The organism is Rhizobium sp. BK112, assembly GCF_014193215.1.
Lineage (GTDB): Bacteria > Pseudomonadota > Alphaproteobacteria > Rhizobiales > Rhizobiaceae > Rhizobium > Rhizobium anhuiense.
In genome coordinates this window covers 1-112,521 of sequence record NZ_JACHYZ010000004.1, presented here as the reverse complement: position 1 = coordinate 112,521, position 112,521 = coordinate 1, and the positions used below count along the sequence as shown (strand labels likewise).

Sequence of the window (112,521 nt, the reverse complement as noted above, 5' to 3'; positions counted from 1 at the left end):
CGAGCCGGAGTAAGGACTGCCGGGATAATAGGGCCGGTCGGGATCGAGTTCGCCGCAGAGCTTCGGCAGCAGGCCGAGATAATAGCCGAGCCCCCAGCTTTCGCCGGCCTGGATGATCGGCCGCCAGCCCCATTCGTCGAAGCCCCAGATGTTCTCGTTATTGCCGTTCCAGAGGATCAGCGAGGCATGCGGCATCAGCCGCACGACATTGTCGCGCACCTCCGCCTCGACCTCGCTTCTGAGCGGCTCCTCTTCCGGATAGGCGGCGCAGGCAAAGAGGAAATCCTGCCAGACCAGCATGCCCATGCGGTCGCAAGCCGCGTAGAATTCATCCCGCTCGAAGATGCCGCCGCCCCAGACGCGCAGCAGGTGGATGTTGGCGGCCTTTGCCTCCTCGATCCGCGCCGCATAGCGCTCGTCCGTCACCCGCGGGGGGAAACAATCGTCCGGAATCCAGTTCGCCCCGCAGATGAACAGCGGCACGTCGTTGATGACGAAGGTGAAGGCCGAGCCGTGTTCGTCGGCCGAGGTGTCGAGCCTGAGCGAGCGGAAGCCGAGTTCGCGTTCAAAGCTGTCGAGCAGATCGCCGCTGGCCTCGTCGACCAGCCTCAGCGTCATCGGATAGAGCGGTTGCGCGCCGAGATGATGCGGCCACCACAGCTGCGGCGAGGGGAGGGCAAGCTCGAAGACGATCTCGTCTTCATCAGCATCGATCGCCACCGTCTGGGTCACGTCGCCGATTGCGGCGACGAGCTGGCACGGCTCATGATCGCCATGCCGCGCCAGCTTCGCATGGACCTTCACCAACCCATCGCCGCCGGCAAGCGTTGCCGATACGCGCGTTTCGGCAAGCCGCGCCCGATCCCAGCTTTCCAGCCGGACCGGCTTCCAGAGCCCCGCCGTCACCAGCGTCGGCCCCCAGTCCCAGCCGAAATTGCAGGCCATCTTGCGCATCAGATTGCCCGGTCCCGGATAGTTGTTGGGGCGGTAGCCGTAATGCCTTTCCATCTCCGCGCCATAGGCGTAGGCCGAGCGGAAGGCGACCGTGAGTTCGTTGCTCCCGGCCTTCAGCAGCCCCGACACATCGAAGCGATAGGTGCGGTGCATGTTGAAGGTGCGGCCGATCTCTTCGTCGTTGAGGGAGAGCACCGCGACCGTATCGAGCCCGTCGAAGACGAGTTCCCATACCCTGCCATCATCAGGCATTGCCTCGAAGCTGCAGCGATAGGTCCAGTCGGTTTTGCCGATCCAGTCATTGGTGATCTCGTTGACGTCGATATAGGGATCGGGGATCAGCCGGTTGGCGAGCAGGTCGAGATGCACGCAGCCCGGCACCGTTGCGGGTATCGCGGCCGGCAGGCCGGATCTTCCTGTATCGTTACAGGTAAGCGTCCAGCCGGAATTGAGCGCGGTCTTCTCGATCATGGGCGGGCTCCTGATTCATGCCGCTCGAAGCTGTGGGATTAGGTGTGGAGTGGAACTATGTCGCCGCAAGAAGCGTCAGAGAAACCGGCCGTGGCGCTGCAGCACCTCGATCTTGTAGCCGTCGGGATCGCTGATGAAGAAGAACAGGCCGAAGAGCTTGCCGTCGCGGTTGAGCTCCACCAGTTCGCCGGGATGAAGCCCGAGCTTCGACAGCCGTTTGCGTTCGACCGCCACCTCTTCGACCGAGACGGCGAGATGACCATAGGCATTGCCGAGCTCATAGGGCGCGGTCCGGCCCTTGTTGACGGTCAGCTCCAGCTCGAAGCCGGTCTCGGCATTGCTCAGATAGATCAGCGTGAAGGTTTCGAAATCGACGCGGTCGGCGACCGAAAGGCCGAAGGCCTTGCCGTAGAAGTCGACGGAGCGCGCCTCGTCGAGAACGCGGATCATCGAGTGGATCATCTTCGCCAATTCTGCCTCCCATTCCACGACGGCGCCGCGCGTCTTTTCAGACGCGCAAAGGACGCTGTGGCACTTGGTACCCGTCCCTTTACGCCGGGCGCAAGCCGATTCTTCGGGTGATCGCCGCTTCGACGAGGCCCATGGCGTCATAGATCAGCACCGCCATCAGGCCGACGATCAGGCCGCCCTGCAGAATGAAGGCGGTATTGTCTGAAATCAGCCCGGCGATGATCACCTCGCCGAGACCCTTTGCCGCAACCGTCGAGCCGATCGTCGCCGTGCCGATATTGATGACGGTCGCAACCTTCAGCCCTTCGAGGATCAGCGGCAGGGCAAGCGGCAGCTCGACGCGAAACAGCCGCTGCATGCCGTTCATGCCCATGCCGTCGGCGGCATCGAGCACCTGCGGCGAAACCTGTTTCAAGCCGGCGACGGTGTTTTCGAAGATCGGCAGCAGGCCGTAAAGAAAGAGCGCAATCAGCGTCGGCATGGCGCCGAAGCCGGTGGCGGGAACGGCGAGCGCCAGCACCGCGACCGGCGGAAAGGTCTGCCCGGCATTGGCGATGGCGCGCGACAGCGGCAGGAAGTCAGCCCCGCTTTCCCGCGTCACGAAAATGCCGCCGACAACGGCAAGCACGGCGCTGCAGACAATCGAGCCGATCACCAGTTGCAGATGGCCGACGGCCAGCGAGGCAAGGCTGTTCTGCGTATAGACGGCGGGCGCATTGTTGTTGGTCAACGGCGTGAGCAGGAAGGAAAGCCACTCCGTCCTGAACAGCAGGATCAACAGCAGGGCGAGCGCCGCCAGGCGGAAGAGATTGGCGACGAGGAGTTTCATGCCTTGCGGCCCAGTTCGAGAAGCCGGCTCATCGAAATCGACCCGACAGGCGCCTTCTCGCCGTTCTCAACGGCCGCCTCGTCGACCCCCTGCCAGATCATTTCGGCCAGCGCATCGCGCAGGCTGAGCGACTGCGGCAGGGCATAGGCGAGACCGCTTTTCGCCGGCGCCATGCTTTCCTTGAGCGGCAGCAGCGACATCAGCTTCAGCGCCCGGTCGGAGGTGCCGGTCAATTGCTGCACGAAGGGATCGGCCGGCTCGGTGAGGATCTTTTCCGGGGTCGAGCATTGCAGCAGTCGGCCCTGGCTCATGACAGCGATCTGGTTGCCGAGATGGAAGGCCTCGTCCATGTCGTGGGTGACGAGAATGATCGTCGTGCCGAACTGCTTCTGGATCGCCAGCAGATCGTCCTGCGCCTTGCCGCGGATGACCGGGTCGAGCGCCCCGAAGGGTTCGTCCATCAACAGCAGTTCCGGCTCGGCCGCCAGCGCCCGGGCGACGCCGACACGCTGCTGCTGGCCGCCGGAAAGCTGGTGCGGGTATTTGTCGGCAAAGGTCGCCGGATCGAGGTTGAAAAGCCCGAGCAGTTCCTCGACCCGTTTGGCGATGCGGGCGGAATCCCAATCGAGAAGCTGCGGGACGGTGGCGATATTCTGCGCCACGGTGCGGTGCGGAAACAGGCCGTGGCCCTGGATGGCATAGCCGATCTTGCGGCGCAGCTCGGTCACCTCAACGTCCATGACATTCTGCCCGCCGACGAAGATCTGACCTTCGGTGATCGGCACCAACCGGTTGATCATGCGCATCAGCGTCGATTTGCCCGAGCCCGAGGTGCCGACGATGACGGTGATCTCACCCTTCTCGACGCTCATCGAGACGTCGTCGACGACGGTGGCCGTGCCGTAGCGCTTGGTGACGTTCCTGATCTCGATCATGCTCATGCGGCGGATCCCCGGATGCTGTCGATGACCGCATCGAGGATGACGGCCGATGAGAAGGCGAAGAAGACGGTCGGCACGGCGCCGAGCAGGACGAGGTCCATGGCCGTCTGGCCGAGCCCCTGGAAGATGAAGATGCCGAAGCCGCCGCCGCCGATCAGTGCGGCGATCGTCACCATGCCGATCGCCTGCACCAGCACGATGCGGATGCCGGTGAGGATGACGGGGAAGGCGAGCGGCATGTCGATGCGGGTCAGGATCTGCAAGCGCGTCAGTCCCATGCCGGCGGCCGCGTCGCGCACCGCGGGGTCGACGCCCTGTAGGCCGACGACGGTGTTGGCGACGATCGGCAGCAGCGAATAGAGTACCAGTGCGATCAATGCCGGCGCCGTGCCGATGCCGCGGATGCCGATGGCAGCGGCCAGCGGCACATGGGTGGCGAGATAGCCGAGCGGCAGCATCAGCAGGCCGAAGAGCGCCAGACTCGGGATCGTCTGGATGAGGCTCAAGCCCTGCAGCACGATGGCCCGCAGCTTCGGCACCCAGAAGCAGAGGATGCCGAGCGGCAGGCCGAGAGTGATAGCGATGGCAAGCGAGCCGAAGGCCAGCAGCAGATGCGAAATCGCCTCGGTCTCGAATTGCGCAGCCCGTGTGGAAAATTCCTTCATGATCGAAAGGCTGTCGAGCAGGCCTGACGTGAGCGAGAGGAACAGCAGCGCCGTATAGGCCGCAAGGGCTGCGACCCGCATCCACGGCGCCAGCCGGATTTTGACAAGCGCATCTGATATCACGAGCCCGATCACGGCAAACAGCACCCAGAAACCGCCGCCGGGCGTCATCCGCGCCACCGTGCTGCCGGGCGGCGTCGCTGCCGCCGAGACGAGCCCGATCGCAACGATCAGCGCCGCAAGGCAGAGCGTCGCGACCGTAAGCCGGGCAAGGGCGTTGGTGAGCAGCAGCGCGGCGAAAGCGGTGAGAAGGAGAAGCACGGTCAGGATGATGACGGAAGGCTGGGGAAGAAGCTGCGTGAGCAGCATCGGCTTGCCGGCGGCGATACGGTTGGCCTTCACATAGATGAAGGGCATCAGGGCCGTCGCCGCAATGCCGCCGGCCACCAGAACCACGCCGAGCCGGTCCAGCCTGCGGACCGCTGAGGTTTCTTCCATCAATTCAACCCTGTCTGCCAACCTGTCCGCTCAATCCTATCAGCAAAGGGAGGCTCCGCCCGAACGTCGGGCGGAGCGAGCGATGACTATTTCAGGAAGCCTTTTTCCTTGAGATAGGCTTCGGCGACGGACTTTGCCGGCTCGCCGTCGACCTGGATCTTGGCGTTGAGCTTGCGCAATTCGTCGGCGGTCAGGCTCTTGAAGATCGGCGAGAGCACTTCCTCGATCTTCGGATTGGCCTTCAGCACCTCTTCGCGGATGATCGGCGTCGGCGCATAGACCTGCTGCACGTTCTTGTCGTCTTCGAGAACGGTTAGTTCGGCCGCTTCGATCGCGCCGTCGGTGCCGTAGACCATCGCGGTATTGACGCCGTTCGTCTGGTCGGCGGCCGCCTTGATCGTCGCCGCCGTATCGCCGCCGGAGAGAACGACGGTCTGGTCGGGCTTCAGCTGGAAGCCATAGGTCGTCTGGAAGGCGGGAAGCGCACCGGCCGAATTGACGAATTCGGCGGAGGCGGCAAGTTTGGCGGCACCGCCGCCGGCAACCCATTTGCCGAAGTCCGTCAGGCTCTTCAGCTTGTTCGGTTGGGCGACATCATTGCGCACAGCGAGCGCCCAGGTGTTGTTGGCAGGAGACGGCGTCAGCCAGACGATCTTGTTGGCGTCGTAATCGAGCTTCTTCGCCAGCTCATAGCCCTGGTCGATGTTCTTCCAGGCGGCGTCATCCGCCTTGTTGAAGAAGAAGCCGGCATTGCCGGTATATTCCGGATAGATGTCGATTTCGCCGGCGGTGATCGCCTTGCGCACGACCGGTGTCGCGCCGAGCGCGATGCGGTCCTGCGTCTTGATGCCGTTGGCTTCGAGCGCGAGCGCGATGACGTTGCCGAGCAGCGTGCCTTCGGTGTCGATCTTCGACGAGACGACGACGTCGGCGGCCTGGGCCGCACCCACCGCGAAGGCGGAGAGCGAGACGGCAAGTGCGAGTTTCTTCAGCATGGAATATCCCCTGTGTTAACACCGTTGAATGAGGCTCAAGCCCTTGGCGGAAGGCTTGTGCGCAGAAAATCCGCCGGCGAGGGCGACGAGGCCGCCATCATGCCGGAATTGCGTGCGTCATGGAAATAGCGTGCCCACCCGAAAAATCGATGCAAGCCCCCTCCAGTATTTGCGGTCGCGGCACGATTATGGCGGCGAATGCACCTCCACGCGCGGAAACGCATTCCCTTTTCCAAGGCCGGCGCGATTTGTTTTTGTCCCCTTGCGTGTTTCCACGATGCTCCGGTGCTCTTTCACGGTTTCCCGGCGCCCGGATTTTTTATGACGGAAACGATAGCCCGCCTATTCTGAGGCAGGGATATCTTTTTTCATGAACACATCATATCGTCCGGTTTTTCCAGCGCTTTCCGGAGGTGGCCATTGCATCTTGGTGCCCTGTTCATTGCAAGCCATGTCCTGACATCCGGCTCGGTGCGCGAGACCGCGCGCCGCTTCCAGCTGTCACCCTCCACTGTCTCCACCGCAATCCATAATCTCGAGACCGAACTGGCGATAAAACTGACCGAGCGCGCCTCCGGCGAGCTGGTGACGCTGATTGCGAGCGGCAGGGTGCTGGACGGGCTGGAGCCGATCATGGCTGCGATTGCCGAGCTCGGCCAACTGACCGGCCATGACGGCGCCGCCGAGGCCTACGAGACCTGGGCATCCCGCATCCCCGTCAAGATCGTCACCATGGAGCGTTTTTTGGAAGTGGCCGACCAGGGCAGCATCAACCGGGCCGCCCGCCGGCTTCGCTTGGGTCAGCCACAGCTTTCACTGCAGCTTGCCAATCTTGAGAAATTTCTGGGTGCTCGGCTGTTCGAGCGGCAGGCGCAGGGCTCGGTGCTGACGGAAGAGGGCAGGCGCGCCTATCAGATTTTCATGGCGATCAGCCAGGCATGGAACGACCTGAAATCGTCCGCCGACGAGCGTTACCGACGCACCGCCCGATCGCTGCGCATCGGCTCGATCATCCCGACCGGCTCGGAAAGCTGGGTGGCGCGCTGCCTGGGCGTGCTGGTCTCCGAATGGAATGCCCGTCGCAACAACAATGCGATCTCGCTGGTGTCGATGACCGCCGACGATTTGCGCGAGGCGCTGAAGAACGGTCGCATCGACGTGGCGATCCTGGACTCGGTCTTCGGCCTCGAAAGCTTCCGGCATCGCGAATTGCTGCAGACCGACATGGTGGTGATCGCGCCACCTGACAGCACCGAGATGAGCGTCGCCGATCTCGTCGCCGGCCATGCGATCTGCATGCCGAGCCCACGCACCGGCCTCGGCCATGCGGCCATGGCCTTCAGCTACGAGCGCGCGCCCAACCGGCGCCTGCGCGGCCAGGATATCACCGCGGCGGATTCGCTGCCTGTGATCGTCGACCTCGTCGCCAATCACGGCTATGTCTCCTTCCTCGGCCGGGTCAGCGCCCTGCCGATCGCCGACAAGGTGCGCATCGTCGATCTCGACGTGCACCTGCCGATGTCCTATCACGTCGCCTTCAACCATCGCAAAGCCGCCGCCGATGCCTGCACCGTCATCATCGAGGCGGCGGCGAGAATTACGTCGGAAACCGTCGCGCAAACCAAAAGGCAGGCGGACGCCGGAGCCAGGGAGACTGCAGCGTGACCATCTTGCTCGAAGTGTGCGTCGACAGCGCCGAAGGCCTTGCCAGCGCCATCGAAGGCGGCGCCGGCCGCATCGAACTCTGCTCGGCGTTGGAACTCGGCGGGCTGACGCCGCTACCGAGCCTGATGCGGATCGCCGCCCGCGCGCCCATTCCGGTCTATGCGATGATCCGCCCGCATGCCGGTCCCTTCATCTTCGACAAGGCGGACGAAGAAGCGATGATGATCGATATCGACGCGGTGCGCACCGCAGGCCTCGCCGGCGTCGTCATCGGCGCCAACCGGCCGGACGGGACGCTCGACATGCCGCTGATCCACCGCTTGAAGGCGCATGCGGCCGGCCTCGGCTCGACGCTGCATCGCGCTTTCGATCTGGTGCCGGATGCCGATCAGGCGCTGGAGCAGGCGGTCGAGCTCGGTTGCGAGCGGATATTGACCTCCGGCTGCGCGCTGAAGGCGGCCGACGGCCTCGAGGCGCTGAAGCGCATTTCGGCCAAGGCTGCCGGCCGCATCTCGATCATGCCCGGCAGCGGCATCCGCCCGACAAATGTCGGGGAGATCCTGCAGGCGACCGGCGCTCGCGAGGTCCACGGCTCCTGCAGTTCACCGGTCGAAAGCGCCGATCCGCGCGCGGTGGCCTTCGGGTTTGAGGCGAAAAGCACGAACAAGACGGATGTCGCGGTTGTGAGGGAGATGCGCAGGGCGATCGAGGCGGTGGGTTAGAAGTTGTAGCCCGCGCCAGCATCGAGACAGCCCCTCATCCCATCGGCGTGAGGGACAGCAAAGACGGCCCATCACTCGCGATCGTGCACGACGCCCATGATATCGCCCCTGCGGGAGACGCTCACCAGGAGATCGTCCCCGTCTCGCCATGCTCGGATCAGATATCGTTCACCCACGTCCTTCACATCTCTGACGCGGTAACCACGTCTCTCAAGGAGGCGAACCGCATCGTCCGGCCCGAAATTGTCCCGACCCGAGCGCCATCCGCTTCGCTGGTCGTGGTGGCGATTCCATCGCTGCAGAAAATCCGTTTCCGTCTGGTTATCGTCGGGATCGGAATAGAACTCCGATCCCTGGCCTTCCTGGATGACCACCTGCGCGCGGGCCGGCACCGCAAGTGGCATTGTCAGCGCCGCAGCCATTGCCAAGGAAGCAATTCGCATTTTCATCGCTCGACCCTTTCCATCACTCAATCGACGAAGATCTGCCGGCTATCCGGCGGCCCCACTTATGGACACTTCCGTATTCGTCTGTGTGCTTTTTGATTGAGAAATGTTGCGCGACATCTTGCGCGCCGGTTGGAGGCGAAGAGTACCAACAAAACGGATGTCGCCGTTGTGAGGGAGATGCGCAGGGCGATCGAGGCGGCCGCGGGATAACGGAGCATGGGGACAGGGGCCCCCATTTTGTCGATTGCACCCCGTTTCGTCATCCTCCGCTCAAGGCCGAGGATGACGAGTGTGGGGGGAACCTAAGCAGCAAGGACCGCGAACATGACAAAATAAGCGCCTAACTCTGCAGGACTTTTCCGACGCTGCCTAACCCCCGATACTGATGACAGCCTTGATCAACCCATTCTTCTCATGCGCCCAGCGGGCGAGATCGCGCGGCGCGTCGGCAAGCGTCGTGCGGTGGGTGATGAGTTTCTCCACCGGCACCAGGCCTTTGGCGATCGCATCCGCGACATGCTCGAAATCGACGCGAGTGGCGTTGCGGCTGCCGATCACCATCATCTCGCGCTTGTGGAATTCGGGATCGGAGAAGCGGATATCGTCCTTGACGACGCTGACCAGCACCAGCGCGCCGCCATGAGCGACGAAGGAGAAGGCCTTTTCCATCGAAGGGCCGTAACCCGTTGCATCGAAGACCACGTCGAAACCGTCGCCGTTGGTTTTGGCGCGAACGCTCTCCGCTGTCGCCTCGTTGGCAACGATGCCGGAGGTGAAGCCGAAGCGCTCCGAGGCCATCTGCAGCCGCTCGGTGCTGGTATCGAGCAGCGTCACCTCATGGCCTGCGATGCGCGAGAAGATCGCCGCCCCGAGCCCGATCGGCCCGGCGCCGATGACGAGCGCCCGCGCACCGGGGCCGGTCATCGAACGGCGCACCGCATGGGCGCCAATCGCCAGGAACTCGGTCGTTGCCGCCGCCTCGAGGCTCAGGCCCTTGGCGGGATAGAGATTGCCCGATGGAACCGAAATCTCCTCGCAGAAGGCGCCGTCGGTATGGACGCCGAGCACCTTGATGTTGGTGCAGCAATTCGGCTTGCCCTGACGGCAGGCGACACATTGCCCGCAGGAGAGATAGGGATTGACGATGACGGGCGTGCCGACCGCGATCGCCACACCGTCGCCCGCTTCCAGCACCGTCGCCGAGATCTCATGCCCCATCACCCGGGGATATTCGAGGAAGGGATGTTTGCCCTCGAAAATATGGTAGTCGGTGCCGCAGATGCCGACATGGCTGACGGCAAGCCGCACCCAGCCGGCGGCGGGAGCCGCTGGCGAAGGACGCTCGACGATATCGAGCACGCCGGGCTCCCGGCAAAGAACTGCTTTCATGACGGGTCTCGCATTCCTTGAATGGAAGAAGCCGGCTCGTTCAAGCCGGCTGTCTCATGTCGCTCAATTGCTCCGGCGGCGGCGCAGCTGGTCGAAGAACACGATCACGATGATCAGCAGACCGGTGATGATGCGCTGCCAGAAGGAGTTGACGTTCAGAAGGTTCGCGCCGTTGTTGATGGTGGCGAGAATGAAGGCGCCGATCAGCGGGCCGTGCACCGAGCCGACCGCGCCGAACAGGCTGGTGCCGCCGATGACGGACGAGGCAATCGCCTGCAGTTCCCAGCCGTCGGCCTGCGTTGCATTGCCGATGGCGATGCGCGAGGCGAGCAGCACGCCGACGAAGGCGGCGAAGGAGGCCGAGAGGATATAGGCAAGATAGATCATGCCCTTGACGTTGACGCCGGAAAGGCGCGCCGCCTCGGCGTTCGAACCGACCGCGAAGAGATAGCGGCCCCAACGGCTCAGATGCAGGAAGATGAAGGAGGGGACCGCCACTAGGATGACCATCCAGAACAGGCTCGGAATGCTGAGCAGATCGGCGCGGGCGAAATTGCTGAAGCCCTCATTGGTGATGTTGATCGTCGAACCGTTGGTGATCAGCAGGCCGATGCCGCGCAGCGATGTCAGGGTTGCCAGCGTGATGATGAACGGCGGCAGGCCCATATGGACGATGCCGAAGCCATGGAAGGCGCCGATCGCCACGCCGATGGCGAGCGTCAGCGCGATCGCCCCCCAGAGCGGCACGCCGGCCTGCAGCAGCCAGGCGATGATGACGGTGCAAAAGCCGACGATGGCGCCGACGGAAAGATCGATGCCGGCGGTGATGATGACGAAGGTCTGTCCGAGTGCGAGGATCGCCGTCATCGCGCCCTGACGCAGCAGGTTCGAAATGTTGAGCGGCGTCCAGAAGCTCGGGGTGACGACGCCGAGCACGATCCAGAGGAAGATCAGCAGGCCGATCAGCGTCAGGCCGAACAGGATGTTCATTTTCCGGCGCGGCGGCGGTGCGACGATCTCAGTAGGGGTGGCAGTCATGAATTTTCTCCCTCTTATTCTTTTGGCTCAGACGCCGATCGCTTCGCTGAGCACTTCTTCATGCGTCGCCGCGTGGAAATCATGGCTGGCGACGATCTTGCCGGCGCGGAAGACGTGCAGCCGGTCGGCCAGTTCGTAGACTTCGGGCAGGTAGGAGGAGATCAGGATGATGCCCGCGCCGTCCTTCAGAAGCTTGGCGAAGAGCCGGTAGATTTCCGCCTTGGTGCCGACGTCGACGCCGACAGTCGGTTCGTCGAAGATGAAGAGCCGGGCGCCATGGCTCAGCCATTTGCCGATGACGATCTTCTGCTGGTTGCCGCCCGACATGCTGGAGGCCGGAACGCGCCGGCTCGGCGTCTTGATGCTGAGATCGCGAATCTGCTTGTCGGCATTGGCCGACTCGCGCGCATGGTTGATCACAGGTCCGTGGCTCAGCCGTCCGAACACCGGCAGATTGATGTTGAGGCCGATCGGCAGGTTGAGGCAAAGCCCTTGGTCGCGCCGGCTTTCCGGCGCCAGCGCAATGCCGAGCTCCATCGCGGTGCGTTCGTTCTTGATGTCGACGCGCTTGCCCATCCACTGGATATCGCCTGATGTCGTCGGCTGGCGTCCATAGAGCCCGAGCGCGAATTCGCTGCGCCCGGCGCCGATCAGGCCGTAGAGCCCGACGATCTGGCCCGCCTTGACGCTGAGCGACACATCTTCGAAGCCCGGACCGGAAAGGCCGTTGACGGCAAGGATCGTCTCGCCGATCGCAATCTCTTCCTTGTGGTAGATCTGTTCGATCGAGCGGTTGATCATCAGCGCGATCAGCTCGGCATCGTTGGTCTCGCCGATCAGGCGCGTGCCGACATGCGTGCCGTCGCGCAGCACCGAGACACGGTCGGCAAGTTCGAAGACTTCCTCCATGCGGTGGCTGATATAGACGATGGTGACGCCTTCGCCCTGCAGGCGGCGGATCAGCTTGAAGAGCTGCGCCGATTCCTGGCGGGTGAGATAGGCGGTGGGTTCGTCGAAGATCAGGAACTGCGTGCCGCGCATCGCCGCGCGCGCCGTTGCCACCAGCTGCTGCTGGCCGATCGTCAGCGAGCTCAGCAGCGCACCGGCCGGCAGGCCGAAACCGAGATCGTCGAGCACGGCCTGCGCCATCTTCTCCATCTGCTTCTTGCGCATCAGGCCGTAGCGGTTGACCTCGTCGCCGAGGAAGAGATTGGCGGCGACCGTCAGGTGCCGGCAGAGCACGACTTCCTGGTGGACGGCGTTGATGCCGCGGGCGATCGCCTCGTTCGGCGTCGAAAGCCCCACCGGCTGGCCGCACCACAGCACTTCGCCGGCCGTGCGGGTGATGACGCCGGTGAGCAATTTGATCAGGGTGGATTTGCCGGCGCCGTTTTCGCCGACGATGGCGTGGATTTCACCGGCGAGGAAGGTCAGCGTCGCTGGCTTCAGCGCCTGCACATGACCGTAATTCTTCTGCAGGCCCTTGAGTTCGAGGATAGGCGATCCGGCGGGAATTCGATTGGCTTCTTTCAGCGTCGCGCTGTCATCATGGCGATGACTGACCTCTTCCAGTCCGATCATGGACCTCTCCTCCTTGTGTCACGTCTGCTCCACCCCCGGTAAGCATACCATGGATGGAAAAGGCCGCGCCGGTTTTTGAAGCCGGCGCGGCCTGTCTGTCTTTGTTACTTGATCTTCGGGTTCAGCAGCGCGTCGATCTTCGGATCGGCCATATTCGCCTTGGTGACGAGGTTTGCGCCGGTGTCGACATTGGCTTCGACCTTCTCGCCCTTGGAGACGGCAAGAGCGGTCTTCACGCCGTCATAACCCATGCGGTAGGGGTCCTGAACGACGAGGCCGGCAATCGCACCATCCTTGAGGAAGCCGACCGTCTTGTCGTCGCTGTCGAAGCCGATGACCTTGATCTTGTCGCCGAGCTTGTTTTCAGCAATCGCCTGGCCGACGCCCTGCGCCATGATCAGGTTCGAGGCGAAGATGCCGACGAGGTTCGGGTTTGCCGTGATCAGGTCGGTCATCATGTTGAGGCCGGTCGTTGCCTGGCCGTCGCCGTACTTGTCGGCAATCACCTTCAGGCCGGGATACTTGGTCTTCACCTGATCCAGGAAGCCTTCGCGGCGCTGTTCCAGCGAGCCGACGCCCGGAAGATTGGTGAGGATGACGATTTCGCCCTCTTCCTTGCCGGTGGCGCCCTTGATGGCGGCGGCAAGACCGTCGGCGGCGATGCGGCCGCCCTGAACGTTGTCGGTCGTCAGGAACGACTTGAACGCCTTGGAGTCGGCAGCGGAGTCAATGCCGATGATCGGAACCGACTTGGCGGCTTCATCGATCGGCTTGCCGAGCGCCTTGAATTCGGTCGGCGAAATGACGACGGCGGCGGGCTTGCCGGCAACAGCATTCTCCAGAATGCTGATCTGGCCGTTGACGTCGGATTCGGCCTGTGCGCCGAGTTCCGGCACGTTGACGCCGAGATCCTTGCCAGCCTTGCGCGCGCCGGCCAGAACGATCTGCCAGTAGAAGGACGTCGTGTCCTTGACGATGATCGGGATCGTCACGTCGGCGGCAAACGACGTTGCCGGCATCGCCGTGGCGATGACCGCGGCACCCGCAAGCGCCGTAAAGGCGCGACGGGACAGAAGGGATTTCACGATACTCATAAGGGTTCTCCTCTCAGGGTGCGTTCTCCTCCGAATAAATCGGCCGCTGAACGCAGGCGGACGATTTTTATCGATAAAAAACATTTGCAGGGAGAAGCTAGCCGAGGCGCAATCAAATTGCAAGTGCGTCAATCTGGCTTTTTTGCTTTGCTAAACTCCACCCAAGCAACTGATTTTATTCCAATAGTACGATACCCTAAAATAGGGTTCAGGCCAGATCAACCTCATGCGGATGGACGACACCCTTTTTCAAAATCAGGTTACCGTACAGCCGGAATTCCGTCGTCGCGACGATATAGGTGGCCTTGCGGGCCATCGCGTAGAAGGCAAAGCGCTCCACCGGCACGATGCGGAAATCGCCGGCACGCCTGGACACGATCTGCTGGAACTCGGCGCAGACTTCGGGCATCGCATCGGGATCGCCCACCACTTCCATCCGCCACGCCGTTTCCGGCACGAAAGTATCGAGCGGCATATGGGTGAGGATCGCCTCGGCCATGTCAGTGGCGCTGACGCCGTCGGCGCGAATGACGGGCGGGCCCATCGAGCCCGAGGGAAAATTGGCGTCCGCTATGACGATGTCGTCACCATGTCCCATCGTCTTCAGCGCATGAAGCAGGTCGGGGCCGAGCAATGGATGAATACCCTTGAGCATAATGTCTCCTCAGACCCGCACCGCTTCGGCGCCGAGCGGCGGCGCGACCAGCGTATAGGGCTCGAATTCCCCGTAGATCTCGTCGGCAAGCCGCGGCTCGACGATCTCCATGTTGCGCTTCAGGCTCGAAGCCTTGGCCGTGCCGATCAGCACCGATGCGACGACCGGATCGCGTAGCGGAAACTGCAGGGCGGGAGCCGCGAGCGGCACCCCATGGCTTTTGGCGATCGCCTCCATGGCGCCGACCTTGGCAAGCACATCGTCGGTTGCCGGCATATAATCGAAATGCGAGCCCGGCACCGGGCCGGTGGCGAGAATGCCGGAATTGAAGACGCCGCCGACGACGAGCGACGTGCCCTTCTGCCGGCAGAGCGGCAGGAGTTCGGCAACGGCCGAACGGTCGAGCAGCGTATAACGGCCGGCAAGCAGGATGCAGTCGAGATCGGCATGGTGCATGACGTCGAGGCAGACGGGCACTTCGTTGACGCCGAGGCCGAAGGCGGAGATCGCGCCCGAGGATTTGAGTTCCTCCAGCGCCTTCACGCCGGAATCGAGAAACTGCTTCTGGTGGACCGCATTCTTCGCCGCGCCATGCGTGTAGACGCCGATATCGTGCACATAGAGAATGTCGATGCGGTTGAGGCCGAGGCGTGCATAGCTGAATTCGACCGAGCGCATGATGCCGTCATAGGAATAGTCGTAATCGGCGTCGAAGGAGAGCGGATCGACATAGCTGTAATCGGGCACGGTGCCGGTCGGCACCGGCCGCAGCAGCCGGCCGACCTTGGTGGAAAGCATGTAGCTGCCATCCGGCTGGTCGCGCAGGAAATCGCCGACCCGCCGTTCGGCGAGACCCAGCCCATACCAGGGCGCGACGTCGAAATAGCGGATGCCGCTATCCCAGGCCGCCTGCAGCGTGTCCATCGCCTGCTCGCGCGGGCAGGCACGGTAGAGACCGCCGAGAGCTGCCGCGCCGAAGCTGATTTCGGTCACCTCCAGCTTGGTCTTGCCGATCTTTCTCGTCTTCATCATTCCTCCTCGCGAAGAAGCTGAAACTGTCTATCCGGAGCAATCCCGGGAAAAGTGTGAAGCTGTTTTCCAAGGGCTTGCGTAAAACAAAAAGCTAGAGCGTTGCGCCCAGATGCCAGGGCACGAATTCGTTATCGCCGTAGCCGAAGAGCTCGCTCTTGGTCTTCTTGCCCGAAGCCGTATCGACGATAAGGTCGAAGATTTCGCGGCCCTTGCCGCTGATCGTCGCGTCGCCGGTGGCGATGGTGCCGCAATCGATGTCCATGTCCTCTTCCATCGACGCATAGAGCGCCGAATTGCTGGAAAGCTTCAGGGACGGTGCCGGCCGGCAGCCGAAGCAGCTGCCGCGGCCCGTGGTAAAGGCGATCATATTCGCCCCGCCGGCCACCTGGCCGGTCGCCGAGACCGGGTCGTAGCCGGGGGTGTCCATGAAGACGAGCCCGGGGGCCGTGACCCGCTCGGCATAACCATAGACCGCCGTCAGCGGCGAGCGCCCACCCTTGGCAACCGCGCCGAGTGACTTCTCCAGAATGGTGGTCAACCCGCCGCGCTTGTTGCCGGGCGACGGGTTGTTGTCGAGCGAGGCGCCGTGCAGAGCGACATAATCCTCCCACCAGGCGATTTTCTCGTCGAGCTTCTTTGCCACCTCGTCGCTGACGGCGCGGCTGCGCAAAAGGTGCTCCGCACCATAGATTTCCGAAGTCTCCGACAGGATCGCCGTGCCGCCGGCCGCCGCCAGGAGGTCGGCTGCGACACCCAGCGCCGGATTGGCGGTGATGCCGGAAAAGCCGTCCGAGCCGCCGCATTGCAGGCCGATGATGATCTCGCTCACCGACATCGGCACGCGCTTTTCCTTGCCGACATCGGCAGCGATCTCGCGCAGCATACCCATGGCCCGCTCGACCGCGCGGCGGGAACCGCCGGCATCCTGAATATTGAAATGCCGCTTCGAAGCGCCCGCACCGCTCTGGCCGTACAGCGTCAGCTGGTTGACCTCGCAGCCGAGGCCGATCATCAGCACGCCGCCGAAATTCACATGCCTGGTATAGCCGGCGAGCGTCCGGTGCAGCACGTTCATGCCGTCGCCGGTCGAACTCATGCCGCAGCCCTGGTCATGCACGATCGGCACGAAACCGTCGATGCCCTCATAATGCGGCAAGATCGTCCGGTTCGCCTCGTCGGCGATCGCCCGGCAGACCGTGGTGGAACAGTTCACGCTGGCGATGATGCCGATATAGTTGCGGGTCGCTGCCCGCCCGTCGGCGCGGCGGTAACCCATGAAGGTGCGCGCCTTGTCGTCGGCCGTCGCCGTCTCCGGCGCCGAATTGGCGGTCGCCGCCAGCCGGTCGTTTTCGAAATGCAGGTTGTGGCTGTGCACATGGTCGCCGGCCTTGACCTCTTCAGTGGTGCGGCCGATCGCCTGTCCGTATTTCACGACCGGCGACCCGAGCGGAATATCGGCAATCGCCACCTTGTGGCCGGGGTCGATCTTCTGACGGGCTTCGATGCCGGCAACCGTCGAACCCGGCGCGATTGCCGCCGTTGCGACCGCGACATTGTCTCCGGCCGAAAGGATGATCCAAGGCAGTTTGTCCAATTTATTCTCCCTGGGAAACACTCGCTGCATCGGCGAATGCGCATTGATTTTGTTTTTTATCTACAATAAACATTTTCAAGTCAACGGGAATATTGATCCTGTGGACGAGGGAGGCAATGAGCCGCAGGCGACCGGAAATAAGCTAAAGGTCGTTTGAACAAGCCCCGGTCCGCTCTGTCCTGCTGTGAAGCGGGAAGGCGCTCACGAGGGCGGAAAGCGGGGTCTGGTGGCACGGCAGAATACGGTCTTCAAGGAAGCCTACAACAGGTATGCTGCAGCCTTGCGCACGGATACCGCACTGCCCTCGGAGCCGGAGATCGCCGCCCAGCTCGGCGTCAGCCGCTCGACGGCGCGCGCCATCCTGACGCGGCTCAGCGAAGAAGGCATCATCCGCTGGAACAAGCGCCAGAAGATCGTGCTGCGCCAGCCGACGGACCGCGACCTCTTTCCCTCGGAAGAAACCGATTCCCTGCACGACATCATCGAGCGCAGCTTCATGCAGCGCATCCTTGCCGATGATGCAGCCCCCGGCATGCAGATCAACGAATTGGAGCTAGCCCGCGAGATCGGCACCGGCACAACAAGCGTGCGCGAATTCCTGATCCGCTTCTCCCGCTTCGGCCTCATCGAGAAACGGCCGAACAGCCACTGGACGCTCAAGGGCTTCACCCGTGAATTCGCCCTCGAGCTCGCCGATGTGCGCGAGATGTTCGAGCTGCACTCCGCCGCCGAATTCGGCCGGCTTCCGCGCGACCACCAGGCCTGGATCGATCTCGCCGCCATGCGCGACGAACATCACGCCATGCTTGCCGACATCAACCAGCGTTTCAAGGACTTCTCCGTCCTCGACGAGCGCTTCCACCTGTTGATCCATCGCGCCTCGAAAAACCGCTTCATCGCCGATTTCTACGACGCCATCGCCATCGTTTTCCACTATCACTACCAGTGGAACAAGACCGCCGCCCGCCAGCGCAACGAACGCGCCATCCACGAACATCTGGATTATATCGCAGCCCTGGAATCCGGCGACCAGGCGGCAATCGAAACCGCCTGCCGCGCGCATCTGCACTCCGCCCGCCAGACCCTGCTGCAATCCCTGCCGCAGATTGCCAGTGAAACTGCGTGAGGTGGGGAGAGTTATTCCGGGAAAAGTGCCGCATTGGGTGCCTGCAAAAACCGGCCGGCGTCTTCAGCTGCTCAATTCCCTTTCAAATATCTCCCGGCAATTGCGACAATATCTTCTCGCGCGCGGCGCGCGATGCGGAAAGGCGCTGCCTCGTATCTCCCAGCACTTTTGCTGAGGCTTCCTTCGGCGTGCCGGAAGAAAATGGTGGTGCGGGAGCATATTCCAGAGCGAGCTGGACCGTTTCGGCTTCTGTCTGCCCCAGAAGCTCGCCAATCACGGATAGTCCGAAATCGATGCCCGAGGTGACACCGCCTGCGGTGATCAGGTTGCCATCCTGTACGACTCGCTCCTCGACGGGCGTGGCGCCAAAGCGCGGCAGGAAATCGAGCGCATTCCAGTGGGTCGTCGCGCGTTTTCCCTTGAGCAACCCCGCCGCCCCCAGCACCAGCGCGCCCGTGCAGACAGACGTGACGTAGCGCGCCTTCGCCGCCCGCTCCCGAACAAAAGCGAGCACCATCTCGTCGAGCAACAATGCGTTGATACCGCTTCCGCCCGGAATGCAGAGAACGTCGAGTGGCGGGCATTCCGCAAAGGTCGTGGTCGGCGTCAAAGACAGCCGGGTAGAGGCCGGAACGGGCCGCAAATCCTTCCAGATCAGATGAACCTCTGTGCCTTCAGCCGAGGCGAAAACCTCGTAAGGGCCGGTGAGGTCGAGTTGCTGAACATCGGGGAAGACGAGGATTCCGAAAGAAAGAGGCATGGGGAAACTCCTGATTGACTTTCCCAATCCTAGTGGAGCAATGATTGGCGTGTTTGCCAATCATCCCTCCGTTCATGCCAAATAACCCTCGCCGTATCGAAATCCTGACCTTCCCCGACAGCCAGCTTCTTGATGTGGCAGGCCCTTTGCAGGTCTTTGCAACGGCAAACGATCTGGCTGCGCTTGCTGACAAAGCGAGGCCCTATGAGACTGTCGTGGTGGCGCAATGCGCTCAGGTGAGAACATCGTCGGGTCTCGCCTTGGCAGCCTCCCCGTTGCCGTCGCCGGATGCGCCGCTGGACACGCTCGTCGTGGCGGGAGGCTGGGGTGTCAATGCGGCTTGTGAAAACCGCGATCTGGTGGAATGGGTCAGAGGCCGCTCAAAGGCGGCGCGGCGCACCGCTTCCGTTTGCAGCGGTGCATTTTTGCTGGCGACAGCAGGATTGCTCGACGGACGGCGTGTCGTCACGCACTGGCAGCGTTGCGCTGAATTCACAAAACGCTTTCCGTTGGTGCGCCTCGATCCTGACCCCATTTTTGTTAGTGATGGCGACATGTGGACATCCGCCGGCGTGACAGCGGGCATCGACCTTGCCTTGGCGCTCATCGAGATCGACCTGGGTCGGAAGGCGGCGCTCGCTGTCGGGAGGCAGTTGGTGGTTTTTCTGAAGCGGCCGGGCGGACAGTCGCAATTCAGCACGGCCCTCTCACTGCAGGAAAATGACGGGCGTTTCGACCAACTGCACGCATGGATCATGGAAAACTTGAGCCGCCCATTGCCGCTGGCGGCTCTTGCCGCACGGGTCAACATGAGCTCGCGCAGTTTTTCGCGGCATTATCGGCAGGTAACAGGGCTGACGCCGGCCCGGGCGATCGAAGACATCAGGATCGAAACCGCCCGACGCTTGCTGGATGAAGGCCAGTCTGTTGCCCGGGTCTCCAGGCGTTGTGGCTTCGGATCGGAGGAAACCATGAGAAGGGCCTTCCTGCGCCACTTCGGTACCAGTCCGAAAGCCTACCGCGAGCGGTTTGCCGGGTAGACGCCGGATGCCATCCTCGGTACCGGCATCATGAAACCTTTTGATTTGTAAGCCGTTATCGCTGACATGACCGACGCTAAATTGAAACCGAAATCGGTCGACGGCACCGAGCCGGACGGTGCCGAGAAGTCGCGCCAGGAGAAGGCATCGACTGTCGAAGTTGCGCTGCCGCCAGATGCCATCCAACCCGATCCGGAGCTAACGCCTGAAGAGACCGAGCAGGCGCGAAAGCGCTATTTGCTGAAACGTTTCTGGATCAGCGCGCGCCGTTACTGGAGCCGCGATGGCGACAAGTTCGCTTGGCCCTTCTCGATCGGGCTATTGGCCCTGATCGGCATGAATGTCGGCTTCCAGTACGGAATCAATCTGTGGAACCGCGGGATATTCGACGCCATAGAGCGGCACGATGCGGGCACCGTCTATTTCCTGAGCGCTGTATTCGTGCCGCTCGTGCTTGGAACTGTGGCTATTGTCACTGTACAAGTCGCCGTTCGCATGATGATCCAGCGTCGGTGGCGTTCCTGGCTGACAAGCGCAGTCATCGCGCGCTGGCTCGCAAACGGCCGTTACTATCAGTTGAATCTCATCGGCGGCGACCACAAGAACCCCGAAGCGCGCATTTCCGAGGATTTGCGGATTGCCACCGAAGCACCCGTCGATTTCATCGCCGGTGTCATTTCCGCATTTCTGGCGGCCTCGACCTTCATCGTCGTGCTCTGGACGATCGGCGGGGCTCTCACTCTGCCGATCGCAGGTTGGACCGTCACCATTCCCGGCTTTCTCGTCATCACTGCGGTCCTTTACGCCGCGATCACCTCCAGCTCGATGGCGGTCATCGGCCGCTATTTCGTCCACGTCTCCGAGGCGAAAAATCAAGCAGAAGCCGAGTTTCGCTACACGCTGACGCATGTGCGGGAAAACGGCGAGAGCATCGCCTTGCTCGGCGGCGAAGAGGAGGAGCGTAATGACCTCGATAAGACCTTCGCCAATGTGCTCAGGCAATGGGCGCTCCTTGCCCGCCAGCACATGCGCACGACGCTTGTGTCGCATGGATCTATGCTGATTGCGCCAGTCGTCCCGGTCCTGCTGTGCGCGCCAAAATTTCTCGAAGGCAGCATGACGCTGGGACAGGTCATGCAGGCTGCCTCTGCCTTCGCCATCGTTCAGGGCGCGTTCGGCTGGCTTGTTGATAACTATCCGCGTCTTGCCGATTGGAACGCCTGTGCACGGCGCATCGCCTCGCTGATGATGTCGCTCGACGGGCTGGAGCGCGCCGAGCAGAGCGACTCGCTCGGGCGCATCAAGCATGGTGAAACCGAAGGCGAGGCGATGCTCAGCCTCAACGATCTCTCCGTATCGCTTGACGATGGCACCGCCGTGGTCACGGAAACGCGCGTCGAGATCGAGCCCGGCGAACGGGTGCTTGTGGCCGGCGAATCCGGGTCCGGCAAGAGCACGCTGGTGCGGGCGATCTCAGGTCTCTGGCCGTGGGGAAGCGGCAGCGTCAATTTCCACGCCGACAGACGATTGTTCATGTTGCCGCAACGACCCTATATCCCGTCCGGCACGCTTCGCCGCGCCGTCGCCTATCCCGGCGCCGCCGACAGCTGGACGCTGGATCAGGTCAAGGCTGCCCTCGACAAGGTCGGGCTCGATTATCTCAACGACAAGATCGAGGAAGAGGCGCCCTGGGACCAGACGCTGTCGGGCGGCGAAAAGCAGCGTCTCGCCTTTGCGCGCCTGCTGCTCCACCATCCCGATATCATCGTGCTGGATGAAGCAACCTCGGCACTCGATGAGAAGAGCCAGGATAAGATGATGCATATGGTGATCGATGAATTGCCCGACGTGACCATCATCAGCGTCGCGCATCGGGCTGAGCTGGAAGCCTTCCATAGCCGCAAGATCACGCTCGAGCGGCGCAAGGGCGGCGCAAAGCTTGTCAGCGATATCGATCTCATCCCGCGCAGGCGAAAACCGAATCTGCTTGTGCGGGTTTTGAAGAACCCCTCCGTGCTGAAAGACGGCACGAGTTCGAATAAGGACAGCACCGTCCCAGAATAGAAATTCTCCGCCTGGCCAAAACTCAGCAATCGCTTGACGCCGACTCCGCGTTGGCAATCTGATCCAGATTGTCGATCAGCCGCTTGAGCAGACCGACAAGTTGTGCTGCTTCCGCATCCGTGAACCCGGCCAATGCCTCTTCATTCCCCTGGAACAAGGCCGCAATCGCCTCCGGCATGCCGTCCCGGGCAGCCTTGGCCAGCACGATGCGGCTGCTGCGGCCATCAGCCGGGTCGCGTGTCCGCTCGATCAAGCCATCCCGCTCCATGCGGGCGAGCATCTGCGCCATCGGCGGTTGCTCGACCCTGGCAAAGCGCGCGAGATCGCGCTGCGTGCTTGCCTTGCCATCTTGCAGCGCCACCAGCACAGGCAATTGGCCGACACCGAAGCCGAGCGGTTTGAGGCGTGTTTCGCTCAAGCGCGCAAATCCGCGCGCCGCAAGACTGATGAGATGCCCCGGCGTCGAAAGCACGTCTTCATCCATTCCGCTTGACCTCTTGCCTGCGCTTGACCATAAGATATATATGTACGTATGTATATTGATGCGCGGCATTCGGCAATATCGTTTGATGCCGCCGAGCTGATCTTTCAATCTCCATTGAGGAAATGACATGTCCAACAATGACGTCGAAATGCTCAAGCGCGTCTATGCCGGCTTCAACGCCAGGGACATCGACGCTGTCCTCGCCGTCCTTTCCGACGATGTCGCCTGGGCCAACGGCATGGATGGCGGCCATGTTCATGGTCGTGAGGCCGTGCGCGACTATTGGACACGCCAATGGGCTGTCATCAGTCCACATGTCGAGCCGGTCGCCTTTGCGGAAACGGACGATGGCACTGTGGCTGTCGAGGTGATCCAGTCGGTCTTTGACCTCGATGGCCGGCCGCTGGAAGGGCAAAGCCATGGCCTGAAGGACAAGACCGTCACGCATATCTTCCGCATCGAAGGCGACAAGATCGTCCGCTTCGATATCCGGGATGCCCTGTAAGGAAATATGCCGGAGGTGGTGACCGCTCCGGGCGCGTTGCTGCCGACATGTCCGGAAAATCACCTCTGCATTTCGAGACAATCTCGTCGACAACGAGATTCAGGAGACGTGCGAAGCGGTTTGCCCGGAGCGCGTCCGTAAGCCGAACCGCTCAATGCGAAGCCGCCTCGCTTGCGACGGCCGCCCCCTCGCGCTTCCGGCCGGCCCCGACCGGGATCAGCCAGGTGGTGAAGAAGGTCAGTACCGCGACGACGACCACGCCCCAGAAGCTCCAGTGCAGGGCCGCATTGAAGACCGAGCGGATGGCAGGATCGGCGGCGAGCGCCGAAAGCCCGGTCGGCTGGTTCAGCGCCTCATGCAGGCCCGCCGCCGCCTCGCCGCTCGCATAGTGATTGATGCCGGCATTGAGGATGGCACCGAGCACGGTGGCGCCGAGCGTATTGCCGAGGCTGCGGGCAAAGATGATCGAGGCGGTGGCGCTGCCGCGCATCGCCCATTCGACGCTGTCCTGCACCAGCACGATGCTGGTGAGGCTGATGAGGCCCATGCCGAAGCCCATGAAGAAGGAACCGGCGCCGGCAATAACAGGCGAACTCTCCGGTGTCAGGAACAGAAGAAAACAGGCGCCGAAGGGAAACAGCAGGCTGCCGACGCGCAAGGTGCGGCGGATGCCGAAGGCCTTGTAGAAGCGGCTGGAGAGCATCACCGACAGGGGCCAGCCGACGACCAGCATGGTGAGTGTGAAGCCTGCCACGATCGGCGAGCGGCCGAGCACGCCCTGTACATAGATCGGCAGGATGGTCGAAAGCCCGATCAGCGCCATGCCGGCGAGCAGCGTCGCCGCATTGCTGGTTGCGATCAGCCTTCGGCTCCAGAGCGGGATCGAAATGATCGGCTCCGGCGCCCGCTTCTCCTGGGCGAGAAAGAGAAGGCCCGTGACCACGAAGACGGAAAAAAGCGAAATCAGAATCCAGGCGCTGGCATCGGTTTCCGTCAGCATGACGAGCAGTGCGACAATCGATATCGAAAACAGCACCGATCCGAGGTAGTCGATCTTTGCCTGCTTGTGCGCCACATCCTCCTTCAGGAAGATCATGAAGGCGATGATCGAGATGATGCCGATCGGCAGGTTGATCCAGAAGATCCAGGCCCAGGAGATGTTGTCGACGATGATGCCGCCGGCCAGCGGCCCGACGACGGCCGAGGTCGCCCAGACGGTCGCCATCGCGCCCTGCACGCGGCCGCGTTCCTCGAGCTTGAAGAGATCGCCGATGATCGTCATCGTCACCGGTTGGATGGCGCCGGCGCCGAGCCCCTGCAGCAGCCGGAACAGCACCAGCGACATCATCGACCAGGCAAACCCGCAAAGCAGCGAGCCGACGAGGAAGATCAGGATGCCGCCGATCAGCACCGGCTTGCGCCCGAAAATGTCGGAAAGCTTGCCGTAGATAACAGTGGTCGTCGACTGCGCCAGCAGGAAGGCCGAAAACACCCAGCTGTAATAGGAAAAGCCGCCGAGCTGCCCGACGATGCGCGGCATCGCCGTCGCCACAATCGTCGCCTCGATCGCCACCATGAAGGTCGCGAGCATGATGGTGGCGACGATAAGCACGCGGTTCGAGCGTTGCGCTGCATTCGACATGACGATCCTCTTCGGGTGCTCCGCATGGCCGGAAATGTCGGCGGGCTGGCTGGGTGTGGGGCGATGCGCCGCTTGCGGAGTGACGGGTAGTTTTACGTCCGCAGTCGCGAGTCGTAAAGCCGTTCCCGCGGCAGCTGTTGTTTTCGTCCGAGGTGGGAGCGGCCGAAGCGAAGGCCCCGGTGCCACTTCGATCGGAGTGCCACCTCGCCCGGAGCCCTTCATTCTATCAGGCAGTCAGGCGGCAATCGGCCCGATCTTCATTGCGGGCAGGCCTCGCCGGTCGTCCCGCTCTCCGCGGAACCGGCGGGGCAACCCGGCGTCGGCTGTCCGGATTTTGGCCCGCCCGATAGCTGACCAGTCTGTTGGCGGTTGAAACAGCCCTCCTGTCATTCGTCATCCATCAAATGAAACTCCCGCGCCGCCTGAGGGCAGAGAAGGCTGAACTGCTCGATCAGCGGCGGCATCCCCGAAGCGCACGATATGTCTGAATTCTCTGGTAGTGGGAAAGTGACACTCTGCGGTGTTCCGGCAGAAGGTTCGAAGGACAGGGTGCCTTCGCTACAATTGGCGGTGGAACGGAAAGTGTCTTTCCCATTCTCTTTTGTGTACATCGCTACGCACTGCTTGACGGTCAGTTTGCCGCCATGGGCTGTTGTCTCCCATCCTGGGTCTCGCTTGCAATATTCCTGGAAGTCGGCCCGAGTGAGCTTGCCTTCCATCACTGCTGTGCTTGAATCGATGCCGGTCTTGCTGACGAGCGTTCCGTTCCATCCAGCACATGAGGCGAGCGGGAAGTCTTTTGCTTGCGCAGCGGACAAACCAAATGTGAAAAGCGCGATGCTTAAAAGCGATGTCCTCATGGATCCTCCTAATCGCCAACCTGCTCTCGTTCGATCGATATCGGTCGCGTATAGTTAGATGAATGGCAGCACAGCCGCCATGAGTGAAGAGGCTCCAATTGCTGAAATTTTGCCTGCAGAGCGGCCAAATGCAGCTCAAGGCAAACGCAGGATTTTAAGAGAGGCTTATAAAGAAATGGTGCCGCTTGCAGGACTCGAACCTGCGACCCCATCATTACGAATGATGTGCTCTACCACCTGAGCTAAAGCGGCATTTCACGGCCGAAGCATGCGGCCCGCGATTTGCATGGCGCTGATACAGCCATTGTTGGAAGATTTCAAGCGCCCTGTCATGGCTTTGGCAAAAAAGAGGGGAGGGGCCGAGTAGGCGCGGCTCAGAGCGCCAGCCGGGCACGCGCCGCCTTGTATTCGGCCTCCAGCCGGTCGACGAGGTTCGCCACCGGCTCGACGGCCTTGATGGCGCTGATGCCCTGGCCGCTGCCCCAGATGTCCTTCCAGGCCTTGGCGCCGCCGGTCGCCTGCTCGAAATCCATCTTCGAGGGATCGGCCAGCGGCAGGTTGTCGGGGTCCATGCCGGCCGCCACGATCGAGGGCTTGAGGTAATTGCCGTGTATGCCGGTGAAATAGTTGGAATAGACGATGTCGCCAGCGGCGCCTTCGACGATCGCCTGCTTGTAGGCGTCGGCGGCGCGCGCCTCTTGCGTGGCGATGAAAGGCGAGCCGATATAGGCCATGTCGGCGCCCATCGCTTCTGCGGCAAGGATGGCGCCGCCGGTGGAAATCGCGCCGGCGAGCAGCAGCGGCCCGTCGAACCATTCGCGGATTTCCTGGATCAGCGCAAAGGGCGACAGCGTGCCGGCATGGCCGCCGGCGCCGGCCGCCACCGCAATCAGCCCGTCGGCCCCCTTGCGGATTGCCGAATGGGCGTGGCGGTTGTTGATGATGTCATGCAGCACGATGCCGCCATAGGAATGGACGGCGGCGTTGACCTCGGGCACGGCGCCGAGCGAAGAGATGACGATCGGCACCTTGTATTTGACGCAGAGCGAGAGGTCATGCTCCAGCCGCTTGTTCGACATGTGGACGATCTGGTTGACGGCAAAGGGGGCGGCCGGCCGCTCCGGATGGGCGGCGTCGTGGCGGGCAAGCTCCTCGGTGATCTCGGCCAGCCATTCGTCGAGCTGGCTTTCCGGCCGGGCGTTCAGCGCCGGAAAGGCGCCGACGACACCTGCCTTGCATTGCGCCAGCGTCAGCGCCGGATGCGAGATGATGAACAGCGGCGAGCCGATGACCGGCAGTCTCAGTTTATCCCTCAGGATCGCGGGCAGGGCCATGGTTCATCACTTCCATTGACGTTTACGAAAACGTCAATCTCATAACAGAGATGAAAAGGCGATAAAAGAGCGGCTGCCATGCCTTCGTCGATTTCACCCCGAATATATAGGTCTGAGAAGGCTGATAGAATAAGGTCCGCATGTGCTGAAAGCTGCCGATTATCCTCGCCGATCAACCGCGGCCAGGCCTGCAAGGCTTGCGGTTTGCCGCACTTGACGCTACCGAATTTTGAGAGAGAACGGCGGGGATTGCAGTCCGATGCCGAGTTCATGGTGAAGGACTGGATGTGAGCGGATTAGAAACGGCCATCAGAACAGCGCTCGAAAACTCCGATCGCGACAATCCGGAGGTTCGAGCGAGGATCTACCAGTCGGCCCGCCAGGCGCTCGAAGCCGGTCTGCGCAAGCAGGATATCACCGACACCGAGGTTGTTGCCCATCATCGCCATCGCCTGGAAAGCACCATCCACGCCATCGAAAGCGAGGAGCGTGACCGCCTTCACCCCCGCCAGAGGCCGCCTGAGGTGCCCGTGCCGCCGGTCGTGGAAATGCCGGCACCTCCAGTCCACCGCGACGAGGTGGATGATATCGACAGTCCCGCCGTGTCGGGCGAGACCCGCGCCCCCGAAGTGAGCTTCGGCCGCCGCGATGAAGCGAGCCTCGACGACGTGCATGCCGGCAGTGGCGATCATCTGGCCGCCGCGCCGGTCGGCGAGGAGCGCCTTGCCCGCGGCCAGCGCGCCACCAACATGGATTTCCGCCCGGAGCGGGCGGCCGGCCGCCGCAAGCCGCGCAAATTCTTTTCGCGGCTGCTCGTCTGGTGCGTGCTGCTGGCCTTTATCGGCATCGGCGCCTGGTGGGCGCACACGTCGGGCCTGCTGTTGACCGCAGCCGAGCGCGACACCAGCGTTGCCAATCCGCCGGCAAGCACCCAGCCCGAGGATTTCACCGGCAATGACGACAGCGCCGGCAATACGGCCTCTCCCACCGACCAGCCGGTGACCATCGATCCGCAGAACAGCTTTTCGGCCGATTGGATCCCGCTGTTCAAGCCTGAGGACGCCGACAAGATTAAGAGCGGTCCCAGGGCGCGCACCGAAAAGATCGCCGAGAATGACGGCCCCGCCATCCGCCTGATTTCCGAGAGCGGTGCAGCCGATGGCAATATCTCGATCAGCGTGCCGTCATCGGTGCTGCAGCAGCTTGCCGGCAAATCCTCGACGATCGCGCTGACGCTGCAATCGACCACCGACGAGCCGACCCAGGTCACCGTCGAATGCAATTTCCAGTCGCTCGGCAATTGCGCCCGCCATCGCTTCAACGTCACCCGGGAAAAGTCGGATGCGCTGCTGCAGGTGAAGTTCGACCGCTCGCTGGCGCCGAATGCGCCGGGCACGCTGACGATCAACAGCGATCTCGACGGCAAGGCGCGCGGCATCAACCTCTTTGCCATCCGCATCCTGCCGGGGCAGTGAACTCCTATTTCGGAAAGCCTTATTTCAGAAACCCGGACCCCGAGCCGATGATCTCTTCGTCGACCGTGCCGAGCGCCTTTTTATCCTTGCCGTCATAATCCATCGCGTTCAGCATGTGGCGGATCAGTTCGAGGCGGGCGCGCCGCTTGTCGTTGGCGCGGATCACCGTCCAGGGCGCAAAATCCGTATGGGTTTCCTTCAGCATCCGGTTGCGCTTATCGCTGTAATCGCCCCATTTGGTCAGCGCCGCGATGTCCATCGACGACAGTTTCCAGACTTTCAGCGGATCATGGCGGCGGTCGTGGAAGCGCTTGAGCTGCATCTCGCGGCCGATATCGAGATAAAATTTGAAGAAGAAGATGCCCTCATGGGCGATGATCTTTTCGAGCTGCGGCGTCTGCTTGAGAAAATCCTCATATTGCTGCGGCGTGCAGAAACCCATGACCGGCTCGACGCCGGCCCGGTTGTACCAGGAGCGGTCGAACAGCACGAATTCGCCAGCCGTCGGAAACTGTGCGACATAACGCTGGAAATACCATTGCCCCTGCTCGCGCTCGGTGGGCTTGGTCAGCGCCACGACGCGCGCAAGGCGCGGATTCATATGCGCCGAAGAGGCCGAGATCGCACCGCCCTTGCCGGCAGCATCGCGTCCCTCGAACAGCGCCATCACCCGCTTGCCGGTCGCCTGCAGCCAGAACTGCACCTTGACGAGTTCAATCTGCAGCTTTTCCAGCTGCTCCAGATAGTCCTCTTCCTTGAGCTTCTTCTTGTAGGGAAAATCGCCGGATTCCAGTGCGTTTTCCTCCACCCAGTCCGGCAGGACGGGATCGTCGACATCGAAGATGCGTTTCTTTCCGCGGATCTCCAGCTCGACGGCCCTGTTTTCGACGTCCTCGTCCATATGTTCCTCCTCAGCCTGATTGTTCTCTTCCCGCAGGCGAACATAGTTGCCGTTGAAAATCAAATCTTTCGCGGATGGCCGGCACTTTTTCGTCGGTTTCGGTGGCGGCCTTTCGCTTCGGGGCGGCAGCCCGAAAACTTCTGTCATGAATTGCCGCTATCAGGCAGAGTTCCAATATAAAGAAAAACGAATCGACGCCGCGAGGGCACTTGCCAGACGAAACTCCATGGAGAAAAAGCCTGTTGGCGCGCATAAGGCGCGAACGGCCGGTGCTGCTTGCGGCGATCCTCAGCGCGCTGATCGCGCTTGCCGCCGGCATGAACAAGTGGGTTGTGCTTGTCCTTCTGCTGGTGATGATCCTCACCGCGCTTTTCAACGAGGCGCCCATCATCGAGGCCGAACCCGCCCCGCCGGTGGAGATGAAGCCGGAGCTGCCGCCAAGCCGCCTGCCGGAGGTTTCCGCCACGCTCTCCGGCCTCGATTTCCCCGTCATGCTGCTGTCGGACGATGCCTCGGTGCTCTTCCAGAACCGCGCCGCCGAAAAGGCCTTCGGCGAGGTGGCGCTCGGAGCCCATATATCGGCCCGCCTGCGCTCGCCCGGCGTGCTCGACATGGTGCGTGAGACGATCGCCACCAACGCGCCGAACCAGATCGAGCATTCCGAGCGGCTGCCCTCCGAGCGCGTCTATATCGTCCGCAGCGCGCCCATTGAATTCGCGGCCGGGGACGGGCCGCATGAGCGCTATTTCATCCTCTCCTTCCGCGATATTTCCGAGGTCCGCCGCATCGACCGCATGCGCTCGGATTTCGTCGCCAATGCCAGCCATGAGCTGCGCACGCCGCTTGCCTCGCTGCGCGGCTTCATCGAGACCATCCAGGGGCCGGCGAAGAACGATCTGAAGGCGCAGGCGCGCTTCCTCAACATCATGCTCGACCAGGCGACGCGGATGAGCAGGCTGGTCGACGACCTGCTGTCGCTCTCCCGCCTGGAGCTGAAATCGCACATCGCGCCGGACGAGAAGATCGACCTGGTGCCGCTGCTCGGCCATGTCAGGGATTCCCTGGCGCCACTGGCAAGGGATGTCGGCGTCGACATCAACCTGCATCTGCCCGAGGGCAAGGTCGAGGTGCTGGGAGACCGCGACGAGCTTGTCCAAGTCTTCGAGAACCTGATGGAAAACGCCTGCAAATACGGCCAGGAGGGCGAGATCGTCGACGTCTGGTTGAAGAATGGCACCGGCCAGCCGGTCGAGGTCAGTATCGTCGACAAGGGTCCGGGCATTCCGGCCGAGCATGTGCCGCGCCTGACCGAGCGCTTCTATCGCGTCAGCATCGAGGATAGCCGCTCGAAGAAGGGCACCGGCCTCGGCCTGGCCATCGTCAAACACATCCTCACCCGCCACCGCGCACGGCTGATCGTCAAATCCGAAGTCGGCAAGGGCACCGATTTCACCGTGCGCTTTTGACAGGGCATGTCCCCTCGCCACGTTTACGGGGAGAGGGTTAGGGTGAGGGGCAAATCACACGGAACAACCTTGGTGAAAGGATGTAGTGCGGAAAGCCGCCGTCTCCCCATCAGGATATGAAGCCGATTTCTACAACGTAAGGTGGATTGGTCGCCGGACTTTGCCGTTCGCCGACACGATGGATCGGCGTCTTCAAAATTTTCCATTATAAATCAGCATCTTAAGCTGTCACAAATGTTTCATCGCTTTGACATAAAAGGACGGTGCTTAAACCGCTAAGAGAGTCTCGCCGATGAAAAAAGGCACTGCGAGGGCCTCTCTACAGGCCGCACTCACACAAGCCCAATGCCGGGAGATTTACATGAACACCTTCAAGCTCACCGTTGCCGCGCTCGCTGCAACTGCTGCTTTCGCTGGCGCTGCCGTCGCCCGCGACCAGATTCAGGTTGCTGGTTCGTCCACCGTCCTGCCTTACGCAAAGATCGTTGCCGAGTCCTTCGGCGAAACCTTCACCAACTTCAAGACGCCGGTCGTTGAATCCGGCGGCACGGGCGCTGGCCTGAAGGAGTTCTGCAAGGGCGTTGGCGAAGACACCATCGACATTGCAAACGCCTCGCGTCCGATCAACAAGAACGAAGCCGAAGCCTGCAAGGCTGCCGGCGTGACGGATATCCAGGAAGTCAGGATCGGCTACGACGGCATCGTCTTCGCAACCGACGCTTCCAACCCTGACGTTGCCTACGTTCCTGCCGACATCTACAAGGCCCTCGCAGCCCAGGTCGTCGTCGACGGCAAGCTCGTCGCCAACCCCTATAAGAAGTGGTCGGAAGTCAACCCGAAGCTTCCCGCTGTTGATATCGCTGCCTATATCCCGGGCGAAAAGCACGGCACGCGCGAAGTCTTCGAACAGAACGTTCTCGCCGCCGGCTGCAAGGCTTCTGGCGCAACCGACGTCATCGCCAAGGAAATCTCCGACAAGGCGGCCCAGGGCAAGGCCTGCGTCGCAGTCCGCAAGGACGGCGTTGCTGTCGACATCGACGGCGACTATCCGGAAACCCTGGCACGCATCGCCGCCAACAAGACCGGCGTCGGCGTATTCGGCCTTTCCTTCTATGAAAACAACGCCGACAAGCTCAAGGTTGCCAGCGTAAACGGCATCGTTCCCTCGACGGAAACGATCGCGAACGGCACCTACCCGGTTTCCCGCCCGCTGTTCTTCTACGTCAAGAAGGCACATCTCGGCGCCGTTCCGGGCCTGAAGGAATACGTCAACTTCTTCGTATCCGACCAGATGATCGGCCCTGACGGCCCGCTCGTCGAATACGGCCTGGTTGCCGCTCCGGATGCCGAGCGCGAAGCGATCCGCAAGGACGTCGAAGCCGGCAAGTCCATGTAATCACTTTGCCGGCGCGGTGCCTTCAGGCCCGCGCCGGCATTGCCTTATCCCTCGCGCCGGCGTTTTCGGTGCTGCGGGTTAAATTCATTCCGCATGATTGGAAGCTGAAGGCAGGCTGTGAAGCTGCCGGGCTTTGGGGCCACGGGCTTGGGGACGTAACGAATGAGCACATCCATCATACTTTTGTGCCTTGTGGTGATCGGTGCCGCCGCCTATCTGGTCGCGCGAAGCCGGGCCACGGCGCTTGCCGGAGGCAGATCCTCCGCATTGCATTCACGGCCGGCCTATTACGGCGCCTATGCCGCGATCTGGGCTGTTCTTCCCGCCCTCATCGTCCTCTGCGTCTGGCTCTCCGTCAGCCCCGGCATCATCCAGTCCTCGGTTCGCAGCGCCTTCCCTGCCGACGTCAAGGCTCAGGCCTCGGTCGAGCAGGATCTTGGTTATTCGATGGTGGCGACGGTCGCCCGCGGCCTGACGATGCTGACTTCGGATGAAGCCGCGGCAGTCGCCAACGATCCGGCCGCCCTGCAGGCCAAGCTCCTCGAAAAGGGCGTGCCGCTCGCCGGCCAGCCGCAGCCCTACATGGTCGATGCCGCCAAGACGCTGAACGCCAAGAGCATGACGAGCCGCCTCGCCATGACCGCGATCGTCTTCATTCTGGCTGTATCAGGCGCCTTCTATGCGCTGCGTTCCATCGCCCCGCGCTTCCGCGCCCGCAACCGGGTCGAGCGCGTCATGCTCTGGGGCCTGCTGCTCGCCTCCTCGATCGCCATCCTGACGACGATTGGCATCGTGCTTTCGATGCTGTCGGAAGCCGCCCGCTTCTTTGCCGTGGTTCCCGCCGCCGACTTTTTCTTCGGCACCGTCTGGGATCCGCGCTTTGCCGGCGCCGGCAGCTCCTCCTTCGGTCAGTTCGGCCTGATCCCGCTGCTGCTCGGCACGGTTTACATCGGCCTGGTCGCCATGCTGGTCGCCGTGCCGGTCGGCCTCTTTGCCGCCATCTACATGGCCGAATACGCCTCGCCGAAGGTGCGCGGGGTCGCCAAGCCGCTTCTCGAAGTGCTCGCCGGCATTCCGACGATCGTCTACGGCTTCTTCGCGCTCGTCACCGTCGGCCCGTTCCTGCGCGATTTCTCCGCCCAGATCAGCGGTCTTTTGTCCGGCAGCTATTCGAATTTCATCCAGGCGCAGAGCGTTCTGACGGCCGGCATCGTCATGGGCATCATGCTGATCCCCTACGTCTCCTCGCTGTCAGACGACATCATCACCGCCGTGCCGCGGGCCCTGCGTGACGGTTCGCTCGGTCTTGGCGCCACCCGCTCCGAAACCATCAAGAAAGTCGTCTTGCCGGCAGCCCTTCCCGGCATCGTCGGCGCATTGCTGATGACCGCCTCGCGCGCCATCGGCGAAACCATGATCGTCGTGCTGGCCGCCGGTGTTGCCGCCCGCATCCAGATCAACCCCTTCGAGCCGATGACGACGGTGACCGTCAAGATCGTCAACCAGCTGACCGGCGACCTCGAGTTCACTTCGCCGCAGACCCTGGTTGCCTTTGCCCTTGGCATCACGCTGTTCTGCATCACGCTTTGCCTCAACATCTATGCGCTCTACATCGTGCGCAAATACCGGGAGCAGTACGAATGACGGATATTGTTTCTCCCGCCGGCGTCACCGTTTCCAAGGCGCCACCGCGCCGCGATATCGGCATCAAGCGCCGCTATGCCGCCGAGCGCCGGTTCCAGGCCTATGGCATTGCCGCCATCACCTTCGGTCTCGTCTTCCTCTTCATCCTGCTGTGGACGGTGATCGGCAAGGGCTACACCGCCTTCCAGCAGACGGCGATCACCTTGCCGATCGAATTCGCCGAGAAGACGATCGACCCGAACAACAAGCGTGCGACCGACCCTTCGGTGCTGATCGCCGCCAACTATCCGGTTCTCCTGCGCGACGCGATCGTCAAGCAGTTGAACATCAATGCCGCAAGTCGCCCTGATGTGCGCGATGCCTCGGCCATGCTGTCGAAGAGCGCCCCGATCCAGCTGCGCGACATGGTCATGTCAGACCCGTCGATCATCGGCAAGACGGTCAATGTCACGGTGCTTGCCGACGCCAATGTCGACAGCGCCAACAAGGGCCAGATCGATCTTTCGGTCGATGAGAAGAACCGCAAGGTCAACGACAAGCAGGTTGGCTGGATGAACGAGCTGAAGGCGAGCGGCGCTCTTCACAAGCAGTTCAACACCGGCCTCTTCGTCAACGGCAACTCCAGCCGTCCGGAGGCCGCAGGCCTTGGCGTCGCCCTCATCGGCTCGCTCTACCTGATGCTGATCGTGCTGGTGCTGTCGCTGCCGATCGGCGTCGCCGCCTCGATCTATCTCGAGGAGTTTGCGCCGAAGAACAAGCTGACGGACCTGATCGAGGTCAACATCAACAACCTCGCCGCGGTTCCCTCGATCGTCTACGGTCTGCTCGGTCTGTCCGTCTTCATCAACTTCATCGGCCTGCCGCGCTCGGCGTCGCTGGTCGGCGGCCTGGTGCTGACGCTGATGACCCTGCCGACGATCATCATCGCCACGCGTGCCGCTCTTCGCGCCGTGCCGCCGTCGATCCGCGCCGCAGCCCTCGGCCTCGGCGCTTCCAAGATGCAGATGGTGTTCCACCACGTTCTGCCGCTCGCCATGCCCGGCATCCTCACCGGCACGATCATCGGCCTGGCGCATGCGCTCGGCGAAACCGCGCCGCTGCTCCTGATCGGCATGGTCGCCTTCGTCGCCAACGCGCCAACGACGCCGCTCGATCCCTCGACGGCTCTGCCCGTACAGGTCTATATGTGGGCCAACGAGGCCGAACGTGCCTTCGTCGAGCGTACTTCGGGTGCCATCATCGTTCTGCTCCTGTTCCTGATCGTCATGAACATGGGCGCCATCCTCTTGCGTCGTCGCTTCGAGCGCCGCTGGTAAACGGAGTTAAACATCATGAACATGTTGACGGAAGCTGCAGTTGAAAAGGCGCTGGATCACAAGATGAGCAACGTCCCGTATAAGATGATCGGAAAGGATGTCTCGGTTTACTACGGCGAAAAGCGCGCGCTTTTCGATGTGAACCTGAACATCCGCGAAAACACCGTAACCGCCCTGATCGGCCCGTCCGGCTGCGGCAAGTCGACCTTCCTGCGGAGCCTCAACCGCATGAACGACACGATCGACGGATGCCGCGTCACCGGCAAGATCACGCTCGATACCGACGATATCTATGATCCGGATATCGACGTCGTCGAACTTCGCGCCCGCGTCGGCATGGTCTTCCAGAAGCCGAACCCGTTTCCGAAGACGATCTACGAAAACGTCTCCTACGGCCCGCGCATCCATGGCCTGGCCAAGTCGAAGGCCGATCTCGACCAGATCGTCGAGACCAGCCTGCAGCGCGCCGGCCTCTGGAACGAGGTCAAGGACCGCGTGCATGAATCCGGCACCGGCCTGTCCGGCGGTCAGCAGCAGCGCCTCTGCATTGCCCGTGCCGTCGCCGTCAGCCCTGAGGTCATCCTGATGGACGAGCCCTGCTCGGCGCTCGATCCGATCGCCACAGCCAAGGTCGAGGAACTGATCCACGAGCTGCGCGAGAACTACACAATCGTCATCGTTACCCACTCCATGCAGCAGGCCGCGCGCGTCTCGCAGCGCACCGCCATGTTCCACCTCGGCAATCTCGTCGAGGAGAACGACACCGACAAGATGTTCACCAATCCGGACGATCCGCGCACCCAGGATTACATCATGGGTCGCTTCGGCTGATCCTGGCGTCACCAAGCCTTTCCGTTATTCGAGGATAAAGCCCCATGGCATCGACACATATTTATTCTGCCTATGATGATGATCTGAAGTTCCTGTCCAGGCGGATTTCCGAAATGGGCGGCCTGGCCGAGCAGATGGTCGCCGAAGCCGTGCGGGCGCTGGTCAACGGCGATACCGCGCTGGCGCAGAAGGTCATCTCCGACGATGTGATCCTCGATCACGCCGAACGCGAAATCGGCGACAAGGCGATCGTCACCATCGCCCGCCGTCAGCCGATGGCCGCGGACCTGCGCGAAATCATGGGCTCGATCCGCATCGCCGCCGATCTCGAACGCGTCGGCGACCTCGGCAAGAACACCGCCAAACGCGTCATCGCCGTCCAAAGCACCGGCGTTCCCCGCAAGCTCGCCCGCGGCCTCGAGCATCTCTCCGAACTGGCGCTCGTCCAGCTCAAGGAAGTGCTCGATGTCTACACCAATCGCTCCGCCGACAAGGCGAACGCGATCCGCGAACGCGACAACGAGATCGACGCGATGTACACCTCGCTGTTTCGCGAGCTCCTGACCTACATGATGGAAGATCCGCGCAACATCACCAGCTGCACGCATCTTCTCTTCTGCGCCAAGAACATCGAGCGCATCGGCGACCACGCCACCAACATCGCCGAGACGATCTTTTACATGGCGACAGGTGCGCAGCCGGAAGGCGATCGTCCGAAAGACGACAGCGCCAACACCGTCGGCGCGGTAACCGAATAACCGCCCGGGCCGGACGGCCGGGCTAGAAGCTTGCGTGCGCGCCCATCCGGGGCGCGCAAAGAGGTCGCAGCCAATTCTGAATTTGCGCAGGATGCATTGCTTGAACCATCCCCGGTTCAAGGATCATGCGCGAGGAGACCGACACGCATGATCCCGAGAGTTGCAGTTGTTGAAGACGAGGAAGCCCTGAGCGTGCTTCTTCGCTACAATCTCGAAGCGGAAGGCTTCGAGGTCGATACCATCCTTCGTGGCGACGAAGCCGAAATGCGGCTTCAGGAGCGCACGCCCGATCTGCTCATCCTCGATTGGATGCTGCCTGGCGTCTCCGGCATCGAACTCTGCCGGCGCCTGCGCATGCGGCCGGAAACCGAGCGCCTGCCGATCATCATGCTGACGGCGCGCGGCGAAGAGAGCGAACGCGTCCGCGGGCTTTCGACGGGTGCCGACGATTATGTCGTCAAGCCCTTCTCGACCCCCGAGCTCGTCGCCCGCGTCAAGGCGATGCTGCGCCGCGCCCGTCCCGAGGTGCTGTCGACGGTGCTGAAATGCGGCGATATCGAGCTCGACCGTGAAACCCACCGGGTCCATCGCAAGACCCGCGAAGTCCGCCTCGGCCCCACCGAATTCCGCCTGCTGGAATTCCTGATGTCGTCGCCGGGCCGGGTCTTCTCCCGCTCGCAGCTTCTCGACGGCGTCTGGGGCCACGATATCTATGTCGACGAACGCACCGTCGACGTCCATGTCGGCCGCCTGCGCAAGGCGCTGAATTTCTCCAACATGCAGGACGTCATCCGCACCGTCCGCGGTGCCGGTTATTCGATGGAAGCCTGAGGGCCTCCATTCTGATTGCTGACAACGTCGCTCGAGCTAGCGTCTGCCCCTCACCCTAACCCTCTCCCCGTAAAACGGGGCGAGGGCACGTGCCCTGCGAGAGGTCAGCGGGGAACGGAGAGGTCGGGCATATCCCCTTCGCCCCGCAAGCGGAGAGAAGGTGCCGGCAGGCGGATGAGGGGCAGCCATCCGCGCGAACCAATAACTACAAAAAAACGGGCCAGTCGGCCCGTTTCTCATGTGCGGCGATGTTACCCGCTCAGCTGGCCCGCGCTGCTGCCCGGCGGCGTTCGTTGACCGGCTGGTAGGCAAGCTTCTGGTGATAGCTGCAATAGGGCGAATTGTCGGGGGATTCGCAGCCGCAGAAGTGGAAGTCATCCTTCAGCGGATCGCCGACCGGCCACTTGCAGGTGCGTTCGGTCAGTTCCGTCAGGCCGAGGCGTCGGGAAATCGGAACGACCACGTTGCCTCTCGGCACGTATTCCATTTCCTCGATCGTTTCGATCTCGATCTCTTCCTTCAGCATCGTCGCGCCCTGCTGGCGGGTAACGGTGCGAGTGGCGACCCGTGAGGCGTAGTTCGGCGCGCGCGGCGCAGAAGTATTGCGTTTCGGCGTTCGGGCGGCATTGGCGGTACCGCCGGCCTTGGCACGGCCGGGGAGGCTCAGCCGATGCACCTTGCCGATGACCGCGTTTCTGCTGACGCCACCAAGTTGTGCCGCGATCTGGCTGGCGCTCAGTCCTTCGGCCCAGAGCTTCTTGAGTTTCTCGACCCGCTCGTCTGTCCAGTTCATGCCCTGTCTCCACCTTTTGCGTTGGTGATGGCAGAATCCCTCACCGTTGTCCCGGAAGGCTCCGAAACAAGAAACGCTTGATCAATTTTGGTGACTAGTTCCGCCGCATGCAGTCTAGTAATTGAACTTTAACCTAGTGTGAGGCTGACTCCGTGACAAGAGTCGCATGAATCCGGATGAATCGAATTTCAAGTTTTCCCCAACTTGCTGCCCCGGCGTGGCATTTCTGCAATAATGCCTGTTGAGGACGGATAATGCTGCTGTACAAGCTTGCTGCATGCGCTAAGGGCGCAGTTTTGTTGACATTGCAGCGCGAAAAGGAAATAGTGCCAGTCGCCGCCGCAAGGCGGCATTTTTGATTTTTCGGGCCTGGTTTTCTTAGCCGGAGTCCGGAGCTTGATAACATCGATGGGAGATCGCGCTATGGCTGAAGCCGCGCCGCTTTATGACACCTATTCTCGTGCCCCGTTGCGGTTCGAGCGAGGCGAGGGCGTGTGGCTGATCACCGAAAGCGGCGAGCGATATCTCGATTTCGGCGCCGGCGTCGCCGTCACTTCGGTCGGCCACAGCAATCCGCATGTGGTCGGCGCGCTGAAGGAGCAGGCCGACAAGGTCTGGCATCTCTCCAACATCTATGAGATCCCCGGCCAGGAGCGTCTGGCCAAACGGCTGACCGACGCCACCTTTGCCGACAAGGTGTTCTTCACCAATTCGGGCGCCGAGGCGCTCGAATGCGCGATCAAGACGGCGCGCCGTTATCAGTATTCCAAGGGTCATCCCGAGCGCTTCCATATCATCACCTTCGAGGGCGCCTTTCACGGCCGGACGCTGGCGACGATCGCCGCCGGCGGCCAGGAGAAATATCTTGAGGGCTTCGGCCCCAAGGCGCCCGGTTTCGATCAGGTGGCTTTCGGCGACATCGAAGCGGTGCGCGCCGCGATCACCGATGCCACCGCCGGAATTCTCATCGAGCCGGTGCAGGGCGAGGGCGGCGTGCGTCCGGCCACCCCCGAATTCATGAAGGCGCTTCGCCAGATCTGCGACGAAAATGGCCTGCTGCTGATCCTCGACGAGGTCCAGACCGGCGTCGGGCGCACCGGCAGGCTCTTCGCCCATGAATGGTCGGGCGTCACCCCCGACATCATGGCGGTCGCCAAGGGCATCGGCGGCGGTTTCCCGCTCGGCGCCTGCCTTGCCACTGCAGAGGCTGCCTCCGGCATGAAGGCCGGCACGCACGGCTCGACCTATGGCGGCAATCCGCTCGCCATGGCCGTCGGCAGCGCCGTGCTCGACATCATTCTCGCCGATGGCTTCCTCCAGCAGGTGCGCGACGTCGCACTTGTCTTCCGCCAGGGCCTGGCTTCGCTGAAGGACCGTTATCCCGATGTGATCGAGGATATCAGAGGCGAGGGGCTGTTGCTCGGCGTCAAGGCGGCCATTCCCTCGGCCGAACTGCTGCAGGCGATCCGCGCCGCCCATCTGCTCGGCGTGCCCGCCGGCGACAATGTCATCCGCCTTCTTCCGCCCCTCGTGGTCACCGCCGAGGAAGCCCGCGAGGGCCTTGCCCGCATCGAGCGCGCTGCCGAGAGCATTCGCGCCTCCAAGGTCAAGAAGACGGCTTGAAGGGATTGCCGCCTGCGGGCGCAGCACAGGTAAGAAGACTATGGCTCCTAAACATTTCCTCGATCTTTCGGCGGTCACGTCAGCCGATCTCAGAACCATCATGAACGATGCGCTCGCCCGCAAGCAGGCCTTCAAGGCCGGCACGGGCGACAAGCCGCTCGCCGGCAAGATGCTGGCGATGATCTTCGAGAAGCCGTCGACGCGCACCCGCGTCTCCTTCGATGTCGGCATGCGCCAGCTCGGCGGCGAAACGCTGTTCCTGTCAGGCACCGAGATGCAGCTCGGCCGCGCCGAGACGATCGGCGACACCGCCAAGGTGCTATCGCGTTATGTCGATGCGATCATGATCCGCACCACCGAGCATTCCAGGCTGCTGGAGCTTGCCGAGCACGCGACTGTGCCCGTGATCAATGCGCTGACGGATGACACCCATCCCTGCCAGATCATGGCCGATATCATGACCTTCGAAGAGCATCGCGGCCCGATCAAGGGCAAGACCATCGCCTGGACCGGCGACGGCAACAATGTGCTGCATTCGCTGGTCGAAGGGGCTGCGCGCTTCGGCTATCGCATGAACATGGCCGTGCCCCTTGGCTCGGAGCCCAAGGATCACTATCTGAACTGGGCCCGCAATGAGGGCGCCGAAATCATGCTCTGCCATGATGCCGACCGTGCGGTCGCCGGCGTCGATTGCGTGGTGACCGATACCTGGGTCTCCATGAATCAGGAACATCGGGCCCGGGGTCACAATGTCTTCCAGCCTTATCAGGTCAACGCGGCTTTGATGGCGAAGGCCGGCAATGATGCATTGTTCATGCATTGCCTGCCTGCTCATCGTGGTGAGGAAGTGACGGACGAAGTGATCGACGGTCCGCAATCCGTAGTCTTCGATGAGGCGGAAAACCGCCTTCATGCGCAGAAGTCGATTCTTGCTTGGTGCCTGGGCGCGATCTGAACCATAATCTGGTGTCGCGAGTCACACACTCGCGACCGCGCGAGCGAAGGCCACGCTGGGCAGTCGCTTGAAAACTAGGAGTGAAAGCCATGGCAGAAGCTGCAGCCGCCCTCGGCCAGTTTGATTTCGCCGGCGATGACCATGTCGTCCCTTTTCAGGTGGAGGGTCTGGATGTGCGCGGCCGCGCCGTCCAGCTCGGCCCGATGCTCGATGCGATCCTCGAGCGCCATCATTACCCCGCTCCCGTCGCCCGGCTGCTTGCCGAAGTCGTCGTGCTGACGGTGCTGCTCGGAACCTCGCTGAAATTCGACGGCAAGTTCACGGTGCAGACCAAGGGCGATGGCCCGGTCGATCTTCTCGTCGCCGATTTCTCGACGCCGGAAAATGTCCGCGCCTATGCCCGTTTCGATCAGGCGCTGCTCAACAGGGCGATTGAAGCAGGCGAAACCGAGCCGGAGCAATTGCTCGGCAAGGGCGTGCTCGCCTTCACCATCGACCAGGGCAAGTTCGGCCAGCCCTATCAGGGCATCGTCGCGCTCGACGGCACCTCGCTGGAGGAGATCGCCGGCGTCTATTTCCGCCAGTCGGAACAGATCCCGACGCGCGTGCGCCTGGCCGCGGCCGAACTCTTCGATCGTGACGAGGCGGGCAAGCCGCGCCATCGCTGGCGGGCAGGCGGCCTTGTCGCCCAGTTCCTGCCGGAGGCGCCGGAGCGCATGCGCCAGCCGGATCTCCACGGCGGCGACGGCGACACCGTCAACCGCCTGCATGGCGAGGACGATGCCTGGGTCGAAGCCCGTTCGCTGGTCGAGACCATCGACGCCGACGAACTGACGGATCCGCTGGTCGGGACCGAACGGCTGCTGTTCCGCCTGTTCCATGAGCGTGGCGTGCGCGTCTACGAACCGCGCGCCGTCTTCGACCGCTGCAGCTGCTCGCGGGAGAAGATCAAGGGCGTGCTGAAGGGCTTTTCGGCCGAGGAGATCGAAGCCAGCCAGGAAAACGGCGAGATCGCCGTGACCTGCGAATTCTGCTCGACCACCTACCGCTTCGAGCCGGCCGAGCTTCAGCCAGCTGAATAGTAGAGTGTTTGCCAAGGCTGTCCCGCTTGCGCGGATAGCTGCCCCTCACCCTAACCTTACCGGGGTCGAACCACTCGTCTCGACCCCTGTTGGTGCCGGCAGGCGGATGAGGGGCAGGCCTCGGCAATCTCCCAAGGGCGGGACATCGTTACACGTCAGTTAAGCACCCGCAGCAGTCCCGGTGAATCCAGCGAGAAGGCGGGGATCTCGACATCGAACATCTCACCTTCGTCCGTTTCCATCTGGTAATGGCCGAACATCAGCCCTGAGGGGGTGTCGAGCGGGCAGCCGGAGGAATATTCGTAGGTGTCGCCGGGGCTGAGCCGTGGCTGTTCGCCGACGACGCCCGGGCCCGTCACCTCGTCCACCAGTCCGTTCTGGTCGGTGATATTCCAGTAACGGTTGACTAGGCGAACGGCTATGCCGGAATTGTTGCTGATGACAATCCGGTAACCCCAAACATAGCGGTCGTCTTCCGGATCGGATTGCTCCTCCAGATAGAATGGTTCGACCACAACTTCGATCTCTCTTGTGAGGGCGCGATACATGCCTTGCACCTTAGTCAAGATATGTTACCCGTATCTTATAAGAGGCCCTGTCCGTCAAGAAACGGAACGTTGATCGTCACTGAAACTATGATGATCGAAGGGTTTTCGATCGTTAAGCCTAATTGTCAGTGTTAATTCCAGATCGGAACGCCGGCACGACCGTAGTTGTTCCCCCGGCCGAACCGTGGTGAGGTCCGGCGAGCCGAACCCCAGTGAGATCAGGCGAGCCGAACCCCGAGTGAGGTCCGGCTCCCATTGTCGTCGATCAGGCCGAAACCTTGGCAAGCGCCCGCGCGAAATCCTCGATCAGATCGTCGGTATCCTCGATGCCGGCCGAAAGCCGCACCGTGCCCGGAGAAATGCCGAGTTCGGCGCGCGCCTCCTCCGTCAGGTTCTTGTGCGTCGTCGTTGCCGGATGGGTGATCAGGCTCTTGCTGTCGCCGAGATTGTTGGAGATCTTGACGATCTCCAACGCGTTCTGCAGGGCAAAGGCCGCTTCCTTGCCGCCCTTGAGCTCGAAGGCGACCAGCGTCGAGCCGCCGGTCATCTGCTTGGCGATGATATCGGCCTGCGGATGGTCCTTGCGGCCGGGATAGATCACCTTGGCGATCTTGCCCTGCTCGGCGAGGAAATCGGCGATCTTTGCCGCATTCTGCGTCTGCTGGCGCACGCGCAGCGGCAGCGTCTCGATGCCCTTCAGCAGCGTCCAGGCATTGAACGGCGACATGGCCGGGCCGGTATGGCGGAAATAGTCGTGCAGGTTCTCGTCGATCCATTCCTTGTCGGCAAGTACGACGCCGCCGAGGCAGCGGCCCTGGCCGTCAATATGCTTGGTGGCGGAATAGACGACGATATGGGCGCCGAGTTCCAACGGCTTCTGGAACAGCGGCGTGGCGAAGACATTGTCGACGACGACCTTGGCGCCGATCTGGTTGGCGAGCTTGGCGACGCCTGCGATATCGATCACTTCGAGCGTCGGGTTGGTCGGGCTTTCCAGGAAGAACACCTTGGTCTTCGCAGTGATCGCCTTTTCCCAGTTGGCCAGATCCCGGCCGTCGATCAGCGTGCAGTCGATGCCGTATTTCGGCGCCAGCGTCTCGACCACCCAGCGGCAGGAGCCGAACAGGGCGCGCGCGGCGACGATATGATCGCCTGATTTCAGCTGGCAGAGGATCGCCGCGGTGACGGCCGCCATGCCGGAAGCGGTGGCGCGGGCATCCTCCGCGCCTTCGAGCATGCACATGCGCTTTTCGAACATGTCGTTGGTGGGGCTGCCGTAGCGGGCGTAGATGAAGCCCTCCGTCTCGCCCTTGAAGCGGGCTTCGGCCGCTTCCGAGGTCTCATAGACGAAACCCTGCGTGAGATAGATTGCCTCGGACGTTTCGCCATATTGCGAACGCAGCGTGCCGCCGTGAACGAGTTGGGTTGCGGGGCGCCAGGACTTGCTCATGCCATCACCTTCACATAACAAAAAAACCGGTCGCAAAAGCAGACCGGTTTCAACCCGGTCTTTTTAGCCACTTGTTTAACGTGGCTGCAAGCCGACCGGCCAAATCACCACGGGATAATTCTGCAATACTGCTGTTAGCTGCTTGCGTCAATTCCCCGAGTTTGGTTTTGTCGGCGGCAAATGATGGATGAGGCATGATGGCTCGTGAAACGGGAATTCTGGCGGATCGCGCGATCTCCGCGCTGTTCGAAACGGAGCGTCTGATCTCCGAACGGGAGCTGGACCGTGACCAGATCCAGCCGGCAAGTCTCGACCTGCGCTTGGGCGCCAAGGCCTTTCGCGTGCGCGCCAGCTTCATGCCCGGCCCCTCGCATCTGGTGTCGGACAAGCTCGACCGGCTGAGCCTGCATGTGATCGACCTCTCCGAGGGCGCGGTGCTCGAGACCGGCTGCGTCTACATCGTGCCGCTGATGGAGAGCCTGGCGCTGCCGGCCGACATGTCGGCCTCGGCCAACCCGAAGAGCTCGACCGGCAGGCTCGATATCTTCACCCGCGTCATCACCGATTATGCCCAGGAGTTCGACAAGATCCCGGCCGGTTATTCCGGCCCGCTCTATCTCGAAATCAGCCCGCGCACCTTCCCGATCGTGGTGCGCCGCGGCTCGCGCCTGTCGCAGATCCGCTTCCGCGTTGGCCATTCCCTGCTCGGCGAACCGGAACTCTTGAAGCTGCATGAAAGCGAGACGCTGGTCGCCAGCAAGCAGCCGAACGTTTCGGGCGGCGGCATCGCGCTGTCGATCGATCTGGCCGGCGACAAGGACGGCCTGATCGGCTATCGCGGCAAACATCACACCGCCGTCGTCGATGTCGACAAGAAGGCCCAGCATGACATCTATGATTTCTGGGAACCGCTTTATAGCCGCGGCCGCAACGAACTGATCCTCGATCCGGACGAGTTCTATATCCTCGTCTCGCGCGAGGCCGTGCACGTGCCGCCGGATTACGCCGCCGAGATGACCCCCTTCGATCCGCTGGTCGGCGAATTCCGCGTCCATTATGCCGGCTTCTTCGATCCGGGCTTCGGCCATGCGCCGGCCGGCGGCCGCGGCAGCCGCGCCGTGCTCGAAGTGCGCAGCCACGAGGTGCCCTTCATCCTCGAAGACGGCCAGATCGTCGGCCGCCTCGTCTACGAGCACATGCAGGAAAAGCCGGCCAGCCTCTACGGCTCCGGCCTCGGCTCCAACTATCAGGCGCAGGGCCTCAAGCTCTCGAAGCACTTCCGCATCTGAGCCTTCCCGGCGGCCACGACTTGACAGCGGCCCCCATCTGTTGGAAATCTCAGCTCATCGCGGGTGTAGCTCAATGGTAGAGCAGCAGCTTCCCAAGCTGAATACGAGGGTTCGATTCCCTTCACCCGCTCCAATTGCCCCGACCGTTCGTTCGCCGCCTTTTGAAGGCGCTTCGCGATCTTTTATGAAAAAGGGTTGCGCGCAGGCACCGGCTCCTACAAGGAAACAGATGGCGCCTCGGCCGCGCGCAACCCCTAGCTTCGCCTTTATTTGGTCTTACTGACGCTCGTCTCAATTCTCCCCAATTGAGACCTCACGTAGTCGCCGTGGCGAAGCTTTGCGAATTCGTCGGTGGCTTGTGTCCGTCTGCTCTTGAACACGTACCATTGACCGTCCGGTTCGCGTTTCTGATAGATCAGGCCGCCCTTCTTGCGGTGGCTGAAGCAGGTGATTGCCGTCGCCGTTCCGGTCTTGGCGTGCCAGTCGGCGTTGAAGCAGAGTTTGCCCGACTCCGTGACGAACCAGCGGCCCATGCCGAAGGATGGCGAGCCATTTTCCCGCGACCAGGCGGTAAAGCGACGCGCCTTCGCGGAGAAGTAGCCGGCGCCGGCTTTCCACATCCAGGAATTCTGGTTGTAGAGCTGATAGATCTCCGCGCTGCTCATCGGCTTTGCCGTCTCGATCTCCGCAGGCTCATTGGTTGCGGCAGCGGACGCGGCCGTGGCGATACCGCTGGTCAGGGCGACGGCCAGGAACATTTTTTGAAGCATGGACATGTTCAGGTTCCCTCTGTTCAATTGATGCTTTCGCGGACGAGCCGCCAGTCGGGGCGGCCATAACCGTCCGGCCACGGATAGACTTCACGGTCGTTGAAGTAGATGACGGCGCTCAGGGCCGGGAACTGCGGATAGCGTTTCGTTACGCTCTCGGCCCAGTTTCGCACGAAGGAATCGTCGCCTTCGTAGCCGAGTTCGGCAACCATGATGGGCTTGCCGTAACCCGCGACACGGGCGTATCCGGGCGCAAGGTGCTCGGCAAACGTCTGGTCACGGCCAGTCTTGTCCCTGTCGTATTGCTCCAGGCCAAAGACCGAGAGGCCGATGATATCGACGACATCACTGCCGGGATAAAAGGCCTGAAGCCCCTCATTGCCCTTCGGTGACCACATGTATTTGGCCGTCTTCAGGTGGACCTTGCAGACCTCCACCATCCGGCGATAGGCCTTGGCATAATCGGCGCCCTGCCAATGCGACCAGGAGAACTGGCTGTCGGTTTCGTCCATTTCCTGTCCCCAGCGAATGATGACCGGACTTTTCAGCGTGGCAGCGGTCGAGCAGACGGCGGCCATGTTCGCATCGCGCGAACCGTCCAGGATGCTGTGCAGCAGTTCCTGCGAGGTCTGGCGCCAATCGCGTGACCAGGTCCAGGGCTCGACCGAGATCAGCAGGGTGCGGCCACGCGCTTGCGCATAATTGTCGGCGAGGACGAGCGTGCGCAGATCGACATCTTCCCAGGGCAGGAAGAGGTGTTCGATCTTCGAATCGGGCGAGGCGCCCAAATCTCCGTGCGGATCATAGGCGCCGAACGTGATCGACTCCTTCGTGACGACCGGCATTTTGGTCGGCGGCGCGATGGACGATGTCGTCATGGCAAGCGACTGCCCTTCGGCAGAACTGCCCAGAGCGGTCGGCAGCACCGCGACTCCCGATAGCAACAGGCCGGTTAACGACAACAGGGCTATTTTGGATGGGCTATGCATTGTGTAGTTCCTCCACGCTCGGCCGCACGTCCGGGTGAGCGGCATCGGTTCTCAGTTGGATCTCCTCCGGATCGGAAATCCATCGTGGTTTGAAAAAGATCGTGCGCAGCGCGGTCCCGCCCCGGCCTGCACCGGAGACGGCATAGCGCTCTTCGAACAGCTGAAGGCGGCCGCTGCCCCAGGCGAGTGCCTCGGTCGCATCCTTTCCGCGCATGATGGTGGCAGCTCCCGGCAGCGCGACGAGCGCAACAAGCGCGGTCGCCATCGCCGGACGATAGAAACGCGGGGCCGCCGCAACCGTATTTTCCTTCGAATGGCGCCCGACGATGACCAACAGCAGCGCGCAGTAGATTGCCGCGTTCAGGACGGTGAAGAAGTAACCCCCCTTGGAGGCGCCGGCATCGTCGATTGCCAGGGCGGGCAATACCGCCATGAGCGCCAGCAAAGCGTAGGGCGCCAGGACACGCACCGGCAGCAGATCGACTTCGGACCGCCCTTTCGGCGTGACGCGGAAATCGACGAAGGAGCCTGTCACAAAATCGTGCACCGCAGCCAGCGTGCCGGCGAGCGCCCAGGGCCAGCGCGCGAAGAGAAAGAGCATGCATTCCCAGCTCAGGATCTTGGCGTCGTAGGGGCGGAACGAGTTGCTGGCGCGCCAGCGATAAGCCATCACCACCAGAGCGATGGAAAGCGGTGCGAAATGCGCCAGGAAATCGGGGTAGGTCACCGTCACGAAGTTCTGGCCGCGCACGAGCGCGATGATCGGCAGCGCAAACATGAGCAACATGAAGAACGCAAAAAGCGGATACCAGAGTTGCGAAAAGAGGAACTGGAACTGGAGCCGCCGCGGCAGCCGGCCGACCAGGCTCGGCGAGTACCGCAACAGCACCATGACCAGGCTGCGCGACCACTGGAATTCCTGCGTCACGAGATCGCTGAAGGTTCTGGGGCCGTCACCATGGGCGATGGCATCCAGCGCATGCACACCCCGCCAGCCGCCGGCATTCATCATCAATGTCGTCGAATGGTCTTCAGCCAACTCCGGACCGAGGCCGCCGATCTGTTTGAGGGCGACGGTACGCACCGCGTAGTGCGAGCCTATGCACAGCGGCGCCAGGCCGCCATTGTAACCGGCTTGGAGCGAGCCATGCATGCTGGCCTCGGCATAGAGCCTTCCACGTGCCGACCAGCTTTCGGAAGCGTTCTTGTCGCAAATGCTGGGGGCCGAGACATAGCCGACTTTTGGATCGGCGAACGGACGCAGCATGTGGAAGAGATAGTCGGGCGCGGGAACATGATCCGCATCGAGTTGCGCCACGAAATCGTAGCGGCTGTAGCCGTAGTGGTCGTAGAAGAAGGCGAGGTTGCCCTCCTTGCACCGCGTGCGTCGGGGCCACGACGTCCGATGATAATCGGATCGCCCCTTGCGGGTCGAGACGAAGACCCCGTGCCTGGAGCACCAGTCGAGAGTCTCGGGGGAAGGGTCTTCGTCGGCAAGCCAGGTGTCGTGTTCCACTTCCTGGGCAAGCATTGCCAGCAGGGTTTCACTGACGACCGAGAAGGGTTCCGCCGGCGCCTTGGTCACGACCATGGCCACGCGGCTGCCCGCCGGCAGGCGCAAGGGGCCGTTCGGTCTTGCCGCCCGATAGAACACGACGATGAAATAGGCCGGCAGCGCGGTCACCCAGGCAAGAACGACGCTCACCGTAATTGTCCCGAAAGCATCGACGTGATGGCGCGGCTCCAGCCACCAGATCCAGAAATAGGCGAAGGCGCAGAGCCATACGGCCGCCGAGAACAGATATTCGGCCCGCCGATGTCCGCTCAGAACCGGGACAAGAAGCGGCTCGTGGGAGAGTTCCGGAGCATGCGTCGCTTGGGTAATCGCAAGTTCGGTCACGCGCGCGCCTCCAGTCCGAAGAACGGAGCCGCCGTCCGCACGATGGTTTGGAGGTCGGAATAACGAGGCTGGAAGCGGAGCGTCTCGCGGGCCAGGCTGGCGTCGGCGTAGAGGCTGGGTGGATCGCCCGGCCGGCGTGGATGGATGACGACCGGGACTGCGCATCCGGTCGTTTCCTGGATCACGCGCAGGACTTCCCTGATGGAAAAACCCCGCCCGGTGCCGAGGTTGACAGCGAGGTTTGCTCCGCCTTTGGCGAGATGGGTGAAGGCCTGAACATGGGCGCGCGCGAGATCTGCGACGTGAATATAGTCCCTTATGCAGGTCCCGTCGGGAGTATCGTAATCATCGCCGAATATCTCAAGATGCGGAATCCGGCCGGCCGCGGCCAGCAGCGCCCGCGGAATGAGATGAGTTTCCGGAACGTGCCATTCGCCAAGATCGCCGTCCGGATCGGCGCCACAGGCATTGAAGTAACGCAGGGCAACATACCGCAGGCCGTAGGCCGCCGCATAATCGGCGAGCATATGCTCGCCGATAAGCTTGGTCTTGCCGTAGGGATTGATCGGAGCCTTCGGCAACGTCTCATCGATCGGCAGCACCGAGGGGACGCCGTAGACGGCACAACTCGATGAGAAGATGACGTTCCGAAGCCCGGTCTGCCGGCAGGCATCGATAAGCGACAACGCACCGCCGACATTGTTGTTGTAATATTTCGCTGGGTTTTGCACGGACTCGCCCACGTAGGCCGAGGCGGCAAAGTGGATGACGGCATCGGGAGCATATTTCTCGATGACCTCGATCAGGCATGACGAGTCGAGGACGTCACCTTCGACAAAAGGCCCCCAGCGCACGGAGGAACGGTTTCCGGTCGTGAGATTGTCGTAGACGACAGGCTCAATCCCCTCCGAGCGGAGGAGCTTGGCGGTGTGGCTGCCGATATAGCCGGCACCGCCCGTGACAAGGACCCGGGGCGCATCCATCAGACCGCCTCCAGTTCGCGTGCCGGACGGGTGAGAAGGCCATCGAAATAGTCGATCGTCTGACGCAGGCCGCTCGACAGCTCGATCTTCGGCCGCCAGTCGAGTTCCTGCATGGCAAGCGAAATATCGGGGCGACGCTGACGCGGATCGTCAACCGGCAGAGCGCGATGGATGATTTGCGACCGCGAGCCCGTCAATCCGATCACCTGCTCGGCCAGCTCCCGGATCGTGAATTCGCCCGGATTGCCGAGATTGACAGGCCCCGTCAGCGACGACGGCGAGGCCATCATGCGGACCATGCCGCCGATGAGATCATCGACGAAACAGAACGAGCGGGTCTGCGAACCGTCGCCATAGATCGTGATGTCTTGCCCCGTCAGGGCCTGAACGATGAAATTCGAGACGACGCGGCCGTCGTCCGGACGCATCCGCGGGCCGTAGGTGTTGAAGATGCGGATGATCTTGATCTCGACGCCGTGCGTGTTGTGGAAGTCGAAGAACAGCGTCTCGGCGCACCGCTTGCCCTCGTCATAGCAGGAGCGCGGCCCGAACGAATTGACGTTGCCCCAGTAGCTTTCGACTTGCGGGTGGACGTTCGGGTCGCCGTAGACTTCGGAGGTGGATGCCTGAAGGATGCGTGCGCCGGTGCGCGCGGCCAGCTCCAGAAGGTTGAGGGAGCCCAGCACGCAGGTCTTTGTCGTATGGATCGGATCGGCCTGATAATGCGGCGGCGATGCCGGGCAGGCGAGGTTATAGATTTCGTCGACTTCCAGATCGAGCGGGTGGACGATATCGTGGGCAATGACGTTGAAGCGATCGACCCCCTTCAGATGGGCGATATTGCGCCGCATGCCGGTGGAAAAGTTGTCGAGGCAGATCACCTGGTGTCCGGCCGCCAAAAGCGTCTCGCACAGATGGGATCCGAGGAAACCTGCGCCACCGGTGACAAGAATTCTCTTGGGAGTACGAGATGTTCCGCATGGATCATTTGCATCACGAGCCGAAGTTAGAACAGAGCGCGCACGAATCTTACCAAGATAGTTCACGACCACCTCCCGTGTTTTCAATTTTTGCTATGAAATCTTCGATTTTTACTTCGACATACCGCGACATTAAGTCGTTAGATCATGCGAATATTTTATTCATCCGGTTTTTCTTCTGGAGAGAACCGATGTTTATTTAGATACAGCTAAGGGAGGCAATTGTCGTTATCCTCGCGTCCTGGAAATTATCGCTCCGTACATTTCAGAGCGAAAAGGAATATGGTAAACAACTTATGGAGGATACTTTTCGAGCACTTCCGCTTTTTCAGACGTAGTTCTGCGGAGATTTCAGCCGCAAAAACAATTGCTTTTCTCAATTTCCATGGCTCGGGTCGGGTTATGCGCTGGAGGAATTGGATGGCTACAGGGTCTGAAACCGACGATGATGCTGCCGCCGAACAGGAACGGCCGGCGCATATGGAGCGGCGGCGCTGGCCGCGTGAACCGGCCATGCGCAAGGAACGCCCACTCCATGCCTCCCCTGCACTCGTGCCGCTGCGATTCTCGACGCAGGACCTGCCGCCGGCAGAACAATTCGAGGCCTGGCGGGCACATATGGCGCCGCTCGTGGATGTTCATCTGCCGGAGGGAAAATCACCGGAAGACGGGTTCCTCGCGGAGCAGATCGGCTGGCATCTCGGCGATATCCTCGTCGTCCAGCAGCGTGCGCATGCCCACAGATATATCCGCGATCAGGCCATGCTTCGATCGAGCCCCATCGACCATTGGAACGTCGGCCTGCAGCGCAGCGGCCAAGCCTGGACCGAGGTCAACCGTCGTGTCGCCGAGACCGGTGCTGGCGAGATTTTTTTCATGTCTCTCGGCAGCCCCTATCGCGGACGGATGACCGATACCGAAGCTTTGCTCGTGTTCCTGCCGTATGAGTTGCTGGCTCGCGATGCGGGCCTTCTTCAGAGCGCCGGCAACACGGTTTTTTCGGGCAGCCACGCCGAGTTGCTCACGGGCTATCTCACGGGCCTCGAAACGAACCTCGGCAATCTGACGATAGAGGAAGTGCCCCGGATCATCCAAACCATCGGCGATATGGTCGTTGCGGGCGCCGCATCGTCCACAAGGACTGATACCGGTCAAAACCAGGCCAACATGGGACTGATGGAGCGGGCGCACCGCTACATTCACGTCAATCTCCATTCGGAAAACTTGACACCGGACATGATGTGCCGCGCGCTGGGGATATCGCGTACGCGGCTTTACCAGCTGTTTGAGGCGAACGGAGGCGTGCTCAATTATATTCGCAAGCGGCGATTGCTGCAGGCCTATGCGGATCTCAGCAATCCGGCCGACCACAGGCCGATTTCAGAAATCGCGGAAGCCGCCGGTTTCGAGGTCGCCGCCAATTTTACGCGCGCCTTCATCCACGAATTCAAGCTGAGCCCGCGTGAAATCCGAAGGACGGTGGCAACCCAACAGCGGCCGGCTCCGGCCATCCGCTCCACGCGGCGTTACGGAAAAACGATCGGTGATTGGCTGGCCCTGACGGGTTGATCCGGCTCGGACTGAAATCCAGACTCGAAGTCCGTCAAGCGGCGGTCGGCGCGCTTGCCGAAGACACCCCGGACTTGATCCAGACCCATGGCCTCTAAACCGTCTGGGCGATGTATCTAGACCACGCCGACCAAGCCTAATCCCCGAAAAAGCGGATCGGCTTATATTGCCGGTGCGCGATGATCAGGCTCCGGTCGGGCTGGATGATGTAGGTTTCCTCCACCTGCCGGCCGTACTGGTCGATGAAATCATGCGGAAAGGCGGAACCAACCGGCGATTTGGTGAGTTTGGTGCGCGGCTGGCCGCTATAGGTGATGCTTCCGGGGATGGGTTCGAGGCCCGGTCCGCTGTAGCTGACCGTGTTGCATCCCGCCAGAACGAGCGTGCCAACAAGGCCGATGATTGCAGGTTTCATGTCCATCCCTCCCAATGCCGTGAATAGTGTCACTCTACCCCTTGCCGGAGAGAGTTCCCGACACGAATGCCCATGCCGCTCTTCAATCCTTTGGGAAGCACCCCGGGGGACGTCGTGATCGAGCGGCCGGACGCGACGTCCACCTATGGATAATAGGGTGAGAATCCCGTTCCTCCAGACGCGCCGACCCATCCATTGCCGAAACCGGTGCCGTCTGCTAGATCGGCATCGTCGAAAAAGGCAGGATCGGTTGAGGTAAGCCCGGTCCCTTCCTTTCGAGCGTTAAACGCTCTGGGGAAGCTCTGCTCCGTGCCATGGCACGAGAACCCGCGACGTGATCCGCATCAAGATGCGGGATCCCGGCGGCGTGCGGAGACGGCAAAAAGGCAGTCCCGGGATTTTTTCGAACGGAGACTGTCATGCGCTTGAACCATCTCGATTTCCACGTTCCCGATGTCGCTGCCACGGCGGATTTCTTCATCCGCCATTTCGGTCTGAAGCTTAAGGATATGCGCGGTCAGAACGGCCTCGCGATCCTGGAAGACGATACCGGCCTCGAAATCGTCCTCAGCCACGCAATCGCAAAATTCGGCACCGCCGATCAGGTGGAAATGGGGCGCCAGACCTATCACATCGGCTTCATTCTGCCCGAGAGGGCGGATGTCGATGCGGTCCATGCCGGGCTTGCGGCTGCCGGTGCTGATCTGTCCGGCCCGCCGGCCGCCATGCGCGGCGGCTGGCTGTTTTATTGCACGGCGCCCGGAAACATCCTCGTCGAGGTCGGCTGGCGGCCGGCTTAGACGATACCTAAAAGGAAAGGGCGGCCGCAGCCGCCCTTTCCAATGCCTGTTTTGACCGGCTCAGAATTCCGTCCAGTCCGCATCTGGGCTTGACGATGGTGTGCTGCTGCCGGCGCCGAAGGCGTTGGCGATTTTCTGGCCGAGCGCGCGGGCCGGCGAGGCGGCCGGACGGGCGGTGCCTTCTTTGGCGACGCGGATCGGGGCTGCCCTGACCGCCGGGCGCGGGGCCACGCGCGGTGCTGCGGCCGGGATCGGCGCGCTGGCGGTGAAGCCGCCTGTGCCGGTCAGCCTGAACTGGCCGAGCAGATTGTTCAGCGCCGCCGCTTCGGTGGCGAGGCTGTGGCTGGCGGCGGTGGATTCCTCGACCATCGCCGCATTCTGCTGGGTGCCCTGATCCATGGTGTTGACGGCGGTGTTGATCTCCTGAAGCCCGATCGATTGTTCGCGGGAGGCTTCGGCGATCGCGTGGACATGCTGGTTGATTTCCTGCACTTCGGCAACGATCGCATCGAGCGCCTTGCCTGTCTCGCCGACCAGCGAGACGCCGGTCTGCACATGCGTGCCGGAATTGGTGATCAGCCCCTTGATCTCCTTGGCGGCATTGGCCGAGCGCTGGGCGAGTTCACGCACTTCCTGGGCGACGACCGCAAAGCCCTTGCCGGCTTCGCCGGCGCGCGCCGCTTCGACGCCGGCGTTCAGGGCCAGCAGGTTGGTCTGGAAGGCGATGTCGTCGATGACGCCGATGATGTTGGAGATTTCGCCCGAGGACTTCTCGATCTGCTGCATGGCGGAGACCGCCTTGCGGACGACCTCGCCGGATTTCTCGGCGCCGAGGCGGGTGCGGGCGACGAGCTGGCTCGCCTCCTCGGCACGCTTGGCGGCGTCGCGCACCGTCGTGGTGATCTCTTCGAGGGCCGCTGCCGTCTCTTCGACCGAGGCCGACTGCTGTTCCGTCCGGTGGGAAAGTTCGTCGGCGGACGAGCGGATCTCGTTGGCGCCGGCGCCGATCGCCCGGGCATTGGCGCCGACCGTGTGCATGGTTTCGTTGAGCTTCTCGACCGAATTGTTGAAATCCTCACGCAGCGCATCGAGATGCGCGACGAAGGGCTCGTCGATATGCGAGGCGAGATCGCCAGCGGCAAGGCGGCGCAGGCCGTCGCCGAGTGCGGCAACGGCGCGTTCGAGTTCGGATGCTTCGCGGGCCTTCTGCGCCTCGCGTTCGCGCCGCTCGCCATCGCTGACATTACGGTCGGTTTCGGCGCGCGCCTCGATCTCCGCCCGTTCGATCGCGTTGTCGCGGAAGATCGAGACGGCCTTTGCCATCTGGCCGACTTCGTCGCGGCGGTCGAGGCCGCTGACTTCGCTTGTCGTATCGCCTTCGGCAAGCCGCGTCATGCGCTGGCGCAGCTGCGTCATCGGGCCGGCGATGCCCATCTGGGCGACGACCACGCTGACGCCGACGGCAATGAGAACGGCGATGCCGATCAGCACGAGGCAGAGGACGATCCGCCCGTTGACGGAAGCCGAGAGCGCATCGCCGCCATCATTGAGCATCGCCATCATCGCATCATTGTTGGCGATCATTTTCGGCGTCAGGGCATCGAGCTTGGCATTGATCAGGGCAACATTCGAAAGCGCGCCGGCGCTGTCCTTGGCCTTGCTCTGTTCGATGATCTTGTTTGCCAGGATTTCGATTTCGTCGATGCCGGCCTGGATCTCATCGATCGCCGCCTTGCGGCTGGGCACCAGCGCCAGCGCCTGCTTCATCCGGTCACGCGCCTGCGGCAGCTTGCTCGGCGTGGCGAGCGCCGTCTGGAATGCCGGCGTATCGGGCTTCATGTCGGCAATCAGGGTTACCTGCAGCACCGAGGCCACCGCCGATGCGCTGGCGCGCGCGCTCAGCATCGAGGCCTGCGCTTCATGATCGATGAAGGCGCTGTAGGCGGCGTCCGCACGGCGGAACTCGGAGATGACGTAGATCAGCCCGGCCATCGTGATCAGCCCGAGCAGCGCCACGACCGAGATGATTTTTGTGCGGATTTTCAGATGCTTCAGCATGGAAATGTCACCCGATTGACGGGGCGTGTCGCGCGCCCGGTGCTTTTGAAATCAATTGCTGCAGAAAGGACTGCTTCAATATTGCGGTTCAAGGATAGGTTTGGACTGACGCGTGCATCATGCGATCGGCTGGCGGGGTCCGATGTCGTCGCAACAAATAAAAGGCGATATTCTTTAATTCCGCGCTAACACGGCGGCGCGGATGCCCGCAATTTTTAGGGGCAAGAGCTGCGCGCCATGGCACCCAGGATCAAGCCTCGGAACCGGCATGCAACAGAGCCTCATTCTGAGGTGCTCCGCCGGCCTCGAAGGGCGAGGCGGGTGTGCCGACGCGACTGTCATTCTGCTCCCCCACTCCCACACATATTCCCCGCCACGCATGACTCTGATACATCTCGCCGCAACGCTTCCCACTGAGCCCCGAGATCAAGATCACGATGACGCAATCCAAGCTGGCATCCCTGACTCTGAAGGTTTTCTTCGCGTTCGGCCTGTTTTTGCCAGCGCTCTTTTCGAGCCTTGCCGCATCCGCCCAGCAGGCATCGCCCTCGCTGCCGCTGCTTTTCGATGCGCGCGAACGTCTTGCGAGACCGGATCTCTCCTCGCTGGTGCGCCTGCGCTTCCTGACGTCGGTCGATTTCCCGCCCTTCAATTTCACCGATCAGAACGGCAAGCTCTCCGGCTTCAATGTCGACCTCGCCCGCGAAATCTGCAGCGAGCTGGAGATCTCGGACAAGTGCCAGATCCAGGCGATCCCCTTCGCCGACCTCAAGGATGCGCTTGCCGCCTCGCAGGGCGATGCCGTCATTGCCGGCCTTGCCGTGACGCCGGAGCTGCGCCGGCAATTCGTCTTCTCCCGACCCTATCTGATGCTGCCGGCGCGCTTCGTGCGCAATCTCGCCGTGCCGCTCGACGGCAAGACGGCTGCCGCCCTTTCCAGCCATCCGGTCGGTGTCGTCCGGGGGACGGTGCATGAGGCGATGCTGGCCGCCTTCTTCCCGGCGATCAAGGCGCAAGCCTTCGACACCAAGGACGCCCTGCTGGCGGCACTCAAGGACCGCAAGGTCGATGCCGCTTTCGCCGATGCGCTGCAGCTTTCCTTCTGGGTCTCTTCGCCGGCTTCGGCCAAATGCTGCGCGCTTTTCGACGGTCCCTATCTCTCCGAACATTTCCTCGGCGAGGGCATGACGATCATGCTGCGGCAGAAGGATGGCGTGCTGACGGCGGCCATCGACCACGCGCTCGCCACGCTGTCGCGCAACGGCCGTCTTCAGGAAATCTATCTGCGGTATTTCCCCTACGGGCTCTATTGACGCCGCGGTCCGAACTGCGCGCGCTCAGCCCTTGCGGAAGCGCGCAATCGCGCTGCGCTCGATCGCCGCGCAGGTGAGCTTGTCGAGACCGAGCCGGTCGCGCAGCAGGCTGAGCAGCCGCAATTCTTCCGCCTTGACCGAAAGGTCGGCGGAGGCCACTTCGACGGCCAGCGCATAGGCCGTGTCGTAAAGCTTTACCGGCAGGGTGTCGCGCACGGTTTCGAGCACGACGTCGAGGCCTTCCGGCCCGGCCAGCAGCGCGGCGCAGTCGCGCGCCACCGAAATCAGCTTGTCGTCGTCGAAATCCCGGAAAACCGGCAGGAACCCGATCAACTGGCCGATCCTTGTCATCTCCCTGTCGTTCATCGTGCTGTCGACGGCGGATGCCATGACCATCACGTAGATCAGCGCATCATGGGCGGAAAGCGGCTTGTTCATCTCTGATTCCTTTTTCGATCTGCCCAGATTAGGAATTGGTTGCAGTCATTACAAGAGATCGGCCATATCCGCGGCTGTTCGCGCTTGTCATGGCGGCCGGTCATTTGCGGCGCGGATCGGCGCCATAGACGCCTTTTCCCGCCTGCCTGGCCGTCTCGGCGATCCCCGCAAGCGGCGACCCCGCCGCCGCTTCCGCCCAGCCATTTTCGGCAAGCCATGAGCCGAGATCCTGGGTGCCGAGCCGGCAGGCGGCCGTCACCGTTTCCTTCCATTCCGCTGTCTCGACATCGCAAGTGACGCTGCGGTTGCGCAGCAGCTGACGCAGCGCCGTCTTCGCCATCATGCCGCAGGGCCATTGCCGGCCCGCCGGCCCGCATATTCTGTCCGCCGGCGTCGGCACGATGCCGGTAAGCTGAAGTTTCCGCTCGCCAAAGGAAAGCATGCCGGCATTTTCGACCATCGGCCGCGCCAGTTCCATCGGTTTTTTCGCGGCCGGGCCGGCCGCCTGCCCGGCCGTCGTCTCCGCTTTTTGCGCTATATTGGCGGGTTTGGGTGCGACATCGCCGCCTGGATCCGGAGCGGGCGGAACCGCCGGTTCCGCTGACCGGGCGATCATTTCGGCTTGATCGTCCGAAATCGCAGCGGCTTTGCCGGCTGCGGGGGCAGCCTCCGCCGCAGTCGCCGTTTCCTCTGCGGACGTCGTCTCTTCCCCGACTGCGCCGCTGCGAAGTCTTGCTTCGCCCGCCATCAGCAGGCCGGCCACCACCACCATCCCTGTGAGACCTGTGAAGATGGCGGCAGGGCGCATGGAATATCTTCCTATTGGCTGGCCCAGATGATGCGGGCGATCCAATCGACGTCGGAAAGCTCGAGGGTGCGGTTGGGATGTTCGGGATTGAGTGACATCAGTTCGATCGACCGCGGGCTCTGCCGCAGCAGCACCTTGGCCATCACCTCGCCCTCGTTTGTGCGCACGACGATGCGGTCGTTGCGGCGCACCTGGGCGCCGGGCTCGACGATCAGCACGTCGCCGTCGCGGTAAAGCGGCATCATGCTCTCGCCCTGCACCTCCAGCGCATAGACGCCCGCCTTCTGTGCCGGGGCTGCCGGAAATTCCACCACGTCCCAGCCCTGGCCGGCCGGAAAACCGCCATCGTCGAAGAAGCCGCCGGCGCCGGCCTGCGCGAAGCCGAGCAGTGGAATGGAGCTGCCTTGCGGCGGAAACGCGCCGTCAGACTGTCCGGCCGGCTGGCCCGGCCCGGCGTCCGGCCGCATGAAGGCAAGAAACTCCTCCATGCTCGCCCCTGTCGCGTCGAGCACCTTGGCGATCGATTCCGTCGAAGGCCAGCGCAAGCGCCCGTCGGCGGAAAGCCGTTTCGACTTGTTGAACGAGGTCGGGTCGAGCCCGGCGCGGCGCGCAAGACCGGATGGCGTCAGCTCGCGCCGTTCGGCAAGCCTGTCGATCGCTTCCCAAATCTGGTCGTGTGACAGCATATGCGCCCGATCCCTGCGCGGCTGATTCAGCGGCGCGCTTCAACCGGGCGGAATGTTAACCGACCGGCCCGCCCGAGTAAAGATCAGGAGGAATAAAATCCTGTCACATCAGGCGTGCCACGTTCAGGCAACCATCGCCATATTGATCTTGCCGAGCTGAATCACGGCCTGCGTCCGGCTGTCGACATCGAGTTTCAGCAGGATCGCCGAGACATGCGCCTTGATCGTCGCCTCGGAGACGCCGAGTTCATAGGCGATCTGCTTGTTCAGCAGCCCTTCGCCGAGCATGGTCAGCACCCGGCTCTGCTGCGGCGTCAGCGTATGCAGACGGTGGATCAGGTCGGCGACATCGGGATCCTGCTCCTGCCCGTCGCGGTAGCTTTCCGGCGTGGCGATGTCGCCGGCAAGCACCGTCTGGATGCTGCGGCGGATATCGTCGATGCCGGAAGATTTCGAAATGAAGCCGGAAGCCCCGAGCTCCAGCGCCCGGCGGATCGTCGTCGCATCGTCGGTGGCCGAGACGATGACGATCGGCAGGCTGGCGAATTCCGAGCGCAATGCCATCAGCCCGGAAAAGCCGCTGACGCCGGGCATGGCGAGGTCGAGCAGCATCAGGTCGGCATCCGCGTGGGCGCCGGCGGCCCGGCGTGCGGCCGCGAAATCGCCGGCTTCGACGATCGACTGCCGGCCTTCCATGCCGATCACCGCCTGGCGTAGCGCGTCGCGGAAAAGCGGATGATCGTCGGCAATGATGATGGTTTGTTCCTGCATCGAAAACTCCCTCCCAAGAGCCCGATCATGCCTGCATGCGACGCCGTCCCTCCGCGTTGCATGCTGGCTTGCTGGCATAGGACTATATCAATCAGGTCTTCTGCGGAAGGGGATTGGTGTTTTCCTCAGCCTGGAACTCCTTCACCATCCCCATGAAACTCTTCATCATCCGCTCCATGATGCTGATCGAGCGCTCGACCTCGGCGTCGCTCGGCAGCGCGCGCTGGGCGACATTGCCCTGTTCAAGCGCCGTCACCCGCTTTGCCAGCCGGTCGAGTTCGTCCTCATAGGCCGCCCGCTCGTCGGCCGCCATCCGGCAGACGAGGGCGCCGTCCTTGTCCTGGCAGATCGACATGGCGCCGGTCTGCCGGTCGAGACGGACAAAATGATCGCCGCTCTTCTCCAGCTGGAAGCGGCCGGCGTCGGTTTCAGCCGCCGAGGCCGCCAACGGCAGGAGAAAAACGCCAAGTGTCAGAACTAAAACCTTCATCGTCTCATCCTCCGGATTTTGCTACTGGAGCATGATGCCGAAAAGTGTGCGCGGTTTTCGGACGACATCATGCTCTAATTCTGTTCCAGCGGTCCCGTTTTTCGCGCCGGGGCGTGGACATCGCCGCCTCTTTCCGGCAAAGCCTCGTGACCAAGGACCAGCAGTCGCGAGGCCATGATGACCCTGACACCGACCCTTTACAAGATCGTGACGGAAACGCTCTGGCAGCAAGCCAGACAAACCGGCACTTTTCATGGCGCCGGCATCGATCTCACGGATGGCTTCATCCATTTCTCGACGGCAGCCCAGGTGAAGCAGACCGCCGCCCTGCATTTTGCCGGCCAGTCCGGCCTGCTGCTGATTGCGGTCGATGGCAGCGGCTTCGGTGACAAGCTGGTCTTCGAGCCTTCGCGCGGCGGCGATCTCTTCCCGCATCTCTTCGCCGATCTGCCGCTGGCGGCCGTGCTCTGGGAGGCGCCTCTGCCGCTCGACGAAGCCGGCGCCCATATTTTCCCGGAGCTTAGGCCATGATCGATCCTTTCAAGCGTCTCGCCCGCAAGGGTCTCTTCCTGTTCGATCCGGAAACGGCACACGGCATGTCGATCGCCGCGCTGAAATCCGGCCTCGTGCCCGCCTGCCAGCTCAAGCCCGATCCGCGCCTGCGCCAGACCGTCGCAGGCCTTACCTTCGACAACCCGCTCGGCATGGCCGCGGGTTACGACAAGAATGCCGAGGTGCCGGAGGCGCTGCTGAAGCTCGGCTTCGGCTTTACCGAGATCGGCACGGTGACGCCGAAACCGCAATCCGGCAATCCGCGGCCGCGCATCTTCCGCCTGGTGGAGGATGAAGGCGTCATCAACCGTCTCGGTTTCAACAATGAAGGCCATGATGCCGCCTTTGGGCGCCTCGCCGCGCTAACGGGCGGTGGCATGATCGGCGTCAATATCGGCGCCAACAAGGACAGCGAGGACCGCGTCGCCGATTATGTCGCCGGCATCCGCCGCTTCTATTCCGTCGCCCGCTATTTCACCGCCAACATCTCCTCGCCGAACACGCCCGGCCTGCGCGACCTGCAGGGGCGCGAAAGCCTGGCGGTGCTGCTGTCATCCGTGCTTGCGGCACGCGACGAGATGGCGGCGACAACAGGCCGGAAGATCCCGGTCTTTCTGAAGATCGCCCCCGATCTGACCGAGGAAGGCATGGATGATATCGCCGCCGAAGCACTCTCGCATGCGCTGGATGGCCTGATCGTTTCCAACACCACGCTGTCGCGCGACGGGCTGAAGGATCAGCGCCAGGCGAAGGAGGCGGGCGGCCTTTCCGGCGTGCCGCTGTTCGAAAAGTCGACGGCGGTGCTCGCCAGGATGCGCAAGCGCGTCGGCCCTGATCTGCCGATCATCGGCGTCGGCGGCGTCTCCTCGGCCGAAACCGCGCTGGAAAAGATCAGGGCCGGCGCCGATCTCGTCCAGCTCTATTCCTGCATGGTCTATGAAGGCCCGGGCCTCGCCGGCGATATCGTCCGCGGCCTGTCGAAACTCCTGGACCGCGAAAAGGCCGGCTCGATCCGCGACCTGCGCGATACCAGGCGGGATTATTGGGCGGCGCGGAAGGTCTGATCGGCGCGCCGCTTGACCAGCATCGCCAGGAAGACGCCGCGGAAGAGCAGGAAGGCGTTCATCGCCAGCCACAGGCCATGATTGCCGAAGAGCGGCACGAAGACCGCGAGCATCAGCAGATAGCCGGCAAAGGACATCAGCATCCGGTTGCGCATCTCGGCCGACCATGTCGCGCCGATGAAGACCCCGTCCATCAGGAAGGCGAGCGCGCCGGTCAGCCCCGTCACCGCCGCCCAGGGCAGATAGGTTTCGGCGGCCTGCCGGACCTCGGGTGAAGTCGTCAGCACCGAGATCAGCCAGGGTCCGGCGAGGAAGAAGAAGGCGGAGCCGATCGCCGCCAGCCCGAAGGACCACAAGATCGTCAGCCTCAGCCCGCGGTCGAAGGCCGGCCGGTAACGCGCGCCGATCGCCCGGCCGATAATCTGTTCGGCGGCATTGGCAAGCCCGTCGAGATAGTAGCCAGACAGCAGGAAGAAATTCATCACCACGGCGTTGGCGGCAAGCGTCACCGCGCCGAAGCTGGTGCCGATCCGCGTCATGATGGTGAAGGCGCCGATCAGCACGAAGGTGCGGATCAGGATGTCGCGGTTGAGCGCGAAAAGCTCGGCCAGCCGATGCCGCGAAACGATCTCCGCCCATGCCGGCCGCTCTGCCTTGTTAAAGCCGCGCAGCACGATGACAAGCCCGGCAAGCGCGCCGACGGTTTCGCCCGCCATCGTTCCCCAGGCGACCCCCGTCACGCCCCAATCGAGGGTCAGGCCGAGATAGATGGAAAGCAGGATGTTGATGCCGTTGATGATCGCCTGCAGCAGCAGTCCGATATTGCCCTGTCCGCGTCCGAGCACGAAGCCGAGGATGGCGTAATTCGCCAGCGCCGCCGGTGCCGCCAGCATGCGGATGGAGAAATAGGTGCTGGTCGCCTCTGCGATCGCACCCTCCGCGCCCATCAGCGTCAAGCCCGCCGCCATCAGCAGTGGCGAAAGACAGAGCAGCGCCAGTCCGCAGCCGAGCGCCGAGATCATCGCCCTGGAGAAAACCGCCTGCTGTTCGTGCTGATCCCGGCGGCCATAGGCCTGCGCCGTCAGCCCTGTGGTCGAAGCGCGCAGGAAGTTGAAGCTGCCGAGGATCAGATCGAAGAGCATCGCGCCGATCGCCAGCCCCGCCAGCGCCTCCGCATTGCCCATGCGGCCGACCACGGCGGTGTTGGTCAGCCCGAGCAGCGGCGTCGTCATGAAGCCGAGCGTCATCGGAAGGGCGATCGACAGCACCAGCCGGTGGGTCACGTCGAAAGCGAGCCTGTTGTCGTCGATCCTGCTATCCATGCCTGCCTCGCCGCGACAGCGCCGCGCGTCCTGGTGAGAGGCGCTAGGGACGCTGTAACATTCTGAATTGCTGCAGGCGGAATCGCCTCAGCTGGAAAGCACCATGGCCCAATAGGGCAGGTTCCGGGAAGAGGGATTATGGGCGACGGCGACACCGAGGCCGTCATAACGCCCGAGCATGTTTTCCAGATGATGCGGCGAGTTGATCCAGGCCGTCACCACGGCATCGACGCTCTGCTGGCCGGAGGCGATATTCTCTGCCGCCGGCAGCCGGACACCACTTGCTTTCACACGCGCGCCAAAACTGTCGGTCATGCTCATGAGGTGCGCCATCTTGCCGGCACTCGCCATGCGCTTCGCCTGGAAGAGAGCAGCCGTACTCGCTGCCGGGTCGACGGCCAGCGGCGGCAGGCCGTTTTTGGCTCTGAGCTGGTTGACGAGCGGCAGCACCCGCGCCGTCTCGTCCTCGCCGTCGGACGGCGTCCCGGCGATCCGCGGGGTCGTGGTGCAGCCGGCGATGCCGGCGGCGAGCGCAAGTCCGGAAAGGCGCAGCAGCCCGCGCCTGGAAAGATCGATGGATGTCATGTTACCGGCGGTAGCTGAAAAGACGAAGGATGACGAAGAGCGGGATGACGATCGTCGCGCCGAGGATCAGATAGTCGCCGACGCGCCCGAGTGCCGAAAAGCCCCGGTGCCAGACTTCCAGGATGAAGTCGCGCACGCCGTCGATGATGCTCCACGGCGTCAGGCCGAAGACGGTCATGACGAAACCGACGATCAGCGACACGACGATAAGCTTTATCACTGTGCGGCCGATTGAATCGCCGAGGAACCTGTTCGCCTGATCGGACATAAGCCATCTCCTGTTTGCCCTTGGAATAAGGTCGCGGCCTTCAGCCCGCAAGCCCTTTCCGGAATTGGCCGCTTCGCCTCTGAAATAGGACTTGAGTTTTTTTGTGGCCGCCGCCAAATGCGGGCCAACCAATAGGTCCGTTGATGCACCACCAGCTTTCCTCCGGCGATGTCATCGCCGACCGCCGCGCCGACTATGCCAGGATGCTCGAAGAAGGCGGTGAGCCGGACGCGGCCGCCGAACTGATGGAACAGGCGCTCGAACTCGTGCCGGCCTGGGCCGCCGGCTGGTATCGCCTCGCCACCTATCTGGAAAAGGCGGGCAGGGCGGATGCCGCGATCGAGGCCTACCGCAGGACGCTTGCCTTCGATCCCGATGATATTTTCGGCGCAACGCTCAAGCTCGCCATTCTCGGCGACGTAGCCACGCCCGACCGGCCGCCAAGCCGCTATGTCGAGCGCCTTTTCGACGACTATGCCGATCGTTTCGAATCAGCCCTTGTTGAAAAACTCGACTACAGCGTCCCGCAGAAGCTCGCAGCGCTGATCGCCTCCACCGGCAGGCGTTACGAACGCGCCGTCGATCTCGGCTGCGGCACCGGCCTGCTCGGCCCGGAGATCCGTGGCCGTGTCGACCGCCTGGAAGGCTTCGACCTCTCGCAGAACATGCTGGTGAAGGCGGCCGAGAAACAGGTGTATGACAGTCTCGCCCAGGCCGACCTCTCGCTCGCACCCGATCTCTCCGGTCTCTTTGCCGATGCCGCCCGCCATCGCGCCGATCTGGTGACGGCGGCCGATGTTCTGATGTATCTCGGCAATCTCGAAAGCGTCTTTGCCATCATCGGAGAACTCGCGGCATCAGGCGCCGATATCGCCTTTTCCGTCGAGGATGCGGGAGACGGCGAGGGCTTCCATCTCGCCCCGTCGCTGCGTTACGCCCATTCGGAAAGCTATGTCAGGGCGCTTCTTGCCCGTCACGGCTTGCAAATCCTTGCGACCGTCAAGTCGGTCATTCGCAAAGATGGCGGAAAACCGGTATCCGGCATTCTGTTCCTTACGCGCAAACCAGCGTGAGCGAACATTTCTTGCGATTTTTTAATAGGTCAGCATTGCTTACCTATTTTGCTTGATCAAAAGACCGAAAAACCCGATACTGCGCTGCATCATCAGAGATGCCCGGCAATTATCGCCGAGGCGCTCCGGCTTCTTTCATTATGCAAAATTCCGTCGCGCCCGGGTCTCCCCCAGCGCGTTTTTTAACATCGTCTGCCGTGGAGATTGGCGACATGACACAGCTCATCAATGCTCTTGGCGTCTGGAACACCAGCGCGACGCGCCACACCCCGATCGAGGATGTGCAGGGCATATTCTCCGGCAGCCTGGTTGCCGCGCTCGGCCTCTACGTGCTTGCCAGCGCCGGCCTTCTCACCGGCAGCACCGCCGGTGTGGCCTTCCTTCTGCACTATGCCTTCGACGTCAATTTCGGCCTCGCCTTCTTCCTGCTCAACCTGCCGTTCTTCTATCTCTCGTGGAAGCGCCTCGGCATGGCCTTCACCATCAAGACCTTCGTCGCCATCGGCCTGACCTCGGTGATTGCCGATGTGCAGTCGCGCTTCTTTTCGATTTCGAGCATTCATCCGGCCTGGGCCGCCCTGCTCGGCGGCCTGCTGCTCGGCTTCGGCCTGCTGGCGCTTTATCGCCACCGCGCCAGCCTCGGCGGCGTCGGCATTCTCGGCATCTATCTGCAAGAGCGTTTCGGCATCCGCGCCGGCCTCGTCCAGCTCGCCATCGACATGTGCGTGCTCGCCGCCGCCTTCTTCGTCACCATCCCGCCGGTGGTCTTCTATTCGGTGCTCGGCGCCGTCGTCCTCAACCTCTTCGTCGCCATCAATCACCGCGCCGATCGCTACATCGCGCTCTAACCTTACAAAACGGTAAGCCATTCTAAACAAATCGTAACTTGCCTCAGATCGGCCCCGGCGCGACACTCCTCCCGCGCCGGATTTGATGAGGTGAACTATGTCAGATTTGGAAAAGCTTGTGAGACGCCGTATGCAGGAAGAATACGCCAAGGGCACTTCCGCAGAGGAAATTGCGAAAGTCGTCCGAGACCTGTTCAACAGCATCGACCTCTCGGACAATCGGTTTGACGCCGTTGCCGTACGGGCCACCCGGGATCACGAGTGACCCGATATTCGACCGACCCGAGTTTTCGGGTCGGTTGCCAGAGGATGTTTCCCCTCCAGCAAATATCTCACGCAGCCTTCGTTGCCGCATCAATCGGATGCTGCGAGCGGAAGCCGACGGCAAGCCGGTTCCAGATGTTGATCGCGCCGATCGCCACCGTAATCTCAGTCATCTCCTTCTCGGAGAAATGCGCCTTCAGCGTCTCGTAGTCGCCATCCGGGGCGCCTGTTTTGGCGATGTTGGTCACGGAATCCACCCAGCCGAGCAGCGCCCGTTCACGGGCGTCATAGACCGGCGATTCCCGCCAGACGCACATCAGATTGATCCATTGTTCGGAGAGCCCGTCATGGCGGGCTTCCTTCACATGCATGTCGACGCAATAGGCGCAGCCGTTGATCTGCGAGGCGCGCAGCTTGATCAGGTGGATGAAGCGGCGCTGCAGCCCGGAGGACTGGACATATTGCTCGAGTGCGGCGACCGCCTTGTAGGCATCGGGAGCGGCTTTGGCGAAGTTGAAACGTGGTTGCATGGTCTTTCTCCTGTGTGAGTGGCTCAGCGAGCCGTCTTGCGTTCATGGATTTCGAGGAAAGCGCAGCCTCTGGCTGCGATCGATCCGTCGTCGAGGGCATTCAGTTCGATGCCGAGATCGGCAATGCTGGTCTTGGCAAGTTCGGCCCGATAGACCCGTTCGGCTCTGAGCATCGCCGCACTGATGGTGCAGGGTTGGGCAACGAACCGATCGGAGACCGGGTTCGGTCCGCGCTGGCGGATTTCGGCGCAGCGGAAGGCCGGCGCCGGTCCTTCGACGGCAAGCAGGATGTCGAGCAGCGAAATCTCTTTCGCCGCCTTTGCCAGCCTGTATCCGCCTTTCGGCCCCGGCACGGTATCGAGGATGCCAGCGCCCGACAGCGCCTGCAGATGCTTCAACAGATAACTCGTCGAGACGCCGTGGAATTCCGCCAGCGCGGCCGCCGAAAGCACGCCGCCTTCGGAGAGGCCGGAAAGCATCGCCACGCTGTGAATGGCCTGCTCGACCCCGTCGCTCATCTTCATGCAGGATGCCTCCTCAATTCGTGGATAAAAAATATCCACGATTATATCGGATGTCAAGAGGCGCGCTTGCTGCTTGCCACTTGCCTTTATCCTGACCCCGGATAGAAGACGGAAAAGCCGACAGGGGAACAACATGGCATCCAACGCTTTCGCAGGCCTTCTGAATTCCAGCGCCGATCGTCATTCGCTCTTCGACGACGCCCAGGGCATCGTCGCCGGCAGCATGCTCGCCGTGCTCGGCGTAACGCTTCTCTCCGGCGCCGGGCTGCTTGCCGGCGGCACGGCGGGCATGGCCTTCCTCGCCCATTATGCGACCGGCTTCAGCTTCGGCCTCTGCTTCTTTGTCGTGAACCTGCCCTTCTATTATCTTGCTTTCCGCCGTTTGGGTCTCGCTTTCACCATCAAGACCTTTGCCGCCATCGCGCTGACCTCGGTCCTGTCTGAATTCGTCTCGGGCTTCATCACCATTGCCCATGTCGATCCGATAGCCGGCGCGCTGTTCGGCGGCCTCGTCATCGGCGCCGGCATGCTGGCGCTCTTCCGCCACCGCGCCAGCCTCGGCGGCATCGGCATTCTCGCCCTCTATCTCCAGGATCGCTTCGGCTGGCGCGCCGGCTTCGTTCAGCTCGGCTTCGACGGCATCATCCTGGCGCTTTCCTTCTTCGTCGCCACCCACTTCATCATCGCCTGCTCCGTGCTTGGTGCGATCGTTCTCAACCTCACGATTGCCATCAACCACCGCAAGGACCGCTATATCGCCATGTGAAGGCCCGCGGCTCTTCTTTTTCCCTGGCATTTCACTAGTTTCCAGGCGTGGACCAGATCGATTCCGAAGCCCGTGCCCTGCTGCCTGCCGCCTTTACCCGCTGGTTTGCGGAAAAGGGCTGGCGGCCGCGCGCCCATCAGCTGGAACTGCTCGCGCGCGCCGAGGCCGGCGAAAGCACGCTGCTGATTGCGCCGACCGGCGCCGGCAAGACGCTCGCCGGTTTTCTGCCCTCGCTCACCGATCTCACCAGCCGCGGCAAGATCCCGCCCGGCTCCGCCTTCACCGGCATCCACACGCTCTATGTCTCGCCGCTGAAGGCGCTCGCCATCGATATCGAGCGCAACCTGATGAAGCCGGTCGCGGAGATGGGCCTGCCGGTCACGATAGAAAACCGCACCGGCGACACGCCGAACGCCAAGCGCCAGCGCCAGAAGCTCAACCCGCCGGATATTCTGCTGACCACGCCGGAACAGGTCGCCCTGCTGCTGGCCAACCGCGAGGCCGAACGCTTCTTCAAGGACCTGAAATATATCGTCCTCGACGAGTTGCATTCGCTCGTTACCTCCAAGCGCGGCCATATGCTCTCGCTCGGCCTGGCTCGTCTCCGCCGCCTTGCCCCCGACCTCAAGACCATCGGCCTCTCGGCCACCGTCGCCGAGCCCATGGACCTGCAGAAATGGCTGGTCGGCCAGGAGGAGGGCAGGGAGCATCATGCCGGCCTCGTCGTCGTCGAAGGCGGCGCCAAGCCCGATATCGCGATCCTGTCGACCGAGGAGCGCATTCCCTGGGCCGGCCATTCCGCCCGGTATGCCATTCCCGACGTCTACAACAAGCTCCTCGAACACAAGACGACGCTGCTTTTCGTCAACACCCGCAGCCAGGCCGAAATGCTGTTTCAGGCGCTCTGGACGATCAATGACGACAACCTGCCGATCGCGCTCCATCACGGTTCGCTCGATGTCGGCCAGCGCCGCAAGGTCGAGGCGGCGATGGCCGAAAACCGGCTGCGCGCCGTCGTTGCCACCTCCACCCTCGATCTCGGCATTGACTGGGGCGATGTCGATCTGGTCATCCATGTCGGCGCGCCGAAGGGCGCCTCGCGTCTTGCCCAGCGCATCGGCCGCGCCAATCACCGCATGGACGAACCCTCGAAGGCGATCCTGGTGCCGGCCAACCGGTTCGAGGTCATGGAGTGCCAGGCCGCCCTCGACGCCAATTATATCGGCGCCCAGGACACCCCGCCCGTCGGCCGCGGCGCGCTCGACGTGCTCGCCCAGCACGTGCTCGGCATGGCCTGCGCCGAACCCTTCGACATGCTGGAACTCTACGACGAGGTCACCAGCGCCTCGCCCTATGCCGATCTCAGCTGGGAGACCTTCGAGCGCATCGTCGATTTCGTCGCGACCGGCGGTTATGCGCTCCGGACCTACGAGCGTTATGCCCGCATCCGCAAGACCAAGGAGGGCCGCTGGCGCGTCTCCAATCCTGCGGTCGCCCAGCAATACCGCCTCAACCTCGGCACCATCGTCGAAAGCCCGATGCTGAATATCCGCATGGTCAAGCGCGGCGAGGGCGGCAGGATCGGCCGTGGCGGCGCCACGCTGGGCAAGGTCGAGGAATATTTCCTCGAGCAGATGTCGCCGGGCGATACGTTCGTCTTCTCCGGCAAGGTGCTGCGTTTCGAGGGCATCCGTGAAAACGAGTGCCTGGCGTCGCAGGCCTTTTCGCTCGATCCGAAGATCCCCTCCTACAATGGCGGCAAGTTTCCGCTGTCGACCTATCTCGCCGAGCAGGTGCGGGCGATGATCGCCGATCCCGACCGATGGCAGCGCCTGCCGGATCAGGTGCGCGACTGGCTGTCCTTACAGAACGACAAGTCGATGCTGCCGAAGCGCGACGAGTTCCTGATCGAAACCTTCCCGCGCGGCAGCCGCGGCTACATGGTCGCCTATCCCTTCGAAGGCCGTCTCGCCCACCAGACGCTCGGCATGCTGCTCACCCGCCGGCTGGAGCGGGCCGGCGCCAAGCCGCTCGGCTTCGTCGCCACCGATTATTCGCTGGCCATCTGGGGGCTCGAGGATATGGGACTGATGATCGGCAATGGCCGGCTCAGCCTCTCCGACCTTTTCGACGAGGATATGCTCGGCGACGATCTCGAAGCCTGGCTCGACGAATCCTTCCTGTTGAAACGCACTTTCCGCAATTGCGCCGTGATTGCGGGCTTGATCGAACGCCGCCATCCGGGCAAGGAAAAGAGCGGCCGCCAGATCACCGTCTCCGCCGATCTGATCTATGACGTGCTGCGCAGCCACGAGCCGGATCACATCCTCTTGCAGGCGACGCGGCAGGATGCGGCGACGGGACTTTTGGATATTGGCCGTCTTGGCGATATGCTGAGGCGAATCAGGGGCCACATCACCCACCGCGCCCTCGACCATATTTCCCCGCTCGCCGTGCCGGTGATGCTGGAAATCGGACGCGAGGCGGTGCCGGGCGAGGCCCATGATGTGCTGCTCGCCGAAGCGGCGGACGATCTGATCGCCGAAGCGCTTGCTTGACGAGGCTTGGGCCTGACGACGGTATTTGGGAATAACAGAAGTGATGAACCGCCTGGCGCTGGCGCGCGACATATCGGGATTGGCCACGGTACCGGGCGTCGAGACGTCGGTCCATGGCATTGCCGCCGTCTGCGATCCGCTCGGCGCTCTCTATCTGCCGGATGCCGGCCTGCTCGTCGTCTCCGACCTGCATCTGGAAAAGGGTGCGGCCTTTGCCCGCCGCGGCATGATGCTGCCGCCTTATGATACGCTGGCGACGCTGACCGTCCTTGCCGCCGTCATCTCGCGCTACGATCCGAAGCTCGTCGTCTCGCTCGGCGATAATTTCCACGACCGTATCGGCTCAAAGCATCTGCCGGAGAATTTCCGGGCGCTGATCGTCGAAATGGCGCGCGGCCGCGAATGGATCTGGATCAACGGCAACCATGATCCGGATGGCATCGTCGATCTGCCGGGCGCTTCCACTGACGAGATGCATTATGCCGGCCTGACCTTCCGCCACGAGCCGAGGAGCGGCTTGCAGAAGGGCGAAATATCGGGCCACCTGCACCCGTCGGCCACGGTCCGCCGCCGCGACAAATCCGTCCGCCGCCCCTGCTTTGCCACCGACGGCGCCCGCCTCCTCATGCCGGCCTTCGGCGTCATGAGCGGCGGCCTCGACCTCGGCCATCAGGCGATGCACGGTCTTTTCGACAGGGGATCGCTGATCGCGCATCTGCTCGGCAGGGACCGGATCTACTCGGTGCGGTATGGGAATTTGCGGGGATAGCGCTACGACCCGATGTGCCGCGTACCCCTAAATCAATCACACTCCCGCAGCTGCTGCTGATACGTCCCCGCCATCCGCGCGAACCTCTGCGCCGTCTGCTGTAATTGCCCGTTCGAGCGCCAGTCGCCGCGCTTATATCCGGTCGGACCGGAATAATAGGCGAGATAGAGATTATAGGCATCGTTCAGCGGAATGCCGGTCTCCACGCTGTTCTGGTAGTGATACCAGCCGATGAAATCGATCGCGTCGGAAAAGTTTGTCCGGCGCGCGGCCCAGTTCCCCGTCTGCGACTGATAGTGATCCCAGGTCCCGTCGAGCGCCTGCGAATAACCGTAGGCCGTCGACGGCCGGGTCCAGGGAATGAAGCCGAACAGCTTGGTGCGCGGCGGCCGCGCATAGGGTTGGAAGCCGGATTCGGTATACATCGTCGCCATCAGGATCGGCACCGGCACGCCGTATTTCTTCTCCGTCCGCTCGGCGGCACGCTGCCAGCTGGTGAAGAGCCCGTCGCGCTCGTCGAAGACGGCGCAGATGTTCCGCGTCTGTTTGGGCGCCGTCGCGCAGCCGGCAAGCAACGCCAGCCCGACGGCTGTCAGAACGATACGAGTACGCATAACAAAACCTCTCGTTTCCGAGAGATTACTAACTCGTAAATGTTAAAGACCGGTTTTTAGTCGAATACGAAGTTTCCCGGATGCTTTCCCGGGCGGCCAGGGGGATGCTGGCCTGATCGCCGGGAGGCCTAAGGAGAGACGCCCGCTACGCCTTGACGGGCTCGTAGTGCAGGATCACCGCGCCGCCTTCCGTCGTCGAGGATTCGATCAGCTTCAGCGGCACCTGGCTTTCCGCAGATTTGAAAAGCGGGTTGCCGCTGCCGAGAATAACCGGCACGACGCAGACCCTGATTTCATCGATGAGGCCGGCTTTCAGCAGGCTGTCGGCAAGCTCGGCGCTGCCGAAGATGAAGATCGTCTTGCCGTCCTCCTGCTTCAGCTTCGTCAATTCCGGGATTGGGTTGCTGACGATGCGGGCATTGTTCCAGCCGGGTTCGGTCATCGTCCGCGATACGGCGATTTTGGCGATGCCGTTCATATAGGCTTTGATCTCACCTTCGCCCTCGGCGGTCGGCCAGTAGGAAGCCATGCCCTCATAGGTCTTGCGGCCAAAGACCAGCAGATCGCCCTCCCTGCCGAACTGTTCGGCATAGCGCTGCAGCTCAGGTCCCCAGGCGAGATTGTGGAAGTCGATATCCCAAGGCTTCGTGCCTTCGAAATAACCGTCGAGCGTCATCAGGTTCCAGACAACAAGCTTTCTCATTTCCATCCTCCTCCTGGATTGCTCAAAACCAGTTGCGTTTAACAACTGGTTGAAAACTAAGCTGACTGATAGCGAAATGCAAGCGGTTTTTGGAATGGACTATCCGGGCAGGCTGCTGCCGGCAGGCCGTCGTGCTCGGCGCTTTGCCGAGACTGTTTTCGAGGAGAAAATCTTGAACGCCCTGCGGCGGATCAGTCCTTACGGAAGATCAGGCTGGCGCCCCAGCCGGTGATGACGGCGAGAGCCACGGCCGCGCAGCCGTAGAGGATCGGCTGATTGTGCGCCGCATCTGTGATCGTCTGTTCGATACCGGTCTTGATGACCCGCAGCGGCAGCGATTTGTCGGTGACGAAAAGGCCGCTCTTGAACAGATAGGCGCGCACCGTGTGCACCCCGTTCGGAATGTTGGCCGGCAGGCGCAGGCTCGCCTTGAAGAGGTTGGAGGAAACGAACCGCACGCCGCTGGTGTTCCGGTCATAGAGGCCGCCGCCCTGTTGCAGCCGCCGGAAGGCATCGCGGAATTCGCCGAGATTGCTGCCGTCGCCGACGAAGCCGACCGGCGTCAGCGGAATATGATCGATGCCGATCCCCTGATCGGTCAGCTCGAGCGGCGTCGTCAGATCGTCGGTCATGCGCGAGCTCGACATCGAATAGGAATGCGGCACCGCCTCGAAGGTCATCGAGCGTGTATTCACCCAGATGCCGAAGACCCGTTCCTTCCTGCGCACCGTCGCATCCTCGCGCGGGCCTTCCAGCACCACGACCACGTCATATTGGCCGATAGCGAGCAGCAGCTGGTCGGTGTTCGAGAGCGCCCCGAAGATTGTCAGGTCGGCGCCGTGGAAATCCGAAGTGATGGCGATTTCGCTGGTCGAGGTGCCGATTTCCAACCCTTCACGCACCGCTTCCGTCGCCTGGCCCGGCAGCCATTGCGCTTCGGCAGTCGCCGGCAGCAGGCAAAACAGTGCGATAATGAAAGCCAGCAGGCGCATCAGTTGCCCGCTCCCATGACCACCGAATAGACGTCGGCCGGCGTCACCACCAGCGCGACCGCCAGACGCAGGCCGACGGCGAGCACCAGCAGTCCGAGCAGGGCGCGCAGCTGTTCGCCGCGCAGCTTCTGGCCGACGCGCACGCCGTATTGCGCGCCGATGACACCCGCCACCATCAGGATGAAGGCGAGCACGATGTCGACGGAGAAGTTCGTCGCCGCCTGCACGATCGTCGTATAGGCGGTGACGAAGATGATCTGGAACAGCGAGGTGCCGACGACGACATTGGTCGGGATGCGCAGGAGGTAGATCATCGCCGGCACCATGATGAAGCCGCCGCCGACACCCATGATCGAGGTGAGGATGCCGATCGCAAAGCCGAGCGCGACGACCGGAATGACGCTCAGATAGATCTTCGATTTCTTGAAACGCACCTTGAGCGGCAGTTTGTGCACCCAGTGCTGGTGGCCGGGCTTGCGCGGCGCCGGCGGCTCGTTGCGCGCTGCCCGCCGCATCGCATTGATGCTTTCGAGCAGCATCAGTCCGCCGACGGTGCCGAGGAAGATGACGTACATCAGCGAGATGATGAGATCGAGCTGGCCGACCCGGCGCAAAAGCGAGAAGATCCAGATGCCGACCGTGGCGCCCGATAGGCCGCCCAGCAGCAGCACCGTGCCGAGCTTGACGTCGAGCGTGCCGCGCCGGAAATGGGTGATCGCGCCCGAGATCGACGACGCCACCACCTGGTTGGCGCCGGTCGCGACCGCGACGACAGGGGGAATGTTGTAGAAGATCAGCAGCGGCGTGATGAGAAAGCCGCCGCCGACGCCGAACATTCCAGACAGGAATCCGACGGCCGCCCCCATGCCGAGAATGATGAAGATGTTCACCGACAATTCTGCGATGGGCAGATAGATTGTCACAGCTGACCCCGAATGATGACCGCTCCTGCCGGGCGGTTTCTGTCACGTCCCCGTTCGAATGCGCACCATACTGTGAAATCGTTGCCAGAGGCTTTCGATCGGGCCTGATTGGCGAAGAGATCGGCGGCAGAGGATTCGCCGGATGCGCGGATCGATATGTCCGGGCATAATCCGGCTTTTTTCAGGTTTTGTGACAGGCGGCGGAAAAATTGGAAGAAGCCTTGCGGCATTGTGCCGCCGGGCCCTTCAGATTGCCCAAAGCAGAGATATGAGACGATCCCGCGTCGATGCGACGCGCTTAGATTGCCTTGCTGCCCTGCTTGTTGCGTTCGAGCAGCGCCTTCACGGTTGCGTCGGTCACCTTGCCGTCCGGCTCCTGGCCGACCGACTTCTGGAAGTTCTTGATCGCGGTCACGGTCTTCGCGCCCATTTCGCCGTCCGGCGCGCCGGCGTCGAAGCCGTTATTGTTGAGGATCGCCTGGATGTTGCGGATCGCCTTCTTCATGTCGACGGTCGCCGTCTTGGCGCCGGTGCCGGCCCATTCGTCGGGGATGTCGATGGCGTTGGTGCGGTGGTCGAGCGGCTCCGGCTTCCACAGATCGGCCTTGGCGCGCGCCCGTTCGAGCTGATCGGGCTTCATGGCGTTGGCCACTTCGTCGCGCTTCTGCGCCGCATCCTTGTCGCCGGCCTTGGCGGCGATCGCAAACCACTTGTAGGATTCTTCGAGATCCGCCGGCACCCCGTTGCCCCTGGCGCAGAGGATCGCCAGGTTGAATTGGCTGTCGGTGATGCCGAGATTCGCAGCCTTGGTGAACCACGAGGCGGCCGTCGCATAATCCTGCTGGCCGAGTGCGCCGGAGGCGTAGAGGACGGCGAGATTGTGCATGGCGCTGGCATTGCCCTGGTTTGCCGCCTGCTCGTAGAAGCCCTTCGCCTTGGCGATGTCGCGCTCGACGCCATTGCCCTTCTCGTACATGCTGCCGAGCCGGTACTCAGCAGGCGCAAAGCCCTTGTCGGCCGAAAGCTGATACCAGCTTGCCGCCTGCTTCAGATCGACCGTCATGCCGTTGCGGCCGTCCGAATAACGCGCGCCGATCTCGAACAGCGCCAGCGCATCGCCGCCGCTTGCCGCATCGGCCAGCGATTTCGGCTGGACGGTGTCTGGAATGGTGATGGCGGCCTGCGGTGCAGGTGCGGGAACGAAGCCCGATGTCTCCTGTGCCGCGCCGGATGGAGCAGGGGGGGCAAACGTCGCAGCCCCTTCGCCGTCGAGCGGTGCTGCGTCGGTCAGATGCTCGCCGGCAACCGGCGGGGCTGCTTCCGGCTGCGCCTGTTCGCCAGCGGGAGGCGTAGCCTCCGCTGCCGGCGCGGTCGTTCCGATGGCTGCGGCGTCCGGCTGGGCGGGGATCGCTTCCGGCACAGCAGGCGACGGGTTTTCCGTAGCCCCGCTCAGCGCCGAGACTTCGGCTGGCGCCTGCGGTGCGCTCTCGCCGCTCGTCAGCGTCCGGGCAAGCGGAAAGGCCATGATGGCGAGCAGCACCGCGCCGACCGCCAGCAGGATCGGCCGCCGGTAGCGCGAAAAGGCGCTGGTCTTGCCCGTCTTGTCAGACGTCTTGCCAGCCTTGCCGGCGGTCGCGCCTTTCTTCTCGGGCTTGACGGCGGCCTGCTTCGGATTGGCGTCCACCTCCATCGCGGCCGCCTGCGCCGCACGGCGGGCGGCGGCGATGTAATCGGCCCGGTCGGTTTCGCCGGCAGGTTTGCCGCGCGCCGCACTCTGGCTGGCGCGAACCCGTTCCAGGATCTTCTTCACGTCAGGTGTGCCCGAGCCCGGCTCGAGCAGTTCGTTTGCGGCATCCGTCGGCACCACGTCGGCGGGGTCGATCGACGGCGCGGGGTCGATCATCGGGCGTTCGCTCGCCCGGCTCTCGGTTTTCTTGGCCGGCAGCAGCCGCTTGCCGAGGCTGGCGAGCAGGCTGACCTTTGACGGCGCCGGAGCCGCTGCCGCAGCCTCCGTCGTCCGGGTCGCGGCTTCGATGGCGATCACGCTCGTTCCGCTCATGGCGCTGGTTTGAGCCGGGGCGGCAGGTTCGGCTGCGACCTCGGCCGTACGGATCACCGGAGAGGCCTTCAGCGTTGCGGCTGTCTCCGCCGCCCTGTTCATCTCCGCTTCGGCCACCATCAGCGCGTAGGGATCGACATCGAAATCGACCTCGGCCACCGGCATCTGGGCGAGCGGCCGCCCGCGCTCTTCCATGCCGTCGAGGCGGTCGGCGATATGGACCAGCGTCTCGTGCAAAGCCTTGAAAGTCTTGTGCGTGCGCTCCTCGCTGTCGCGGCTGAGATCTTCGAGGTGGCGCAGATCTTCGGCAAGTGCCGTCAGCGCCGACATGTCGGCGGGTGCCACGGCGCCCTGCGGGCCGCCATGGCGCGAATAGGCTTCGACGACGGCTTCGGCCGCCTGGCGTGCGGCTTCGATGATATATTCGTCGCTCGTCGCCATATAGTCTTCGATCGCGCCCATGCGACGGTCGAATTCGGCAGGCATCGCAGCGCTTTCGCGCGGCTCGCTCATCAGCGCCGAAAGATGGGCGATCTGGTCTTCGAGGTTCTTCAGCGCCCGCGGATCGGTCGGCGCTGCGGATGTGCTCTCTTCCAGCCGGGCGGCGATGTCGCTCAGTCGTCCTTCGAGGCGCCGGAAGGCGCCGTCGTCGACCGCAGCGGCCGGCACCGGCACTTGCTGCTGATGCGCCATCTCGTCGATACGCCGGGCGAGATAGTCGAGCCGCTGCGCCAGCACATCGTTGACGGCGCCGTTCTCAAGCGCGTCGATCTTGCGGGAAATGTCGGACAGCGTGCCGGTGAGGTCGGGCTGGGGCGCAGCCTTCTGCGTGCGCTCCAGCAGATAGGAAAGATGTTCCAGCCGTTCGTCGAGCCGCGACGTCGCTTCCGCATTCGCCAACTCCTCGACGCGTCCGGTCAGCGCCTCCAGCCGCATCGCCAGCTCGTCGGCCGGCGTTGCACGGCTGGCCGCATCATGGCTCATCAGGTCGATCTGATCGGCGAGCGCCGAAAGCCGGCTTTCCAGCCGCTGCATCAGCGCCGGATCGTTCGCGGCAGCCGCGCGTCCGCTGGCCGCGATCGCCCGGCTGATCTCGTCGAGCCGCATGTCCATGGCGGCGAACTGTTCGGACATGACCCGGTCGTGCGGCTGGATCATGTTGCCGAAATGCTCCATCGCCGTGGCGATGGAGATGAGCTTGTCTTCCAGCGCCCGCACGGCCGGGCTTTCGCCCATGCCGCCGATGTGGCGCTTGATGTCGTCGAGCCGGTAGGCCAGCGAAACCAGCTCTTCCTGCAGCCCCTCGGTATCGAGTGCCGCAAGCCGGCTCTCGACGCCGTCCCAGCGGTTTTCCATATGGCGCAGCGAATCCTCGCGCGCCAGCCCGTCCATCAGCGAGCGCAGCTCCTCGAAATCCTCGCGCAGGCCGGCGGCCTCCGGGCCGCTCGAGCGGCCGGTCAGCTGGGTGATGCTCTGGGCAAGGCGGCCCATATCGGCGCGCATGTCGTCGGCGAAACGGCTGTCCCCGGCATTTTCCTTGATCTCGCGCAGCTCGGCGCGCAGCGTATTCATCTCGCGGGTGACACCCTCGGAAATGTCGCGCTTCAGGTCCTGCCGCAGATTGACGAGCGCCTGGGCGATCTCCGTCATCGTGTCGTCACCGGCGCGGAAGGCGGGCGCCGGCACTGGGGCGGCGGCGCGCGGCGCCGGTTCACGTGAGAGCGGGGCCTGCTCGCGCGTGTAGGGCCGCTCGCGGCCGGCTTCGAGGGCGCGCTGGCGCTGGCGGATTTCGGCGAGCGGATCCGGCCGCGGCTCGGGCGGGGCCTTTGCGGGCCGGGGAGCATAGGAGCCGGCATAGGGATCGCGCTCGGGCGTTGCCGTGCGCGGCCGCTGTTCGCGCCCGGTGCTGCCCATCAGCCCCTCGATGCGCGCCTCCAGCCCTTCGATCGTGCGGTTCAGCGCATCGAGCGAGGTCCTGTCGGACTGTCGGGAAGGATTTGATCGCGATCCGTTCATCTTCTTGCTCGCTTCGACTGCTCGACCTCTCGTCAGAGCTCGATCTTTGGCTTTTCCGTCTGCTGCCCGCGCCTTTGCGCGAACCGGAGCGCACCATTCACAAGAAGTTAGTCAATTAGACTTTCCTCAAGCTGAACGATGTAGCGGCATCCTTAAGGAACGCGAGACTGGGGCAAGGAATGCGGATCGCTACTGCTCAATCCGCACCTTTCACGAAACGTGGTAAACAAGCCGTTAATGTCGCTGAGAATTTTTTAACGTTTGCGGCCCAAACGCCGTTTTTGACGGCAATTGCCGTTCAATTCGTCAGATCGGATGGCGCCGCCACGATCAGGCCGGACGCGGATATTGCAGCTCGATCTTCACGCCCTCGGGGCCGTAGACGAAGACCTGACCGAGATCGGTGTCGGGAATATCGTAATATTCGTAGCGATAGCCGCTCGCCTTGATGCGTTCCAGCGCCGGCCCGAATTCGTAAAGGCTGAAGGCGACATGGTTGAAGATGCCGGGCGGAAAATCGGTGCTGCGCGATGTCAGGCTGAGATGGATGACCGGGCGTTCGTCCAGATAGAGCCAATGGCCGGGCGAGGCGAAGGGCGGCCGATAGCCTTCCCTGACACCGAGCAAGGTTTCGAGAAAACTGATCATGACAGGCGCATCGCGGGTTTCGATGGTGACGTGGTCCAGGCGCGGCATCGGTTTCCTCCCAGCCAGCTCAGAGGACGAAACATAGTGCGTTTGATGCCGCCGCGAAAGTTGCCTTCTCCGGCGGCGGCGCGCTGATCTAGCTCAGAAGCTCTCCGTCCACGGCCGGACTTCCACCTCCAGCGACCACGCGCTGCGGTGCTGGCGAAGCACGTCGACATAGGTCTGGGCGATCGCCTCCGGCAGCAGCGTGCCGTCGGGCTTCTCCGCCCGATCCGGCCGGATCTGCGAGCGCACTGCGCCGTCGATGACGAAATGCGCGACATGGATGCCCATCGGCCCCAGTTCGCGGGCAGCACTCTGGGCAAGGCCGCGCAGCGCGAACTTGCCCATCGCGAAGGGCGCCGATTGCGCAAAGCCCTTCACGCTTGCCGAGGCGCCGGTGATGAGGATGGCGCCGCGGCCGCGCGGGATCATCCGCTGTGCTGCCTGCTGCACCACCAGGAAACCGCCGAAAGCGGTGGTGGTGATCGCCTTCTCGACTTCGGCGGGATCGAGTTCGGCGAGCGGCCCGCGCAGGCGGGCGCTGGCATTGAAAATCACCACGTCAGGCCCGCCGATGGCGGCGGCAGCCTCTTCGAACAGGGCTGCGACGCTCGCCGGCTGCGAGACGTCGGCGCTAAAGGCGCTGGCGCGGGTCTCCTCGATGAGCCCTTGCAGCTTTTCGATATTGCGGGCCGCGAGCCCGACCTTGACGCCCTGCGCCGACAATTGCCGGGCGAGCGAGGCGCTGATGCCGGAGCCCGCGCCGACGATGAGGGCACTCTCATAGGGAAAATCGGTCATGATGTCGTCCTCGATGGATCGTCGCAATCACGTAGGAAGTTCGAACGGCCGGCGCCACCGCTCGACCGGAATTTCAGTGCGCCGAATCGATCGAATAGGCGCTGATGCGTGAGAGATGGATGAGGGAAAGACCGGTTTCCCCGGCCCAGTCGTTGAAGGTCTGCTGGATCAGTTGCTGGTCCTTCTTCGTCGTGCCGGAGGAGGAGAGCGGCACCCCGGCCGATCGGAGGCAGGTGAGCACATCCATCGTTCCGATGAAGCTGTCGCGGCCGATGCCACGCAGGAAATATTGTCCGGTCATGCCGCCGAGCCGGCTGCCGCGTTTGCTCAAGAGGTCGAGAAGGCCGATCTGGTCATCCCGTGGCCGGTCGGCGAAGAAGACGCCGGCGCTGCCATATTCCTTCGCCAACGCCCTGACGAAGGCGGCATTGGCGCGAACCGACATGATCTTGGCGCCGTTGCGGATGATCCGCTCATCCGAGGTCAGGGCATGCCAATAATCGTCGGGTGCGATATTCAGCGTCGCCGGATCGAAACCAGAAAATGCCGCCTCGAAACCCGGCCACTTCGCATCGATCACCTTCTGGACGAAACCGCTGTAGAAGACCCGCCGGGTCATATCCGCCAGGATGCGATCGTCGGGCATGGCGCGCAGCCGCTCGTGATCCGGCCGGTGATTCTGCAGCAGGGCCTGCAACGCGGCCGCTCCGCCCTTTCGTTCCTCGGCACGCTGCCTTATCGCCTCGAAACTGATCATGCAGCCCTCCTGAAGCATTGCCCGATTGCGGCTTGAACGACGCCTCCGCTTATACGCCTTTCCCAGATGGACAAGGAAGATGAGATGGCGTCTCCTCCGCGCACGTCATGGCCCACGGATTCGTGCTCGTGAATTTTTTCACGAAAAGACGGCCAAGGTGCAAAATTTGACGTTTACGCAAACGTCAATATTTTGTAAGACAGTGCCCGAGGCCGGGGCGATCCGGTCAGCCGAATGGGAGGAATTCGAGAGATGCCAGTCTACAAGGCCCCGGTGAACGATACGCTCTTCGTCCTGAACGACGTGCTGGGCCTCGAACGCTACAACAATCTGCCGGGTTTTGCCGACGCGACCCCCGATATGATCGAGGCGATCCTCGGCGAGGCCGGAAGGGTTGCCGAGGAAGCGCTCTTCCCGCTGAATTATTCCGGCGATCAGGAAGGCTGCACGCGCCACGACGATGCCAGCGTCTCGACGCCGAAGGGTTTCAAGGAGGCCTATAAAGCCTATCGCGAGGGCGGCTGGATCGGCCTTGCGGTGCCGGAGGAATTCGGCGGGCAGGGACTTCCCTATACGCTGCATACCGCCGTCGGCGAATATACCTCCGCCGCCAACATGTCGTTGATGATGTATCCCGGCCTGACGCAGGGCGCGATCGCCGCGATCCTCGTCCACGGCAGCGACGAGCAGAAGGCCACCTATCTGCCGAAGATGGTGGACGGCTCCTGGTCCGGCACCATGAACCTCACCGAGCCGCATTGCGGCACCGATCTCGGCATGCTGCGCACCAAGGCGGTGCCGCAGGCTGACGGCAGCTACAAAATATCCGGCCAGAAAATCTTCATCTCTGCCGGCGAGCACGACCTGACCGACAATATCGTCCATCTGGTGCTGGCCCGCATCGAGGGTGCGCCGGAGGGTACCAAGGGCATCTCGCTCTTCATCGTTCCGAAATTCCTCGTCGGCAAGGACGGCGCGCCGGGCGCCCGCAACGCCGTCTCCTGCGGCGCGATCGAGCACAAGATGGGCATTCACGCCAACGCCACCTGCGTGATGAATTACGACGAGGCGACCGGCTTCCTGATCGGCGCCGAAAACCGCGGCCTCAACGCCATGTTCGTGATGATGAACGAGGCCCGCCTGATGGTCGGCCTGCAGGGCATAGCCATTTCCGAGATCGCCTATCAGAATGCCGCCAGCTACGCCCGCGACCGCATCCAGGGCCGCTCGCTGTCCGGCCCCAAGGCGCCGGATAAGAAGGCCGACCCGATCATCGTCCATCCGGATATTCGCCGGACGCTGATGACCATCCGCGCCTTCAACGAGGCCGGCCGCGCCTTCCTGCTCTGGACGGCGCTGAAGTCCGATATCGCCCACCGCGCCACCGATGAGAAGGAGCGCCAGACGGCCGACGATATTCTCGGCCTCGTCACCCCGATCCTCAAGGGCGTGATGACCGACAAGGGCTTCGATCATGCCGTCATGGCCCAGCAGGTCTTCGGCGGCCACGGCTATATCGAAGAACACGGCATGAGCCAGTATGTGCGCGATGCCCGTATCGCCATGATCTATGAAGGCGCCAACGGCATCCAGGCGCTCGATCTCGTCGGCCGCAAGCTCGCCTTGAACGGCGGCCGCGCCGCCATGGCCCTCTTCAAGGAGATCGGCGATTTCTGCGAGGAAAACCGCAGCAACGAAAAGCTCTCCTTCTTCACCAAGCATCTGAAGAAGGGCTTGAACGACGTCCAGGGCGCGACCATGTGGTTCATGCAGAACGCCATGGCCAAGCCCGACAATGCCGGCGCCGGCTCGACCGACTACATGCACCTCTTCGGCCTGGTCGTTCTCGGCTATATGTGGGCGAAGATGGCGAAAGCCGCCGAGGATGGCCTTGCATCGGGCGATGCCGCCCGCGAGGATTTCCTGAAGAACAAGCTGGTCACCGCCCGTTTCTTCATGGAACGCCTGATGCCGGAAACCGCCCTTCGCAAGGCCCGCATCGAAGCCGGCGCCGACACGATGATGGAACTGGCCGCCGAAGCGTTTTAAGACGAATTCCCTCTTCTCCCCAGCGGGGAGAAGATGCCCGGTAGGGCAGATGAGGGGGTGAGCGACAAAGGAGCGAGCAGCCGCGCGCAAGCAAGCTCGAGTTTGTCGCTCCGGCCCTCACATCCGACCTCTTCGAGGCTACCTTCTTCCGCCGGGGAGAAGAGAAAAGACACGAATTCACCGGCGCCGCCGCGCCGTCAGGGAGATGAGATATGACCGAGGTTTTCATTTACGACCACGTGCGTACGCCGCGCGGCCGCGGCAAGAAGGACGGCGCCCTGCATGAGGTGCCATCCGTCCGCCTCGCGGCAAAGACGCTGGAAGCAATCCGCGACCGCAACGGGCTTGATACATCGACGGTCGACGACATCATCATGGGCTGCGTCGATCCGGTCATGGATGCCGGCGCCGTCATCCCCAAGGCCGCCGCCTTCGAAGCCGGTTATTCCACCAAGGCGCCCGGCATGCAGATCTCCCGCTTCTGCGCTTCCGGCCTCGATGCCGTCAATTTCGGTGCCGGCAAGATCGCCCAAGGGGCCGACGACATCGTCATCGCCGGCGGCGTCGAAAGCATGTCGCGCGTCGGCCTCGGCATGTCCGGCGGCGCCTGGTTCATGGACCCTTCGGTGAATTTCCCGGCCTATTTCATGCCGCAGGGCGTCTCGGCCGATCTCATCGCCACCAAATACGGTTTCAACAGGACCGATGTCGACGCCTATGCGGTCGAGAGCCAGAAGCGCGCCGCCCATGCCTGGGAAAAGGGCTGGTTCGACAAGTCGGTCGTTCCGGTCAAGGACCAGAACGGACTGACGATCCTTGATAAGGACGAGCACATGCGCCCCGGCACCGACATGCAGGCGCTCGCCTCGCTCAATCCATCCTTCCAGATGCCCGGCGAGATGGGCGGCTTCGAGGCCGTCGGCATCCAGGCCCATCCGGAGATCGAGCGCATCAATTATGTCCATCATGCCGGCAATTCCTCCGGCATCGTCGATGGCGCCGGCGTCGTGCTGCTCGGCTCCAAGGCCGGCGGCCAGAGCATGGGGATCAAGCCGCGCGCCCGCATCAAGGCTTTCGCCAATATCGGCTCCGATCCGGCCCTGATGCTGACCGGACCCGTCGACGTCACCGAGAAGCTGCTGAAGCGGACAGGCATGAGCCTTGCCGACATCGACCTCTTCGAACTGAACGAGGCCTTCGCCGCCGTGGTGCTGCGCTACATGCAGGCCTTCGAGATCGATCACGACAAGATCAACGTCAATGGCGGAGCCATCGCCATGGGCCATCCGCTCGGCGCCACCGGCGCAATGATCCTCGGCACCGTGCTGGACGAACTCGAGCGCCGCGACCTCAACACCGCGCTGGTGACGCTCTGCATCGGCGCCGGCATGGGCACGGCAACTGTCATCGAACGCGTTTGATGGGATAGCCCTCTCCACAAGGGGAGAGGGCTCCACGGCAAAAGAATTCAGGGAGAGGAATTCCCAAGATGAGCACCTACACCAATTTCACGCTCGAAACCGACGCCGACGGCATCGCTCTCGTCACCTGGGACATGCCCGGCAAATCGATGAACGTCTTCACCGCCGAGGCGATGGCCGAACTCGACGCCATCATCGACGCCACGACCGCCGATGCCGCCGTCAAGGGTGTCGTCTTTACCTCGGGCAAGTCCTCCTTCTCCGGCGGTGCTGACCTCTCGATGATCAAGTCGATGTTCAGTTCCTATCAGGAGGAGAAGGCAAAGAGCCCGGAGACGGCGGTGCAGAACCTCTTCGGCCTGGTCGGCCGCATGAGCGGCCTGTTCCGCAAGCTCGAAACATCGGGCAAGCCCTGGGTGTCCGCCATCAACGGCACCTGCATGGGCGGCGCCTTTGAATTGTCGCTCGCCTGCCACGGCCGCGTTGCCTCCAATGCCAAGAGCGTCAAGATCGCGCTGCCCGAAGTGAAGGTCGGCATCTTCCCCGGCGCCGGCGGCACCCAGCGTGTGCCGCGGCTGGCGAACGCCCAGGATGCGCTGCAGATGATGACGACGGGCCAGTCGCTGACCGGCTCCCGCGCCAAGGCGATGAACCTCGTGCATCAGGTGGTCGAGCCGGATCAGCTTATCCCCGCCGCCAAGCAGATGATCAAGGATGGCCTGAAGCCGGTCGCCCCCTGGGACGAGAAGGGCTTCAAGGCGCCCGGCGGCGGCATCTGGACGCCAGCCTCCGCCCAGCTCTGGCCGGCGGCGCCGGCGATCCTGCGCCGGGAAACATCGGGCAATTATCCGGCAGCGCTTGCCATCCTGAAATGCGTCTATGAAGGCCTGCAGGTGCCGTTCGACACCGGCCTGAAGATCGAGCAGCGTTATTTCACCGAGGTGCTGCAGACCCGCGAAGCCTTCTCGATGATCCGTTCGCTGTTTATCTCCATGCAGGAGCTCGGCAAGGGCGCCCGCCGCCCGGCAGGCATCCCGAAGACCGAGCTGAAACATGTCGGCGTCGTCGGCGCCGGCTTCATGGGCGCCTCGATCGCTTACGTCACTGCCGCCGCCGGCATTCCCGTGACGCTGATCGACCGCGACATCGAAGCGGCGACCAAGGGCAAGACCGTCTCCGAAGGATTGGTCAAGGATTCTGTCGGTAAGGGACGTCTTACGCAAGACGAGGCAGCCGCACTGCTCTCCCGCATCACGCCGTCGGCCGATTATGCCGACCTCGCCAATGCAGATCTCGTCATCGAGGCGGTGTTCGAGGATCGCGAAGTGAAAAAAGCCGTCATCGAGGCCGTGGAAGCCGTGCTGCCGGAGGGCGCGATTTTCGCCTCCAATACCTCGACCCTGCCGATCTCGGGTCTTGCGAAGAATTCGAAACGGCCTACCGATTTCATCGGCATCCACTTCTTCTCGCCTGTCGAAAAGATGATGCTGACGGAGGTCATCCTCGGAAGCGAAACCGGCGACAAGGCGCTGACCGTTGCTTTGGATTATGTCGCCGCCATCAAGAAGACGCCGATCGTCGTCAACGACACCCGCGGCTTCTTCGTCAATCGCTGCGTGCTGCGCTACATGTCGGAAAGCTACGACATGCTGATCGAGGGCGTGCCGCCTGTGATGATCGAAAACGCCGCCAAGATGGCCGGCATGCCGGTCGGTCCCTTGGCGCTGAACGACGAGGTCGCCATCGACCTTTCGCTGAAGATCCTCAAGGCGACGGTCGCCGATCTCGGTGAAAGGGCCATCGACCCCAGGCATATGGACCTCATCTCCCGCATGGTGGAGAAGGAGGGCCGTTTCGGCCGCAAGAATTCCAAGGGCTTTTACGACTATCCGCCGAAGCCGGCGAAGAAGTCGCTCTGGCCTGATCTCAAGACGCTCTACCCGCAGAAGCCGGCGGATGAAGTTGATGTCAACGTCCTGAAGCAGCGCTTCCTCGTCACCATCGCGCTGGAAGCCGCCCGCACCGTCGAGGAAGGCATCGTCACCGATCCGCGCGAGGCGGATGTCGGTTCGATCCTCGGCTTCGGCTTCGCGCCCTATACCGGCGGGGCGCTGAGCTATATCGACGGCATGGGTGCCAAGACCTTCGTGGAGCTGGCCGAAAAGTTAGCTGGTGCTTACGGAAATCACTTCCAACCGACGCCGCTGTTGAAGGACATGGCCGCCAAGGGCGAGACCTTCTACGGGCGATTCGATCCCTATGCGAAGGTCGGGCAAGCGGCGTAAGCCGTCCTTTCCCCTTGTGCCGCGGCGCCCGCTCTGGCCTGCCGCGGCACAACGTTAGAGAACGCTTGACCCGCTGAACTCGACTTTTCCTTGTTGCGGCCTTGCCACGGACACAATTCCCGATTAAACGTTCACGCATCGATCTTGCTAGATGAACTTTGAAACGGCGCTAGCGTCGTTCCTGGCGAACTTCCTCCAAAATCGGTTTTCATCGCCGCTTGGGCATCTGTCCGGGCTGCATTCTTCTATGAACGATTCGAAAAGGATATCGTCATGAGCACTGGTACCGTAAAGTGGTTCAACGCAACCAAGGGCTTCGGCTTCATTCAGCCGGATGACGGCGCAGCCGACGTTTTCGTCCACATCTCCGCCGTTGAACGCGCTGGCATGCGTGATCTCAAGGATGGCCAGAAGCTGTCTTACGAGCTCGTCCGCGACAACAAGTCCGGCAAGATGTCGGCAGACCGCCTCCAGGCGGCCTGAGCCTTTAAGGCTTTGAATATCATCTCCGGATCGTGACCACGGATGTACTGGCACGGTTCGTTGAGATAGCAGGGAAGGTCGGGTTAGCCCGGCCTTTTTTTGTTTGTGGCTGGGGGATGCTGTACCCTTTCCCAAGAAATACATCCGCGACACCCCCTCTGCGGCCACAGCACGACCTCAAAGAATCTTTCGCGCCACCAACTGAATTCGCCGCCAGCGACAACAAGCCTCGCAAGGCAGCTAAACCACTCAACCTCCACCCGTCTCACCACCTTCCAGCAGCTCCATCACCCGCGCCATCACCGCCCGCGCCGCATCGAGCTCGGCTGCCGTAAACGCGGCACCCAGCCCGTCCGCCCATCCGGCCTGCGCGATCTCGATGACGCCGAGCCGTGCGGCCCCTTCCGCCGTCAGTCGCACCAGTTTGGCGCGCTGGTGCTGCGGGTTGTCGGCATAGGCGATCAGCCCTTCGCCCTCCAGCACATCGGCAAGCCGTTGCACGCCCTGGCGGGCGAGGCCGAGGGCGCGGGCGATCTGCGCCACCGACATGTCGCCGCGCCGCGCTGCGGCCAGCACCTGCCAACGTGCGCTGGTTTGTCCCGCCGGCTTTGCCAGCTGGTCGCCGGCCGCCGTCAGATGGCCGGCGAGGCGAAGGGCGGTGATCGCGAAAGCGGAAAAGGCATCCCCTTCCATCGTTCGCTCCGGTCGATTTTGTTTGACAACATGTTGTCTATTTTGTATCTCATCCATAGTGACAACATATTGTCATATTGGAATGGCAAAGGCAACGCCGAGGGAGGAGAGCGCCATGAAGAAAACCTACAGAGGAAGCTGCCATTGCGGCAAAGTGCACTACGAGGTGGACATCGACCTTGAGGAAGGCACCGGCCGCTGCAATTGCTCGATCTGCACCAAGCGCCGCTATTGGGGCGCCAACGTCAAGCCGGAGGATTTCCGGCTGATGTGCGATCCGGTGGAAACGACCGATTACCAGTTCAACACCATGAGCGGTCATCACCGCTTCTGCCGCACCTGCGGTGTGTCAGCTTTTGGCGACGGTTATGTCGAAGCGATCGGCGGCGCCTATGTCTCGATCAACATCGCCTGCCTCGACGATGTCACCCCTGAGGAACTGGCAGCACTGCCGGTCCGTTATTACGACGGCAGGCACGATGCCTGGTGGAACGAACCTGAAGTGACGCGTTATCTCTGAAGCAATTCCAGCAAGACTGCGCAGCAGTTTTGCCGGAGTTGCGCAAACCGAGAACCATCTCTGTCGGATCGTCGTCCTCCCCTTCGTCCTCTGTCCATAACGGAGAAGGAGAACTGATGTGAAAGACGAAGCGAGTGCCAGGATCGAGGAAGAGGCGATCATCGCCATGCTGATGATGCGCGCCAAGGCGCTGGGCGAAAAGAATGCCAAGGACGCGCTTTCTTACGAGGTGGAGGATTCCGTCGAGTTTTCGCTGGCGCCGCCGCTTGCCTATTACGGCCAGGACGAGGCGGGCCTGCAGGCCTGGTTCGATACCTGGGAAGGCCCGATCGGCGGCGAGGTGCGCGATGCCAAGCTGACGGCCGGCGAAGATGTCGCTTTCTGGAGCGGCCTCATGCGCATGACGGGAACCAAGACCGATGGCGCTGAAGTCGATCTCTGGTTTCGCCAGACGCTGGGCCTCGTCAAGCGGGATGGCCGCTGGCTGGTCGCCCACCAGCACGCCTCGGTGCCCTTCGCCATGGATGGCAGCGGCCGGGCGCTGCTCGATCTCAAGCCCTGAACTGCGTCCTCAGGTGGCGCTCTCCGCCACCCTGCGCCGGTCGGCGCGAATGCTCAACAGTCCGGCGCCCATCAGCAGCAGGATTGCCGTCGCATAAATGTCGGTTGTCAGTGCGTAACCGGCTGATTTCGCCAGGAACCCGGCAAGGATCGCCGGCAGGCTGAAGGCGAGGTAGCTCTGCACGTAGAAGGCCGACAGCAGCCCGGCCCGCTCGTCCGGTTTGGCGAGGGGCATGATCGTGCCGATCGAGCCGAGGAAATTGGTGCCGAAACCGGCGCCGGTAAAAATCGTGCCGATGAGCAGCAGCGGCACATTGGCGAGATGCACGCCGGCAACGACGGTCAGGATGCCAAGCGTCTTGGCCGACACGCCGAAGCCGAGATTGGCCGAGGCCGTCTTGCTGCGCCTGAGATAGACGGCGATCGCCCCGCTCACCATCAATGCGGTGACGACGGCCCCGCCCGTCAGCGGCGCCCGGCTGCCGGTGGTGGTGGCGACCAACGACGGCACCAGGGAGAGATAGAAGCCGGCAAGCGTCCAGTTGGCGATGTTGATCGGCGTCACCAGGGAGAGCGGCCGTTTCACCTGCGGCGGAACGGTGACCCGTGGGATCAGCGAGCCGAGCGCGCCGGGTCGCGTTGCCCCGCTCTCGCGCGTCAGCCAGATGGCGGCCGCCTGCAGCGTGAAGGCGACAAGCAGCAGCGCATAGACCAGATGCATCGGGAAGGGGCCGTATTGGATCAGGGCGCTGGTGCCGACCGCGCCCACCGCCATGCCGGAAAGCGGCGCAATCGAGTTGACGATCTGGCCCTTGGCCCGGTCGACATCGACGAGCGCCGCTCCGAGCGAAGCGCCGGCGATCCCGGTCGCCAGCCCCTGGACGATCCGCGCCGCAATCAGCCAGCCGGGGCCGCTGGCGACGACGAAGAGGCCCATGGCGATGATTTCGAGCACCAGGGCGAAAAAGATCACCGGCTTGCGGCCGAGATGATCCGAGATCGAACCGGCAGTCAGCAATGCCGCCAGCAGCGCGAAGGCGTAGACCGCGAAGATCACCGTGATCAGCACCGGCGAGACGGAGAAGTTTTCCTGGTAGATCCGGTAGAGCGGCGTCGGCGCCGCGGAGGCGCCGAAGAAGGTGGCGAGCGTCAGCGCATGAAAACCGATCGAGGGGCGCGGCGAATTCTCTGTGGATTTGGCGACGGCGACCATATATAAGCCCCTTAAAGCTAAACCATTGCTTTAGCCTATGTAGAGCCGGCATTTTGTAAAAGCAAATTATTTGCATTAATAGGTCTGTCAAAGATTTTGAACCATCGGCGTAAAAGGGGGAAAGTTGCGCGCATGACAGTGAAAGAGAATCTCCGTCCGGGCGGCCGAAGCGCGAGGGTCCAGGCATCGGTGCACAAGGCGGTGCGTGAGCTGATGGCCGAGATGAGCCGTGCCGATGTGACGATCCCGCTGATCGCCGGCAAGGCGGGGGTGACGCCGTCGACCATCTATCGCCGCTGGGGCGACCTGCAGGAACTTCTCGCCGATGTCGCCGTCGATCGGCTGCGGCCGGATATGCAGCCGGTCGATGCCGGCAGCGGCAGAGCCGATCTTCAGGCTTGGGCCGAGCAATATGCCGAGGAAATGTCCTCCGGGCCGGGCCGCGAGATGATCCGCGACGTGCTGGCGGCGCAGGCCGGCGCAAATGCCTGTAAATGCGCCGAGTTTACCCGCCAGCAGATCGGTCTCATCGCCGAGAGGGCGAAGGCTCGCGGCGAGACCTTTCCGGATGTCGACCGGGTCATGGACCAGGTGGTGGCGCCGATCATGTACCGTATCCTGTTCGGCGATGTGCCGGATGCAGCACGCGTGCGCGATCTCGTCGCCCGTGTCATGGGCGCGGCGCTGTAAGCGGTCTCTTACTCAGCGGCGGCGCGCTTGAGGCCTGATATCTGGGTGATATAGGCGCGCAGCGCCGCCGGCCGCACGGGTTTGTGCTGAACGGCGATGCCGTATCGCTCGGCCTCGCTGCGCACCTCCGGCGTCCGGTCGGCGGTGATCATCAGGGCAGGGATATCGGCGCCGAACTGCCGGCGCAGATGCAGGATGGCGGCTATGCCGGTGCCGTCGCCGAGATGATAATCGGCGATGACGATGTCAGGCGGTCCTCCCTGGCCGTCGCTTGATATCACGTCGGCGAGGCAATCCAGCGCCTCCACCTCGCAGCCCCAGCCGCTGATCAACAGCCGCATGCCTTCGAGGATTTTCGGCTCGTTGTCGATGCAGAGGATCTTCAGTCCGCTCAGCGGCTGCCCCGGACGGTCGGCGGGCGTGACGGCCGCTGCGGCCGCGGCCGGGCGCGAGACGTCGAGCGGCATGGCGATGCGGAATTCCGTGCCCTTGCCATGGGTCGACTGCAGTTCGACCGGATGGTTGAGCACCCGGGCGATGCGGTCGACGATCGATAGGCCGAGCCCCAGGCCAGAGGCGGTTTTGGCGCCTTCGTCCAGCCGCGCGAATTCCTTGAACACCGTGCGGAATTTCGATGGCGGAATGCCGATGCCGGAATCGATCACCTGGATGATCACCTGGTTGCCGCGCCGCCGCGCGCCGACCAGCACCTTGCCGGTGATCGTGTATTTGATGGCGTTGGAGACGAGGTTCTGCACCAGCCGGCGCAAGAGGTTGGGGTCGGAGCGGACGCGCAGCGACGTCGGCATGACCACCAGTTTCAGCTGTTTTTCCCGCGCGATCGGCGCAAAATCGGTCTCGATCCGCTTGAGCAGGTCGGAGAGCGCGACGGCGGCGAGCCGCGGCCGCATGGCGCCGGTGTCGAGCCTTGAAATATCGAGCACCGCGCCGAGAATGGTCTCGACCGATTCCAGCGCCGAATCGATGTTGCGCACGATCGGGCTGTTGTCGGATTGCGCCATGCGCTCGACCAGCGCCGAGGAATAAAGCCGGGCGGCATTCAGTGGCTGCAGGATGTCGTGGCCGGCGGCCGCAAAGAAGCGTGTCTTGCCGATATTCGCCTCGTCGGCGGCGGCGCGTGCCTCGCCGAGTTCGCGGTTGACGCGGGTCAGCTCGGCCGTGCGTTCGGCGACGCGCTGCTCCAGCGTCTCGTTCGCCTGTTTCAGCGCCTGGTCGGCAGTGACGCGCTGAGTAATGTCGGTAAAGGTGGCGACGATGCCCTTGTCCGGCATGGCGTTGGAGCGCACCTCGATGATCCGCTCGCCGCCGTCAAGCACCAGCGAAAAGGGTTTGTCGAGCGTCAGGAAATGCCGCACCGTCTGGCTGAGATCGCCGGGCGCGATATCGCCGCGCTGGCTGAGCGTGGTGACGATCTCGGACAGGGGAAAGCCGACCTGCCCGGCGCTTTCCGGCAGATCCAGCAATTGCCGGAAGCGCCGGTTCCAGATCGTCAGCCGGTTGGAACTGTCGAAGACCGCAATGCCCTGGTCCATCTGCGACAGCGCCGTCTGCAGCATGTCCTGGTTATATTGCAGCGCCTCGCTCGCCTGGTCGAGCAACCAGGCGGTATCGGAAGAAGCATCTTCGATCTTCTGCAGGATCAAGGACAGCACCAGCCGGGCCGAGGACGAGCCGATGGCGCTGCCGAGCAGCTGTTCGCTGAAATGGATGAGCGCCATATCGGCCGGCTGCTCGTCCTCCAGCTTGCGGCCGGAGCTTTGTTCATAGGTGGTGAACGAGCGCTGCATGCGCTCTTCGCCGAGATAACGCGAAATCGCCGCTTTGAGGTCGCCGACGCTGATACGGGTCTTCCAGCCGCGCGTGGCAAATTGCGAGCGCGAATGCCGCTTGACGAAGATGCCGGCCTGAATGCGCTCCAGCGGCCTGGCATTGCGGGTGAGCGAACCGACGATGAAGAAGGCGGTGTTGACGAGCAGGCTCATGACAGTCGCATTGACGAGCGGATCGGCATCGGCTGCGGTGAACAAGGTGGTCCCGGGAAAGATGAAGCCGAGCACGGCGCTCGCCACATAGGAATAATCAGGCCCGCCGAGCGAGGGCAGGAACAACAGGTACACCCAGATGATGAAGCCGGAGGAAAGCCCCAGGATCGCGCCGCGCGCATTCGCCCGCCGCCAGATCAGCCCGCCGAACAGCGCTGGGGCGATTTGCGCGATCGCGGCAAAGGAAAGCAGGCCGATCGAGGCGAGGCCGGCGGTGCTGTCGGTCGAACGGTAATAGGCATAGCCGAATAACAGCACGGCGAAGATGGCGCTGCGGCGGATGTTCAGCAGTGTCTTGGCGAAATTGTCGCGCAGGCTGGCGCGGCCGGCGAGTTTGCGCCGGAGGAAGATCGGCATGATGATGTCGTTCGACACCATGATCGACAGCGCCACGGAATCGACGATGACCATCGCCGTTGCGGCCGAAAAGCCGCCGATGAAGATGATCAGCGAAATGACGGGCATCTGACCGGCAAGCGGCAGCGACAGCATGTAGAAATCGGCATTGCCGGCGCCGCCGAAGGTCAAGAGCCCGCCGATCGCCACCGGCAGCACGAAGAGATTGATGGCGATGAGATAGGTAGGAAACAGGAAGCCGGCGAGTTTCAGCTGTTTCGGCGTCCGGTTTTCGACAACCGTCACGTGGAATTGCCGCGGCAGCAGGATGATCGCGAAGGCCGACAACAGGATCAGGGTGATCCAGCGGCTGATCGGCGTATGGTAGCTGAGCGCCGACATGACCAGTTCGTTGTCGACGGTCTTCTGCCAGAGATCGGTCGGGCCGTCGAAGAGAAACCAGATGACGCAGACGCCGGCCGTCAGGAAGGCGACGAGCTTGACGACGGATTCCATCGAGACGGCGAGGATCAAGCCGTCCTGGTGTTCGGTCGCATCCGTATGCCGCGTGCCGAACATGATGGCGAAGCAGGCAAGCACCAGCGTCGCGAGGAGCGGCAGGTCGAGGAAGTAGAGATTGCCGCTGCCGATGCCGTAATCGGACGGATTGACCATGGCGCTGACGGTGCTCGAAATCGCTTTCAGCTGCAGCGCGATATAGGGAATGGCGCCGATCAGCGAGATCAGCGCGACGATCGTGGCGACCGTCGGGTTCTTGCCGTAGCGCGCGGCGACGAAGTCGGCCACGGAGGTGAGCTTTTCCGCCTTGGCGAGCTCGATGATGCGGCGAAGCAGCGGCATGCCGAGCGTGAAGACCAGGATCGGGCCGATATAGATACCGGCAAATTCCAGCCCCCGCTGCGCCGCAAGCCCGACACTGCCGAAATAGGTCCAGGAGGTGCAGTAGATCGCAAGGCTCAGCGCATAGACCACCGGCCATCCGCCTTCCAGCGTGCCCGGGCCGAGCATGCCTGGGCTGCGGTTCTTGCGGTCGCCATAGCTTGCCACGGCAAAAAGCAGGAGCAGATAGCCGAAGGCAGACGCGAATATGACCCAGCCTGGAAGCATTGACCCTCCGCCGGCGGAAACCCGCCGGGACCTCCCGCAACATTGGTCAGCTTAAGTTATTTCAGACGCTTTGAAAATTCCCGGCCATCTAGGCCTTAAGTCATAGGCCGCGAAGGGTATCGGCGAATAATTGCGATTGCCGATTGATGAATTGCAATGAAGGTGCAGCTACTGCATAATTCCTCAAGTCGAAATTGATTAAGAATAAATTGTGCGTCAATTCAAAGCGTTGCAGCCTCCTTCACGAGGCTGAAGAGAGGCGTGACGCTGTAAAAGACAGTTGCATATCTTTGAAATGCATCGAAGGGAGACGGATCCGATGCTCAATGAGTTCAAGGCCTTTATCGCCCGCGGCAATGTCATGGATCTTGCCGTCGGCGTCATCATCGGCGGCGCCTTCGGCGGCATCGTCAAATCGCTGGTCGACGACCTTATCATGCCGATCGTCGGCGCCATTTTCGGCGGCTTCGATTTTTCGAATTATTTCCTGCCGCTGTCGTCGGCCGTCAACGCGCCGTCGCTTGCGGCCGCCCGTGCGCAGGGAGCGGTGTTTGCCTATGGCAGTTTCCTCACCGTCCTCATCAATTTCCTGATCCTCGCCTGGATCATCTTCCTGATGGTCAAGGGCGTGAACATCCTGCGTGCCCAGGTCGAGCGCCAGGAAAAGGCCGCACCGGAAGAGTTGCCCCCGCCGCCCGCAGACGTGCAGCTGCTGACCGAAATCCGCGATCTGTTGGCCAAGCGCCCGACGGCTTGATCGGCTGGAGCCCGTCCGTTCCGGCCGGGCTCATTCATCACCAAAATCGATATGCCATCACTGGATATCATGGGATTTGCCGACGCAAATCCTCTATGAAGGCGAAAACCGGAGATATGCATGTCGATCTTGAGCAGCCTTAGCCCGCGCGCCGTGGCGGCGCCCGAAAGCGGGATCGTCGAAGTCGTCAATTATGCCCGTGGCCGTGAGGGCCTGTTGCCGCTCTGGGTGGGGGAAGGTGACCTGCCGACGCCGGATTTCATCAGCAAGGCGGCGATGGATGCGCTGGCGGCCGGCGAGACCTTCTACACCTGGCAGCGCGGCATTCCGGAGCTTCGCCAGGCGCTTTCGGATTATTACAGCAGACATTTCGGAATCCGGCTTCCGGTCGAGCATTTCTATGTCGCCGGCTCCGGCATGCAGGCGATCCAGATCAGCGTGCAGGCTCTGACCTCGCCGGGCGACGAAATGATTTACCTCACCCCCGCCTGGCCGAATATCGCCGCCGCCCTCGAGATCGCGGGCGCACGCTCGGTCGGCGTTCAGCTGCAGTTCGAAGGCGGCAAATGGGCGGTCGATCTTGACCGCATCGAAGCCGCGATCACGCCGAAGACCAGGGGGCTGTTCATCAACACGCCGTCGAACCCGACAGGCTGGACGGCAACCAGGAAGGATCTTGGTGATCTCCTGGCGCTGGCCCGCAAGCACGACCTCTGGATCATGGCGGATGAGATCTATGCCCTCTATTATTTTCCAGGCGGCCGTGCGCCCTCTTTCCTCGACGTGATGGAGCCTGATGACAAGGTCATCTTCGTCAATTCCTTCTCGAAGAACTGGTCGATGACCGGCTGGCGCGTCGGCTGGATCGTCGCACCCCCAGAGATGGGCCAGGTGCTCGAAAACCTGATCCAGTATTCGACATCGGGCGTGGCGCAGTTCATGCAGAAGGGCGCGGTCGCAGCCCTCAATGAAGGCGACGATTTCGTGCTCGCCAATATCGCCAAGGCGGCCCGTTCCCGCGATATTCTCTGCGATGCGCTCGTTGCCACCAACCGCGTCGAGACGCTGAAGCCGGATGGTGCGCTTTACGCCTTCCTGAAGATCGACGGCGTCACTGACAGCCGCAGGGCTGCGCTCGATATCGTCGACAAGACAGGCGTCGGCCTTGCCCCCGGCACCGCTTTCGGCCCCGGCGGCGAACTCTTTCTGCGCGCCTGTTTCCTGCGTGACCCAGCCCAGGTGGCGGTCGCCGCCGAGCGTCTCTGCGACTATATCCTCAAGCTCTGACCAACATTGGCCACGAGACCCCATCTGGTGGCCGGCCAAGTCGACTTTGTGCCGGAATCGCCGGATCGATAAAACTCTAGCAATGCCCGAAATCGGCCTCTAACCACGACTCCAAACATACCGGTTCAAAGGCCCTCGAACGGCCATTCGATAAGAAAATTGGAAAGAAAAACCGGCGCCTGATGCCCCTGCTTATAAAAACGAAAGCAGGGATGCGGGACATGGCGGTTTTGGTGACGGGCGGGGCCGGATATATCGGCAGTCACATGGTTTGGGCGCTGCTCGATGCGGACGAGGATGTGGTCGTGCTCGACCGCCTCTCGACGGGCTTTCGCTGGGCCGTGGCGCCGGCGGCGCGTTTCTATCTCGGCGACATTGCCGATCCCGACATATTGAAGAAGATCTTCATCGAAAACGACATCGAGGCGATCATCCATTTCGCCGGCTCCGCCGTCGTCCCGGTCTCCGTCGCCGATCCGCTTTCCTATTACGACAACAATTCCGGCAAGACCCGGGCGCTGCTGAGCGCTTCGGTCAAGGCCGGTATCCGCAATTTCGTCTTCTCCTCGACGGCGGCCGTCTACGGTCAGCAAAAGTCGGACCTGCCGGTGAAGGAGACTGCCTCCCTCAATCCGGAAAATCCTTACGGCCAGTCGAAGCTGATGACCGAATTCATGCTGCGCGATGCCGCCGCCGCCTATGATTTCAACTATGTCGCGCTTCGCTATTTCAACGTCGCCGGCGCCGATCCGCACCACCGTGCCGGCCAGTCGACCTCAGGCGCCACGCATCTCATCAAGGTCGCCTGCGAGGCAGCGCTCGGCAAGCGCGACAGCGTCCATGTCTACGGCATCGACTATCCCACGCATGACGGCACCGGCGTGCGCGACTACATCCATGTCAGCGATCTCACGGATGCTCATCTGAAAGCGCTGCAGCATCTGCGCAAGGACAGGGGCTCGCTCGTCGCCAATTGCGGTTATGGCAGCGGCTATTCCGTGCTCGACGTGCTGAACATGGTCACCCGCCTGCACGGCCATTCCTTCAAGATCCACATGGCGCCGCGGCGCGCCGGCGATTCCGCCAGCGTCGTCGCAGACGCGTCGCTCGCAAGGCAGGTGCTCGATTGGAAGCCCAGATACGATTCGCTGGAAACCATCGTCCAGAGCTCGCTTGATTGGGAACTGTTCCTGTCGAACAAGGGTGTCGACGATCTGCAGAGTATCCACCGGGCACTCGCCGCCGCGTCGTTCTGAGCGGCGCATGACAGCGCCGCGCGCCTTTTCAGACGCGCAGGACGCTGTAGCGCTTTGAACTGCTGCATCACTCCTTCAATCGATCTCGATTGAAGGAGTGATGCAATAGCCTGTTTATATCCCCCGCCTGCGGGGTCGCATGCCGTTACGTGAATAAGGAAAAATCAGGCTTTCTCTGGCTGGCTCGGGCCAACGGAAAAGAGAAGATGAAGAAATTTCTGGCCGCATTGCAGCTGCAAAAGGACAATCCGACGCTTCTGACGGCGCAGTTTCGGGCCCTGTCGTCACAGATCCCCATTCTCTACGTCCTCCTGATCATCAACGCCCTTGCAGTGGCGATCACCCACCTCAAATCCGCACCCCTCTGGCTTTCGCTCTATATTCCCGTCGCCCTGAGTGTCCTCTGCGTCTTCCGTCTCTGCTGGTGGGAGATCCGGGGCAAGGAAAACGTCACCGCCGAACGGGCCTATAAGCTGATGAAGGTGACAATGGTCGGGGCCGGCGTCCTGACTTTCGCCTTTGGCGGTTGGGCGATCGCGCTTTATCAATATGGCGACGCCTCCCAGCAGGGCCAGATCGCCTATTTCCTCGTCGTCACCGGCATCTCCTGCATCTTTTGCCTGATGCATCTGCCGATGGCGGCGGCACTGACCACTGTGATCACCTTCTCGGCCATGATTGCGACCTTCATGTTCTCGGGTAATCCCGTTTTCGTCGCCACCGCCGTCAGCGGCCTGTTCCTGATCCTGCCCTTCCTCAGGGTGATCAACAGCTATTTCCAGAATTTCGTCGGCCTCGTGCAATTGACCGAGGAGCTGAAGCAGAAGCAGGCGGAGGCCGAGGAACTGAACCTCGTCAACAGCCGCAACGCGCTGCATGACCAGCTGACCGGCCTTGCCAACCGCCGCAGCTTCTTTCTCTCGCTGGAGAAACGGCTGCAGAAGGACCCGTCCGCGCCGCCCGTCCTCGGCATTCTCGATCTCGACGGCTTCAAGCCCGTCAATGACGTCTTCGGCCATGCTGCGGGCGATCTCGTGCTCAAGGAGACGGCCCGCCGCTTCGTCGCGCTGGTCGGCGAAGAGGGCATCGTCTCCCGTCTCGGCGGCGATGAGTTCGGCATCATCTTCCCCTGTTCGATGACGCGCCAGGCGATCGCCGATCTCGGCCAGGCGCTCTGCGCCGCCGTCCGCGAACCTTACGAAATCCCCGACGGCTCGGTCCGCGTCTTCGGTTCCTGCGGCATCGTCTATCCCGATATCGGCGAGTACACGGCCGAGGATCTCTACGAGAAAGCGGACTTCGCTCTTTACCAGGTCAAGAGCAAGCGCAGCAGCGGCGTCGAATTCTTCTCGCCCGACCACGAGAAGATCCTGACGCAGCGCCACCTGATCGAACTCGAACTGCAGGCGAACGACTTCGCCAAGGAATTGAAACTGGACTATCAGCCGATCGTCGAATTGAGGAGCGGCCGCGTCGTCGGCTACGAGGCGCTCGCCCGCTGGGACAGTGCCCGCTTCGGCCGCATCAGTCCGGAAGCCTTCATTCCCGCTGCCGAGCGCACAGCGGTCATCGGCCGCATGACCCGCATCCTCTTCGCCAAGGCGCTCGAAGCGCTGGCGATCATTCCCAGGCATCTCAGGCTGTCCTTCAATCTCTCGGCGCGCGATATCTGCGACCACGAGACCTCGATGGCGCTGCTTGCCATGATCACCCGCTCCGGCATCGATCCGAAGCGCATCGAATTCGAGATCACCGAGACCGCACTGCTCTCCGATTTCGACACCGCCGATCAGGTGATCACGATGCTGCGCGCCGCCGGCATCTCGATCGCGCTCGACGATTTCGGCACCGGCTATTCGAGCCTCAGCCATATCCACCGTCTCGGCTTCGACAAGCTGAAGATCGACAAGGCCTTCGTGATGAATTTCGATCGCGACGCTCGTTGCATGAACATCACCCGCTCGGTCGCCAATCTCTGCCAGAACCTCGGCATTGCCTCCGTCGCCGAAGGCGTCGAAAGCGAAGAGATCGCCGAAGGATTGAAGGCGATGGGCGTTCGCCTGGCGCAGGGCTATCATTTCTCGCGGCCGCTGCCGCTGGAACTTGCCATCGACTACGCCGCAAGGTGCGATGCCGCGGCCTCCGCCCGCAATTCACTGTCTGCCTGAACAATCAAATCCGCGACCGGTCGCAAAGCGACTGGAGCGAAGCTGGATCGTCGTCTATTCATGGTCGTAACCGAGGAGGTAAACCATGCAGGACGGCGAAGTCATCATTGAACGGCGGGGCACCGCAGGCGTGATCCGGCTCAACCGGCCGCGGGCGCTGAACAGCCTGACGCTGCCGATGATCCGCGCGATCACCGAGGCGTTGCAGGCTTTTGCCGGAGATTCCGAGGTGGCAAGCGTCGTGGCCATGGGCGAGGGCGAACGCGGCTTCTGCGCCGGCGGCGATATCCGCGCCCTGCATGAGAGCGCCCGCGCCGGCGATGGCCTGGCGGCAAGCTTCTGGCGCGAGGAATTCCGCCTCAACCATCTGATCGCCTCCTACCCCAAACCCTATGTCGCGCTGATGGACGGCATCACCATGGGCGGCGGCGTCGGCCTGTCGTCGCACGGCCGCCACCGCATCGTTACCGAGCGCACGCGGCTTGCCATGCCCGAAACCGGCATCGGCTATGTCCCCGATGTCGGCGCCACCTGGCTGCTGCCGCGTAGCCCCGGCGAAGCCGGAACATGGCTCGGCCTGACCGGCCTCGATATCGGTGCCGCCGATGCCATCCATGCCCGCCTCGCCGACCTGCAGATCGCCTCGTCGCGGCTCGGCGCGGTGATCGATGCTCTGTCGACCCTGCCGCGCGGCAGTTCGTCCGGCGATGTCGATGCCGTCTTGCAGGCGCTTTCCGAGTCTCCGGGAGAAAGCCGGCTCAGGCAGAACGCGGCGACGATCGATCGCGCCTTCCGTTTCAACAGCGTCGAGGAGATCCTGGCCGCACTTGCCGGAGAGGAAGGCGACTTCGCCGCCGAGACGCGTCGGGTGCTGCTGACGCGGTCACCGACCAGCCTGAAGCTCGCTTTGCGGCTGCTCAGGGCCGGTCGTGGCAGCGCCTCGCTCGCCGAATGCCTCGGCCGCGAACTCGGCGCCTGCCTGCAGATGCTGGATAGTCCGGACTTCTTCGAAGGCATCCGCGCCGCCGTCATCGACAAGGACCGCAATCCGAAATGGTCGCCCGCGTCAGTCGAGGCCGTGCAGGCCGCAACAATCGAGCATTTCCTGAAACCGGCCGAGCCGCCGCTTTCGCTCTGAACTGCTCTGGGCCTATCGCCACATGCCGCGCATGCGGGCGCCGACATCGATGCGCACCTGCCGTGCCTGCGCTTGAGCGGCGGTCTGCGATTTCACCTGCGGCCAGCTGCAGGCCTCGAAGAACTGCAGCAGTGTCGCGGGAATGAAGCGGCTGCGTGAGGCATAGACATGCCGGTCGCCCTGCGAATTCTGCCCATAGGTGAAGAAGCGTTGCGGCACGACCAGATCGAGGCCGTCTCTCGCCCGCGTCATCGCGACATAGAGCAGCCGGCGTTCCTCCTCGATTTCGGCGCTGGCGCCGACGGCGAGATCGCTCGGAATGCAGCCGTCGACGACGTTCAGCATGAAGACCCGCGTCCATTCCTGGCCCTTGGCGGAGTGGATGGTCGACAGGATGAGATAATCGTCGTCGAGGAGCGGCACGCCCGCCTGGTCGCTGGTCGCATCCGGCGGGTCGAGGGTGAGCTCGGTGAGGAAACGCTCGCGTGAGGCATAACCGCTGGCGATCTGCTCGAGCTGCAGCAGATCGGCCTGCCGCGTCGCGGCGTCCTCATGCAGCCGTTCCAGATGCGGCACGTACCATTGCCGCGCCAGACCGATTTCCGCCGGCCAGCCGGCCTTGCCGGTCTTCAGCTCCTGCAGCATCGAAACGAAATCAGTCCAGTCCTCGCCGGAGCGCGGCGGCGCCGGCATGGCGGCAAGCGCGGATAACGGGCTGGCATCCTCGGCCATCAGGTCGAGCGCCTTCTGCGCCGTCGATGGCCCGACGCCCGGCAGGATTTGCATCAGACGGAAGCCCGCCACCCGGTCGCGCGGGTTCTGCGCGAAGCGCAGCGCAGCCAGCATGTCCTTGACATGCGCGCTGTCGAGAAACTTCAGCCCTCCGAACTTGACGAAGGGAATGTTGCGCCGGGTCAACTCGACCTCAAGCGGCCCGCTGTGATGCGAGGCGCGGAACAGCACGGCCTGCTGCTTGAGCTTGAGACCTTCTTCGCGGTTGTCGAGCACCATGTCGGCAACGTAGCGCGCCTGCTCGGCCTCGTCGCGCACCGTCACCAGGCGCGGCCGCTCGGACGATTGCCGCTCGGTCCAGAGATTCTTGGTGAAGCGCTCCGAGGCGAGATCGATGACGGCGTTGGCAGCCGCAAGGATCGGCTGCGTCGAGCGGTAGTTGCGGTCGAGCGTGACGATATCGGCGGCCGGGCTGAAGGCGGCGGGAAAATCGAGGATATTGCGCACCGTCGCGGCACGGAAGGAATAGATCGACTGCGCATCGTCGCCGACGACGGTCAACCCCTGGCCGCCGGGCTTCAGCGCCATGAGGATCGAGGCCTGCAGCCGGTTGGTGTCCTGATATTCGTCGACGAGCACATGGTCGAAACGATCGCCGATATCCTCGGCAATGACAGTCTCGCCGACCATCTGCGCCCAGTAAAGCAGCAGGTCGTCGTAGTCGAGCACGTTCTGGCTCTGCTTGGACTCGACGTAACAGGCGAAAAGTTCGCGCAGCTGTTTGTCCCACGCCGCGCACCAGGGAAAGGCGTCGCGCAGCACGAGATCGAGCGCGGTTTCCGAATTCACCGCTCGGGAATAGATGGCAAGACAGGTGCCCTTCGTGGGAAAGCGGCTTTCCGTCTTGGAGAAGCCGAGGTCGTGCCGGATGAGGTTCATCAGGTCGGCACTATCTTCGCGGTCGTGGATGGTGAAATCCGGATCGAGGCCGATCTGCTGGGCGTAATCGCGCAACAGCCGCGCGCCGATGCCGTGGAAGGTGCCCGACCAGGAAAGCGCGTCGGCCATGACGCCGGCATTGGCACCAAGCACATCGCGGCAGATGCGCTCGACGCGCCGCGCCATCTCGGCGGCTGCCCGGCGCGAGAAGGTCATCAGCAGGATGCGGCGGGGATCGGCGCCCTTGACGATCAGATGGGCGACCCGATGCGCCAGCGTATTCGTCTTGCCGGAGCCGGCGCCGGCAATGACCAGCAGCGGCCCGGCAATATGGCTGCCGTCGGTGAGCGTGCCGTGCTCGACGGCCATGCGCTGCTGCGGATTGAGCTTTTCGAGGTACATCCAGCCGTCCGGTCGGGCTCCCGCAGAATCACTGGGGAAAGATTAGATGTTCCTTGAATGTTCGCGATTGCCCTCGCTGTCAAGCGTTGTGGCGTGACGGCAGCCTCAGTCGGGGAAATCCGGGCCGACGACACGCCGCACCAGTTTCAGGCTGCGGTCCGGCTGAAGAATATAGGTTTCCTCCACGCGCTGGCCCGTCTCGTTGTAGAACTGGTTGTAGACGGCGCTGCCGACCGGCGACTTGGTGAGCTTCGTTCGCGGCTGGCCGCCATAGGTAATGCTGCCCGGAATGGGCTCCAGCGCCGGGCTATCGGCCGAGGAGCAGCCGGCAAGCAAGGCCGCGGTTAACAAGGCTGATAGAAGCGCTTTCATCGTCTTCATCCCTCTTTCGACTGCAGCCAGATATGGAAATCGCCGCGTCTTTCGCCAAGGGCTGTCCACCCGGCCGCAACGAAATGCCTCGCCGCGGCGTTAACCGATATCTACCAACATCAGGAGACGGCCACGGTGCTCGGATTTCCAGCATTCACCGACCATGAGGAGTCCGGCCGGCAGGGCCACAGCGATGCGGCGACGCGCGCTTCGGTGGAAAGCGCCCTTCATGCGGCCGGCGATATCGAAGCGGCGGACATCATCGTCAGCATATCGGGCGCCTATGTCGTCCTGGAAGGTTTCGTGCGCCGGCGCGGTGATGTCGAGCGGGCCGTCGAGATCGCCGAGAGCATCGTCGGCCGAGGCCATGTGCGCGGTCGCCTGCTGCGACGCTAGCCGGCCCGCGCGCCGTCATGTCTTGCGACGCATGAAGGGAACCAAAATGCCCTCCGCGGGTTGAAAGGCCGGACCCAAACGCTGGAGACCCTCATGCAGTCGCTTCTTCGCATCTCTGCAATGACCTTGATTACAGGCGGTGTCCTTGCCGGCTCCGCCCATGCCTCGCTGGAAACCGGCACGAATTATTCCGCTCTGCCGAAGGACCAGATCGCCCTCAACGAATATACCGGGGCCGTCGCCTGCCAGCCGGTAGAGCCCCACTATCTCCCCTCCTTCATCCGCGCGGCGGACGGTACGATCATCGGCGTCGGTTATGTCGAGGTCGAGGACGAGGGCGGCGCGGACTGCTGAAAACATGAGGACTTGCTCGGACGAGGCTCGCCTGCGTCTCCGCTAAGGGTACGAGCCTCTAACCATCATCATGATGGCTGGGCATCTTCTATGAAGACACCTGTACCAGGCGCAACACCTGTTGCACAAAAACCCGGCGCGAGTTCGATGCAGGGTTAAGCAAAATTAAAACATTGTTCCGTTCCGGCACGTTCCGTTTACGAACGACCTGAAGTGACCTGGAAATCCCGACCGAAGTGCAGCGCATAACCCCGAAAATCGGAATCGATTTTCGGAAAGGATTATGCGCCAGTTCAATGCAGCTTCAGCTTCGCCTCTTCGGCCGCCGCCAGGAACTCGGCTCTTGCTTCTTCCACGCTCTTGCGCCCGTCGAGCGCTGCCCGGCAGGCGCTGCGGGCCTTGATGTAACGAAGCCCGCGCATACTCGGCCAGAGATCCGCCAGGCACTTCAGCGCATCGAACGGACCATTGACCGTTCGCGCATCGGCACCTTCGAAACCGACCTTGACCGGGCTGTTCCATCTTTCAGTTGCCATCGATACTCCTCCACGATTGTCGACAGAAACGACGTGCAGCATCTCCCAGTTCCTCCGGGGAAACTCCGCCATGATAGGCATTCTAGCGCGATTTTTGCGGTCAACAATGGTGAATCGATTATTGCTGATGAGACGAAATGTCAGCCTGCATGGCCTTCCCGGCTCTCGTCAGATGGCTGCCCTGCGAGAGGTTGGTGAAACGGAGAGCGTGCGGCCGGGTCCCTTCGCCCCGTTTACGGGAGAAGGTGGCGGCAGCCGGATGAGGGGCTGGCCTCACCGAGTGAGCAAAATGATTCCTAATACTGAAAGAAAACTGGTGCTGCCGAGTGGGATTGAACCACCGACCTCACCCTTACCAAGGGTGTGCTCTACCACTGAGCTACGGCAGCAGGACCAGTACCCGTGCGAGCCGGGTGGCTCAATCGCGGGAACGGGGCGGCTATTGCCACAGCTTGACGGCAAGCGCAAGCAGCAAATTCCAACTTCGCGTGGATTGCCATGCAAGGGCCTTTTGGATCAGCGCGAATTCGGCTAATTCTTTTGGCATGAACGACAAGACCGAAACCGGCCAGCAGAGCCGCAAAAAGGCAATCGAGGCACAGGCGAAACTGCGTCGCGAGCGCGCCGCTGAAAAGCTCAGGGAAAATCTGGGGCGACGCAAACAGCAGGTGCGCGCCCGCCGTTCGGGCCAGGCCGACGAAACAAATGGACTGCCCGCCGCAAAAATGGACGAATCGTAATGTTCCGTCCCGGACGAATTGAAGCGTCGTCAGAAATCCCCTAAACACTCCACTCCTTATTCCAAGGCAGAACTTTCAGGAAAGGCGGGCGCGGCCCGTAAGCGCACATGGATCGTATCAGAATCGTCGGCGGTAATGAGCTGAATGGCATCATTCCGATTTCCGGCGCCAAGAATGCCGCACTGCCGCTGATGATCGCCTCGCTTCTGACCAGCGATACGCTGACGCTCGAAAACGTGCCGCATCTGGCCGATGTCGAACTCTTGATGCGCATCCTCGGCAATCATGGCGTCGATGTCGCCGTCAACGGCCGCCGCGAGCGCCAGGAAGATTCCTACGCCCGCACGATCCATTTCACCTGCCGCACCATCGTCGATACGACAGCCTCTTATGAGCTGGTCTCGAAGATGCGCGCCTCCTTCTGGGTCATCGGCCCGCTGCTCGCGCGCGAAGGCCATTGCCGCGTCTCGCTGCCGGGCGGCTGCGCCATCGGCACCCGCCCCGTCGATCTCTTCATCGAAGGCCTGACGGCGCTCGGCGCGACGATGGACATCGATGCCGGTTATATCAACGCCAAGGCACCGGCCGGCGGCCTGATCGGCGCGCGCTACACCTTCCCGAAGGTCTCCGTCGGCGCCACCCATGTGATGATGATGGCGGCAACGCTTGCCCGCGGCACGACGGTTATCGGCAATGCCGCCCGCGAGCCCGAAGTGGCCGATCTCGCCAACTGCCTGAACGCCATGGGCGCCAAGATCACGGGCGCGGGGACTGCGACGATCACCATCGAAGGCGTCACCTCGCTCTCCGGCGCCCGTCACCGCGTCCTGCCGGACCGCATCGAGACCGGCACCTATGCCATGGCCGTCGCCATGACCGGCGGCGACGTCGTGCTCGAAAATACCGATGTGGCGCTGCTCGAGACCGCGGTGGAAACGCTGCGCCGGGCCGGCGCGGAGATCTCGTCGACCAACAACGGCATGCGCATCAAGCGCAACGGCGCCGGCATCAAGCCGGTCGATATCGTCACCGATCCCTTCCCCGGCTTCCCCACCGATCTGCAGGCGCAGTTCATGGCGCTGATGACGCGTTCTTCCGGCGTCTCGCATGTCACCGAGACCATCTTCGAAAACCGCTTCATGCATGTGCAGGAGCTTGCCCGCCTCGGCGCCAGGATTTCGCTCTCCGGCCAGACGGCGAAGATCGAAGGTGTCCAGCGCCTGCGCGGCGCGCCCGTCATGGCGACCGACCTGCGTGCCTCGGTTTCGCTCGTCATCGCCGGCCTTGCCGCCGAGGGCGAAACCACGGTGTCGCGCGTCTACCACCTCGACCGCGGTTTCGAGCGGCTCGAGGAGAAGCTGACCCGCTGCGGCGCCATCGTCGAGCGCATCAGCGAGTAAACGCGCCCTTATCCCGGTTGCGTAATCCGCTGCGGCATCTTATTTCCCTTCTGACGCATCGCCATTCCGGCGGTGCCCGCGGGGGATGAGGCTGAATGACCGACCTGAAGCTTATTGCGCTCGATGACGAGGACCTTGCTGTCGTTTCCGCGCATATGCAGGACAGTGTCTTCAAGGTCGGAGACATCGACTGGTCGCCGCGCGACGCGCAGTTCGCGCTTGCCGTCAATCGTTTCGTCTGGGAAGGTGCCGAGCGCAAGCGCCGCGGTTTCGAGCGCCGCCGTGCCGCCCTGGTCTTCAAGCGTGTGCTGGCCGTCCGGTCGCTCGGCATCGATCGTGGCAAACGCGACGAGGTGCTGTCACTGCTGGCGCTGCGCTTCGAGCCGAAGGGCGAGGGGCCGGATGGTACGGTCGAGCTGTCGCTGTCCGGCACGGCCTCGATCGCGCTCGATGTCGAATGCATCGAGGTCCAGATGGCCGATATCGGCGGCGCCTGGGAGGCCTCTTCCAAGCCGCGTCACCGCTAGTGCATGTCGCCCGGAAGTGTGCAGCGGTTCCGGGATAACGGCATGCATAAAAAGAGCTTCAGTGCTTGACGCCTGAAGTTTGAATATCGCAGTTTCGAGTTGAGAGGGAATATCGGCCTTGGCAATCTGGCTGGATCAGGCATCGGAAGGTTTCGAGCAGCATTTTGCCGCCTTTCTGACGACCAAGCGTGAAATCTCCGAGGATGTGAACACCGTCGTTCGCGCCATCATCGATGATGTCAGGGCCCGCGGCGACGTGGCGCTCGCCGAATATTCGCTGAAATTCGACGGCATCGATTTCGCCACCGTGCCGATGCGCGTCACACCAGAGGAGATCGACGCCGCCGTCGAGGCGGTGCCTTCGGAAGTGCTGGGCGCGCTGAAGCTTGCGGCACTGCGCATCGAATCCCATCATCGCCGGCAGCTGCCGAAGGACGATATCTACGAGGACGACATGGGCGTCGGTCTCGGCTCGCGCTGGACGGCGATCGAAGCGGTCGGGCTCTATGTTCCGGGCGGCACGGCGAGTTATCCGAGCTCGGTGCTGATGAACGCCGTGCCGGCCAAGGTCGCCGGCGTCGATCGCATCGTCATCGCCGTTCCCGCCACGGGCGGCGCCGTCAATCCGGCGGTGCTTGCCGCCGCCAAGCTCGTCGGCGTCACCGAGATTTATCGTGTCGGCGGCGCCCAGGCGATCGCGGCTCTTGCCTATGGCACCGAGACGATCGCCCCGGTCGCCAAGATCACCGGCCCCGGCAATGCCTATGTCGCTGCCGCCAAGCGCCATGTCTTCGGCACCGTCGGCATCGATATGATCGCCGGCCCCTCCGAGGTGCTGGTCATTGCCGATAAGGACAACAATCCGGATTGGATTGCCGCCGACCTCCTGGCGCAGGCCGAACACGACGTCAGCGCCCAGGCGATCCTGATCACCGACGATGCCGCGTTCGGCAAGGCGGTGGAGCAGGCGGTCGAACGCCAGCTGAAGACGCTGAACCGCGCCGAGACGGCGGCGGCGAGCTGGCGCGATTTCGGGGCGGTTATCCTGGTTGCCGATCTGAAACAGGCCATTCCCTTGGCCAACCGCATCGCCGCCGAGCATCTGGAGCTCGCCGTCGCCGATCCGGACCGGCTGCTCGACGGCATCCGCAATGCCGGCGCGATCTTCATCGGCGCTCATACGCCCGAGGTGATCGGCGATTATGTCGGCGGTTCGAACCACGTGCTGCCGACGGCGCGTTCGGCGCGCTTCTCTTCCGGTCTTTCGGTGCTCGATTTCGTCAAGCGCACCTCGATCCTGCGCCTTGGCCCGCAGCAGCTGCGCAGCCTCGGCCCGGCGGCGATTGCGCTTGCGGTTTCCGAAGGCCTCGATGCCCATGCGCGGTCGGTCGCGATCCGCCTCAACCTCGAAAGGTGAGGGCATGGCGAAGGGCGAATTCCGGCTTTGCGACGTCGTCCTTGACGATACGATCGGCCGTTCGACGCCCGATGTCGAGCATGAACGCGCTGTCGCCATCTTCGACCTGATCGAGGAAAACAGCTTCGAGCCGCTCGGCCATGCCGGTGGGCCATACCGGCTGAACATCTCGCTGGTCGATTCGAAGCTGGTCTTCGCCATCACCACCGACGAGGGCGGCGGCGTCGCCACCCATATCCTGTCGCTCACCCCTTTCCGGCGGATCGTCAAGGATTACTTCATGATCTGCGAGAGCTATTACGAAGCGATCCGTTCGGCGACGCCGAGCCGCATCGAGGCGATCGACATGGGCCGGCGCGGCATCCACAATGAAGGTTCGCAGACGCTGAAGGACAGGCTGGCCGGCAAGATAGAGATCGATTTCGACACCGCCCGGCGCCTTTTCACGCTGGTCTGCGTGCTCTACTGGCGCGGATGACGGCAATGGATCGCGCCGCCGACATCGACGAGGGAAAGCGGCCGGGCGCCATCCTCTTCATGTGCGGGATGAATGCCATCCGCTCGCCGATGGCCGAAGCGATCGCCCGTAGCATTCTGCCGGCCAATACCTATATACGATCGGCCGGCGTTCGCGCCGGCGAGCGCGATCCCTTCGTGGATGCGGTGCTGGAGGAGATCGGGCTTTCCCTCGGCCGCCGCCAGCCGCAGACGCTGGAAGAGCTCGAGGACGATTATTTCGATCTGATCATCACCCTGTCGCCGCAGGCCCATCACGCGGCGCTCGAGTTGACCCGGTCGAATGCGATCGATGTCGTCTACTGGCCGACGATGGATCCCACGGTTGCAAGCGGAACGCGCGAGCAGATTCTGACAAGCTACCGCGAGGTTCGCGATCACCTGGCCGGCCTCATAGAAAGCCGGCTACTCAAGCGAAATGGCATCGCCGCGCAATCGGCATGAAAACAAATAAAGGAAAGCCTGATCAACAAGGTTCACAAACCATCGTTGATTGTGTAGTTTCCGCCCAAATTTTCAAGGCGCGCCCTGCGCTGCCTATTCAACCCACAGGAAGAAAACACTTATATGCCTAAAGAAGAAGTCCTCGAATTCCCGGGAATCGTCACCGAACTTCTGCCGAATGCGACGTTCCGCGTGAAGCTCGAAAACGAACACGAGATCATCGCCCATACCGCAGGGCGCATGCGCAAGAACCGCATCCGCGTTCTCGCCGGCGACAAGGTGCTGGTGGAAATGACGCCCTACGATCTTACCAAGGGCCGCATCACCTACCGTTTCAAGTAAGCTTGCCCAAGGCCCTGCAAGGCTTTTTCTCCCGTCTGCCGATGGTCGAGGTTCCATGACGCTGAAATACAAGCTCATTCTGGCCTCGGGTTCGCCCCGTCGCGTTGACCTGCTCAACCAGGCCGGCATTGAGCCTTCGCGCCTGATGCCGATGGATATCGACGAGGCGCCGAAGAAGTCGGAGCATCCGCGTTCGCTGGCCCGACGGCTTTCGGCTGAGAAAGCCGAAGCCGCCCTTGCCGCCATCAAGGGCGATATCACCTGGAAGGGCAGCTATATCCTGTCTGCCGATACGGTGGTCGCCGTCGGCCGGCGCATTCTCGGCAAGGCCGAGTTCGCCGACGAGGCGTTGAGCTCGCTGCATCTGCTGTCGGGGCGCAACCATATGGTCTACACCGGCGTTTGCCTGGTGACCCCGGATCGCAAGATCCGCCAGAAGATCGTCGAGACCAAGGTCCGCTTCAAGCGGCTCTCCGGCTTCGAGATCGAGAACTATCTGGCCTCCGGCCAGTGGCGCGGCAAGGCAGGCGCCTACGGCATTCAGGGCCTCGCCGGCACCTTCGTACAGAAGATGGTGGGCTCCTACACCAATGTCGTCGGCCTGCCGCTTTATGAAACCATTCTGCTTTTGACCGGCGAAGGCTTCGATGTGCATAGCCGGTGGCCCGAGGGCTGAGCCCGACGGCCGATCCTATAGGACAGACCGATATGCCTGAAGACAAGAAAGCGGCCGCCAAGGTCGAACCGCTGCGCAAAGCGCGCCCTTGCCCCGAATGCGGCAAACCTTCCCACCGCGAACACTACCCCTTCTGCTCCAACCGCTGCCGCGAGGCCGATCTCTCCCGCTGGCTGACCGGCGCCTATGCCATCCCGGTTGCCGACGATGAGGCCAAGGCCGATTATCCCGATGAGGAAAACTAATGCATGTCGCCCAAAAGTGCGCAGCGGTTTTGGGAGAACGACATGCATAGAAATAAAGGTCAAAGCGCGAGGAGCAGTCTGAAGGATTGCGACGCGCTTTAGAGAACTGCACCCGCGAAGCTCTTATATTTCCTCATGAATCCGCAAAGCCGGCAAGACCGTCAAAAAAGAGTCATTTGACGCTTGCCATGGCCGAACAAGATGCTATAACCCCGCTCGCTTCCGGGGCGAACCAAGGCCCCGCGGTTCTTTTCCTGAAAGGGGCCATCGGAAGCAGGTTAGCCCAGGTAGCTCAGTTGGTAGAGCAGCGGATTGAAAATCCGCGTGTCACTGGTTCGATTCCGGTCCTGGGCACCATTCAGTCTCTTAAAGCCAGTCTCATATGTTTGGTCTCGGAATAGCGGCAAGATTTTAATGGCTTAGCCCATATGTGCGTCCGTCTTTTCCACCTTTCTCAGCCTTCTGCATGTCATTCTCCACCTTTTGCCGGCCCGTCTCAGGTGGCTGTCGCCAGTAGCCAATAGCTCGCATCAGTTGACTTGCGCTTTCTTGAGACAGGTTCGCCTGTCTCGATCGACTCTGCTGCACCTGCGGAGAGCGCAAAAGGGCGTCTGCCGTGATGCCCTCCTCGATCAGCCAGCACGGCGCGGTTGAACGCCACCGGCGCCACCCGATTTCGCAACGTAGCGCGTCCGCTGTTGCGCCGGTGATGGAGTTCTCTCATCGCCGCGGCGATTCTTTCAGGAATGAGAGGGTTTGCAAGCAACGATGAATGGACCGCAAAACGAAATCAATAGAAGCTTGCCGAACTTCGTGACGTCGCCTCGTGATCGCGCGAAAACTGGGAGGAGATCAGGTGAAAGTCGCTCGGCATTGACGCCGTCTATGAAGTTCGCGGACTTAAGTCATCAAATAAGGCACTGAAAAAGCATGCATTTCGTGCGAGGCAGTGCAGCGGGGAACGACAGGCAAATTGCCAGCGTCGAGATCGCCGCGACAGCTTTACGATGATTTTCGACCTTTTTTGCTGGCACCCTGACGCCTCTTTTTGGCCAGGGCGCTGGAGCTCCGGCGTGAGGAGGGTGCAGCCGGGCACCGCTTTGTGGAGGAAGTGAAATGAAAAAGTTTATCCTGGGCACTGCGATGGCGCTCGTCATGTCGACGGCGGCTCACGCAGAAACCGTCGGCGTCTCGATGGCGAAGTTCGACGATAATTTCCTGACCGTTCTGCGCAACGGCATGACCGATTATGCAAAGACACTCAGCGGTGTGACGCTGCAGGTCGAAGACGCACAGAACGACGTGTCCAAGCAGCAGAGCCAGATCCAGAATTTCATCGCCTCCAAGGTCGATGCGATCATCGTCAACCCTGTCGATACCGATGCGACGACGGCAATGTCGAAGCTTGCGGCCGATGCCGGCATTCCGCTGGTTTACGTCAACCGTCAGCCGGTCAATGTCGACACGCTGCCGGAAAAGCAGGCCTTCGTCGCCTCCAACGAGCAGGAATCCGGCACGCTGGAAACCAAGGAAATCTGCCGCATTCTCGGCGGCAAGGGCAAGGCCGTGGT

General features: G+C 62.6%; 108 protein-coding genes, 4 tRNA genes, 1 pseudogene and 1 riboswitch (1 of these 114 only partly in view). Of the genes and pseudogenes, 56 read left to right on the top strand and 57 right to left on the bottom strand.

What is annotated here, in order from left to right; translation table 11 throughout:
• The 6 genes from FHT75_RS13165 to FHT75_RS13140 form a co-directional block, all read right to left on the bottom strand.
• Positions 1-1,425, bottom strand: the 5' portion of a protein-coding gene (locus FHT75_RS13165; protein ID WP_183844902.1) for a glycoside hydrolase family 2 protein. 1,032 nt of this gene lie to the left of the window's left edge; only the first 1,425 of its 2,457 coding nucleotides appear in the window; the start codon lies at positions 1,423-1,425; its stop codon lies off the left edge, out of view.
• 75 nt (positions 1,426-1,500) lie between these two features.
• Positions 1,501-1,896: a VOC family protein gene (locus FHT75_RS13160; RefSeq protein WP_047617276.1), complete on the bottom strand. Its 396-nt coding sequence runs from the start codon at positions 1,894-1,896 to the stop codon at positions 1,501-1,503.
• A gap of 79 nt (positions 1,897-1,975) precedes the next feature.
• Entirely contained in the window at positions 1,976-2,725 is a 750-nt protein-coding gene (locus FHT75_RS13155) for an ABC transporter permease (protein ID WP_127430999.1), read from the bottom strand.
• Positions 2,722-3,666 (bottom strand): ABC transporter ATP-binding protein, encoded by a 945-nt coding sequence (locus FHT75_RS13150; RefSeq protein ID WP_183844903.1) that lies wholly within the window; start codon positions 3,664-3,666, stop codon positions 2,722-2,724. The genes FHT75_RS13155 and FHT75_RS13150 overlap by 4 nt, the downstream gene beginning before the upstream one ends.
• Complete coding sequence (locus FHT75_RS13145; RefSeq protein WP_097594942.1) at positions 3,663-4,829, bottom strand: ABC transporter permease; 1,167 nt, start codon at positions 4,827-4,829, stop codon at positions 3,663-3,665. The genes FHT75_RS13150 and FHT75_RS13145 overlap by 4 nt, the downstream gene beginning before the upstream one ends.
• Before the next feature lie 86 nt (positions 4,830-4,915).
• Positions 4,916-5,824: an ABC transporter substrate-binding protein gene (locus FHT75_RS13140; protein WP_028756619.1), complete on the bottom strand. Its 909-nt coding sequence runs from the start codon at positions 5,822-5,824 to the stop codon at positions 4,916-4,918.
• A 420-nt stretch (positions 5,825-6,244) separates the two neighbouring features.
• Between FHT75_RS13140 and FHT75_RS13135 the strand changes: the two genes are divergently transcribed.
• Positions 6,245-7,489: a LysR family transcriptional regulator gene (locus FHT75_RS13135; RefSeq protein ID WP_063474756.1), complete on the top strand. Its 1,245-nt coding sequence runs from the start codon at positions 6,245-6,247 to the stop codon at positions 7,487-7,489.
• Positions 7,486-8,211 carry a copper homeostasis protein CutC gene (locus FHT75_RS13130; protein WP_063474755.1) on the top strand — a complete coding sequence of 242 codons (726 nt, stop codon included), beginning with the start codon at positions 7,486-7,488 and terminating at the stop codon, positions 8,209-8,211. The genes FHT75_RS13135 and FHT75_RS13130 overlap by 4 nt, the downstream gene beginning before the upstream one ends.
• Positions 8,212-8,282: 71 nt before the next feature.
• Here FHT75_RS13130 and FHT75_RS13125 read toward each other — a convergent pair whose 3' ends face one another.
• Entirely contained in the window at positions 8,283-8,660 is a 378-nt protein-coding gene (locus FHT75_RS13125) for a hypothetical protein (protein WP_063474754.1), read from the bottom strand.
• A gap of 126 nt (positions 8,661-8,786) precedes the next feature.
• Between FHT75_RS13125 and FHT75_RS36380 the strand changes: the two are divergent.
• Positions 8,787-8,870: pseudogene (locus tag FHT75_RS36380) on the top strand (copper homeostasis protein CutC); the annotation flags it as partial.
• A gap of 159 nt (positions 8,871-9,029) precedes the next feature.
• Here FHT75_RS36380 and FHT75_RS13120 read toward each other — a convergent pair.
• The 7 genes from FHT75_RS13120 to FHT75_RS13090 form a co-directional block, all read right to left on the bottom strand.
• Positions 9,030-10,049, bottom strand: coding sequence for a zinc-binding alcohol dehydrogenase family protein (locus tag FHT75_RS13120; protein WP_097543244.1), 1,020 nt, complete (start codon positions 10,047-10,049; stop codon positions 9,030-9,032).
• Between the two features lie 63 nt (positions 10,050-10,112).
• Positions 10,113-11,087, bottom strand: coding sequence for an ABC transporter permease (locus FHT75_RS13115; RefSeq protein ID WP_028757718.1), 975 nt, complete (start codon positions 11,085-11,087; stop codon positions 10,113-10,115).
• Positions 11,088-11,114: 27 nt separating this feature from the next.
• Positions 11,115-12,668 carry a sugar ABC transporter ATP-binding protein gene (locus FHT75_RS13110; protein ID WP_048338242.1) on the bottom strand — a complete coding sequence of 518 codons (1,554 nt, stop codon included), beginning with the start codon at positions 12,666-12,668 and terminating at the stop codon, positions 11,115-11,117.
• A 104-nt stretch (positions 12,669-12,772) separates the two neighbouring features.
• Complete coding sequence (locus tag FHT75_RS13105) at positions 12,773-13,762, bottom strand: ABC transporter substrate-binding protein (RefSeq protein ID WP_048338243.1); 990 nt, start codon at positions 13,760-13,762, stop codon at positions 12,773-12,775.
• A gap of 208 nt (positions 13,763-13,970) precedes the next feature.
• On the bottom strand, positions 13,971-14,417 hold the full coding sequence (locus tag FHT75_RS13100) for an RbsD/FucU family protein (protein WP_048338244.1): 447 nt from the start codon (positions 14,415-14,417) through the stop codon (positions 13,971-13,973).
• A 9-nt stretch (positions 14,418-14,426) separates the two neighbouring features.
• On the bottom strand, positions 14,427-15,446 hold the full coding sequence (locus FHT75_RS13095; RefSeq protein ID WP_097543245.1) for an aldo/keto reductase: 1,020 nt from the start codon (positions 15,444-15,446) through the stop codon (positions 14,427-14,429).
• A gap of 94 nt (positions 15,447-15,540) precedes the next feature.
• A complete protein-coding gene (locus tag FHT75_RS13090; RefSeq protein ID WP_132573635.1) occupies positions 15,541-17,043 on the bottom strand; it encodes a UxaA family hydrolase in 1,503 nt (500 codons plus the stop codon).
• A 226-nt stretch (positions 17,044-17,269) separates the two neighbouring features.
• Here FHT75_RS13090 and FHT75_RS13085 point away from each other — a divergent pair, with 226 nt between their 5' ends.
• On the top strand, positions 17,270-18,169 hold the full coding sequence (locus FHT75_RS13085) for a GntR family transcriptional regulator (RefSeq protein ID WP_047617273.1): 900 nt from the start codon (positions 17,270-17,272) through the stop codon (positions 18,167-18,169).
• An 82-nt stretch (positions 18,170-18,251) separates the two neighbouring features.
• On the opposite strand, the gene FHT75_RS13080 is transcribed toward FHT75_RS13085, so the two are convergent.
• Positions 18,252-18,929, bottom strand: a complete 678-nt coding sequence (locus tag FHT75_RS13080; protein ID WP_097543247.1) for a DJ-1/PfpI family protein — start codon at positions 18,927-18,929, stop codon at positions 18,252-18,254.
• A 74-nt stretch (positions 18,930-19,003) separates the two neighbouring features.
• On the opposite strand from FHT75_RS13080, the gene FHT75_RS13075 reads away from it, so the two are divergent.
• Positions 19,004-19,969: a GlxA family transcriptional regulator gene (locus FHT75_RS13075; protein WP_097543248.1), complete on the top strand. Its 966-nt coding sequence runs from the start codon at positions 19,004-19,006 to the stop codon at positions 19,967-19,969.
• A gap of 66 nt (positions 19,970-20,035) precedes the next feature.
• The gene (locus FHT75_RS13070) at positions 20,036-22,033 is read left to right on the top strand and encodes an ABC transporter ATP-binding protein/permease (RefSeq protein WP_097631031.1); all 1,998 of its coding nucleotides are present in this window, start codon (positions 20,036-20,038) and stop codon (positions 22,031-22,033) included.
• A gap of 22 nt (positions 22,034-22,055) precedes the next feature.
• Here FHT75_RS13070 and FHT75_RS13065 read toward each other — a convergent pair whose 3' ends face one another.
• Positions 22,056-22,517, bottom strand: coding sequence for a MarR family winged helix-turn-helix transcriptional regulator (locus tag FHT75_RS13065; protein WP_097543250.1), 462 nt, complete (start codon positions 22,515-22,517; stop codon positions 22,056-22,058).
• A 127-nt stretch (positions 22,518-22,644) separates the two neighbouring features.
• Here FHT75_RS13065 and FHT75_RS13060 point away from each other — a divergent pair, with 127 nt between their 5' ends.
• Positions 22,645-23,022, top strand: coding sequence for a nuclear transport factor 2 family protein (locus FHT75_RS13060; RefSeq protein ID WP_097543251.1), 378 nt, complete (start codon positions 22,645-22,647; stop codon positions 23,020-23,022).
• A 151-nt stretch (positions 23,023-23,173) separates the two neighbouring features.
• Here FHT75_RS13060 and FHT75_RS13055 read toward each other — a convergent pair whose 3' ends face one another.
• The 4 genes from FHT75_RS13055 to FHT75_RS13040 form a co-directional block, all read right to left on the bottom strand.
• Positions 23,174-24,664, bottom strand: coding sequence for an MDR family MFS transporter (locus FHT75_RS13055; RefSeq protein WP_097543252.1), 1,491 nt, complete (start codon positions 24,662-24,664; stop codon positions 23,174-23,176).
• Between the two features lie 386 nt (positions 24,665-25,050).
• Positions 25,051-25,524: a hypothetical protein gene (locus tag FHT75_RS13050; protein WP_097543253.1), complete on the bottom strand. Its 474-nt coding sequence runs from the start codon at positions 25,522-25,524 to the stop codon at positions 25,051-25,053.
• A gap of 176 nt (positions 25,525-25,700) precedes the next feature.
• Positions 25,701-25,776, bottom strand: a tRNA-Thr gene (locus FHT75_RS13045).
• Between the two features lie 122 nt (positions 25,777-25,898).
• Positions 25,899-26,858, bottom strand: coding sequence for an NAD(P)H-dependent flavin oxidoreductase (locus FHT75_RS13040; protein WP_028757465.1), 960 nt, complete (start codon positions 26,856-26,858; stop codon positions 25,899-25,901).
• 287 nt (positions 26,859-27,145) lie between these two features.
• Here FHT75_RS13040 and FHT75_RS13035 point away from each other — a divergent pair, with 287 nt between their 5' ends.
• A complete protein-coding gene (locus FHT75_RS13035) occupies positions 27,146-28,333 on the top strand; it encodes a regulator (RefSeq protein ID WP_183844904.1) in 1,188 nt (395 codons plus the stop codon).
• A 19-nt stretch (positions 28,334-28,352) separates the two neighbouring features.
• On the opposite strand, the gene ppk2 is transcribed toward FHT75_RS13035, so the two are convergent.
• Positions 28,353-29,234: a polyphosphate kinase 2 gene (ppk2, locus tag FHT75_RS13030; RefSeq protein ID WP_028756992.1), complete on the bottom strand. Its 882-nt coding sequence runs from the start codon at positions 29,232-29,234 to the stop codon at positions 28,353-28,355.
• Positions 29,235-29,476: 242 nt separating this feature from the next.
• Between ppk2 and phoR the strand changes: the two genes are divergently transcribed.
• The 7 genes from phoR (at position 29,477) to phoB (ending at position 37,476) form a co-directional block, all read left to right on the top strand.
• Positions 29,477-30,700, top strand: coding sequence for a phosphate regulon sensor histidine kinase PhoR (gene phoR, locus FHT75_RS13025; protein ID WP_028756991.1), 1,224 nt, complete (start codon positions 29,477-29,479; stop codon positions 30,698-30,700).
• 361 nt (positions 30,701-31,061) lie between these two features.
• Positions 31,062-32,096 (top strand): substrate-binding domain-containing protein, encoded by a 1,035-nt coding sequence (locus tag FHT75_RS13020; RefSeq protein ID WP_047617056.1) that lies wholly within the window; start codon positions 31,062-31,064, stop codon positions 32,094-32,096.
• Positions 32,097-32,258: 162 nt separating this feature from the next.
• A complete protein-coding gene (gene pstC, locus FHT75_RS13015; RefSeq protein ID WP_097544946.1) occupies positions 32,259-33,740 on the top strand; it encodes a phosphate ABC transporter permease subunit PstC in 1,482 nt (493 codons plus the stop codon).
• Positions 33,737-35,056: a phosphate ABC transporter permease PstA gene (pstA, locus tag FHT75_RS13010; RefSeq protein ID WP_047617053.1), complete on the top strand. Its 1,320-nt coding sequence runs from the start codon at positions 33,737-33,739 to the stop codon at positions 35,054-35,056. The genes pstC and pstA overlap by 4 nt, the downstream gene beginning before the upstream one ends.
• 15 nt (positions 35,057-35,071) lie before the next feature.
• Positions 35,072-35,887 carry a phosphate ABC transporter ATP-binding protein PstB gene (gene pstB, locus FHT75_RS13005; RefSeq protein ID WP_003556197.1) on the top strand — a complete coding sequence of 272 codons (816 nt, stop codon included), beginning with the start codon at positions 35,072-35,074 and terminating at the stop codon, positions 35,885-35,887.
• Positions 35,888-35,931: 44 nt separating this feature from the next.
• Positions 35,932-36,645, top strand: coding sequence for a phosphate signaling complex protein PhoU (gene phoU, locus FHT75_RS13000; RefSeq protein WP_028756987.1), 714 nt, complete (start codon positions 35,932-35,934; stop codon positions 36,643-36,645).
• Positions 36,646-36,792: 147 nt separating this feature from the next.
• Complete coding sequence (gene phoB / locus FHT75_RS12995; RefSeq protein ID WP_003545181.1) at positions 36,793-37,476, top strand: phosphate regulon transcriptional regulator PhoB; 684 nt, start codon at positions 36,793-36,795, stop codon at positions 37,474-37,476.
• A gap of 259 nt (positions 37,477-37,735) precedes the next feature.
• Here the strand turns inward: phoB and FHT75_RS12990 are convergent, their stop codons facing one another.
• A complete protein-coding gene (locus tag FHT75_RS12990; protein WP_028756986.1) occupies positions 37,736-38,269 on the bottom strand; it encodes a GcrA family cell cycle regulator in 534 nt (177 codons plus the stop codon).
• A 423-nt stretch (positions 38,270-38,692) separates the two neighbouring features.
• On the opposite strand from FHT75_RS12990, the gene FHT75_RS12985 reads away from it, so the two are divergent.
• From FHT75_RS12985 to FHT75_RS12975, 3 genes are all read left to right on the top strand, one after another.
• Positions 38,693-39,892: an aspartate aminotransferase family protein gene (locus FHT75_RS12985; RefSeq protein ID WP_048338255.1), complete on the top strand. Its 1,200-nt coding sequence runs from the start codon at positions 38,693-38,695 to the stop codon at positions 39,890-39,892.
• Positions 39,893-39,932: 40 nt separating this feature from the next.
• Complete coding sequence (argF, locus tag FHT75_RS12980; RefSeq protein WP_028756221.1) at positions 39,933-40,847, top strand: ornithine carbamoyltransferase; 915 nt, start codon at positions 39,933-39,935, stop codon at positions 40,845-40,847.
• 89 nt (positions 40,848-40,936) lie between these two features.
• Entirely contained in the window at positions 40,937-41,929 is a 993-nt protein-coding gene (locus tag FHT75_RS12975) for an Hsp33 family molecular chaperone (RefSeq protein WP_183844905.1), read from the top strand.
• A 155-nt stretch (positions 41,930-42,084) separates the two neighbouring features.
• Here FHT75_RS12975 and apaG read toward each other — a convergent pair whose 3' ends face one another.
• Positions 42,085-42,477: a Co2+/Mg2+ efflux protein ApaG gene (gene apaG, locus FHT75_RS12970; RefSeq protein ID WP_028756223.1), complete on the bottom strand. Its 393-nt coding sequence runs from the start codon at positions 42,475-42,477 to the stop codon at positions 42,085-42,087.
• Between the two features lie 265 nt (positions 42,478-42,742).
• Positions 42,743-43,927 carry an O-succinylhomoserine sulfhydrylase gene (locus FHT75_RS12965; protein ID WP_028756224.1) on the bottom strand — a complete coding sequence of 395 codons (1,185 nt, stop codon included), beginning with the start codon at positions 43,925-43,927 and terminating at the stop codon, positions 42,743-42,745.
• Between the two features lie 42 nt (positions 43,928-43,969).
• A riboswitch (SAM riboswitch) is annotated at positions 43,970-44,048 on the bottom strand.
• Positions 44,049-44,121: 73 nt separating this feature from the next.
• Here FHT75_RS12965 and FHT75_RS12960 point away from each other — a divergent pair.
• Complete coding sequence (locus tag FHT75_RS12960) at positions 44,122-45,216, top strand: 2'-deoxycytidine 5'-triphosphate deaminase (RefSeq protein WP_063474740.1); 1,095 nt, start codon at positions 44,122-44,124, stop codon at positions 45,214-45,216.
• Positions 45,217-45,275: 59 nt separating this feature from the next.
• Positions 45,276-45,349: transfer RNA gene (locus FHT75_RS12955), tRNA-Gly, on the top strand.
• Between the two features lie 133 nt (positions 45,350-45,482).
• On the opposite strand, the gene FHT75_RS12950 is transcribed toward FHT75_RS12955, so the two are convergent.
• Genes FHT75_RS12950 through FHT75_RS12930 form a run of 5 tightly spaced genes read right to left on the bottom strand, consistent with a single transcriptional unit; the run spans position 45,483 to position 50,904 of the window.
• Positions 45,483-45,992, bottom strand: coding sequence for a DUF995 domain-containing protein (locus FHT75_RS12950; protein WP_183844906.1), 510 nt, complete (start codon positions 45,990-45,992; stop codon positions 45,483-45,485).
• A 17-nt stretch (positions 45,993-46,009) separates the two neighbouring features.
• On the bottom strand, positions 46,010-46,975 hold the full coding sequence (locus FHT75_RS12945) for a glycoside hydrolase family 26 protein (RefSeq protein WP_409527367.1): 966 nt from the start codon (positions 46,973-46,975) through the stop codon (positions 46,010-46,012).
• Positions 46,968-48,875, bottom strand: coding sequence for a glycosyltransferase family 2 protein (locus FHT75_RS12940; protein ID WP_183844907.1), 1,908 nt, complete (start codon positions 48,873-48,875; stop codon positions 46,968-46,970). The genes FHT75_RS12945 and FHT75_RS12940 overlap by 8 nt, the downstream gene beginning before the upstream one ends.
• On the bottom strand, positions 48,872-49,858 hold the full coding sequence (galE, locus tag FHT75_RS12935) for a UDP-glucose 4-epimerase GalE (RefSeq protein WP_047617040.1): 987 nt from the start codon (positions 49,856-49,858) through the stop codon (positions 48,872-48,874). The genes FHT75_RS12940 and galE (FHT75_RS12935) overlap by 4 nt, the downstream gene beginning before the upstream one ends.
• On the bottom strand, positions 49,858-50,904 hold the full coding sequence (locus FHT75_RS12930; RefSeq protein ID WP_025570268.1) for a UDP-glucuronic acid decarboxylase family protein: 1,047 nt from the start codon (positions 50,902-50,904) through the stop codon (positions 49,858-49,860). The genes galE (FHT75_RS12935) and FHT75_RS12930 overlap by 1 nt, the downstream gene beginning before the upstream one ends.
• A 354-nt stretch (positions 50,905-51,258) precedes the next feature.
• On the opposite strand from FHT75_RS12930, the gene FHT75_RS12925 reads away from it, so the two are divergent.
• Positions 51,259-52,407, top strand: coding sequence for a helix-turn-helix domain-containing protein (locus FHT75_RS12925; RefSeq protein WP_183844918.1), 1,149 nt, complete (start codon positions 51,259-51,261; stop codon positions 52,405-52,407).
• A 136-nt stretch (positions 52,408-52,543) separates the two neighbouring features.
• Here the strand turns inward: FHT75_RS12925 and FHT75_RS12920 are convergent, their stop codons facing one another.
• Positions 52,544-52,822 carry a hypothetical protein gene (locus FHT75_RS12920; protein ID WP_003556229.1) on the bottom strand — a complete coding sequence of 93 codons (279 nt, stop codon included), beginning with the start codon at positions 52,820-52,822 and terminating at the stop codon, positions 52,544-52,546.
• 419 nt (positions 52,823-53,241) lie between these two features.
• Here FHT75_RS12920 and FHT75_RS12915 point away from each other — a divergent pair, with 419 nt between their 5' ends.
• Positions 53,242-53,622 (top strand): VOC family protein, encoded by a 381-nt coding sequence (locus tag FHT75_RS12915; RefSeq protein WP_183844908.1) that lies wholly within the window; start codon positions 53,242-53,244, stop codon positions 53,620-53,622.
• A gap of 60 nt (positions 53,623-53,682) precedes the next feature.
• On the opposite strand, the gene FHT75_RS12910 is transcribed toward FHT75_RS12915, so the two are convergent.
• Positions 53,683-55,680, bottom strand: coding sequence for a methyl-accepting chemotaxis protein (locus tag FHT75_RS12910; RefSeq protein ID WP_183844909.1), 1,998 nt, complete (start codon positions 55,678-55,680; stop codon positions 53,683-53,685).
• A gap of 437 nt (positions 55,681-56,117) precedes the next feature.
• Between FHT75_RS12910 and FHT75_RS12905 the strand changes: the two genes are divergently transcribed.
• Positions 56,118-56,993, top strand: a complete 876-nt coding sequence (locus FHT75_RS12905) for a transporter substrate-binding domain-containing protein (RefSeq protein WP_047617030.1) — start codon at positions 56,118-56,120, stop codon at positions 56,991-56,993.
• A gap of 24 nt (positions 56,994-57,017) precedes the next feature.
• Here the strand turns inward: FHT75_RS12905 and FHT75_RS12900 are convergent, their stop codons facing one another.
• The 5 genes from FHT75_RS12900 to FHT75_RS12880 all read right to left on the bottom strand — a co-directional run bounded on the left by FHT75_RS12900 (position 57,018) and on the right by FHT75_RS12880 (position 60,186).
• Positions 57,018-57,431, bottom strand: coding sequence for a tellurite resistance TerB family protein (locus FHT75_RS12900; RefSeq protein WP_025570278.1), 414 nt, complete (start codon positions 57,429-57,431; stop codon positions 57,018-57,020).
• Between the two features lie 100 nt (positions 57,432-57,531).
• Positions 57,532-58,239 carry a thermonuclease family protein gene (locus FHT75_RS12895; RefSeq protein ID WP_183844910.1) on the bottom strand — a complete coding sequence of 236 codons (708 nt, stop codon included), beginning with the start codon at positions 58,237-58,239 and terminating at the stop codon, positions 57,532-57,534.
• 11 nt (positions 58,240-58,250) lie between these two features.
• Positions 58,251-58,925 (bottom strand): S24 family peptidase, encoded by a 675-nt coding sequence (locus tag FHT75_RS12890; protein WP_183844911.1) that lies wholly within the window; start codon positions 58,923-58,925, stop codon positions 58,251-58,253.
• A 123-nt stretch (positions 58,926-59,048) separates the two neighbouring features.
• Positions 59,049-59,696: a response regulator gene (locus tag FHT75_RS12885; RefSeq protein WP_028756106.1), complete on the bottom strand. Its 648-nt coding sequence runs from the start codon at positions 59,694-59,696 to the stop codon at positions 59,049-59,051.
• Between the two features lie 91 nt (positions 59,697-59,787).
• A complete protein-coding gene (locus FHT75_RS12880; RefSeq protein ID WP_025570286.1) occupies positions 59,788-60,186 on the bottom strand; it encodes a hypothetical protein in 399 nt (132 codons plus the stop codon).
• A 177-nt stretch (positions 60,187-60,363) separates the two neighbouring features.
• Here FHT75_RS12880 and FHT75_RS12875 point away from each other — a divergent pair, with 177 nt between their 5' ends.
• Positions 60,364-60,717 carry a DUF952 domain-containing protein gene (locus tag FHT75_RS12875; protein ID WP_025570287.1) on the top strand — a complete coding sequence of 118 codons (354 nt, stop codon included), beginning with the start codon at positions 60,364-60,366 and terminating at the stop codon, positions 60,715-60,717.
• Positions 60,714-61,802: a quinone-dependent dihydroorotate dehydrogenase gene (locus tag FHT75_RS12870; RefSeq protein ID WP_028756105.1), complete on the top strand. Its 1,089-nt coding sequence runs from the start codon at positions 60,714-60,716 to the stop codon at positions 61,800-61,802. The genes FHT75_RS12875 and FHT75_RS12870 overlap by 4 nt, the downstream gene beginning before the upstream one ends.
• Here FHT75_RS12870 and FHT75_RS12865 read toward each other — a convergent pair.
• The 3 genes from FHT75_RS12865 to FHT75_RS12855 all read right to left on the bottom strand — a co-directional run bounded on the left by FHT75_RS12865 (position 61,778) and on the right by FHT75_RS12855 (position 63,977).
• Positions 61,778-63,124, bottom strand: coding sequence for an MATE family efflux transporter (locus FHT75_RS12865; protein WP_028756104.1), 1,347 nt, complete (start codon positions 63,122-63,124; stop codon positions 61,778-61,780). The two genes, FHT75_RS12870 and FHT75_RS12865, sit on opposite strands and share 25 nt — an antisense overlap.
• An 87-nt stretch (positions 63,125-63,211) precedes the next feature.
• Positions 63,212-63,709, bottom strand: coding sequence for a CAP domain-containing protein (locus FHT75_RS12860; protein ID WP_028756103.1), 498 nt, complete (start codon positions 63,707-63,709; stop codon positions 63,212-63,214).
• A 1-nt stretch (position 63,710) separates the two neighbouring features.
• Positions 63,711-63,977: a DUF6460 domain-containing protein gene (locus FHT75_RS12855; protein WP_028756102.1), complete on the bottom strand. Its 267-nt coding sequence runs from the start codon at positions 63,975-63,977 to the stop codon at positions 63,711-63,713.
• Positions 63,978-64,117: 140 nt separating this feature from the next.
• On the opposite strand from FHT75_RS12855, the gene FHT75_RS12850 reads away from it, so the two are divergent.
• From FHT75_RS12850 to FHT75_RS12840, 3 genes are all read left to right on the top strand, one after another.
• Positions 64,118-65,050: a class I SAM-dependent DNA methyltransferase gene (locus FHT75_RS12850; protein ID WP_088930333.1), complete on the top strand. Its 933-nt coding sequence runs from the start codon at positions 64,118-64,120 to the stop codon at positions 65,048-65,050.
• Between the two features lie 212 nt (positions 65,051-65,262).
• The gene (locus tag FHT75_RS12845) at positions 65,263-65,898 is read left to right on the top strand and encodes a YitT family protein (protein ID WP_028756100.1); all 636 of its coding nucleotides are present in this window, start codon (positions 65,263-65,265) and stop codon (positions 65,896-65,898) included.
• Between the two features lie 97 nt (positions 65,899-65,995).
• Entirely contained in the window at positions 65,996-66,163 is a 168-nt protein-coding gene (locus tag FHT75_RS12840) for a hypothetical protein (protein WP_155295742.1), read from the top strand.
• Between the two features lie 67 nt (positions 66,164-66,230).
• Here the strand turns inward: FHT75_RS12840 and FHT75_RS12835 are convergent, their stop codons facing one another.
• A complete protein-coding gene (locus tag FHT75_RS12835) occupies positions 66,231-66,692 on the bottom strand; it encodes a carboxymuconolactone decarboxylase family protein (protein ID WP_028756099.1) in 462 nt (153 codons plus the stop codon).
• A gap of 23 nt (positions 66,693-66,715) precedes the next feature.
• The gene (locus FHT75_RS12830) at positions 66,716-67,216 is read right to left on the bottom strand and encodes an RrF2 family transcriptional regulator (protein WP_183844912.1); all 501 of its coding nucleotides are present in this window, start codon (positions 67,214-67,216) and stop codon (positions 66,716-66,718) included.
• Positions 67,217-67,349: 133 nt separating this feature from the next.
• Here FHT75_RS12830 and FHT75_RS12825 point away from each other — a divergent pair, with 133 nt between their 5' ends.
• Genes FHT75_RS12825 through pdeM form a run of 3 tightly spaced genes read left to right on the top strand, consistent with a single transcriptional unit; the run spans position 67,350 to position 71,309 of the window.
• Positions 67,350-67,982, top strand: a complete 633-nt coding sequence (locus tag FHT75_RS12825; RefSeq protein WP_183844913.1) for a YitT family protein — start codon at positions 67,350-67,352, stop codon at positions 67,980-67,982.
• Between the two features lie 47 nt (positions 67,983-68,029).
• Complete coding sequence (locus tag FHT75_RS12820; RefSeq protein WP_063474736.1) at positions 68,030-70,540, top strand: ligase-associated DNA damage response DEXH box helicase; 2,511 nt, start codon at positions 68,030-68,032, stop codon at positions 70,538-70,540.
• A 43-nt stretch (positions 70,541-70,583) separates the two neighbouring features.
• Positions 70,584-71,309 (top strand): ligase-associated DNA damage response endonuclease PdeM, encoded by a 726-nt coding sequence (gene pdeM, locus FHT75_RS12815; RefSeq protein ID WP_063474735.1) that lies wholly within the window; start codon positions 70,584-70,586, stop codon positions 71,307-71,309.
• Between the two features lie 32 nt (positions 71,310-71,341).
• On the opposite strand, the gene FHT75_RS12810 is transcribed toward pdeM, so the two are convergent.
• The 9 genes from FHT75_RS12810 to FHT75_RS12770 form a co-directional block, all read right to left on the bottom strand.
• On the bottom strand, positions 71,342-71,923 hold the full coding sequence (locus tag FHT75_RS12810; protein ID WP_025570306.1) for a transglycosylase SLT domain-containing protein: 582 nt from the start codon (positions 71,921-71,923) through the stop codon (positions 71,342-71,344).
• 145 nt (positions 71,924-72,068) lie between these two features.
• Complete coding sequence (locus FHT75_RS12805) at positions 72,069-72,626, bottom strand: dihydrofolate reductase family protein (RefSeq protein WP_063474734.1); 558 nt, start codon at positions 72,624-72,626, stop codon at positions 72,069-72,071.
• A gap of 191 nt (positions 72,627-72,817) precedes the next feature.
• Positions 72,818-73,618 carry a TIGR02186 family protein gene (locus FHT75_RS12800; protein WP_063474733.1) on the bottom strand — a complete coding sequence of 267 codons (801 nt, stop codon included), beginning with the start codon at positions 73,616-73,618 and terminating at the stop codon, positions 72,818-72,820.
• Positions 73,618-74,541 carry a sulfite exporter TauE/SafE family protein gene (locus tag FHT75_RS12795; protein ID WP_047617014.1) on the bottom strand — a complete coding sequence of 308 codons (924 nt, stop codon included), beginning with the start codon at positions 74,539-74,541 and terminating at the stop codon, positions 73,618-73,620. Before FHT75_RS12795 ends, FHT75_RS12800 begins: the two co-directional genes overlap by 1 nt.
• Entirely contained in the window at positions 74,538-74,771 is a 234-nt protein-coding gene (locus FHT75_RS12790) for a hypothetical protein (protein ID WP_047617013.1), read from the bottom strand. Before FHT75_RS12790 ends, FHT75_RS12795 begins: the two co-directional genes overlap by 4 nt.
• A 68-nt stretch (positions 74,772-74,839) precedes the next feature.
• The gene (locus FHT75_RS12785) at positions 74,840-78,616 is read right to left on the bottom strand and encodes a peptidoglycan-binding protein (RefSeq protein WP_183844914.1); all 3,777 of its coding nucleotides are present in this window, start codon (positions 78,614-78,616) and stop codon (positions 74,840-74,842) included.
• 330 nt (positions 78,617-78,946) lie between these two features.
• Positions 78,947-79,312 carry a VOC family protein gene (locus FHT75_RS12780; RefSeq protein WP_063473923.1) on the bottom strand — a complete coding sequence of 122 codons (366 nt, stop codon included), beginning with the start codon at positions 79,310-79,312 and terminating at the stop codon, positions 78,947-78,949.
• Positions 79,313-79,405: 93 nt separating this feature from the next.
• Complete coding sequence (locus FHT75_RS12775) at positions 79,406-80,107, bottom strand: SDR family NAD(P)-dependent oxidoreductase (RefSeq protein ID WP_097622848.1); 702 nt, start codon at positions 80,105-80,107, stop codon at positions 79,406-79,408.
• Between the two features lie 73 nt (positions 80,108-80,180).
• The gene (locus tag FHT75_RS12770) at positions 80,181-80,864 is read right to left on the bottom strand and encodes a DNA-3-methyladenine glycosylase I (protein WP_063473921.1); all 684 of its coding nucleotides are present in this window, start codon (positions 80,862-80,864) and stop codon (positions 80,181-80,183) included.
• Between the two features lie 252 nt (positions 80,865-81,116).
• Between FHT75_RS12770 and FHT75_RS12765 the strand changes: the two genes are divergently transcribed.
• The 4 genes from FHT75_RS12765 to FHT75_RS12750 all read left to right on the top strand — a co-directional run bounded on the left by FHT75_RS12765 (position 81,117) and on the right by FHT75_RS12750 (position 87,102).
• The gene (locus FHT75_RS12765) at positions 81,117-82,913 is read left to right on the top strand and encodes an acyl-CoA dehydrogenase C-terminal domain-containing protein (RefSeq protein WP_028756808.1); all 1,797 of its coding nucleotides are present in this window, start codon (positions 81,117-81,119) and stop codon (positions 82,911-82,913) included.
• 212 nt (positions 82,914-83,125) lie between these two features.
• Entirely contained in the window at positions 83,126-84,334 is a 1,209-nt protein-coding gene (locus tag FHT75_RS12760) for an acetyl-CoA C-acetyltransferase (RefSeq protein ID WP_028756809.1), read from the top strand.
• 68 nt (positions 84,335-84,402) lie between these two features.
• Entirely contained in the window at positions 84,403-86,619 is a 2,217-nt protein-coding gene (locus FHT75_RS12755) for a 3-hydroxyacyl-CoA dehydrogenase NAD-binding domain-containing protein (protein ID WP_028756810.1), read from the top strand.
• A gap of 273 nt (positions 86,620-86,892) precedes the next feature.
• Entirely contained in the window at positions 86,893-87,102 is a 210-nt protein-coding gene (locus FHT75_RS12750; protein WP_003545273.1) for a cold-shock protein, read from the top strand.
• Positions 87,103-87,351: 249 nt separating this feature from the next.
• On the opposite strand, the gene FHT75_RS12745 is transcribed toward FHT75_RS12750, so the two are convergent.
• A complete protein-coding gene (locus FHT75_RS12745; RefSeq protein ID WP_028756811.1) occupies positions 87,352-87,852 on the bottom strand; it encodes a MarR family winged helix-turn-helix transcriptional regulator in 501 nt (166 codons plus the stop codon).
• A gap of 58 nt (positions 87,853-87,910) precedes the next feature.
• Here FHT75_RS12745 and FHT75_RS12740 point away from each other — a divergent pair, with 58 nt between their 5' ends.
• Together FHT75_RS12740 and FHT75_RS12735 are read left to right on the top strand one after the other, a co-directional pair.
• Complete coding sequence (locus FHT75_RS12740; protein ID WP_028756812.1) at positions 87,911-88,315, top strand: GFA family protein; 405 nt, start codon at positions 87,911-87,913, stop codon at positions 88,313-88,315.
• Between the two features lie 118 nt (positions 88,316-88,433).
• Positions 88,434-88,877 (top strand): nuclear transport factor 2 family protein, encoded by a 444-nt coding sequence (locus tag FHT75_RS12735; RefSeq protein ID WP_028756813.1) that lies wholly within the window; start codon positions 88,434-88,436, stop codon positions 88,875-88,877.
• 9 nt (positions 88,878-88,886) lie between these two features.
• Here FHT75_RS12735 and FHT75_RS12730 read toward each other — a convergent pair whose 3' ends face one another.
• A complete protein-coding gene (locus FHT75_RS12730) occupies positions 88,887-90,089 on the bottom strand; it encodes an MFS transporter (RefSeq protein WP_183844915.1) in 1,203 nt (400 codons plus the stop codon).
• A gap of 132 nt (positions 90,090-90,221) precedes the next feature.
• On the opposite strand from FHT75_RS12730, the gene FHT75_RS12725 reads away from it, so the two are divergent.
• Positions 90,222-90,779, top strand: a complete 558-nt coding sequence (locus tag FHT75_RS12725; protein WP_063473919.1) for a TetR/AcrR family transcriptional regulator — start codon at positions 90,222-90,224, stop codon at positions 90,777-90,779.
• Between the two features lie 8 nt (positions 90,780-90,787).
• Here FHT75_RS12725 and FHT75_RS12720 read toward each other — a convergent pair whose 3' ends face one another.
• Positions 90,788-94,306 carry a hybrid sensor histidine kinase/response regulator gene (locus tag FHT75_RS12720; RefSeq protein ID WP_028756816.1) on the bottom strand — a complete coding sequence of 1,173 codons (3,519 nt, stop codon included), beginning with the start codon at positions 94,304-94,306 and terminating at the stop codon, positions 90,788-90,790.
• Positions 94,307-94,625: 319 nt separating this feature from the next.
• Here FHT75_RS12720 and mscL point away from each other — a divergent pair, with 319 nt between their 5' ends.
• From mscL to FHT75_RS12695, 5 genes are all read left to right on the top strand, one after another.
• Positions 94,626-95,063: a large conductance mechanosensitive channel protein MscL gene (mscL, locus tag FHT75_RS12715; protein WP_028756817.1), complete on the top strand. Its 438-nt coding sequence runs from the start codon at positions 94,626-94,628 to the stop codon at positions 95,061-95,063.
• A 120-nt stretch (positions 95,064-95,183) separates the two neighbouring features.
• Complete coding sequence (locus FHT75_RS12710) at positions 95,184-96,350, top strand: pyridoxal phosphate-dependent aminotransferase (RefSeq protein WP_028756818.1); 1,167 nt, start codon at positions 95,184-95,186, stop codon at positions 96,348-96,350.
• Positions 96,351-96,571: 221 nt separating this feature from the next.
• Positions 96,572-97,606 carry a UDP-glucose 4-epimerase GalE gene (gene galE / locus FHT75_RS12705; protein WP_028756819.1) on the top strand — a complete coding sequence of 345 codons (1,035 nt, stop codon included), beginning with the start codon at positions 96,572-96,574 and terminating at the stop codon, positions 97,604-97,606.
• Positions 97,607-97,812: 206 nt separating this feature from the next.
• Entirely contained in the window at positions 97,813-99,774 is a 1,962-nt protein-coding gene (locus tag FHT75_RS12700) for a putative bifunctional diguanylate cyclase/phosphodiesterase (protein ID WP_028756820.1), read from the top strand.
• A gap of 85 nt (positions 99,775-99,859) precedes the next feature.
• On the top strand, positions 99,860-100,912 hold the full coding sequence (locus FHT75_RS12695) for an enoyl-CoA hydratase/isomerase family protein (protein ID WP_028756821.1): 1,053 nt from the start codon (positions 99,860-99,862) through the stop codon (positions 100,910-100,912).
• 12 nt (positions 100,913-100,924) lie between these two features.
• Here FHT75_RS12695 and FHT75_RS12690 read toward each other — a convergent pair whose 3' ends face one another.
• Both FHT75_RS12690 and FHT75_RS12685 read right to left on the bottom strand, forming a co-directional pair.
• Positions 100,925-102,985, bottom strand: coding sequence for an ATP-dependent helicase (locus tag FHT75_RS12690; protein ID WP_028756822.1), 2,061 nt, complete (start codon positions 102,983-102,985; stop codon positions 100,925-100,927).
• Positions 102,986-103,090: 105 nt separating this feature from the next.
• Entirely contained in the window at positions 103,091-103,357 is a 267-nt protein-coding gene (locus tag FHT75_RS12685) for a hypothetical protein (RefSeq protein ID WP_028756823.1), read from the bottom strand.
• Positions 103,358-103,492: 135 nt separating this feature from the next.
• On the opposite strand from FHT75_RS12685, the gene FHT75_RS12680 reads away from it, so the two are divergent.
• Positions 103,493-103,753 (top strand): BON domain-containing protein, encoded by a 261-nt coding sequence (locus tag FHT75_RS12680; protein ID WP_028756824.1) that lies wholly within the window; start codon positions 103,493-103,495, stop codon positions 103,751-103,753.
• Positions 103,754-103,846: 93 nt separating this feature from the next.
• Complete coding sequence (locus tag FHT75_RS12675; RefSeq protein WP_028756825.1) at positions 103,847-104,107, top strand: hypothetical protein; 261 nt, start codon at positions 103,847-103,849, stop codon at positions 104,105-104,107.
• Positions 104,108-104,400: 293 nt separating this feature from the next.
• Here FHT75_RS12675 and FHT75_RS12670 read toward each other — a convergent pair whose 3' ends face one another.
• Together FHT75_RS12670 and FHT75_RS12665 are read right to left on the bottom strand one after the other, a co-directional pair.
• Complete coding sequence (locus FHT75_RS12670; protein ID WP_011650393.1) at positions 104,401-104,643, bottom strand: DUF982 domain-containing protein; 243 nt, start codon at positions 104,641-104,643, stop codon at positions 104,401-104,403.
• Positions 104,644-104,957: 314 nt separating this feature from the next.
• Positions 104,958-105,032: transfer RNA gene (locus FHT75_RS12665), tRNA-Thr, on the bottom strand.
• A gap of 156 nt (positions 105,033-105,188) precedes the next feature.
• Between FHT75_RS12665 and FHT75_RS12660 the strand changes: the two genes are divergently transcribed.
• The 11 genes from FHT75_RS12660 to FHT75_RS12610 form a co-directional block, all read left to right on the top strand.
• On the top strand, positions 105,189-105,383 hold the full coding sequence (locus FHT75_RS12660; protein WP_028757477.1) for a hypothetical protein: 195 nt from the start codon (positions 105,189-105,191) through the stop codon (positions 105,381-105,383).
• A gap of 107 nt (positions 105,384-105,490) precedes the next feature.
• On the top strand, positions 105,491-106,783 hold the full coding sequence (gene murA / locus FHT75_RS12655) for a UDP-N-acetylglucosamine 1-carboxyvinyltransferase (RefSeq protein WP_028757476.1): 1,293 nt from the start codon (positions 105,491-105,493) through the stop codon (positions 106,781-106,783).
• Between the two features lie 95 nt (positions 106,784-106,878).
• Positions 106,879-107,310 carry a DUF2948 family protein gene (locus tag FHT75_RS12650; protein ID WP_028757475.1) on the top strand — a complete coding sequence of 144 codons (432 nt, stop codon included), beginning with the start codon at positions 106,879-106,881 and terminating at the stop codon, positions 107,308-107,310.
• Between the two features lie 118 nt (positions 107,311-107,428).
• Positions 107,429-108,727, top strand: a complete 1,299-nt coding sequence (gene hisD, locus FHT75_RS12645) for a histidinol dehydrogenase (RefSeq protein ID WP_028757474.1) — start codon at positions 107,429-107,431, stop codon at positions 108,725-108,727.
• 4 nt (positions 108,728-108,731) lie between these two features.
• Positions 108,732-109,205 (top strand): UPF0262 family protein, encoded by a 474-nt coding sequence (locus tag FHT75_RS12640; RefSeq protein ID WP_028757473.1) that lies wholly within the window; start codon positions 108,732-108,734, stop codon positions 109,203-109,205.
• The gene (locus FHT75_RS12635) at positions 109,202-109,687 is read left to right on the top strand and encodes a low molecular weight phosphatase family protein (protein WP_028757472.1); all 486 of its coding nucleotides are present in this window, start codon (positions 109,202-109,204) and stop codon (positions 109,685-109,687) included. Before FHT75_RS12640 ends, FHT75_RS12635 begins: the two co-directional genes overlap by 4 nt.
• A gap of 123 nt (positions 109,688-109,810) precedes the next feature.
• Positions 109,811-110,029, top strand: a complete 219-nt coding sequence (gene infA, locus FHT75_RS12630; protein WP_003545338.1) for a translation initiation factor IF-1 — start codon at positions 109,811-109,813, stop codon at positions 110,027-110,029.
• A gap of 55 nt (positions 110,030-110,084) precedes the next feature.
• Positions 110,085-110,705: a Maf-like protein gene (locus tag FHT75_RS12625; protein ID WP_028757471.1), complete on the top strand. Its 621-nt coding sequence runs from the start codon at positions 110,085-110,087 to the stop codon at positions 110,703-110,705.
• A 32-nt stretch (positions 110,706-110,737) separates the two neighbouring features.
• Complete coding sequence (gene yacG / locus FHT75_RS12620) at positions 110,738-110,950, top strand: DNA gyrase inhibitor YacG (protein WP_028757470.1); 213 nt, start codon at positions 110,738-110,740, stop codon at positions 110,948-110,950.
• Between the two features lie 281 nt (positions 110,951-111,231).
• Positions 111,232-111,307: transfer RNA gene (locus tag FHT75_RS12615), tRNA-Phe, on the top strand.
• A gap of 759 nt (positions 111,308-112,066) precedes the next feature.
• A partial coding sequence (locus FHT75_RS12610) for a substrate-binding domain-containing protein (protein WP_183844916.1) occupies positions 112,067-112,521 on the top strand: 455 nt, incomplete at its 3' end.

Excerpts from the sequence above, each read along its gene's own strand:
- FHT75_RS13155 (WP_127430999.1), bottom strand. The coding sequence starts at position 2,725 with ATGAAACTCCTCGTCGCCAATCTCTTCCGCCTGGCGGCGCTCGCCCTG.
- FHT75_RS13150 (WP_183844903.1), bottom strand. The coding sequence starts at position 3,666 with ATGAGCATGATCGAGATCAGGAACGTCACCAAGCGCTACGGCACGGCC.
- FHT75_RS13145 (WP_097594942.1), bottom strand. The coding sequence starts at position 4,829 with ATGGAAGAAACCTCAGCGGTCCGCAGGCTGGACCGGCTCGGCGTGGTT.
- FHT75_RS13140 (WP_028756619.1), bottom strand. The coding sequence starts at position 5,824 with ATGCTGAAGAAACTCGCACTTGCCGTCTCGCTCTCCGCCTTCGCGGTG.
- FHT75_RS13125 (WP_063474754.1), bottom strand. The coding sequence starts at position 8,660 with ATGAAAATGCGAATTGCTTCCTTGGCAATGGCTGCGGCGCTGACAATG.
- FHT75_RS13120 (WP_097543244.1), bottom strand. The coding sequence starts at position 10,049 with ATGAAAGCAGTTCTTTGCCGGGAGCCCGGCGTGCTCGATATCGTCGAG.
- FHT75_RS13115 (WP_028757718.1), bottom strand. The coding sequence starts at position 11,087 with ATGACTGCCACCCCTACTGAGATCGTCGCACCGCCGCCGCGCCGGAAA.
- FHT75_RS13110 (WP_048338242.1), bottom strand. The coding sequence starts at position 12,668 with ATGATCGGACTGGAAGAGGTCAGTCATCGCCATGATGACAGCGCGACG.
- FHT75_RS13105 (WP_048338243.1), bottom strand. The coding sequence starts at position 13,762 with ATGAGTATCGTGAAATCCCTTCTGTCCCGTCGCGCCTTTACGGCGCTT.
- FHT75_RS13100 (WP_048338244.1), bottom strand. The coding sequence starts at position 14,417 with ATGCTCAAGGGTATTCATCCATTGCTCGGCCCCGACCTGCTTCATGCG.
- FHT75_RS13095 (WP_097543245.1), bottom strand. The coding sequence starts at position 15,446 with ATGAAGACGAGAAAGATCGGCAAGACCAAGCTGGAGGTGACCGAAATC.
- FHT75_RS13080 (WP_097543247.1), bottom strand. The coding sequence starts at position 18,929 with ATGCCTCTTTCTTTCGGAATCCTCGTCTTCCCCGATGTTCAGCAACTC.
- FHT75_RS13075 (WP_097543248.1), top strand. The coding sequence starts at position 19,004 with ATGCCAAATAACCCTCGCCGTATCGAAATCCTGACCTTCCCCGACAGC.
- FHT75_RS13070 (WP_097631031.1), top strand. The coding sequence starts at position 20,036 with ATGACCGACGCTAAATTGAAACCGAAATCGGTCGACGGCACCGAGCCG.
- FHT75_RS13065 (WP_097543250.1), bottom strand. The coding sequence starts at position 22,517 with ATGGATGAAGACGTGCTTTCGACGCCGGGGCATCTCATCAGTCTTGCG.
- FHT75_RS13060 (WP_097543251.1), top strand. The coding sequence starts at position 22,645 with ATGTCCAACAATGACGTCGAAATGCTCAAGCGCGTCTATGCCGGCTTC.
- FHT75_RS13055 (WP_097543252.1), bottom strand. The coding sequence starts at position 24,664 with ATGTCGAATGCAGCGCAACGCTCGAACCGCGTGCTTATCGTCGCCACC.
- FHT75_RS13050 (WP_097543253.1), bottom strand. The coding sequence starts at position 25,524 with ATGAGGACATCGCTTTTAAGCATCGCGCTTTTCACATTTGGTTTGTCC.
- FHT75_RS13040 (WP_028757465.1), bottom strand. The coding sequence starts at position 26,858 with ATGGCCCTGCCCGCGATCCTGAGGGATAAACTGAGACTGCCGGTCATC.
- ppk2 (WP_028756992.1), bottom strand. The coding sequence starts at position 29,234 with ATGGACGAGGACGTCGAAAACAGGGCCGTCGAGCTGGAGATCCGCGGA.
- FHT75_RS13020 (WP_047617056.1), top strand. The coding sequence starts at position 31,062 with ATGAACACCTTCAAGCTCACCGTTGCCGCGCTCGCTGCAACTGCTGCT.
- pstC (WP_097544946.1), top strand. The coding sequence starts at position 32,259 with ATGAGCACATCCATCATACTTTTGTGCCTTGTGGTGATCGGTGCCGCC.
- pstA (WP_047617053.1), top strand. The coding sequence starts at position 33,737 with ATGACGGATATTGTTTCTCCCGCCGGCGTCACCGTTTCCAAGGCGCCA.
- pstB (WP_003556197.1), top strand. The coding sequence starts at position 35,072 with ATGAACATGTTGACGGAAGCTGCAGTTGAAAAGGCGCTGGATCACAAG.
- phoU (WP_028756987.1), top strand. The coding sequence starts at position 35,932 with ATGGCATCGACACATATTTATTCTGCCTATGATGATGATCTGAAGTTC.
- phoB (WP_003545181.1), top strand. The coding sequence starts at position 36,793 with ATGATCCCGAGAGTTGCAGTTGTTGAAGACGAGGAAGCCCTGAGCGTG.
- FHT75_RS12990 (WP_028756986.1), bottom strand. The coding sequence starts at position 38,269 with ATGAACTGGACAGACGAGCGGGTCGAGAAACTCAAGAAGCTCTGGGCC.
- FHT75_RS12985 (WP_048338255.1), top strand. The coding sequence starts at position 38,693 with ATGGCTGAAGCCGCGCCGCTTTATGACACCTATTCTCGTGCCCCGTTG.
- argF (WP_028756221.1), top strand. The coding sequence starts at position 39,933 with ATGGCTCCTAAACATTTCCTCGATCTTTCGGCGGTCACGTCAGCCGAT.
- FHT75_RS12975 (WP_183844905.1), top strand. The coding sequence starts at position 40,937 with ATGGCAGAAGCTGCAGCCGCCCTCGGCCAGTTTGATTTCGCCGGCGAT.
- apaG (WP_028756223.1), bottom strand. The coding sequence starts at position 42,477 with ATGTATCGCGCCCTCACAAGAGAGATCGAAGTTGTGGTCGAACCATTC.
- FHT75_RS12965 (WP_028756224.1), bottom strand. The coding sequence starts at position 43,927 with ATGAGCAAGTCCTGGCGCCCCGCAACCCAACTCGTTCACGGCGGCACG.
- FHT75_RS12960 (WP_063474740.1), top strand. The coding sequence starts at position 44,122 with ATGATGGCTCGTGAAACGGGAATTCTGGCGGATCGCGCGATCTCCGCG.
- FHT75_RS12950 (WP_183844906.1), bottom strand. The coding sequence starts at position 45,992 with ATGTCCATGCTTCAAAAAATGTTCCTGGCCGTCGCCCTGACCAGCGGT.
- FHT75_RS12945 (WP_409527367.1), bottom strand. The coding sequence starts at position 46,975 with ATGCATAGCCCATCCAAAATAGCCCTGTTGTCGTTAACCGGCCTGTTG.
- galE (WP_047617040.1), bottom strand. The coding sequence starts at position 49,858 with ATGGATGCGCCCCGGGTCCTTGTCACGGGCGGTGCCGGCTATATCGGC.
- FHT75_RS12925 (WP_183844918.1), top strand. The coding sequence starts at position 51,259 with ATGGCTACAGGGTCTGAAACCGACGATGATGCTGCCGCCGAACAGGAA.
- FHT75_RS12920 (WP_003556229.1), bottom strand. The coding sequence starts at position 52,822 with ATGAAACCTGCAATCATCGGCCTTGTTGGCACGCTCGTTCTGGCGGGA.
- FHT75_RS12915 (WP_183844908.1), top strand. The coding sequence starts at position 53,242 with ATGCGCTTGAACCATCTCGATTTCCACGTTCCCGATGTCGCTGCCACG.
- FHT75_RS12910 (WP_183844909.1), bottom strand. The coding sequence starts at position 55,680 with ATGCTGAAGCATCTGAAAATCCGCACAAAAATCATCTCGGTCGTGGCG.
- FHT75_RS12905 (WP_047617030.1), top strand. The coding sequence starts at position 56,118 with ATGACGCAATCCAAGCTGGCATCCCTGACTCTGAAGGTTTTCTTCGCG.
- FHT75_RS12900 (WP_025570278.1), bottom strand. The coding sequence starts at position 57,431 with ATGAACAAGCCGCTTTCCGCCCATGATGCGCTGATCTACGTGATGGTC.
- FHT75_RS12895 (WP_183844910.1), bottom strand. The coding sequence starts at position 58,239 with ATGCGCCCTGCCGCCATCTTCACAGGTCTCACAGGGATGGTGGTGGTG.
- FHT75_RS12890 (WP_183844911.1), bottom strand. The coding sequence starts at position 58,925 with ATGCTGTCACACGACCAGATTTGGGAAGCGATCGACAGGCTTGCCGAA.
- FHT75_RS12885 (WP_028756106.1), bottom strand. The coding sequence starts at position 59,696 with ATGCAGGAACAAACCATCATCATTGCCGACGATCATCCGCTTTTCCGC.
- FHT75_RS12880 (WP_025570286.1), bottom strand. The coding sequence starts at position 60,186 with ATGAAGGTTTTAGTTCTGACACTTGGCGTTTTTCTCCTGCCGTTGGCG.
- FHT75_RS12875 (WP_025570287.1), top strand. The coding sequence starts at position 60,364 with ATGACCCTGACACCGACCCTTTACAAGATCGTGACGGAAACGCTCTGG.
- FHT75_RS12870 (WP_028756105.1), top strand. The coding sequence starts at position 60,714 with ATGATCGATCCTTTCAAGCGTCTCGCCCGCAAGGGTCTCTTCCTGTTC.
- FHT75_RS12865 (WP_028756104.1), bottom strand. The coding sequence starts at position 63,124 with ATGGATAGCAGGATCGACGACAACAGGCTCGCTTTCGACGTGACCCAC.
- FHT75_RS12860 (WP_028756103.1), bottom strand. The coding sequence starts at position 63,709 with ATGACATCCATCGATCTTTCCAGGCGCGGGCTGCTGCGCCTTTCCGGA.
- FHT75_RS12855 (WP_028756102.1), bottom strand. The coding sequence starts at position 63,977 with ATGTCCGATCAGGCGAACAGGTTCCTCGGCGATTCAATCGGCCGCACA.
- FHT75_RS12845 (WP_028756100.1), top strand. The coding sequence starts at position 65,263 with ATGACACAGCTCATCAATGCTCTTGGCGTCTGGAACACCAGCGCGACG.
- FHT75_RS12840 (WP_155295742.1), top strand. The coding sequence starts at position 65,996 with ATGTCAGATTTGGAAAAGCTTGTGAGACGCCGTATGCAGGAAGAATAC.
- FHT75_RS12835 (WP_028756099.1), bottom strand. The coding sequence starts at position 66,692 with ATGCAACCACGTTTCAACTTCGCCAAAGCCGCTCCCGATGCCTACAAG.
- FHT75_RS12830 (WP_183844912.1), bottom strand. The coding sequence starts at position 67,216 with ATGAAGATGAGCGACGGGGTCGAGCAGGCCATTCACAGCGTGGCGATG.
- FHT75_RS12825 (WP_183844913.1), top strand. The coding sequence starts at position 67,350 with ATGGCATCCAACGCTTTCGCAGGCCTTCTGAATTCCAGCGCCGATCGT.
- pdeM (WP_063474735.1), top strand. The coding sequence starts at position 70,584 with ATGAACCGCCTGGCGCTGGCGCGCGACATATCGGGATTGGCCACGGTA.
- FHT75_RS12810 (WP_025570306.1), bottom strand. The coding sequence starts at position 71,923 with ATGCGTACTCGTATCGTTCTGACAGCCGTCGGGCTGGCGTTGCTTGCC.
- FHT75_RS12805 (WP_063474734.1), bottom strand. The coding sequence starts at position 72,626 with ATGAGAAAGCTTGTTGTCTGGAACCTGATGACGCTCGACGGTTATTTC.
- FHT75_RS12800 (WP_063474733.1), bottom strand. The coding sequence starts at position 73,618 with ATGCGCCTGCTGGCTTTCATTATCGCACTGTTTTGCCTGCTGCCGGCG.
- FHT75_RS12790 (WP_047617013.1), bottom strand. The coding sequence starts at position 74,771 with ATGCCGCAAGGCTTCTTCCAATTTTTCCGCCGCCTGTCACAAAACCTG.
- FHT75_RS12785 (WP_183844914.1), bottom strand. The coding sequence starts at position 78,616 with ATGAACGGATCGCGATCAAATCCTTCCCGACAGTCCGACAGGACCTCG.
- FHT75_RS12780 (WP_063473923.1), bottom strand. The coding sequence starts at position 79,312 with ATGCCGCGCCTGGACCACGTCACCATCGAAACCCGCGATGCGCCTGTC.
- FHT75_RS12775 (WP_097622848.1), bottom strand. The coding sequence starts at position 80,107 with ATGACCGATTTTCCCTATGAGAGTGCCCTCATCGTCGGCGCGGGCTCC.
- FHT75_RS12770 (WP_063473921.1), bottom strand. The coding sequence starts at position 80,864 with ATGATCAGTTTCGAGGCGATAAGGCAGCGTGCCGAGGAACGAAAGGGC.
- FHT75_RS12765 (WP_028756808.1), top strand. The coding sequence starts at position 81,117 with ATGCCAGTCTACAAGGCCCCGGTGAACGATACGCTCTTCGTCCTGAAC.
- FHT75_RS12760 (WP_028756809.1), top strand. The coding sequence starts at position 83,126 with ATGACCGAGGTTTTCATTTACGACCACGTGCGTACGCCGCGCGGCCGC.
- FHT75_RS12755 (WP_028756810.1), top strand. The coding sequence starts at position 84,403 with ATGAGCACCTACACCAATTTCACGCTCGAAACCGACGCCGACGGCATC.
- FHT75_RS12750 (WP_003545273.1), top strand. The coding sequence starts at position 86,893 with ATGAGCACTGGTACCGTAAAGTGGTTCAACGCAACCAAGGGCTTCGGC.
- FHT75_RS12745 (WP_028756811.1), bottom strand. The coding sequence starts at position 87,852 with ATGGATGAGATACAAAATAGACAACATGTTGTCAAACAAAATCGACCG.
- FHT75_RS12740 (WP_028756812.1), top strand. The coding sequence starts at position 87,911 with ATGAAGAAAACCTACAGAGGAAGCTGCCATTGCGGCAAAGTGCACTAC.
- FHT75_RS12730 (WP_183844915.1), bottom strand. The coding sequence starts at position 90,089 with ATGGTCGCCGTCGCCAAATCCACAGAGAATTCGCCGCGCCCCTCGATC.
- FHT75_RS12725 (WP_063473919.1), top strand. The coding sequence starts at position 90,222 with ATGACAGTGAAAGAGAATCTCCGTCCGGGCGGCCGAAGCGCGAGGGTC.
- FHT75_RS12720 (WP_028756816.1), bottom strand. The coding sequence starts at position 94,306 with ATGCTTCCAGGCTGGGTCATATTCGCGTCTGCCTTCGGCTATCTGCTC.
- mscL (WP_028756817.1), top strand. The coding sequence starts at position 94,626 with ATGCTCAATGAGTTCAAGGCCTTTATCGCCCGCGGCAATGTCATGGAT.
- FHT75_RS12710 (WP_028756818.1), top strand. The coding sequence starts at position 95,184 with ATGTCGATCTTGAGCAGCCTTAGCCCGCGCGCCGTGGCGGCGCCCGAA.
- galE (WP_028756819.1), top strand. The coding sequence starts at position 96,572 with ATGGCGGTTTTGGTGACGGGCGGGGCCGGATATATCGGCAGTCACATG.
- FHT75_RS12700 (WP_028756820.1), top strand. The coding sequence starts at position 97,813 with ATGAAGAAATTTCTGGCCGCATTGCAGCTGCAAAAGGACAATCCGACG.
- FHT75_RS12695 (WP_028756821.1), top strand. The coding sequence starts at position 99,860 with ATGCAGGACGGCGAAGTCATCATTGAACGGCGGGGCACCGCAGGCGTG.
- FHT75_RS12690 (WP_028756822.1), bottom strand. The coding sequence starts at position 102,985 with ATGTACCTCGAAAAGCTCAATCCGCAGCAGCGCATGGCCGTCGAGCAC.
- FHT75_RS12685 (WP_028756823.1), bottom strand. The coding sequence starts at position 103,357 with ATGAAAGCGCTTCTATCAGCCTTGTTAACCGCGGCCTTGCTTGCCGGC.
- FHT75_RS12675 (WP_028756825.1), top strand. The coding sequence starts at position 103,847 with ATGCAGTCGCTTCTTCGCATCTCTGCAATGACCTTGATTACAGGCGGT.
- FHT75_RS12670 (WP_011650393.1), bottom strand. The coding sequence starts at position 104,643 with ATGGCAACTGAAAGATGGAACAGCCCGGTCAAGGTCGGTTTCGAAGGT.
- FHT75_RS12660 (WP_028757477.1), top strand. The coding sequence starts at position 105,189 with ATGAACGACAAGACCGAAACCGGCCAGCAGAGCCGCAAAAAGGCAATC.
- murA (WP_028757476.1), top strand. The coding sequence starts at position 105,491 with ATGGATCGTATCAGAATCGTCGGCGGTAATGAGCTGAATGGCATCATT.
- FHT75_RS12650 (WP_028757475.1), top strand. The coding sequence starts at position 106,879 with ATGACCGACCTGAAGCTTATTGCGCTCGATGACGAGGACCTTGCTGTC.
- FHT75_RS12640 (WP_028757473.1), top strand. The coding sequence starts at position 108,732 with ATGGCGAAGGGCGAATTCCGGCTTTGCGACGTCGTCCTTGACGATACG.
- FHT75_RS12635 (WP_028757472.1), top strand. The coding sequence starts at position 109,202 with ATGACGGCAATGGATCGCGCCGCCGACATCGACGAGGGAAAGCGGCCG.
- infA (WP_003545338.1), top strand. The coding sequence starts at position 109,811 with ATGCCTAAAGAAGAAGTCCTCGAATTCCCGGGAATCGTCACCGAACTT.
- FHT75_RS12625 (WP_028757471.1), top strand. The coding sequence starts at position 110,085 with ATGACGCTGAAATACAAGCTCATTCTGGCCTCGGGTTCGCCCCGTCGC.
- yacG (WP_028757470.1), top strand. The coding sequence starts at position 110,738 with ATGCCTGAAGACAAGAAAGCGGCCGCCAAGGTCGAACCGCTGCGCAAA.